General features: G+C 35.1%; 118 protein-coding genes and 2 pseudogenes (1 of these 120 cut by a window edge). 114 read left to right on the top strand and 6 right to left on the bottom strand.

All coding sequences use genetic code 11. The annotated features are described in order from the left end of the window. The 111 genes and pseudogenes from ftsY to hfq form a co-directional block, all read left to right on the top strand. On the top strand, nucleotides 1–818 hold the 3' portion of the coding sequence (gene ftsY / locus ABC346_RS14985) for a signal recognition particle-docking protein FtsY (protein WP_413235606.1). 184 nt of this gene lie to the left of the window's left edge; only the last 818 of its 1,002 coding nucleotides appear in the window; its start codon lies beyond the left edge, outside the window; the stop codon is at nucleotides 816–818. Between the two features lie 80 nt (nucleotides 819–898). Beyond that, nucleotides 899–1,216 carry a putative DNA-binding protein gene (locus tag ABC346_RS14980; protein WP_413235605.1) on the top strand — a complete coding sequence of 106 codons (318 nt, stop codon included), beginning with the start codon at nucleotides 899–901 and terminating at the stop codon, nucleotides 1,214–1,216. 13 nt (nucleotides 1,217–1,229) lie between these two features. After that, nucleotides 1,230–2,576: a signal recognition particle protein gene (ffh, locus tag ABC346_RS14975; protein ID WP_413235604.1), complete on the top strand. Its 1,347-nt coding sequence runs from the start codon at nucleotides 1,230–1,232 to the stop codon at nucleotides 2,574–2,576. A gap of 200 nt (nucleotides 2,577–2,776) precedes the next feature. Next, a complete protein-coding gene (gene rpsP, locus ABC346_RS14970; protein WP_011065932.1) occupies nucleotides 2,777–3,049 on the top strand; it encodes a 30S ribosomal protein S16 in 273 nt (90 codons plus the stop codon). Nucleotides 3,050–3,062: 13 nt separating this feature from the next. Continuing rightward, the gene (locus ABC346_RS14965) at nucleotides 3,063–3,290 is read left to right on the top strand and encodes a KH domain-containing protein (protein ID WP_413235603.1); all 228 of its coding nucleotides are present in this window, start codon (nucleotides 3,063–3,065) and stop codon (nucleotides 3,288–3,290) included. A gap of 236 nt (nucleotides 3,291–3,526) precedes the next feature. Further along, nucleotides 3,527–3,916, top strand: a complete 390-nt coding sequence (locus tag ABC346_RS14960) for a YlqD family protein (RefSeq protein ID WP_413235602.1) — start codon at nucleotides 3,527–3,529, stop codon at nucleotides 3,914–3,916. Between the two features lie 15 nt (nucleotides 3,917–3,931). Continuing rightward, complete coding sequence (gene rimM / locus ABC346_RS14955) at nucleotides 3,932–4,444, top strand: ribosome maturation factor RimM (protein ID WP_413235601.1); 513 nt, start codon at nucleotides 3,932–3,934, stop codon at nucleotides 4,442–4,444. Then, entirely contained in the window at nucleotides 4,444–5,184 is a 741-nt protein-coding gene (gene trmD, locus ABC346_RS14950; RefSeq protein WP_413235600.1) for a tRNA (guanosine(37)-N1)-methyltransferase TrmD, read from the top strand. The genes rimM and trmD overlap by 1 nt, the downstream gene beginning before the upstream one ends. A 128-nt stretch (nucleotides 5,185–5,312) precedes the next feature. Then, complete coding sequence (gene rplS / locus ABC346_RS14945) at nucleotides 5,313–5,657, top strand: 50S ribosomal protein L19 (RefSeq protein WP_413235599.1); 345 nt, start codon at nucleotides 5,313–5,315, stop codon at nucleotides 5,655–5,657. Nucleotides 5,658–5,807: 150 nt separating this feature from the next. After that, nucleotides 5,808–6,389 carry a signal peptidase I gene (gene lepB, locus ABC346_RS14940; RefSeq protein WP_413235598.1) on the top strand — a complete coding sequence of 194 codons (582 nt, stop codon included), beginning with the start codon at nucleotides 5,808–5,810 and terminating at the stop codon, nucleotides 6,387–6,389. Nucleotides 6,390–6,391: 2 nt separating this feature from the next. Further along, nucleotides 6,392–7,249: a ribosome biogenesis GTPase YlqF gene (gene ylqF, locus ABC346_RS14935; protein ID WP_413235597.1), complete on the top strand. Its 858-nt coding sequence runs from the start codon at nucleotides 6,392–6,394 to the stop codon at nucleotides 7,247–7,249. Between the two features lie 174 nt (nucleotides 7,250–7,423). Further along, the gene (locus tag ABC346_RS14930) at nucleotides 7,424–8,206 is read left to right on the top strand and encodes a ribonuclease HII (protein ID WP_413235596.1); all 783 of its coding nucleotides are present in this window, start codon (nucleotides 7,424–7,426) and stop codon (nucleotides 8,204–8,206) included. A gap of 17 nt (nucleotides 8,207–8,223) precedes the next feature. Next, nucleotides 8,224–9,984 carry a hypothetical protein gene (locus ABC346_RS14925; RefSeq protein WP_413235595.1) on the top strand — a complete coding sequence of 587 codons (1,761 nt, stop codon included), beginning with the start codon at nucleotides 8,224–8,226 and terminating at the stop codon, nucleotides 9,982–9,984. Beyond that, nucleotides 9,981–10,253 carry an EscU/YscU/HrcU family type III secretion system export apparatus switch protein gene (locus tag ABC346_RS14920; RefSeq protein ID WP_413235594.1) on the top strand — a complete coding sequence of 91 codons (273 nt, stop codon included), beginning with the start codon at nucleotides 9,981–9,983 and terminating at the stop codon, nucleotides 10,251–10,253. Before ABC346_RS14925 ends, ABC346_RS14920 begins: the two co-directional genes overlap by 4 nt. A gap of 154 nt (nucleotides 10,254–10,407) precedes the next feature. After that, a complete protein-coding gene (gene sucC, locus ABC346_RS14915) occupies nucleotides 10,408–11,568 on the top strand; it encodes an ADP-forming succinate--CoA ligase subunit beta (protein WP_413235593.1) in 1,161 nt (386 codons plus the stop codon). 44 nt (nucleotides 11,569–11,612) lie between these two features. After that, nucleotides 11,613–12,515: a succinate--CoA ligase subunit alpha gene (sucD, locus tag ABC346_RS14910; RefSeq protein ID WP_413235592.1), complete on the top strand. Its 903-nt coding sequence runs from the start codon at nucleotides 11,613–11,615 to the stop codon at nucleotides 12,513–12,515. 113 nt (nucleotides 12,516–12,628) lie between these two features. Continuing rightward, entirely contained in the window at nucleotides 12,629–13,516 is an 888-nt protein-coding gene (dprA, locus tag ABC346_RS14905) for a DNA-processing protein DprA (protein WP_413235591.1), read from the top strand. Nucleotides 13,517–13,618: 102 nt separating this feature from the next. Then, a complete protein-coding gene (gene topA / locus ABC346_RS14900) occupies nucleotides 13,619–15,697 on the top strand; it encodes a type I DNA topoisomerase (protein ID WP_413235590.1) in 2,079 nt (692 codons plus the stop codon). 112 nt (nucleotides 15,698–15,809) lie between these two features. Continuing rightward, nucleotides 15,810–16,130, top strand: coding sequence for a hypothetical protein (locus tag ABC346_RS14895; RefSeq protein ID WP_413235589.1), 321 nt, complete (start codon nucleotides 15,810–15,812; stop codon nucleotides 16,128–16,130). Between the two features lie 281 nt (nucleotides 16,131–16,411). After that, nucleotides 16,412–17,329 (top strand): tyrosine recombinase XerC, encoded by a 918-nt coding sequence (xerC, locus tag ABC346_RS14890; RefSeq protein WP_413235588.1) that lies wholly within the window; start codon nucleotides 16,412–16,414, stop codon nucleotides 17,327–17,329. Nucleotides 17,330–17,339: 10 nt separating this feature from the next. After that, nucleotides 17,340–17,885 (top strand): ATP-dependent protease subunit HslV, encoded by a 546-nt coding sequence (gene hslV / locus ABC346_RS14885; RefSeq protein ID WP_413235587.1) that lies wholly within the window; start codon nucleotides 17,340–17,342, stop codon nucleotides 17,883–17,885. Nucleotides 17,886–17,902: 17 nt separating this feature from the next. Beyond that, nucleotides 17,903–19,300: an ATP-dependent protease ATPase subunit HslU gene (gene hslU, locus ABC346_RS14880; RefSeq protein WP_413235586.1), complete on the top strand. Its 1,398-nt coding sequence runs from the start codon at nucleotides 17,903–17,905 to the stop codon at nucleotides 19,298–19,300. A 27-nt stretch (nucleotides 19,301–19,327) separates the two neighbouring features. Then, a complete protein-coding gene (gene codY / locus ABC346_RS14875; RefSeq protein WP_413235585.1) occupies nucleotides 19,328–20,107 on the top strand; it encodes a GTP-sensing pleiotropic transcriptional regulator CodY in 780 nt (259 codons plus the stop codon). Between the two features lie 435 nt (nucleotides 20,108–20,542). Beyond that, nucleotides 20,543–20,935, top strand: a complete 393-nt coding sequence (flgB, locus tag ABC346_RS14870) for a flagellar basal body rod protein FlgB (RefSeq protein WP_413235584.1) — start codon at nucleotides 20,543–20,545, stop codon at nucleotides 20,933–20,935. A 1-nt stretch (nucleotide 20,936) separates the two neighbouring features. After that, the gene (gene flgC / locus ABC346_RS14865; RefSeq protein WP_413235583.1) at nucleotides 20,937–21,392 is read left to right on the top strand and encodes a flagellar basal body rod protein FlgC; all 456 of its coding nucleotides are present in this window, start codon (nucleotides 20,937–20,939) and stop codon (nucleotides 21,390–21,392) included. A gap of 16 nt (nucleotides 21,393–21,408) precedes the next feature. After that, nucleotides 21,409–21,717, top strand: a complete 309-nt coding sequence (gene fliE / locus ABC346_RS14860) for a flagellar hook-basal body complex protein FliE (RefSeq protein ID WP_413235582.1) — start codon at nucleotides 21,409–21,411, stop codon at nucleotides 21,715–21,717. A 57-nt stretch (nucleotides 21,718–21,774) separates the two neighbouring features. Next, complete coding sequence (gene fliF, locus ABC346_RS14855; RefSeq protein WP_413235581.1) at nucleotides 21,775–23,364, top strand: flagellar basal-body MS-ring/collar protein FliF; 1,590 nt, start codon at nucleotides 21,775–21,777, stop codon at nucleotides 23,362–23,364. Between the two features lie 11 nt (nucleotides 23,365–23,375). Further along, nucleotides 23,376–24,389, top strand: a complete 1,014-nt coding sequence (fliG, locus tag ABC346_RS14850) for a flagellar motor switch protein FliG (RefSeq protein WP_413235580.1) — start codon at nucleotides 23,376–23,378, stop codon at nucleotides 24,387–24,389. Further along, complete coding sequence (gene fliH / locus ABC346_RS14845) at nucleotides 24,382–25,119, top strand: flagellar assembly protein FliH (protein ID WP_413235579.1); 738 nt, start codon at nucleotides 24,382–24,384, stop codon at nucleotides 25,117–25,119. The genes fliG and fliH overlap by 8 nt, the downstream gene beginning before the upstream one ends. After that, nucleotides 25,119–26,438, top strand: coding sequence for a flagellar protein export ATPase FliI (gene fliI / locus ABC346_RS14840; RefSeq protein WP_413235578.1), 1,320 nt, complete (start codon nucleotides 25,119–25,121; stop codon nucleotides 26,436–26,438). Before fliH ends, fliI begins: the two co-directional genes overlap by 1 nt. Further along, the gene (gene fliJ, locus ABC346_RS14835) at nucleotides 26,438–26,884 is read left to right on the top strand and encodes a flagellar export protein FliJ (protein WP_413235577.1); all 447 of its coding nucleotides are present in this window, start codon (nucleotides 26,438–26,440) and stop codon (nucleotides 26,882–26,884) included. The genes fliI and fliJ overlap by 1 nt, the downstream gene beginning before the upstream one ends. A gap of 5 nt (nucleotides 26,885–26,889) precedes the next feature. Continuing rightward, on the top strand, nucleotides 26,890–27,486 hold the full coding sequence (locus ABC346_RS14830) for a MotE family protein (protein WP_413235576.1): 597 nt from the start codon (nucleotides 26,890–26,892) through the stop codon (nucleotides 27,484–27,486). 30 nt (nucleotides 27,487–27,516) lie between these two features. Further along, entirely contained in the window at nucleotides 27,517–28,824 is a 1,308-nt protein-coding gene (locus tag ABC346_RS14825) for a flagellar hook-length control protein FliK (protein WP_413235575.1), read from the top strand. Between the two features lie 12 nt (nucleotides 28,825–28,836). Then, nucleotides 28,837–29,325, top strand: coding sequence for a flagellar hook assembly protein FlgD (gene flgD, locus ABC346_RS14820; protein ID WP_413235574.1), 489 nt, complete (start codon nucleotides 28,837–28,839; stop codon nucleotides 29,323–29,325). Then, the gene (locus tag ABC346_RS14815) at nucleotides 29,325–29,693 is read left to right on the top strand and encodes a TIGR02530 family flagellar biosynthesis protein (RefSeq protein ID WP_413235573.1); all 369 of its coding nucleotides are present in this window, start codon (nucleotides 29,325–29,327) and stop codon (nucleotides 29,691–29,693) included. Before flgD ends, ABC346_RS14815 begins: the two co-directional genes overlap by 1 nt. A gap of 72 nt (nucleotides 29,694–29,765) precedes the next feature. Next, nucleotides 29,766–30,620, top strand: a complete 855-nt coding sequence (gene flgG / locus ABC346_RS14810; RefSeq protein ID WP_413235572.1) for a flagellar basal body rod protein FlgG — start codon at nucleotides 29,766–29,768, stop codon at nucleotides 30,618–30,620. Between the two features lie 48 nt (nucleotides 30,621–30,668). Next, complete coding sequence (locus ABC346_RS14805) at nucleotides 30,669–30,887, top strand: flagellar FlbD family protein (protein WP_413235571.1); 219 nt, start codon at nucleotides 30,669–30,671, stop codon at nucleotides 30,885–30,887. Then, on the top strand, nucleotides 30,880–31,299 hold the full coding sequence (gene fliL / locus ABC346_RS14800) for a flagellar basal body-associated protein FliL (RefSeq protein ID WP_413235570.1): 420 nt from the start codon (nucleotides 30,880–30,882) through the stop codon (nucleotides 31,297–31,299). Before ABC346_RS14805 ends, fliL begins: the two co-directional genes overlap by 8 nt. 33 nt (nucleotides 31,300–31,332) lie before the next feature. Next, on the top strand, nucleotides 31,333–32,325 hold the full coding sequence (gene fliM, locus ABC346_RS14795) for a flagellar motor switch protein FliM (RefSeq protein WP_413235569.1): 993 nt from the start codon (nucleotides 31,333–31,335) through the stop codon (nucleotides 32,323–32,325). Next, on the top strand, nucleotides 32,315–33,490 hold the full coding sequence (gene fliY / locus ABC346_RS14790) for a flagellar motor switch phosphatase FliY (RefSeq protein WP_413235568.1): 1,176 nt from the start codon (nucleotides 32,315–32,317) through the stop codon (nucleotides 33,488–33,490). Before fliM ends, fliY begins: the two co-directional genes overlap by 11 nt. A 22-nt stretch (nucleotides 33,491–33,512) precedes the next feature. Further along, a complete protein-coding gene (locus ABC346_RS14785; RefSeq protein ID WP_011065969.1) occupies nucleotides 33,513–33,875 on the top strand; it encodes a response regulator in 363 nt (120 codons plus the stop codon). Nucleotides 33,876–33,981: 106 nt separating this feature from the next. Then, nucleotides 33,982–34,560 (top strand): flagellar biosynthetic protein FliO, encoded by a 579-nt coding sequence (locus ABC346_RS14780; protein ID WP_413235567.1) that lies wholly within the window; start codon nucleotides 33,982–33,984, stop codon nucleotides 34,558–34,560. After that, complete coding sequence (gene fliP / locus ABC346_RS14775) at nucleotides 34,553–35,218, top strand: flagellar type III secretion system pore protein FliP (RefSeq protein ID WP_413235566.1); 666 nt, start codon at nucleotides 34,553–34,555, stop codon at nucleotides 35,216–35,218. The genes ABC346_RS14780 and fliP overlap by 8 nt, the downstream gene beginning before the upstream one ends. 15 nt (nucleotides 35,219–35,233) lie before the next feature. Continuing rightward, the gene (gene fliQ / locus ABC346_RS14770; protein WP_017796685.1) at nucleotides 35,234–35,503 is read left to right on the top strand and encodes a flagellar biosynthesis protein FliQ; all 270 of its coding nucleotides are present in this window, start codon (nucleotides 35,234–35,236) and stop codon (nucleotides 35,501–35,503) included. A gap of 3 nt (nucleotides 35,504–35,506) precedes the next feature. Further along, entirely contained in the window at nucleotides 35,507–36,286 is a 780-nt protein-coding gene (gene fliR / locus ABC346_RS14765) for a flagellar biosynthetic protein FliR (RefSeq protein WP_413235565.1), read from the top strand. Nucleotide 36,287: 1 nt separating this feature from the next. Then, nucleotides 36,288–37,367: a flagellar biosynthesis protein FlhB gene (gene flhB / locus ABC346_RS14760; protein WP_413235564.1), complete on the top strand. Its 1,080-nt coding sequence runs from the start codon at nucleotides 36,288–36,290 to the stop codon at nucleotides 37,365–37,367. A gap of 20 nt (nucleotides 37,368–37,387) precedes the next feature. Further along, nucleotides 37,388–39,421: a flagellar biosynthesis protein FlhA gene (gene flhA / locus ABC346_RS14755; protein ID WP_413235563.1), complete on the top strand. Its 2,034-nt coding sequence runs from the start codon at nucleotides 37,388–37,390 to the stop codon at nucleotides 39,419–39,421. After that, entirely contained in the window at nucleotides 39,418–40,533 is a 1,116-nt protein-coding gene (gene flhF, locus ABC346_RS14750; protein ID WP_413235562.1) for a flagellar biosynthesis GTPase FlhF, read from the top strand. Before flhA ends, flhF begins: the two co-directional genes overlap by 4 nt. Then, nucleotides 40,523–41,377 carry a MinD/ParA family protein gene (locus ABC346_RS14745; RefSeq protein ID WP_413235561.1) on the top strand — a complete coding sequence of 285 codons (855 nt, stop codon included), beginning with the start codon at nucleotides 40,523–40,525 and terminating at the stop codon, nucleotides 41,375–41,377. Before flhF ends, ABC346_RS14745 begins: the two co-directional genes overlap by 11 nt. Nucleotides 41,378–41,381: 4 nt before the next feature. Further along, nucleotides 41,382–42,440: a protein-glutamate methylesterase/protein-glutamine glutaminase gene (locus ABC346_RS14740; protein WP_413235560.1), complete on the top strand. Its 1,059-nt coding sequence runs from the start codon at nucleotides 41,382–41,384 to the stop codon at nucleotides 42,438–42,440. A gap of 19 nt (nucleotides 42,441–42,459) precedes the next feature. Then, entirely contained in the window at nucleotides 42,460–42,933 is a 474-nt protein-coding gene (locus tag ABC346_RS14735; RefSeq protein ID WP_413235559.1) for a chemotaxis protein CheW, read from the top strand. Then, nucleotides 42,930–43,568 carry a chemotaxis protein CheC gene (locus ABC346_RS14730; protein WP_413235558.1) on the top strand — a complete coding sequence of 213 codons (639 nt, stop codon included), beginning with the start codon at nucleotides 42,930–42,932 and terminating at the stop codon, nucleotides 43,566–43,568. Before ABC346_RS14735 ends, ABC346_RS14730 begins: the two co-directional genes overlap by 4 nt. After that, complete coding sequence (locus ABC346_RS14725; RefSeq protein ID WP_413235557.1) at nucleotides 43,561–44,061, top strand: chemotaxis protein CheD; 501 nt, start codon at nucleotides 43,561–43,563, stop codon at nucleotides 44,059–44,061. The genes ABC346_RS14730 and ABC346_RS14725 overlap by 8 nt, the downstream gene beginning before the upstream one ends. A gap of 35 nt (nucleotides 44,062–44,096) precedes the next feature. Then, entirely contained in the window at nucleotides 44,097–44,873 is a 777-nt protein-coding gene (locus ABC346_RS14720) for a FliA/WhiG family RNA polymerase sigma factor (RefSeq protein ID WP_413235556.1), read from the top strand. 34 nt (nucleotides 44,874–44,907) lie between these two features. Further along, nucleotides 44,908–46,272, top strand: coding sequence for a flagellar assembly protein A (locus ABC346_RS14715; RefSeq protein WP_413235555.1), 1,365 nt, complete (start codon nucleotides 44,908–44,910; stop codon nucleotides 46,270–46,272). An 18-nt stretch (nucleotides 46,273–46,290) separates the two neighbouring features. After that, on the top strand, nucleotides 46,291–46,581 hold the full coding sequence (locus tag ABC346_RS14710; RefSeq protein WP_413235554.1) for a hypothetical protein: 291 nt from the start codon (nucleotides 46,291–46,293) through the stop codon (nucleotides 46,579–46,581). 17 nt (nucleotides 46,582–46,598) lie between these two features. After that, nucleotides 46,599–47,054, top strand: a complete 456-nt coding sequence (locus ABC346_RS14705) for a DUF6115 domain-containing protein (RefSeq protein WP_413235553.1) — start codon at nucleotides 46,599–46,601, stop codon at nucleotides 47,052–47,054. A 190-nt stretch (nucleotides 47,055–47,244) separates the two neighbouring features. Next, nucleotides 47,245–48,009 (top strand): 30S ribosomal protein S2, encoded by a 765-nt coding sequence (gene rpsB, locus ABC346_RS14700; protein ID WP_017796699.1) that lies wholly within the window; start codon nucleotides 47,245–47,247, stop codon nucleotides 48,007–48,009. Between the two features lie 90 nt (nucleotides 48,010–48,099). Further along, nucleotides 48,100–48,984: a translation elongation factor Ts gene (gene tsf / locus ABC346_RS14695; protein ID WP_413235552.1), complete on the top strand. Its 885-nt coding sequence runs from the start codon at nucleotides 48,100–48,102 to the stop codon at nucleotides 48,982–48,984. Between the two features lie 170 nt (nucleotides 48,985–49,154). Beyond that, nucleotides 49,155–49,877, top strand: a complete 723-nt coding sequence (gene pyrH, locus ABC346_RS14690; RefSeq protein ID WP_413235551.1) for a UMP kinase — start codon at nucleotides 49,155–49,157, stop codon at nucleotides 49,875–49,877. A gap of 3 nt (nucleotides 49,878–49,880) precedes the next feature. Next, nucleotides 49,881–50,438, top strand: coding sequence for a ribosome recycling factor (frr, locus tag ABC346_RS14685; protein WP_413235550.1), 558 nt, complete (start codon nucleotides 49,881–49,883; stop codon nucleotides 50,436–50,438). A gap of 470 nt (nucleotides 50,439–50,908) precedes the next feature. Beyond that, nucleotides 50,909–51,667 carry an undecaprenyl pyrophosphate synthase gene (gene uppS, locus ABC346_RS14680; RefSeq protein ID WP_413235549.1) on the top strand — a complete coding sequence of 253 codons (759 nt, stop codon included), beginning with the start codon at nucleotides 50,909–50,911 and terminating at the stop codon, nucleotides 51,665–51,667. A 15-nt stretch (nucleotides 51,668–51,682) separates the two neighbouring features. Next, on the top strand, nucleotides 51,683–52,471 hold the full coding sequence (locus tag ABC346_RS14675; protein ID WP_413235548.1) for a phosphatidate cytidylyltransferase: 789 nt from the start codon (nucleotides 51,683–51,685) through the stop codon (nucleotides 52,469–52,471). Nucleotides 52,472–52,587: 116 nt separating this feature from the next. Beyond that, nucleotides 52,588–53,862: an RIP metalloprotease RseP gene (gene rseP, locus ABC346_RS14670; RefSeq protein WP_413235547.1), complete on the top strand. Its 1,275-nt coding sequence runs from the start codon at nucleotides 52,588–52,590 to the stop codon at nucleotides 53,860–53,862. 292 nt (nucleotides 53,863–54,154) lie between these two features. Then, nucleotides 54,155–58,441 carry a PolC-type DNA polymerase III gene (locus ABC346_RS14665; protein WP_413235546.1) on the top strand — a complete coding sequence of 1,429 codons (4,287 nt, stop codon included), beginning with the start codon at nucleotides 54,155–54,157 and terminating at the stop codon, nucleotides 58,439–58,441. Between the two features lie 294 nt (nucleotides 58,442–58,735). After that, a complete protein-coding gene (rimP, locus tag ABC346_RS14660) occupies nucleotides 58,736–59,206 on the top strand; it encodes a ribosome maturation factor RimP (RefSeq protein WP_413235545.1) in 471 nt (156 codons plus the stop codon). Nucleotides 59,207–59,226: 20 nt separating this feature from the next. After that, nucleotides 59,227–60,321: a transcription termination factor NusA gene (nusA, locus tag ABC346_RS14655; protein WP_413235544.1), complete on the top strand. Its 1,095-nt coding sequence runs from the start codon at nucleotides 59,227–59,229 to the stop codon at nucleotides 60,319–60,321. A gap of 14 nt (nucleotides 60,322–60,335) precedes the next feature. Further along, nucleotides 60,336–60,617 carry an RNase P modulator RnpM gene (rnpM, locus tag ABC346_RS14650; RefSeq protein ID WP_413235543.1) on the top strand — a complete coding sequence of 94 codons (282 nt, stop codon included), beginning with the start codon at nucleotides 60,336–60,338 and terminating at the stop codon, nucleotides 60,615–60,617. Continuing rightward, the gene (locus tag ABC346_RS14645) at nucleotides 60,607–60,909 is read left to right on the top strand and encodes a YlxQ family RNA-binding protein (protein WP_413235542.1); all 303 of its coding nucleotides are present in this window, start codon (nucleotides 60,607–60,609) and stop codon (nucleotides 60,907–60,909) included. The genes rnpM and ABC346_RS14645 overlap by 11 nt, the downstream gene beginning before the upstream one ends. A gap of 16 nt (nucleotides 60,910–60,925) precedes the next feature. Next, nucleotides 60,926–63,019 (top strand): translation initiation factor IF-2, encoded by a 2,094-nt coding sequence (gene infB, locus ABC346_RS14640; protein WP_413235541.1) that lies wholly within the window; start codon nucleotides 60,926–60,928, stop codon nucleotides 63,017–63,019. Further along, nucleotides 63,016–63,294, top strand: a complete 279-nt coding sequence (locus tag ABC346_RS14635) for a DUF503 domain-containing protein (RefSeq protein WP_413235540.1) — start codon at nucleotides 63,016–63,018, stop codon at nucleotides 63,292–63,294. Before infB ends, ABC346_RS14635 begins: the two co-directional genes overlap by 4 nt. Before the next feature lie 26 nt (nucleotides 63,295–63,320). Further along, entirely contained in the window at nucleotides 63,321–63,662 is a 342-nt protein-coding gene (rbfA, locus tag ABC346_RS14630; protein ID WP_413235539.1) for a 30S ribosome-binding factor RbfA, read from the top strand. Between the two features lie 87 nt (nucleotides 63,663–63,749). Continuing rightward, nucleotides 63,750–64,661 carry a tRNA pseudouridine(55) synthase TruB gene (truB, locus tag ABC346_RS14625; protein ID WP_413235538.1) on the top strand — a complete coding sequence of 304 codons (912 nt, stop codon included), beginning with the start codon at nucleotides 63,750–63,752 and terminating at the stop codon, nucleotides 64,659–64,661. 10 nt (nucleotides 64,662–64,671) lie between these two features. Beyond that, entirely contained in the window at nucleotides 64,672–65,613 is a 942-nt protein-coding gene (locus ABC346_RS14620; RefSeq protein WP_413235537.1) for a bifunctional riboflavin kinase/FAD synthetase, read from the top strand. 124 nt (nucleotides 65,614–65,737) lie between these two features. Beyond that, entirely contained in the window at nucleotides 65,738–66,007 is a 270-nt protein-coding gene (gene rpsO, locus ABC346_RS14615) for a 30S ribosomal protein S15 (protein ID WP_011066003.1), read from the top strand. Nucleotides 66,008–66,201: 194 nt separating this feature from the next. Beyond that, a complete protein-coding gene (gene pnp, locus ABC346_RS14610) occupies nucleotides 66,202–68,319 on the top strand; it encodes a polyribonucleotide nucleotidyltransferase (protein ID WP_413235536.1) in 2,118 nt (705 codons plus the stop codon). Nucleotides 68,320–68,474: 155 nt separating this feature from the next. Continuing rightward, nucleotides 68,475–69,425: a polysaccharide deacetylase family protein gene (locus ABC346_RS14605; protein ID WP_413235535.1), complete on the top strand. Its 951-nt coding sequence runs from the start codon at nucleotides 68,475–68,477 to the stop codon at nucleotides 69,423–69,425. Between the two features lie 26 nt (nucleotides 69,426–69,451). Beyond that, complete coding sequence (locus tag ABC346_RS14600; RefSeq protein WP_413235534.1) at nucleotides 69,452–70,672, top strand: M16 family metallopeptidase; 1,221 nt, start codon at nucleotides 69,452–69,454, stop codon at nucleotides 70,670–70,672. 221 nt (nucleotides 70,673–70,893) lie between these two features. Next, nucleotides 70,894–71,139, top strand: a complete 246-nt coding sequence (locus ABC346_RS14595) for a YlmC/YmxH family sporulation protein (protein ID WP_026133767.1) — start codon at nucleotides 70,894–70,896, stop codon at nucleotides 71,137–71,139. A 145-nt stretch (nucleotides 71,140–71,284) separates the two neighbouring features. Next, a complete protein-coding gene (gene dpaA, locus ABC346_RS14590; protein ID WP_413235533.1) occupies nucleotides 71,285–72,169 on the top strand; it encodes a dipicolinic acid synthetase subunit A in 885 nt (294 codons plus the stop codon). Then, on the top strand, nucleotides 72,166–72,756 hold the full coding sequence (gene dpaB / locus ABC346_RS14585) for a dipicolinate synthase subunit B (RefSeq protein WP_413235532.1): 591 nt from the start codon (nucleotides 72,166–72,168) through the stop codon (nucleotides 72,754–72,756). The genes dpaA and dpaB overlap by 4 nt, the downstream gene beginning before the upstream one ends. Nucleotides 72,757–72,814: 58 nt before the next feature. After that, on the top strand, nucleotides 72,815–73,867 hold the full coding sequence (asd, locus tag ABC346_RS14580; RefSeq protein WP_413235531.1) for an aspartate-semialdehyde dehydrogenase: 1,053 nt from the start codon (nucleotides 72,815–72,817) through the stop codon (nucleotides 73,865–73,867). Between the two features lie 62 nt (nucleotides 73,868–73,929). Then, entirely contained in the window at nucleotides 73,930–75,165 is a 1,236-nt protein-coding gene (dapG, locus tag ABC346_RS14575; RefSeq protein WP_413235530.1) for an aspartate kinase, read from the top strand. Between the two features lie 255 nt (nucleotides 75,166–75,420). Further along, nucleotides 75,421–76,158: a ClpP family protease gene (locus tag ABC346_RS14570; RefSeq protein ID WP_413235529.1), complete on the top strand. Its 738-nt coding sequence runs from the start codon at nucleotides 75,421–75,423 to the stop codon at nucleotides 76,156–76,158. Beyond that, a complete protein-coding gene (locus ABC346_RS14565; RefSeq protein ID WP_413235528.1) occupies nucleotides 76,155–76,361 on the top strand; it encodes a YlzJ-like family protein in 207 nt (68 codons plus the stop codon). Before ABC346_RS14570 ends, ABC346_RS14565 begins: the two co-directional genes overlap by 4 nt. 107 nt (nucleotides 76,362–76,468) lie before the next feature. Further along, on the top strand, nucleotides 76,469–78,814 hold the full coding sequence (locus tag ABC346_RS14560; RefSeq protein ID WP_413235527.1) for an FtsK/SpoIIIE family DNA translocase: 2,346 nt from the start codon (nucleotides 76,469–76,471) through the stop codon (nucleotides 78,812–78,814). 164 nt (nucleotides 78,815–78,978) lie between these two features. Next, a complete protein-coding gene (locus ABC346_RS14555) occupies nucleotides 78,979–79,704 on the top strand; it encodes a GntR family transcriptional regulator (RefSeq protein ID WP_413235526.1) in 726 nt (241 codons plus the stop codon). Nucleotides 79,705–80,083: 379 nt separating this feature from the next. Beyond that, entirely contained in the window at nucleotides 80,084–80,641 is a 558-nt protein-coding gene (locus tag ABC346_RS14550; protein WP_413235525.1) for a YkoP family protein, read from the top strand. 4 nt (nucleotides 80,642–80,645) lie between these two features. Next, nucleotides 80,646–81,752, top strand: coding sequence for an MGDG synthase family glycosyltransferase (locus tag ABC346_RS14545; RefSeq protein ID WP_413235524.1), 1,107 nt, complete (start codon nucleotides 80,646–80,648; stop codon nucleotides 81,750–81,752). Nucleotides 81,753–81,813: 61 nt separating this feature from the next. Further along, entirely contained in the window at nucleotides 81,814–83,286 is a 1,473-nt protein-coding gene (locus ABC346_RS14540; protein ID WP_413235523.1) for an alkaline phosphatase family protein, read from the top strand. A 157-nt stretch (nucleotides 83,287–83,443) separates the two neighbouring features. After that, on the top strand, nucleotides 83,444–84,730 hold the full coding sequence (gene yfmF / locus ABC346_RS14535; protein WP_413235522.1) for an EF-P 5-aminopentanol modification-associated protein YfmF: 1,287 nt from the start codon (nucleotides 83,444–83,446) through the stop codon (nucleotides 84,728–84,730). Beyond that, nucleotides 84,723–86,006, top strand: a complete 1,284-nt coding sequence (gene yfmH / locus ABC346_RS14530; RefSeq protein WP_413235521.1) for an EF-P 5-aminopentanol modification-associated protein YfmH — start codon at nucleotides 84,723–84,725, stop codon at nucleotides 86,004–86,006. Before yfmF ends, yfmH begins: the two co-directional genes overlap by 8 nt. Before the next feature lie 10 nt (nucleotides 86,007–86,016). Continuing rightward, on the top strand, nucleotides 86,017–86,733 hold the full coding sequence (gene ymfI, locus ABC346_RS14525; RefSeq protein WP_413235520.1) for an elongation factor P 5-aminopentanone reductase: 717 nt from the start codon (nucleotides 86,017–86,019) through the stop codon (nucleotides 86,731–86,733). An 80-nt stretch (nucleotides 86,734–86,813) separates the two neighbouring features. After that, the gene (locus ABC346_RS14520) at nucleotides 86,814–87,062 is read left to right on the top strand and encodes a DUF3243 domain-containing protein (protein ID WP_413235519.1); all 249 of its coding nucleotides are present in this window, start codon (nucleotides 86,814–86,816) and stop codon (nucleotides 87,060–87,062) included. Between the two features lie 476 nt (nucleotides 87,063–87,538). Further along, the gene (locus tag ABC346_RS14515) at nucleotides 87,539–88,324 is read left to right on the top strand and encodes a DUF3388 domain-containing protein (protein WP_413235518.1); all 786 of its coding nucleotides are present in this window, start codon (nucleotides 87,539–87,541) and stop codon (nucleotides 88,322–88,324) included. A gap of 28 nt (nucleotides 88,325–88,352) precedes the next feature. Continuing rightward, a complete protein-coding gene (locus tag ABC346_RS14510) occupies nucleotides 88,353–89,264 on the top strand; it encodes a helix-turn-helix domain-containing protein (RefSeq protein WP_413235517.1) in 912 nt (303 codons plus the stop codon). A 67-nt stretch (nucleotides 89,265–89,331) separates the two neighbouring features. Continuing rightward, complete coding sequence (pgsA, locus tag ABC346_RS14505) at nucleotides 89,332–89,910, top strand: CDP-diacylglycerol--glycerol-3-phosphate 3-phosphatidyltransferase (protein ID WP_413235516.1); 579 nt, start codon at nucleotides 89,332–89,334, stop codon at nucleotides 89,908–89,910. After that, nucleotides 89,910–91,172: a competence/damage-inducible protein A gene (locus ABC346_RS14500; RefSeq protein ID WP_413235515.1), complete on the top strand. Its 1,263-nt coding sequence runs from the start codon at nucleotides 89,910–89,912 to the stop codon at nucleotides 91,170–91,172. Before pgsA ends, ABC346_RS14500 begins: the two co-directional genes overlap by 1 nt. A 158-nt stretch (nucleotides 91,173–91,330) precedes the next feature. Then, nucleotides 91,331–92,374, top strand: coding sequence for a recombinase RecA (gene recA / locus ABC346_RS14495; RefSeq protein ID WP_413235514.1), 1,044 nt, complete (start codon nucleotides 91,331–91,333; stop codon nucleotides 92,372–92,374). 269 nt (nucleotides 92,375–92,643) lie between these two features. Continuing rightward, nucleotides 92,644–94,206 carry a ribonuclease Y gene (gene rny / locus ABC346_RS14490; protein WP_413235513.1) on the top strand — a complete coding sequence of 521 codons (1,563 nt, stop codon included), beginning with the start codon at nucleotides 92,644–92,646 and terminating at the stop codon, nucleotides 94,204–94,206. 143 nt (nucleotides 94,207–94,349) lie between these two features. Beyond that, nucleotides 94,350–94,527, top strand: a pseudogene (locus ABC346_RS14485) (transposase); the annotation flags it as partial. Nucleotides 94,528–94,796: 269 nt separating this feature from the next. Then, entirely contained in the window at nucleotides 94,797–95,594 is a 798-nt protein-coding gene (locus ABC346_RS14480) for a TIGR00282 family metallophosphoesterase (protein WP_413235512.1), read from the top strand. Nucleotides 95,595–95,685: 91 nt separating this feature from the next. Further along, the gene (locus tag ABC346_RS14475) at nucleotides 95,686–95,946 is read left to right on the top strand and encodes a stage V sporulation protein S (protein ID WP_011066027.1); all 261 of its coding nucleotides are present in this window, start codon (nucleotides 95,686–95,688) and stop codon (nucleotides 95,944–95,946) included. A 135-nt stretch (nucleotides 95,947–96,081) separates the two neighbouring features. Next, nucleotides 96,082–97,641 (top strand): tRNA (N6-isopentenyl adenosine(37)-C2)-methylthiotransferase MiaB, encoded by a 1,560-nt coding sequence (gene miaB, locus ABC346_RS14470; protein ID WP_413235511.1) that lies wholly within the window; start codon nucleotides 96,082–96,084, stop codon nucleotides 97,639–97,641. A gap of 1 nt (nucleotide 97,642) precedes the next feature. Then, nucleotides 97,643–98,071 (top strand): YlbF/YmcA family competence regulator, encoded by a 429-nt coding sequence (locus tag ABC346_RS14465; RefSeq protein ID WP_413235510.1) that lies wholly within the window; start codon nucleotides 97,643–97,645, stop codon nucleotides 98,069–98,071. 444 nt (nucleotides 98,072–98,515) lie between these two features. Next, a complete protein-coding gene (locus tag ABC346_RS14460; RefSeq protein WP_413235509.1) occupies nucleotides 98,516–99,088 on the top strand; it encodes an outer spore coat protein CotE in 573 nt (190 codons plus the stop codon). A gap of 115 nt (nucleotides 99,089–99,203) precedes the next feature. After that, nucleotides 99,204–101,801, top strand: a complete 2,598-nt coding sequence (mutS, locus tag ABC346_RS14455) for a DNA mismatch repair protein MutS (protein ID WP_413235508.1) — start codon at nucleotides 99,204–99,206, stop codon at nucleotides 101,799–101,801. Nucleotides 101,802–101,816: 15 nt separating this feature from the next. Continuing rightward, nucleotides 101,817–103,715, top strand: coding sequence for a DNA mismatch repair endonuclease MutL (gene mutL, locus ABC346_RS14450; RefSeq protein ID WP_413235507.1), 1,899 nt, complete (start codon nucleotides 101,817–101,819; stop codon nucleotides 103,713–103,715). Between the two features lie 72 nt (nucleotides 103,716–103,787). Then, complete coding sequence (locus ABC346_RS14445) at nucleotides 103,788–104,231, top strand: Dps family protein (protein WP_413235506.1); 444 nt, start codon at nucleotides 103,788–103,790, stop codon at nucleotides 104,229–104,231. Nucleotides 104,232–104,254: 23 nt separating this feature from the next. After that, complete coding sequence (miaA, locus tag ABC346_RS14440; protein ID WP_413235505.1) at nucleotides 104,255–105,196, top strand: tRNA (adenosine(37)-N6)-dimethylallyltransferase MiaA; 942 nt, start codon at nucleotides 104,255–104,257, stop codon at nucleotides 105,194–105,196. A gap of 33 nt (nucleotides 105,197–105,229) precedes the next feature. Beyond that, entirely contained in the window at nucleotides 105,230–105,454 is a 225-nt protein-coding gene (gene hfq, locus ABC346_RS14435; protein ID WP_011066035.1) for an RNA chaperone Hfq, read from the top strand. A 100-nt stretch (nucleotides 105,455–105,554) separates the two neighbouring features. Here the strand turns inward: hfq and ABC346_RS14430 are convergent, their stop codons facing one another. The 6 genes from ABC346_RS14430 to ABC346_RS14405 form a co-directional block, all read right to left on the bottom strand. Beyond that, nucleotides 105,555–106,016, bottom strand: coding sequence for a hypothetical protein (locus ABC346_RS14430; RefSeq protein ID WP_413235504.1), 462 nt, complete (start codon nucleotides 106,014–106,016; stop codon nucleotides 105,555–105,557). A 29-nt stretch (nucleotides 106,017–106,045) separates the two neighbouring features. Beyond that, the gene (locus ABC346_RS14425; protein WP_413235503.1) at nucleotides 106,046–107,749 is read right to left on the bottom strand and encodes a sodium:solute symporter family protein; all 1,704 of its coding nucleotides are present in this window, start codon (nucleotides 107,747–107,749) and stop codon (nucleotides 106,046–106,048) included. A gap of 18 nt (nucleotides 107,750–107,767) precedes the next feature. Further along, nucleotides 107,768–108,070, bottom strand: a complete 303-nt coding sequence (locus ABC346_RS14420; RefSeq protein WP_413235502.1) for a DUF4212 domain-containing protein — start codon at nucleotides 108,068–108,070, stop codon at nucleotides 107,768–107,770. 208 nt (nucleotides 108,071–108,278) lie between these two features. Beyond that, nucleotides 108,279–109,019 carry a LytR/AlgR family response regulator transcription factor gene (locus tag ABC346_RS14415; RefSeq protein ID WP_413235501.1) on the bottom strand — a complete coding sequence of 247 codons (741 nt, stop codon included), beginning with the start codon at nucleotides 109,017–109,019 and terminating at the stop codon, nucleotides 108,279–108,281. A gap of 19 nt (nucleotides 109,020–109,038) precedes the next feature. Continuing rightward, nucleotides 109,039–110,817, bottom strand: coding sequence for a LytS/YhcK type 5TM receptor domain-containing protein (locus ABC346_RS14410; protein WP_413235500.1), 1,779 nt, complete (start codon nucleotides 110,815–110,817; stop codon nucleotides 109,039–109,041). Beyond that, the gene (locus ABC346_RS14405) at nucleotides 110,814–112,316 is read right to left on the bottom strand and encodes a solute symporter family protein (RefSeq protein WP_413235499.1); all 1,503 of its coding nucleotides are present in this window, start codon (nucleotides 112,314–112,316) and stop codon (nucleotides 110,814–110,816) included. The genes ABC346_RS14410 and ABC346_RS14405 overlap by 4 nt, the downstream gene beginning before the upstream one ends. 544 nt (nucleotides 112,317–112,860) lie before the next feature. Here ABC346_RS14405 and ABC346_RS14400 point away from each other — a divergent pair. The 3 genes and pseudogenes from ABC346_RS14400 (at nucleotide 112,861) to ABC346_RS14390 (ending at nucleotide 115,322) form a co-directional block, all read left to right on the top strand. Then, on the top strand, nucleotides 112,861–113,784 hold the full coding sequence (locus tag ABC346_RS14400) for a DUF2268 domain-containing putative Zn-dependent protease (RefSeq protein WP_413235498.1): 924 nt from the start codon (nucleotides 112,861–112,863) through the stop codon (nucleotides 113,782–113,784). Between the two features lie 218 nt (nucleotides 113,785–114,002). Beyond that, complete coding sequence (locus ABC346_RS14395; protein ID WP_413235497.1) at nucleotides 114,003–114,701, top strand: DNA alkylation repair protein; 699 nt, start codon at nucleotides 114,003–114,005, stop codon at nucleotides 114,699–114,701. Between the two features lie 295 nt (nucleotides 114,702–114,996). Continuing rightward, nucleotides 114,997–115,322: pseudogene (locus tag ABC346_RS14390) on the top strand (antibiotic biosynthesis monooxygenase family protein). Nucleotides 115,323–115,343 lie beyond the last annotated feature (21 nt).

Raw genomic sequence — 115,343 nt, 5'->3', positions numbered from 1 at the left:
TCACTGCAGACGTTGGTGTTACAACCGTCATGGATCTTGTAGAAGAACTGAAGATGGAAGTTAAGCGCCAAAACATAAAAGATTCCGAGCAAATGAAAGACGTTATCTCTGAGAAACTGGTGGAGATTTATTATGGAGAAGAAGACGATTCGATTGAAAAGCTTCAAATAGATGGTGCTGGTTTAAAAGTTATATTGGTTGTTGGAGTCAATGGTGCTGGTAAAACTACGAGTATTGGGAAGTTGGCGCATCAATTAAAGCAAGAGGGTAAGAATGTTGTGTTAGCTGCAGGAGACACATTCCGTGCAGGTGCAATAGATCAATTAGAAGTATGGGGAGAGCGTGCAAATGTACCGGTTATTAAACAGAGCGAAGGTAGTGACCCAGCTGCTGTAATTTATGATGGGATTCAAGCCGCGAAATCTCGTAATGCAGATGTCTTGATTTGTGATACAGCAGGTAGGTTACAAAACAAAGTAAATTTAATGAATGAATTGTCAAAAGTAAAACGTGTGATTGAACGGGAAATTCCAGGTGCTCCTCATGAGGTATTGCTAGTATTAGATGCTACAACAGGTCAAAATGCACTTAATCAGGCTCGTACATTCTCTGATGCTACGAATGTTTCAGGAATTGTACTAACCAAATTAGATGGAACTGCAAAAGGTGGAATTGTCTTAGCTATTCGAAATGAATTACAATTACCAGTGAAATTCGTAGGGTTAGGAGAAAAAATAGACGATTTACAACGTTTTGATGCGTCTGCATTTGTGTATGGTTTATTTTCAGATATAGACATTGAAGCAAAAGAAGATTAATCTAGTATTTCCTTGACAATAAAACATTCTGTTCGCTATGATGTTCGTAAAGGAAAATCACTTAACAAGAGGTGTTTCCATTGTTAGATAAAACAACACGTATTAATTATTTATTTGATTTTTATCAAGAACTATTGACACCGAAACAGCGAAATTACATGGAGATGTATTATTTAGAGGACTATTCCTTAGGGGAAATTTCCGAGTTGTTTCAAGTATCAAGACAAGCAGTTTATGATAATATAAAGCGAACAGAAACAATGCTTGAATCATATGAAGAGAAACTTCATTTATATTCAAAGTTTGAACAACGTGTTAAGCTGTTAGACGAGTTGAAATTACTGACAACTGATAACAATGCACATGAGTATATTCAAAAACTAAAAGACTTAGATTAGGGGGACACCTTCTATGGCGTTTGAAGGATTGGCTGACCGCCTGCAGAGTACGATTAAAAAGATAACAGGTAAAGGGAAAGTATCTGAGCAAGATGTAAAAGAAATGACAAGAGAAGTTCGTCTTGCGTTATTGGAAGCAGATGTTAACTTTAAGGTAGTAAAACAATTAATTGCACGAATCAAAGAGCGTGCAATTGGACAAGAGGTAATGGAAAGTTTAACTCCTGGCCAACAAGTTATAAAAGTAGTAAAAGATGAATTAACCCAATTAATGGGTGGTGAGCAAAGTAAGATTGCTGTTGCTGACCGTTCTCCTACTGTTATCATGATGGTTGGTTTGCAAGGTGCAGGTAAAACAACAACAACTGGTAAACTTGCTAATCACTTACGTAAAAAACACAATCGGAATCCGCTTCTCGTCGCATGTGATGTTTATCGACCTGCTGCAATTAAGCAATTAGAGACATTAGGAACTCAATTAGATATGCCTGTGTTTTCAATGGGAACGGAAGCGAACCCTGTTGATATTGCACATAAAGCAATCGAACAAGCAAAGGAAGACCATCGTGACTATGTGATTATTGATACAGCTGGACGATTGCATGTAGATGAGAATTTAATGGGTGAATTACAATCCATTAAGAATGATGTAAAACCAGATGAAATATTTCTTGTTGTCGACTCAATGACAGGTCAAGATGCAGTAAATGTTGCAGAGAGCTTTAATGAACAATTGGATATTACTGGAGTTGTCTTAACAAAACTTGATGGTGACACTCGTGGAGGTGCTGCTTTATCCATTAAAGCAGTTACGGATAAACCGATTAAATTTGCCGGTATGGGAGAGAAACTAGATCAATTAGAAGCTTTCCATCCTGAGCGAATGGCTTCTCGGATTTTAGGTATGGGAGACGTATTATCATTAATTGAAAAAGCACAGACGAATGTTGATGAAAAGCAAGCAAAAGAACTTGAAGAAAAAATGCGTACGATGTCCTTTACATTTGATGATTTCCTAGAACAAATGGGACAAGTGAAGCAAATGGGACCACTAGACGAATTGATGGACATGATTCCTGGAGCAGGAAAAATGAAAGGATTAAAAAATGCACAATTCGATGAAAAACAACTTGGTCAAGTGGAAGCAATCATTCAATCCATGACTAAAAAAGAACGTCAAGAACCAAGCATTATTAACGGCAGCCGTCGTAAGCGTATTGCAAAAGGTTCAGGTACATCGGTTGCACAAGTGAATCGTTTACTCAAGCAATTTAATGAGATGAAAAAAATGATGAAACAAATGACTAATATGCAAAAAGGGAAAAAGGGCAAAGGCGGATTTAATTTACCTTTCATGTAACCCTTGATTTATAGGTTGTTATATACTAAAATAACCTTGTAATGGAAAAACACTTTACAGGCTTTTATATTTCTGATAGAATTTAAACTTGTCAGGATAAAAGTTATTGCCTGTATTAACTACAACTAAGGCAATCGCCATTAAGGTATGGTGATAAGCTAAGTTTAAAAATGAAAAACAATTTATTGGAGGTGCAAAGCATGGCAGTAAAAATTCGTTTAAAACGTATGGGGTCTAAAAGAAACCCATTTTATCGTATTGTAGTAGCTGATTCACGTTCTCCACGTGATGGTCGTTCCATTGAACAGATTGGTACGTATAATCCAGTTGTGAATCCAGTAGAAGTTAAGATAGATGAAGAGAAAGCTCTTGATTGGATGTCAAAAGGCGCTAAACCAAGTGATACTGTTCGTAATCTATTCTCAAATGAAGGCATCATGAAAAAATTCCACGAACAAAAAAATTCAAAATAAGTAGTGTGATATCATGAAAGCCCTAATAGAATCGATTGTTGCCTCGTTAGTTGATTATCCGGAACATATTGTTATTGATGTGACTGAAGAAGAGTCTAAAGTTGTATACCATCTAACAGTACACCCAGATGATGTAGGAAAAGTTATTGGAAAGAACGGTCGAATCGCTAAAGCGATTCGAACAGTTGTCTATGCTGCAAAAACGGAAGGTAATAAACGTATTTATTTGGATATTATGTAAAGGGAAAGTTGACCCAACTATCGGGTTCTTCTTTCCCTTTTTATACTTCAGTTCAATGGTCAAAGCAGCCTATAGTCTTATTCTTAATTGCCAAACTTGATAAAAAAGGGTTTAATTCAACTTAATTGATTATAAAGTTGATTCAGTTGCTATATAATAAAGTTTGTACTTATACCTTGTGATATTTTTTGTGAAATATAAAAATCAATATGTGTAGGGTAGGAGCTGTAGGTACAGTGAAAATAGTAAAAAAAATTACAGTGAAACAAGTTGTTACGGAAAAAAGTAAACAGCGTATATACCAAGGCTTTTATAATCATAAATTGCGTCTTGAACAAGAGTGTCAACAATTAAAGTTTGAAAAGCGTAAGCTACAGCATAAAGCATCTGTAAATCATCAAGAGATAGAAGAACGATTTGAACAAGAAATTAATAATCGAAAAGAAAAAATTAAGCTTCTTGATTTTAAAATTGACCAACTAAATGAAATAGAAATTGGAAGTGAAATTATTGAAGATGAGGTTGAGGCTCTTGTTGAGGTCGAAGCTGGCGCGAATTGGAGTAAACTGATGAAGGAACAAGCAATTATTATTAAAGACGATCAGGTTATACGTATTGATGAATAAAGTAGGTGATCTAAAATGAGTGAAGCTAAGTTTAACATAGGAAAGATTGTAAATACTCATGGTATACGTGGTGAAGTGAAGGTTGTGCGTATTACGGATTTTGAAGATAGATTTACCCCGGGAAATAAGGTGTATTTACAAGATGAAAATAATTATAAGCCATTAACAATTGATACGCATCGGGTCCATAAAGGTTTTGACCTTATACAGTTTAAAGGGTATGGAAATATCAATGATGTTGAAGCTTTTAAGGGGTTGATGTTGTCTATCGATGAAGATCAATTAACTGATTTGGAAGAAGATGCTTATTATTATCATGAAATTGTTGGCTGTAAGGTAATTACAACTGACGGGGCGGAATTGGGAAAAGTAAAAGAAATACTTTCCCCAGGAGCAAATGATGTATGGGTTGTACAGCGTGTAAAAGCTAAAGATTTGTTAATACCATATATTGAACAGGTTGTGAAAGAAGTAGATATTGATAACCAATTAATCAAGATTCAATTAATGGAAGGAATGCTTGATTAATGCATATTGATATATTGACATTATTTCCAGAAATGTTCCATGGAGTATTTCAGTCCTCTATTTTGAATAAAGCTGTTGAACGGCAACAATTTACTTACGAGCTTGTTAATTTTAGGGAGTATAGTAAGAATAAGCATCAAAAAGTTGATGATTATCCTTATGGTGGTGGAGCAGGGATGGTACTGACTCCACAGCCGATTTTCGATGCGGTTGAGGCGGTAAAAAAGAAACAAAATTCTAATCCAAGGGTAATTCTGATGTGTCCCCAAGGAGAGACATTAACACAACAAAAATCCGAAGAACTTGCGAAAGAAGATCATTTAATATTTATTTGTGGACACTATGAAGGTTATGATGAGCGTATTAGAGAACATATCGTTACGGATGAAATATCGATTGGTGATTATGTTCTAACAGGTGGAGAATTAGGTGCGATGGTAGTAGTGGATAGTGTAGTTCGACTATTACCAGATGTCTTAGGGAATCAAGAATCTGCACCACAGGATTCGTTTTCCACAGGTCTTTTGGAACACCCGCATTATACAAGACCAGCTGACTTCAGAGGATATAAAGTACCGGATGTTTTACTATCTGGAAATCATGCTAATATAGCCACTTGGAGAAAGAAACAATCTCTATTTCGAACATTAAACCGTCGTCCCGATCTATTAGATAAAATCGAATTGACAGATGAAGACAACAAAATGTTAAATAACAATAAATCCGATGACATTCTATAAATAGCTAGTTGAACTATCTATTTGATTATGGTATATTAATAATTGTGCTTATGTGCGTATAAGTACGATAAACGATGTTCCGCTGTTCTTACTTGTTCAAGAGCATTAGTTTGGAAGGAGTGAAAGTCATGCAACAATTAATCGCTGACATTACAAAAGATCAATTACGTACGGATCATCCTGATTTTCGACCTGGTGATACTTTAAAAGTACACGTGAAGGTTGTTGAGGGTAACCGTGAGCGTATCCAGGTGTTTGAAGGTGTTGTAATTAAACGCCAAAACGGAGGAATTAGCGAAACATTTACAGTAAGAAAAATTTCTTACGGTGTAGGTGTTGAACGTACATTCCCATTACATTCACCAAGAATTGATAAAATTGAAGTTTCTCGTCGCGGTATTGTACGTCGTGCGAAACTTTACTATCTACGTAATCTACGTGGAAAAGCAGCTCGTATTAAAGAACGTCGATAAGAGTCGAGCAAACAACGATAAACGAAAGAAAAGGAGCTTTGCTACTGATAGCAGAAGCTCCTTTTTACATATCGATTAGATTTGAGTTGTCTAGAAACATATATTTAGCTTACAATATATAGTAGAAAGATAAGACACGGAGGGGACTAGATGGCTAGGGATAGAGAAAATAAGAAGAAAAACGAATGGTTAGATTGGATCAAAGCACTATTATTAGCTTTTGGACTGGCATTCCTTGTTAGAATGTTTCTATTTGCGCCAATAATAGTGGAAGGGCCGTCGATGTTCCCGACGTTACATGACCGTGATCAAATGATTGTCAATAAATTATCTTATACAATTGGTGAACCAGAACGGTTTGATATTGTTGTGTTTCACGCTCCTACCCAAAAAGATTTCATTAAAAGAGTTATCGCTTTACCAGGGGAGCATGTAGCTGTTGAAGATAATACGTTGTACATTAATGGAGAAGAAGTAGAAGAGCCGTTTTTAGATGAGCAAAAAGAAAACTTGCAATCATACCAAACACTCACGAATGATTTTACTCTGGAACAGCTTCCAGGAAATTATGATGTAGTTCCAGAAGGACACGTATTTGTATTAGGAGATAATCGTAGTAATTCTACCGATTCTCGAATGATAGGTGTTGTACCAATGGAAGAACTAGTGGGAAAAGCAAGCTTTGTTTACTGGCCATTTGATCGAATTCATCTGATAGGAAAAGGAGAATAATAATGGCTATACAATGGTTTCCAGGCCATATGGCAAAAGCAAAAAGAGAAGTAGAAGAGAAATTAAAACTAGTTGATTTTGTAATCGAATTAGTAGATGCAAGAGCACCTCTATCATCACAAAATCCAATGCTAAAACAAGTGTTAAATAATAAACCGAAATTAATTGTACTTATGAAAAAAGACCTTGCAGATCAAGAGGTCACCAAACGATGGGTAGAACAATTTAAACAGGATGGCATTCAAGCCATTGATGTAAATGTAAATAATAAAGCAGATATTCAAAAGGTAATCCAACATGCAAAATTACTTGGACAAGAAAAAATGGAGAAGTTAAAACGAAAAGGTATTCAGCCTCGTCCTGCAAGAGCAATGATTGTCGGAATACCAAATGTCGGAAAATCAACGTTAATTAATCGTTTAGCAAATAAAAAAATAGCTAAAACGGGAGATCGTCCAGGAATAACGAAACAACAGCTTTGGATTAAAGTAAAAAAAGACTTTGAATTACTAGATACTCCAGGGATACTTTGGCCAAAATTTGAGGAAGAAGTTGTAGGGTATCGTCTTGCTGCAATTGGCACGATTAAAGACCAATTGTTACCACTACCTGATGTAACCGCCTTTATTATTCGTTACATGGCAGAACATTATCCAAACCAATTAAAAGACAGGTATCAATTAGATGAAGTGGAAGATATGGTTGAAGTGTTTGAATCCATAGGTAAAGTTAGAGGCGCTTTGGAAAGCGGTGGCCATGTGAACTATGATAAGGTAGCTGATATTGTTATCCGTGATTTACGTGTTGGGAGATTAGGATCAATAACTTTGGAACAACCAGAGAACAACCCTGTATCATAATAGATACCTGATATTAAGAACACAAAATAGCACATCCATGAATAGTTGGCATATTGTCATCTTCATGGATGTTTGCTTGTGTTAAGGTACTTCCTGTCCAACAATTTTATAGAGAAACTACCCTATTTTATTTTTAACTATAATGAGCCGATAAATAAAGAAAGAAGTGAAAATATGAAACCAGCTTCTATTGCAAGTATAAAAACACAATTAAATAATGGTGAACTAACTAACGTAGAAATAGAAGAATTATATAAAGATAGTCGAAAAGGTGTGCAAGCAATACTCAAACGTTATGAAAAACAACAAGAAAAACAAGAGGCTTTAAAACAAGCGTTTATTAAGATGAATGTTTATGAAAATAAAGCTTATGGTAATGGAAATGATTATATTGCTGGTGTGGATGAAGTAGGGAGGGGGCCATTAGCTGGTCCAGTAGTTGCTGCAGCAGTTATTTTACCAAAGGATTTTGAATTATTGGGTATTAATGATTCAAAAAAATTGTCTGAAGAACAAAGAAATACATATAGTGACTACATTAAACAACATGCAATCGCTTATCAAATTTCTTTTATCGATAATACCACTATTGATAAAATTAATATATATGAAGCATCAAAACAGGCGATGAAACAAGCAATTAGTGGACTGGACCCATACCCAGATCATGCTTTAATAGATGCTGTCCCGTTAGAGGGAATAAACTGTACATATGAAGCGATTATTAAAGGAGACTCTGCAAGTGTACATATAGCAGCAGCTAGTATTTTAGCAAAAGTCGCACGTGATAATTGGATGAAAGAATTACATGAAAAATATCCAGTATATGGATTTAATTCAAATATGGGTTATGGTACAAAAGAACATCTCCAAGCATTAGAAAAATATGGTACGACTCCATATCATCGGTATTCGTTTGCGCCTGTACATAAATATCCAATTGCATCACTGAAATAATAACCGGAGGTAATTCCATGAGCATTCATCGTTTATTAGGTGATAAAACGGTACAACAGATACATTCACCATCACATCAACAGTTGAAAACTGGAGATGTTGTTCAAGGGAAGGTAGTAAAGCTTTTTCCTGATCATAAAGCACAAATTAACTTAGCTGGCAAGCAGATGATTGCTCAATTGGAGGCGCCTCTAAATATAGGTGAACGATACCATTTTCAAGTTAAACATATGCAAGATCAAATGCTTCATCTCCAAGTATTAGCAAGTAACGTAAAAAATAATTCGGAGCAATCTGCAATACAATTGATTCAACAGTTAGGTATAAAACCGACAAAGATATCAGTAGCATTTATGAAATCATTAATTAAACAGCAACTGCCATTTAATCGGAACTCATTTGTACAAGCTGTCGATTTACTGCAATCAAAAGTGGCCAAAGAAATACCGGTGAAACAACAGTTCGGGATATTACATAATTTAATGGAAAAAAAGTTGCCTATTTCCAATACTGTTTTTCAATCGACATTGAAATTATTTTCTGGTGGTATTAGTAATTCGATAGAAGCTTTATTAATGGATAGCCGAAATCAGAACATAAAATATACCCCTCTTTTATATCAACTTGAACAAGTAAATTCGGGATTTAAAACAGAAAATATGTCATTAGTTAAATATATGACTTCGGATGTAAATAACACTCAAACTAACGGAAACTTATATCATATATTTAAAAATCTTGGATTGATTTCATCAACTATAACTAAAAATGACTGGAATCAAAGATGGATGTCAATGGAAAATACATCAAAATCATTAATAGAAGGTAGTAGAGCACTTCCTTTTTCTATGAATCATTCATCATTAATGAGAGGACTCGACCAATTAACAACAAATCAATCAAAAATAATCGAGCTCACTCGTTCATTGTTACATGCGAATGAAGCTGTTTTAATGCAGTCAAAAAATGCCGGTACTATCCAAAAATTAATGGATTTATTACCAGAATCTATGTCCCTTCGGCTTTCTGAAACTATGATAAAAGGACAACCGAGGCAATTTTTAGAAACATTAAATAATCCTAATACCTACCATGAACTGGATAAGATGTTGAAATCATTACAAAATCCTGTACTAAATAATTCACCACAGTTGGGAAGCATTCAGCAATTATTTTTACAGCAAATACGATGGATGAATCAACGTGCAGGTATAAATTATGAACATCAATTAGCTCATCAGCAAATCGATATAAATAATGTGAAAGCTCAATTAATACAACTTGTCCAGACTAGTAACGGTAGTTTAGCTGAAAAAGCGCAACAGCTTTTAAATCATATACAAGGGATTCAAATTAACTCTGTAACAGAATCTAATGGATTTTTACAAGCATTTTTACAAATACCAGCTCAAAAATTAGGACTAGCAAAAGATATCGATTTACAATTTGAAAGCAAAAAAACAAAAGATGGAAAGATTGATCCGGAGTTTTGTCGCGTTTTATTTTATTTAAGTTTGAATAACTTAAAAGATACAGTGATTGATATGCATGTGCAAAAAAGAAATGTAACCGTTACGATTTATAATAATTTCACCAATTTGGAAAAATTTGTAGGACCGATAAAATCAAATTTAAATCAAGGTTTGGAACAAATTGATTACAAACTATCATCTGTGCATATTAAACCAATGGATAGTTTGTACGAAACTGGCAAAGAACATTCGGAAAAGCGATATCATCAGTTATCATCATATCAAGGAGTGGATTTTAGAGTATGATAGAAAAACGACATAAGGCAGCAGCACTTCGTTATAATCAAGACAAAGATATTGCTCCAAAAGTTACTGCAACAGGCAAGGGATTAATCGCTGAGGAAATTATACAGCGAGCAACAGAAAATAATATTCCGGTTATGAAGGATGAATCTTTAGTAGAAATACTTGCAGAATTAAACATTAATGAATCCATTCCGGATGAATTATACATGGCAGTTGCTGAAGTGTTTGCGTTTGTCTATCAAGCAGATAAGGAATTTGAGAATACTTAAATCATAAAGTAACCATTTATTTCATTAGAGGGGCGGTTCGTGCTTCCTCTATTTAATGTTAGTTGAAATTGTCAAACCTTATTCGCTAATTCTTGTTAAATTCTCATTTTTTTAATACAATGGAAATGCATTGAATTTGATAGGAGGATGGAAGATGAACATTCACGAGTATCAAGGTAAACAAGTTTTACGGGAATATGGGGTTAAGGTTCCTAACGGCTATGTTGCATATACAGTGGACGAAGCTGTACAAGCTGCGGAAAAACTTAGCACATCTGTAAACGTTGTCAAAGCGCAGATTCATGCTGGTGGCCGTGGTAAAGCAGGTGGAGTTAAAGTTGCAAAAAGTCTTGAAGAAGTTCGTACATATGCGGATGAAATATTAGGAAAGACATTAGTAACTCATCAAACTGGACCTGAAGGAAAAGAAGTAAAACGTTTACTAATTGAAGAAGGCTGTGACATTCAAAAGGAATATTATGTTGGGGTAGTATTAGATCGTGCGACTTCTAGAGTTGTTATGATGGCATCAGAAGAAGGTGGAACTGAAATTGAAGAAGTTGCTGAAGCGACTCCAGAAAAAATCTTTAAAGAAGTAATTGATCCAGTAGTTGGATTAACACCTTTCCAAGCTAGAAGACTAGCATTTAATATTAATATTCCAGAAGAATTACTAGGAAAAGCAGTTAAATTTATGACTGCTTTATATGATGCCTTCGTTGCGAAGGATTGCTCTATTGCTGAGATTAATCCATTAGTAACAACTGGTGATGGTGAAGTACTAGCGCTTGATGCAAAATTAAATTTTGATGATAATGCACTATATCGCCATAAAGATATTCAAGAATTAAGAGATTTTGAAGAAGAAGATGAAAAAGAGATCCAAGCCTCTAAGTATGACTTAAGTTACGTATCTCTTGATGGTAATATCGGGTGTATGGTAAATGGAGCAGGACTAGCTATGTCTACCATGGATATTATTAAACATTATGGCGGAGATCCGGCTAACTTCCTTGATGTAGGGGGCGGTGCTACTGCAGAGAAAGTAACAGAAGCATTTAAGATTATTCTTTCAGATAAAAATGTAAAAGGTATTTTTGTTAATATCTTTGGTGGAATCATGAAGTGTGACGTTATTGCTGAAGGTGTTGTAGAAGCTACAAAACAAATTGGTTTAGAGATTCCACTAGTTGTACGTCTTGAAGGTACAAATGTTGATGAAGGTAAGAAAATTTTAGATGAATCTGGCTTAAACATTACTTCTGCAACCTCTATGGCTGATGGAGCAGAAAAAATTGTTGCTGCAGTAAAATAAACGTAATAAACCGAGAACTTTACGATAGGAAAGGACGGACGAAAATGAGTGTTTATATTAATAAAGATACAAAAGTGATTGTCCAAGGAATTACCGGTGGAACTGCACGTTTTCATACAAAACAAATGCTAGATTATGGCACTAAAATTGTTGCAGGTGTAACGCCTAAAAAAGCAGGTACAGAAGTTGAAGGAGTCCCAGTATATAATACGGTAAAAGATGCTGTCGATGCTACTGGTGCGACTGCTTCAGTTATTTATGTTCCAGCACCATTTGCAGCAGATGCTATTATGGAAGCAACAGATGCAGAATTAGATCTTGTTATCTGTATTACGGAACATATTCCAGTGTTAGATATGGTAAAAGTAAAACGTTATATGGAAGGTAAGAAGACACGTCTAGTTGGGCCTAACTGTCCGGGTGTCATTACTGCAGATGAAACAAAAATAGGTATTATGCCTGGATATATTCATAAAAAAGGTCATATTGGTGTTGTTTCTCGTTCTGGGACATTAACGTATGAAGCTGTACATCAATTGTCAGAAGCAGGTTATGGTCAAACTACTGCAGTCGGTATCGGTGGAGACCCTGTGAATGGCACAAACTTTATCGATGTGTTGGATGCATTTAACCAAGATCCAGAAACAGAGGCAGTAATTATGATTGGTGAAATTGGTGGCACTGCTGAAGAAGAGGCTGCTGAATGGGTGAAAGCTAATATGAATAAACCTGTAGTAGGCTTTATTGGCGGAGCAACAGCACCTCCAGGTAAACGTATGGGACATGCTGGAGCAATCATTTCCGGTGGAAAAGGTACTGCTGATGAAAAAATCCGTACAATGGAAGCTGCCGGTATCAAGGTAGCAGATACTCCTGCAGTTATGGGAGAAACAATGATTGAAGTATTAAAAGAAAAAGGCTTAGATGAAAAGTGTAAAACACATTAATTAAACAATAGAGATTGGGATATCTTGTGACAGACGATGATAAAAAATTGGCTCGTTTGGATTCTTTTGTCCCAATCTCTATTTCCAATATACTAGTTAAAGGAAGTGGTAGCTTGGAATTATTGAAAACAAAAATTGTACATCTCTCTAGATGTCGGTCTATTACTCGGCAATTACTCCGTAACATTCTTCAACATGATCCTTCATTAAATAAAACCTATCAATCCTCTGCAAATCAACTTTCAGGTTGGTTAAATATTTCCTTGAAAAAAGCTGAATATTTTTATTCAGATCTTCATAATGTAGCTTTACAAAAACAAGTAATTAAGGATATGCAACTTTATCAAACCGTAACCATAGTTGACGAATATTATCCACCTATGTTAAATACTATTAAGGATGCCCCAATCGTTTTATATACAATTGGAGATGTAGGCATTTTAAAGAAATTACCTAGCTTAAGTGTCATTGGAACAAGAAAACCTACATCACAAGCTCGAAGAAAAATGGATGTTATTTTGCCCTTATTAATTCAACGCGGTTGGGTAATCGTAAGTGGTATGGCAAGAGGTATTGATAGTTTTGCTCATCAGATGGCTTTATATCAGAATGGAAAAACAATCGCTGTCTTAGGGGGAGGATTTCATCATATATATCCAAGAGAGCACCTACCATTGTTTCGAGAAATAACACAAAAAGGATTAGTAATTACAGAATATCCACCTGATCAACCACCGAAACGACATCAATTTCCAGAAAGAAATCGTATCATCAGTGGATTAACGATGGGAACACTTGTTATTGAAGCAATGGAAAGAAGCGGTACACTTATTACTGTAGAACAAGCGCTTGATCAGGGAAGAGAAGTATTTGCAGTGCCAGGTAATCCTTGGGTGCAACAAACAAAAGGCTGTCACCAAATGATTCAAGATGGTGCAAAATTAGTCCAAGAATCGAAAGATATTATCCAAGAATATGAAGGAATTTTACTTGAAAATTAAAAATGTTTTAGTTGAAGTGTTTGACAAAACAGAAATCTATATTTAGTATTAGTAAAGATTTCATTACGTAAAATTGTCAACCTCATTTTGGGAGGAAGGTACATGTCAGATTATTTAGTTATCGTTGAATCACCTGCAAAAGCAAAAACGATTGAACGATATTTAGGAAAAAAATATACCGTAAAGGCTTCCATGGGTCATATTCGTGATTTACCCAAAAGTCAAACAGGTGTAGATGTCGAAAATAACTTTACACCAAAGTATATAACCATTCGTGGTAAAGGTGATATTCTCAAAGAATTACGTAAAGCAGCTAAGAAAGCAAAAAAAATCTATCTTGCTGCCGACCCGGATAGAGAAGGGGAAGCGATTGCTTGGCATCTTGCATATATTTTAGGTGTTGATCCATCCTCTAATTGTCGAGTCGTATTTAATGAAATTACGAAAGAGGCAATTAAAGAATCTTTCAAGCATCCACGACCAATAGACTTGGATTTAGTAGATGCCCAACAAGCTAGAAGAGTGCTGGATCGATTGGTTGGCTATAATATTAGTCCATTACTATGGAAAAAAGTAAAAAAAGGACTTAGTGCGGGAAGAGTACAATCGGTTGCTCTAAAGATGATTATAGACCGCGAAAAAGAAATACAAAATTTCAAACCGGAAGAGTACTGGTCTATAGATGCCAAATTCCAAAAGGATAAAGAAATATTTGAAGGTTCTTTCTATGGAATAAAAGGTAAAAAGGTAGCTTTGAAAAACGAACAAGATGTGAAAGATATTAAGCAACAATTAAACGGAAAAACATTTACAGTTGATAAGGTTAAAAAAAGGGAAAGAAAAAGAAATCCAGCCTTACCTTTTACTACCTCATCTTTACAACAAGAAGCTGCTAGAAAATTAAATTTCCGGGCGAAGAAAACGATGATGATTGCCCAACAGTTATATGAAGGTATTGACCTAGGGAAAAAATCCGGAGGGATTACAGGTTTAATCACGTATATGCGTACTGATTCTACTCGTATATCAAACTCTGCAAAAGAAGAAGCAAAGAACTATATTAAAGATAATTATGGAGAGAAGTATTTAGGTAAACAAGGATCAACGAAAAATAAAGAAGGTGCGCAAGACGCTCACGAAGCGATTCGACCAACTTCTGCTATAAGAGATCCGAAAACTTTAAAGAATACTTTATCTAGAGATCAGCTGCGTTTATATAAACTGATTTGGGAACGGTTTGTAGCTAGTCAAATGGCTCCAGCAGTAATGGATACAATGACTGTACATTTACTAAACAATAACATTGAATTCCGAGCAACTGGATCAAAAATTAAGTTTAAGGGTTTCATGAAAGTTTATGTGGAAGGTAATGATGATAACAAGAAGACGGAAGATAAGTTATTACCTGAATTAGAAGAAGGTATGCTAGTCGATTCGAAAGAAATCAAACCGAATCAACATTTTACCCAGCCACCTCCACGTTATACAGATGCTCGTCTTGTTCGAACAATGGAAGAAATAGGTATTGGCAGGCCGTCTACTTATGCACCTACACTTGATACGATTCAACGTAGGGGTTACGTATCGATGGATAATAAAAGATTTGTTCCGACTGAACTTGGGGAAATAAAATGTGAACTAATGATTGAATTTTTCCCTGAGGTAGTCGATGCGGACTTCACAGCAAAAATGGAAGATGATTTAGACTCTATTGAAGAAGGAAAGATAGAGTGGAAACAAATTATTGATAGTTTCTATAAAGACTTTAAAGTAAGACTTGATAAAGCAGAAGACGAGATGGAAAAAGTTGAAATAAGAGATGAACCAGCAGGAATCGATTGTGAGAATTGTGGTCATGAAATGGTCTATAAGATGGGAAGATACGGAAAATTCCTTGCTTGTTCAAACTTTCCGGAATGTCGTAACACGAAACCGATCTTAAAAGAAATTGGTGTTGATTGCCCGAAATGTAACGAAGGTAATGTGGTTGAAAGAAAATCAAAGAAAAAGCGAACATTCTATGGATGTGATCGGTTCCCTGAATGTGATTTTGTTTCATGGGACAAACCAATTGCTAGAAAATGTCCAAAATGTGAGTCTATGCTAGTGGAGAAAAAGAATAAGAAAGACACTCAGGTCCAGTGTACAAATTGTGAATATAAAGAAGTAGCTCAGACTTAATTGTATGACTTGTAGAGTTGGAATAGCTCCTCTCTATAAGTCTTTTTTGTCTTAATACGTTTTACTTAAATATGCAATGGGAATACTGACGTATAGAAGGAGTGGATTAAAAGTGGATACTCACAATATATATTATGTAGCCATTGATACGAAGGAAATTAGAACTTTTTCTGTTCCAGACAATGAAATTGAATTTGAAATTAAAGCAACAGATGAACAAATATTGGAAATAAGGGAAATATTTTCTCGCCTTGAAAAGGAATCAAAAAATGCAATGAAATATATTGGACTGAAACCTTTTGATGAATGGGGAGTTGATGATGAACGAAATAATTATAAACAAGATATTAAAAACCTATTTTTGCTATTAAATAAGCTAGGAACGGAAGATACAAAAAGAAAATTATCAGAAATGGGTATAAACAATCCTTAAAAAGGAAATATAAAGACTATATCGTTCACAGAATATTCAACAATATCAACTTTTTATATGTTTATAAGATTTGTTATTTGACTATGAGCTATTTTATTATTATAATCACTCTTTGGTAAGGTAAAATACTTTACACACGACAATCGGCTATCTTGCAACAACATCTTTGCAAAATCATTAAGATTGTATATCATTCTGAATTTTGTTACAATTTAGTTAAGTTCATTGCTTTATCGGTTAGAGTGTGTTATTATTTATTCGCTGTGCAATGAGGTGAAGATATGAACCCATTAGAGTTATATATAGATACATTTGTAGAGTATCTGCAAATTGAAAAAAATGCTTCACCTTATACCGTGAAATATTATCGGAATGATCTGGAAATTTTCGCGGATTTCCTTCGTTCGGAGGGAATAGCTCATATTGCAAATGTGACATATAAAGATGTACGCATTTTTCTAACTTCTTTATATAAGCAAGAACTTAGTCGTAGGTCCGTTTCAAGAAAGATATCAACCTTAAGAAGTTTTTACCGTTTTCTAGAAAGAGAAAGTTATGTGGAAGGAAACCCTTTTGTACAGTTACATCTGCCGAAAACGAGTAAACCGGTTCCTGGTTTTTTATACCAAGAGGAATTGGATAAATTGTTTGAAGTTAACGATATAACGACTTCATTAGGGCAAAGAGATCAAGCTTTATTAGAGATATTATATGGAACTGGAATTCGTGTCAGTGAATGCCAAAACCTTCGTTTACAGGATGTTGATTTTTCAATCGGTACTATCTTTGTTCGAGGGAAAGGACGTAAAGAACGTTACGTGCCATTTGGAAGTTTTGCTGAAATAGCGTTAGAGACCTATCTTCAAGAAGGAAGAAATAAGTTACTGCAAAAAAGTAATTCAGACACAGAATTTATTTTCCTAAATTCGCGTGGAGGTCATCTAACCACTCGAGGAATTCGTACCATTTTAAATAAAATCGTCGAAAGAGCCTCTTTGACTGTACATGTACATCCTCATAAGTTGAGACATACATTTGCAACGCATTTATTAAATGAGGGTGCTGATTTAAGATCTGTACAGGAGTTGCTCGGCCATGAAAGCCTATCCTCGACACAAATATATACGCATGTGACAAAAGATCATTTGCGGGAAGCTTATATGAAAAGTCACCCAAGAGCTAATGGGAACAAAAGGTGAGGTGAGGGTAATGACAATGGAAATGCATGCGACAACTATTTTTGCTGTACAGCACCAAGGTCAAAGTGCCATGTGTGGAGACGGTCAAGTAACATTAGGAAACTCCGTTGTAATGAAACACAAGGCTAAAAAAGTTCGAACACTCTATAATGGAAAAGTTCTTGCAGGGTTTGCTGGTTCGGTAGCGGATGCGTTTACCTTGTTTGAAAAGTTTGAGACCAAGCTACAATCATTTAATGGAAATTTAACAAGAGCTTCGGTAGAACTAGCTCAAGAATGGCGCTCAGATAAAGTACTTCGTAAATTAGAAGCAATGTTAATTGTGATGAATAAAGAACATATGTATCTGGTATCTGGAACTGGTGAAGTAATTGAGCCTGACGATGGTATATTAGCTATTGGATCAGGTGGAAATTATGCTTTAAGTGCTGGAAGAGCGCTTGTCAGACATGCTGATAATATGTCAGCTGCAGATATTGCTCGTTCGGCATTAGAGGTTGCAGGAGAAATATGTGTGTTCACTAATGATCAAATAACGTTAGAAGTACTTGAATAAAAGGAGGCTATCCATCAATGGGAATGGATTATACCCCAAGGCAAATTGTTGAGCAGTTAGACCAGTTTATTGTTGGTCAAAGGCAAGCAAAAAAATCAGTAGCGGTTGCACTTCGTAATCGTTATCGGAGAATGAAATTAGATGAAGGGTTCCGTGATGAAATTGTCCCTAAAAATATTCTCATGATTGGTCCAACCGGTGTAGGAAAAACAGAAATTGCTAGAAGACTTGCGAAATTGGTAGGAGCACCTTTCATAAAAGTTGAGGCAACAAAATTTACTGAGGTTGGTTATGTTGGTAGAGATGTAGAATCCATGGTAAGAGATTTGGTTGAAATGGCTGTCCGAATGGTAAAAGAAGAGAAAATGGCTGGAGTAATGAGTGAAGCTGAAGAAGAAGCGAATAAAAAGTTAGTAAAATTATTAGTTCCTGAATCTAAAAAGAAGCCAGCTATGAAAAATCCATTTGAAATGTTATTCCAATCAGATGAATCCAATGGAGATGACGAAACGACGGAAGAAGATTCACATGACGAAATTCGTTCAAAACGAAAACGAATCGCTCATCAATTATCTCTCGGAGAGCTTGAAGATCATCTTGTTTCTGTAGAGATTGATGAAGTTCCCCCATCCATGTTTGATATGTTACAAGGATCGGGTATGGAGCAAATGGGAATGAATATGCAAGATGCATTTGGTCAGTTTATGCCAAAGAAAAAGAAAAAAAGAAAATTACCAGTTTCGGAAGCTCGAAAAGTACTCACGCAGCAAGAAGCTCAAAAGCTTGTAGATATGGATGAAGTGGCTCAAGAAGCTGCTGCTCGTGCAGAAGGATCTGGTATTATCTTTATTGATGAGATTGATAAAGTAGCTGGTAAGCAAGAGAATGCAGCAAATGTATCCAGAGAAGGAGTTCAACGGGACATTTTGCCAATTGTTGAAGGTTCTACTGTTGTAACAAAGCACGGAGCTGTAAAAACAGATCATATGTTATTTGTTGCTGCTGGTGCTTTTCATATGTCAAAACCTTCTGATTTGATACCTGAATTACAAGGAAGATTCCCAATTCGGGTAGAACTTGAAAAATTAACGGTGGAAGATTTCAAACGTATTTTAACGGAACCTTCTAATGCTTTAATTAAGCAATATCAACTTATGCTGCAAACAGAAGGTATAAATGTTGAATTTACTGACGAGGCTATAGAAAGGCTTGCAGAAATCGCTTATCAAGTAAATCAAAACACAGATAATATTGGTGCTCGACGATTACATACGATATTAGAAAAACTTTTAGAAGATTTATCGTATGAAGCACCAGAAGTTACAATGGAAAAAATTGAAATTACGGTTGGTTATGTCGATGATAAACTATCATCTATTGTTCAAGATAAAGATTTAAGCCAATTCATACTATAATTTAAAATATTGAATGGAGGAAATATCATGGATTTATTAAGTAGAGCAAGAAAAATCAATGCAATGTTACAAACAGCAACAGGAAAGTCAGTGAATTTTAACGAAATGTCTGCATCATTACGCGACGTTATTCGTGGGAATGTGTATATTGTAAGTAGACGCGGAAAGTTATTAGGGTTTGCTGTAAATCAAGAGATTGAGAACGAGCGTATGAAGTCTATGTTAGAAGAGCGTCAATTCCCAGAGGAATATACAAAAGGATTACATGATATTCGTGAGACTACGCCAAACTTGGACATCGAAAGTACTCATACAGTGTTCCCTGTAGAAAACAAAGAATTGTTTAAAGATGGACTTACCACAATTGTTCCGATTATCGGTGGTGGAGAACGTCTAGGTACGTTAATTCTAGGAAGAGTTAACGAAAGCTTTAGTGATGATGATTTACTATTAGGAGAATATGGTGCAACAGTAGTCGGAATGGAAATTCTTCATGAAAAAACAGAAGAAATAGAAATGGAAGCACGTAGTAAAGCTGTAGTACAGATGGCGATTAGCTCGCTTTCTTACAGTGAATTAGAAGCTATTGATCATATCTTTGAAGAACTTAATGGTAAAGAAGGATTGCTAGTTGCGAGTAAAATCGCAGATCGAGTTGGAATTACTCGTTCTGTAATTGTGAATGCACTACGTAAATTAGAAAGCGCTGGAGTAATTGAGTCTCGTTCACTAGGTATGAAAGGTACGTATATTAAAGTACTAAATGATAAATTCTTAGTAGAATTAGAAAAGTTACGCACAAGATAAAGTGAGCTACCTTCGTAAAGGTAAACAAACGATATCTTATGTGGGTAATTAGTATATAATGTAAAATTTTCACAAATATGTAAAGGAGTCGATGATTATCGACTCCTTTTTTTGTTATACTTAAATTATGGTTTGTAGGTAATAAAACCCGGTATATTTGACTAATCATATACATAATTTTTCCAGTTTACCTTTAAATGTTTGATATTTTTCCATTTATTACCATTTTTTATTAGCGAAAATTGTCGTGTTCTGCACTTGATTACAAAAAAAGGAAAATCATTGTGATAAAAGACCTAGTTAATTATGGTCATTTTTGTTTCATATTAAGGAAAATGTCGAAAATACATAGACTTTGTAAAACATATAACTTAAAATATTCGTATCAGCATAGGAATTTTTGGGTGTTAAAATAATGAAGGAGTTGATTAAGAGGTGGACTTATTTTCAGGTACTATATCTAAATTAGAACACTCATTAGATTTTTCAACAGCAAAGAATAATGCAATTTCTAATAACATTTCAAATGCAGACACATCCGGGTATAAATCGCAAAATGTTGTTTTCAAAGATAGTTTAGAAAATGCAATGTCTACAATAGATGCGAAAAGAACAAACGATCGTCATTTGTCATTTGATCAAATATCCATATCACCTTATCGATATGTTACAAATCACTCTACGACTTATAACCATAATGGGAATAATGTTGATGTTGATAAAGAAATGGCTGAACTGGCGAAAAATCAAATCTACTATAACGGTTTGATTGATCGAATAAATGGTAAATTTGGAAGTCTACAAACTGTAATTAGAGGAGGTAACTAGAATGTCCATATTTAATTCTATGAATGCAAGTGCTAGTGGATTAACAGCACAGCGATTAAGAATGGATGTTGTTTCTTCTAATGTTGCTAATGCTCAATCTACTAGAGCAACGATAAATGCAGACGGGGAATTTGAACCATATCGTAGAAAAATGGTTACTTTACAATCAGATCAAAATCAATTTAAGAATGTTTTAAAACATGCAACTTCTTCTACATCTACTTCAGCTTCAGGTGTGAAGACAACATCTATTACGGAAGATGATGAACCATTTAAATTAGTGTTTAATCCTCAGCATCCGGATGCGAATGAACAAGGGTATGTCGAAATGCCTAATGTAGACCCTTTAAAAGAAATGGTTGATTTAATGAGTGCGACTAGGTCCTATGAGGCGAACATAACAGCTTTTAATGCTAGTAAAGGTATGTTAATGAAAGCACTAGAAATTGGTAAATAGATAAGGAGTGAATGATATGACTGTACCAATTATCAATAATAACGTCACTCCGATTCAATCGGTCGGATCGGATGGAAAAGTAAAACAATCAGCTAGTGAAGCACAAGCAAATTTTGCTTCTACTTTAAAAAATGCAATTGAAGACCTAAACCATATTCAATTAGAATCGGATAAAAAAACAGAAGCATTTGCAAGTGGAAAGATTGATGATTTGCATGATGTTATGATTACTGCGCAAAAATCGAGCGTAACGCTTGAAACTACTGTTCAGATGCAAAAGAAAGTGATTGACGCATATAACGAAGTAATGAGAATGCAAGTATAACTTAGTGCATTTCATTGAAATTTTTTTAATTTATATGTGTTGTAGTGGGGGAAATATATGAAGGAAAAATTTTTAAAAGGGAAGGATTCTTTAACGTCATTTTGGACATCTCGTTCCAAAGTTCAAAAGGGAAGTGTTATTGGGGGATTTCTTCTAATCATATTACTAATTGGTGTAATTACTTTTGCATCGACAAATACAAACTATGTACCACTCTATAACAATTTATCAACACAAGAAGCAGGCCAAATTACAACGGAATTAGAATCTCGAGGTGTTCCTTTTGAATTAGAAAATGGACGATCGACGATTACTGTTCCAGAAGAACAGGTTGATACATTGTTGTTAGATTTAGCAGCCATGGGACTTCCCAATAATGGTAGCATTGATTACTCATTTTTTAGTGAAAATACCTCTTGGGGAATTACGGATAATGAGTTTAATGTAATGAAGTTAGATGCCATGCAGACAGAACTTGCGAATTTAATCAAAAGTGTTGAAGGAATTCAAGATGCGCAAGTAATGATCAATGTTCCAGAAGAACCGGTATTTGCCACGGATGTAACAGGTGAAGCAAGTGCTTCGATTGTTCTAAATACACAACCGGGGTATCAGTTTGAAGGGAACCAAGTAGAAGGGCTGTATCATTTAGTTTCAAAAGCAGTACCCAACTTACCGGAAGAAAATATTGTGATTATGAATCAATACTTTGAGTATTTTGATCAAAATACTCAGCAAGCAGCAAATCAGGATACATATACACATCAACAAACAGTAAAAAAAGAAGTGGAAAGAGATATACAACGTAGATTACAACAAATGCTAGGTACGATGGTAGGCAATGAAAATATCGTTGTATCTGTTACAGCAGACATAGATTTCACACAAGAGAATCGAACAGAGGAGTTAGTAGAACCGGTAGACATAGAAAATATGGAAGGCTTACCGGTTAGCTTAGAAACTATACAAGAATCCTATGTAGGAGAAGGTGCAGCAGAAGCTGGAGAAGCAGGCACTGGTGAGGAAGATGTAGCTAACTATCCAGCCGGTGATAATGGAGACGGAGAGTATGAACTAGATAAAGAAACAATTAATTATGAGTTTAATCGAATTCGTCGTGATATCGTGGAAAGTCCTTATAAAGTTAGAGATTTGGGTATTCAAGTTGCTGTCAACAATACGAGAAATGTAGATGATCAGGTAGAGTATCTCTCACAACAAGAGCAGACGTCTGTAGGGGAAGGAATTAGTTCTATTTTAAATTCGATTATAACTTCGTCTATCGATGGGGAGTTCAACGAAGATTTAGTACCTGATGATAAAACCTCAATCGTATTTCAAGAATTCACAGAAACTACATCACCAGGTCCAGAAGGTACAGCTGGAATTCCAACTTGGCTATATGTTGTAGCAGGAATTTTACTACTCGTAATTATTGTATTGTTGTTCTTCTTAATTCGAAATCGAAAGACATCCGATGAAGTAGCAGAAGAGTATGAAGAAATAAACGATCAAACCCCGATACCAGATTTGCCAGAAAAAGAAGAATCAGAAGCTACTATCAGAAGGAAACAACTAGAGAAAATAGCAAAAGAAAAACCAGAGGATTTTGCAAAACTTTTACGAAGCTGGATTGGTGAAGATTAGGAGGATGTGAAGTGGCTAGAACAAAAGGTACATTAACGGGTAAACAAAAAGCGGCAATTCTTCTAATATCTCTAGGGCCAGACGTTTCTGCACAAGTATATAAATACTTATCGGAAGAAGAAATTGAAAAATTAAGTCTTGAAATCTCTTCTGTAAAAAAAGTTGACTCCAATTTAAAAGAAGAGGTTTTGGAACAATTTCATCAAATTGCCCTAGCGCAAGATTATATTACTTCTGGAGGTATTGGATATGCGAAAACGGTATTAGAAAAAGCATTCGGTAAACAGGAAGCATCTAATATCATTAATCGTTTAACATCATCATTGCAAGTTAGACCGTTTGATTTTGCGAGGAAAGCAGACCCTCAACAAGTACTTAATTTTATTCAGGGAGAACATCCACAAACGATTGCACTTATATTATCTTATTTAGATCCTGAACAGGGTGGACAAATACTTTCCTCTCTACCGCAAGAACTGCAAGCTGATGTTGCTAGAAGAATTGCTACGATGGACTCAACATCACCTGAGATAATTAATCAAATTGAACAAGTGCTGGAAAAAAACATTTCTTCATCTGTAACCGAAGATTATACTCAAACAGGTGGAATTCAAGCAGTAGTAGAAGTGTTAAACGGTGTAGACAGAAGTACAGAACGAACAATATTAGATGCGCTTGAAATTCAGGATCCTGACTTAGCTGAAGAAATTAAAAAACGGATGTTTGTCTTTGAAGATATTGTTATTCTTGATAATCGTGCGATACAGCGTGTCGTACGTGAAGTAGATAATGAAGACCTTCGTTTAGCATTAAAAGTTGCTAGTGAAGAAGTAAAAGATATTGTATTTCAAAATATGTCAGAGCGAATGGCGCAAACCTTTAAAGAAGAGATGGAGTTTATGGGACCAGTTCGGTTACGAGATGTCGAAGAAGCTCAAACTCGTATCGTAGGATTGATCCGAAGACTAGAGGATATAGGTGAAATTGTAATTGCAAGAGGTGGAGGAGACGATATCATTGTCTAATCAAACAAAGCAAATTTCAATCCGATCAATTGAATCTATTGTTCCACAACAATTTGAACCTGAACAAACAGAAGAAATTATTTCACAACACGTACAACAAAAAATACAAGAAGAGAAAAAATATTTGCAATCGATTCAAGAAAAACAACATTCGTTGATTCAGGAAACAAAAGAAAAAATAGCTGCAGCACAAGCACAGTGGCAAGAGGAAAAGCAAAAACTTATTGAAGAAGCAAAACAAGTTGGCTATCGAGATGGATACGAACATGGAAAACAAGAAGGTTACGATTCTTACAAAGAAAAATTAACCGAAGTAAATAATATTGTAGACGCAACAATTAAAGATTATCATAGTGAACTTGATAAAAGCACGGAAACAATATTAGGACTATCCGTGTTGGTCGCTGAGCGAATATTAGAAAATCAACTTACGGAGCATCCGAGTGAATTTTTAAATATTGTGAAAGCTGCGGTTCACGATATAAAAGGTCAACCAAAAGTATCTATCATTTTACATCCAACATATTATGAACTTGTTTCTACACATCAAATGGAATTACAACGCATGCTTGGTAAGGATAGTAAACTGGCTATATATGTGAATGAAGATTTGAAAGAAACGGATTGTATAATTGAACATCCGTTCGGGCAAATTGAAGCTAATATTGATAGTCAACTGACGAAGATTCGTGAAGCTTTAATGGATTACTTGATGGAGACGAAAGCATAATGATAGATCAATACAGAGAAGTTATAGCTAAAGTAGATACGTATAAACGTTATGGAAAAGTAATCAGAGTTGTGGGACTAATGATAGAATCTGAAGGCCCAACTGCTAATATTGGAGAGGTTTGCTATATAAAGACTTCTCCAAATACGGATCATGCTTTATTAGCAGAAGTTGTCGGGTTTCGAAATGAAAAAATAGTATTAATGCCTTATACAGAGGTTACTGAAGTTGGTCCAGGTTGCCTTGTTGAAGCAACAGGGAAACCTTTAACAGTGAAGGTTGGCAGAGGGTTGATTGGAAAAGTTCTAAATTCATTAGGAAAACCGTTAAATGAGACAGAAGAACTTCCGAAGGGGTTAGCTAATTTTATGACTGAGCAAGCTCCCCCAAATCCCCTTGAACGTCCGCCGATTCGAACGCCGTTACAAGTTGGAGTAAAGGCAATTGACTCTTTACTTACAATGGGAGAAGGACAAAGAGTTGGCTTATTTGCAGGAAGTGGAGTAGGTAAAAGCACACTTCTTGGGATGATTGCAAGAAATAGTAGTGCAGATATAAATGTGATTGCATTAATTGGTGAGCGGGGAAGAGAGGTTCGAGAATTTATTGAAAATGATCTCGGGCCAGAAGGATTAAAGAAATCAATTGTAGTTGTTGCAACTTCTGATCAGCCTGCGCTAATGAGAATAAAAGGGGCTTATACCGCTACTGCGATTAGTGAATATTTCCGGGATTTAGGTTATAAAGTTAACTTAATGATGGATTCAGTAACTAGGGTTGCAATGGCACAACGTGAAATTGGACTTGCTGTTGGTGAACCACCAACAACCAAAGGTTATACGCCTTCTGTTTTTTCCATATTACCTAAACTTTTAGAGCGTACGGGAACGAACGCTAATGGAACAATCACTGGATTTTATACTGTGTTGGTAGATGGTGATGATATGAATGAACCGATTGCAGATGCGGTTAGAGGAATTTTAGATGGGCATTTCATTCTTGATAGAAAGTTAGCAGAGCGAGGACAGTTTCCAGCAATAAATGTACTGAAATCAATTAGCAGAGTTATGAATGTTATTGCCAATCAGGAACATAAGGAGCAAAGTCAAACATTACGCAAGCTGTTATCTACCTATGAAGAGAACCAAGAGTTAATTACGATTGGTGCATATAAAAAAGGAACTAATCAAGAGATTGATCAAGCTATCAGTTTTCAACCTTATATTCAAGAATTTTTAAAACAAGGTATACATGAAAAACGGACGTTTGATGAAACAATACAAATGATGAAGAATCTACTACATGGAGGGGTGTCCTAATGGTAGAAGTAGTTGGTTTAAATAGAATAAGAGAGATTAGAGAGAATGAAAAAAAGGTTGCTCAATCAGATTATAATCAATCAATGGAAACGTTCGAAAAAATAGCAACCGAACTCTATAACTTGTTACGAACAAAAGAGAATGCAGAGGCTTCATTTGAATCGTATATCCAAACTACAACTTCAATTGAAAAAATCAAGGAACAAGCCACCTATATTGAAAAATTAAATCAGCGCATTCAAAGTGTTCAACTTCTTGTACAACGAGCAAGAAAAGACATGGAAATAAAACAAGAAAAACTATCAAACGCCTATGTTGAAGTAAAGAAGTTCGATAAGATTATTGAATTTAAACAAAAGAACGAAATAGAGGAAGCGAAAAGAAAAGAAGCGAATTGGATGGATGAGATGTCCATGCAACAATATTTAAGCCATAAGTCTAGGTGAATATTATGAACAATAATGAAGAAAAGAAAAAGATGAATCCTTTTATCTTGGTGTTATTTGCAGGTGTCATTCCACTATTTGTTGTTGCTATATTAGCTGTTTTTGTTCTAGAAATGGCTGGGGTTGAGGTGGTTGATTGGGCAAAAGAAAAAACAAGTAATGTCCCAATTGTCGGTGAGATGATTAAAGAAGATCAACCTACTCAGGAATCTTCAAAAGAGTTAGAGACGGCACAAGCAAAATTGCAAGAAAAACAAGATGAAGTAACAGAATTAGAAAATTCTATTGGAGATTTAGAATCTACTATAAAACAATTAGAAGATGAAGTCCTTCGCCTTGAACATCGAAATGAGTCGAACAATAACACAGAAGAAAATCAGAATCCTGAAGAAGAAGTTGCGAATGAAATGATTCAATCATTTACAGAGATGAAAGGAAAGCAGGCTGCTCAAATTCTTGAATCAATCGACGATGATCAATTAGTTGTTCGTATCTTACGAGGAATGGAACCCGCTGATCGCGGAGAAATATTACAACGAATGACGAAAGAAGAAGCAGCCAAATATACCGAACTCGTTATGAAAGCATTGGAGAATGAATAACCAACTATCTATTTGAAAGGAGGTGAATAAATGAATGTCATGATGTTACAAGCATTACAATATATGCCAAGTTCGCCAAAATCTCATTCATCTTTATCCAATACGAAAACAGAAAACTTTCACGATCTACTAGCGAATACTTTTTCTGAAAGTAACGGATTATCAATGGATAAGGATATTGGATTGATTTTAACTGAAAAACTAGTGAATGAGAAAGTTCCTGAAGAATTATTGCAATTTCTACAAGAGACCGGTTTATATGATTCGTTGATGAAGCAAGTGCAAATGGTGCTCTCAAGCAGTGTAGAAGATAATGATACTTTAGTACACATTGAAGAGTCGATAGCTGAATTAAATGTAGAACAATTAGCTTATCAAATCCTTGCTGACCATGATTACTTTCGTGCATATGTGGATAAGTTAGTTTCGTCAAATAACCCTAGTTTGACAAAAGATGTTGCACAAGAAACTGGAAAAATAAACTTGTTGACGCCGAAACAAATACAACTGACAGCGATGGAATTGTTACAAAACGTTTCGAATAAAGGGGATGTTCATGTGATTGCCCCTAAGATAGCATCATTGCTAGAACAGTGGTATCAACAGTTAAATAATCAGCAAATGAAATTACAATCAACACAACATACACAGAGTCTTATGTTTACTCAGATTAATGCTGCTAATGAACTCGAATTAGATGGAATTTGGTCCAAGCTCTTACAGATAAGTGATCAATATAATCAGCAGAAAAATGTACCGAAAATAACATCAACAGATGTCAGTCAGTGGTTAAGTAAGCTAATCGATCTCGATAAACCTGTTACTTATACGTCAATGAATCAATCCGTACCGATTTCTAAATTGGAGCAGTTTTATATTCATTTAAATTCAAATTCTGTAAATCAGACTCAAGAACAACAAATGATCGATAAATTTAAACAAATTATACAATCTAATAAGTTGCAAAACTTCTGGAATGGAAGTAGTGGATTATCCATCAAGCTAAGTCCGGATCAATTGGGAGATATGACGATAAGAATGGCGCAAATAAATGGAGAAATGACTGTGAAAATATTGGTTTCTTCCATGGCGGCAAAAGAAATGCTTGATTCAAATTTACATCAATTAAGAAATATCTTCTCACCACATCAAGTTATTATTGAAAAACAGGATGTATCCATGAGTGCGACTAACTTACAGGAATCTAAAGATAGCACAGATGATCAACTTAAGGAACAGATGAATGGTTCTAATCAACAAACAGATGAAGATGAAAAGGATGCTGGCACATACGATTTTGAAGAGTTTATGGCGGAATTACTCAATGAACAAATTTAGGTAGGTGAAAAAATGACATCAATTGATTCATCGTTATATTTAAACAACCAACAGAAAGTACGCACCCCTAGTCAAGAATTAGGAAAAGAAGAATTTTTAAAATTATTGATGGTCCAGTTGCAAAATCAAGACCCAACTAGTCCAATGGACGATTCACAATTTATGTCACAGATGGCAACTTTCTCATCCCTGGAACAAATGATGAATATGTCTAAGTCCATTGAAATGTTAGTAAATAATTCACTCGTATCTCCTGTCCTTCAATACAGTCACATGATTGGAGAAGAAGTCTCTTATATGACATTTGATCAAGAAACAGGAAAAGAAACAGGCGTAGAAACCAGCAAAGTTGTTGGAGTGACTCAGCACGAAGGTTGGGCTGTTTTTGAACTGGAAAATGGTGAACGTATTTATGCAGATGCAGTGATACAAGTCGGGCAGTCGAACGACGGCAACTCAGATGATTCAGATTCAGGTGATGAAGAGGAAAGTGATCAATAATGGATCATCGTATTTATCAGACACCACCATTTGTTGTACCACCTACGAAAACGAGTCAATCTCAAAAACAATCAACGGTCTCATTTAAAGATGTCCTGCATGAACAAAGTCAATTAAAGATAAGTAGGCATGCTTCGGAGAGAATGCATGAACGCAATATCTCAATAGATGATAAACAATGGGAATTGATCCAAGGAAAGATGCAAGAAGCGAAAGAAAAAGGAGTAACTGATTCTCTTGTTGTGTTAAATGATGCAACACTTGTTGTAAGTACAAAGAACAATACAGTGGTAACGGCAATGAATCGTGATGAATTTGCAAGTAAGATCTTTACGAATATTAATGGAACAATATTAATTCAAGATTAAGCTGGACCCTTAGGGAAGCTTAAAAAACTGCAGAATGACAGATGCAGAATAAATAATAAAGGGGAAATGATTATGTTACGTTCAATGTATTCAGGTATATCTGGAATGAAAAATTCACAAACGAAATTAGATGTTATTGGTAATAATATCGCTAACGTTAATACAGCTGGTTATAAAAAAGCAATGGTAAACTTCCAAGATATGATGAGTCAAACAACTTCTGGTGCGCAAGGAGCGACAGCAAATAGAGGTGGAGTAAATGCCTCACAAGTAGGCTTAGGATCAACAATAGGTGCAATTTCAAATATTCATACACAAGGGTTCCAACAAGTAACAAATAATCCATTAGATTTTGCTATTGAAGGTGATGGAATGTTTGTGCTGGTAGAAGGCGTGAATGCCAATGGAGGAGCAACCAATATAGACTTAGATAATGTTACTACTGCGTATTCCCGCGCTGGGAACTTTTTCTTAGACGATAATGGAAACATTGTAAATGCTCAAGGATTGTATTTAGTTGGTTTTGTTGGTGATCCGGCACAGGAATCAACAATAAATATCCCAGAGACCGCACAAAGTTTCAGTGTACAGTCCAATGGAACAATCAACTATATTGACGCAAATGGAGATACACAAGTGGCTGGTCAAGTAGCTTTAGCTTCATTCTCGAATCCATCTGGATTACAAAAAGCAGGAAATAATTTATATTTAGATTCACCGAATGCAGGGCTAGCAGAACAACTATACGCACCGGAATCTGATAATCTTGGTGCTTCCGTTGTCAGTGGTTCATTAGAAATGTCAAATGTGGATCTGTCTGAAGAATTCACAGAAATGATTACAGCACAACGTTCATTCCAAGCGAATACTCGTATCATTACTACTTCGGATGAAATTTTACAAGAACTTGTAAACCTAAAACGATAAAAGGGAGGTAGGGAGTAGCGACATAGCTTCGTTATTCCCGCCAAACAAATGATTCATTTAACGAGATTAAATAATGAAAAGTTCGTTTTAAATGCTGTCTATATCGAACAAATACAATCGTTACCAGATACAACAATATCATTAATAAATGGAAAGAAAATTGTTGTAAAGGACAATGCAAATGACGTACTTCATCAAGTTACAAGTTATTATCAAACGATTGGGTTGCAACAATTATCTTCTAAGGTAGGTGAAACAGATGAGTAAACTTATGAAAACGATGATTACTTCTTTAGTAATTCTACTAGCAGGTGCGATTACAGCATTAGTAATAGTTATAAATATTAGTACACCGGAAAAAGTGAGTGGAGAACAATCCATTGATGACATGGTGGAATATTCATTCGAATCGCCTGAAGTTACGACAGATTTAGAGGATGGAGCCTTTGTTCGTGTCCAATTTCAAATTATTACAGACAGTGGTGACGCTAAAAAAGAATTAGAGAAACGAGATTTTCAATTGAAAAACATCTTAATAAAGGAATTAGCAAAAAAGAATAAAGAAGATTTTCAAGCTGGTTTAGGAGATATTGAAGAAGCTCTAAAAAAAGAATTAAATAATTTAATGACCGAAGGCAACGTTACTGAAGTCTATACGATAAGTAAGATCCTTCAATAGAAGCTAGCTCCTGCTAGGAGGTGAACGTACTACATGGATGAAGTTTTATCACAAAATGAAATTGATGCTTTATTATCCGCCATTTCTTCAGGTGAGATGGATGCGGATGAGTTAAAAAAAGAAGAGGAAGAGAAAAAAGTCCGCGTTTATGATTTTAAACGTGCACTTCGTTTTTCGAAAGATCAAATTCGAAGTATCTCTCGGATACATGAAAATTATGCTAGAATGCTAACAACTTTTTTTGCTACACAATTACGTAGCTTTGTTAATATTTCTGTTACATCTGTTGATCAAGTACCATATGAAGAATTTATTCGCTCTATTCCGAAGAAAACGATCCTTAATTTATATAGTATGGAACCTTTGGATGGTAATTTGATAATGGAAATTAATCCTAATATTGCTTATGCATTACTTGACCGTTTACTCGGCGGGAAGGGCAGCACGATTACAAAAGATGGAAATTTAACAGAAATAGAGAAAACATTGCTTATGCAAATGTTTGAAAAAGCAGAAGACGCATTAAGAGATGCGTGGAGTTCCGTTGTGGATATTGAACCTGCACTAGAAGAATTTGAAGAAAATCCACAGTTTATGCAAAAAATTGCTCCTAACGAGACAGTAGTTGTCGTATCTCTGACAACAATTATTGGAGAAGCAACAGGAATGATTAATATTTGCATTCCACATGTAATTTTAGAACCAATTATTCCAAAACTGTCCGTGCATTACTGGATGCAATCAAAATCGAATAAAGATGAACAAGCTTATGGCAAAATGCAGCAAAATTTGAAGAGGACAGAGGTTGAATTAAAGGCTGTTCTTGGGCAAACAACAATATCAATTCATGATTTTCTCCACTTTCATCAAGGGGACATCATTTCGCTTGATCAACCAATTGATGCGCCATTACTGTTATCAATATATGATCAACCGAAGTTTTTTGCACAACCAGGTAAATTCAAAAATAAGATGTCTGTTCAAATTTTAGAAGAAATTAAAGGGGTGAATGAAGATGATGAATGATGGAATGCTTTCTCAAGATGAAATAGATGCACTACTAAAAGTATCTGAGGATGATTCTGATAAACCATCGAATGAAGAAACATCACAAGCCTATTTATCTAGCATCGAAATTGATGCTTTAGGAGAGATTGGAAATATCTCATTTGGTAGTTCCGCAACAACATTATCCACATTATTAAATCAAAAAGTAGAAATTACGACACCAAGTGTTGAAGTAATTGAAAAAGCTGATATCGATAGCGAAGTTACGTTTGAACCTGTCAGTGTACAAGTTAATTACATAGATGGATTTTCTGGTAAAAATGTATTTGTGATAAAAGCGCATGATGCAGCAATCATTGCTGATATTATGTTAGGCGGAGATGGAACTACTCCAGATGAAACATTGAATGATATTCATTTAAGTGCTGTCCAAGAATCGATGAATCAAATGATGGGGGCAGCTGCAACTAGTATGTCTACTGTATTTGATATGAAGGTAGATATATCACCTCCTGAAATTATAAATGGGATTGAAGACAATGCTGATACAGTCGTATTTGATGAAGATGTTTACGTAAAGGTGTTTTTCAGATTAATGGTAGGAGATTTGATAGATTCCAATATGATGCAATTAATTCCATTAAGTTTTGCAAGACAACTTGTGGATCAATTATTACATGCTCCTACAGAAGAAGCTGCCGTACTAGAGCTTGAAAAAACGGCTTCAGAGGTTCCGCAACCTGAAGTGGATAATAGAATGGGGAATGAAGATATAACCCCATCTTATAACCAACAGCCAGCTAAAGAAGAAGTACAGAGGGAGACAAATTATTTAGGTAATGCGTCTGTTTCCAGTAACCCAACTGTACAAGAAGCGGCATTCTCTAATTTTAATAATCATCCATTGTCAAAACAAGAACACAGAAACTTGGACATGCTATTGGATGTTCCATTAAAAGTTACAGTCGAACTGGGAAGAACGAAACAATCGATAAGTGATATTCTTGATCTATCAGCGGGGTCGATTATTGAATTAGACAAACTAGCAGGTGAACCAGTTGATATACTAGTAAATGAGAAACTAGTTGCTGAAGGTGAAGTAGTTGTTATCGAAGAGAATTTCGGTGTAAGGGTAACGGATATTATTAGCCAATCCGATCGAATTAAAAACCTAAAAAAATAAATGATTGAAAGGGAGATTAAGAATGGGACAACGAATATTAATTGTGGATGACGCAGCTTTCATGCGAATGATGATTAAAGATATTTTGACAAAAAATGATTTTGAAGTAGTGGATGAGGCGCAAGATGGAAACGAAGCGATTGAAAAATTTAAAGAACATAAACCTGATTTAGTAACGATGGATATTACAATGCCAGAAAAAGATGGTATCAGTGCGTTAAAAGAAATTAAGCAATTTGATTCAGAAGCAAAGATAATTATGTGTTCGGCGATGGGTCAACAAGCGATGGTGATTGATGCCATCCAAGCAGGGGCGAAAGATTTTATTGTAAAACCATTCCAAGCAGATCGTGTAATTGAAGCTATTCAAAAAGCGTTATCTTAAAAGTGAGTTGAGTATAGTGAACTTCAATAGAATCTTACTAACATGGGGAGCAGGGATACTTTTTATTTTATGTATACTCCCCCTTCCTGTGGGGGCATCCCCAAATGTGTCTGATTGCATTAATAATGACGAAGAATGTACAGATGAAGAAATAAATTCCGAAGAAGAAACTGAAGTGATAAATGATGATAACGGTATGGTCATAAATGGAGATAATTCCAGTTCTTCATCATTGGTGTTTGAAATTATTAAAATGATTTTTGCATTATTACTTGTAATCGGACTAATTTATATCGTATTAAAACTACTTGGGAAACGAAATAAGTTAGGTAGTAACATCAAGTCTTTAGAAAATGTTGGAGGAATATCCGTTGGACAAAATAAGTCGATTCAATTAGTACGAATTGGAAATCAGGTTTACATGGTTGGAGTAGGTGACAATGTGGAATTGCTTCAAGAAATAACAGATGAAGACACTATTCAACAGATTCTAAATGATGAACAACAATCAGAAGATTTCCTTGCAGCCAACTTCATATCTATGTTGACAAACAAAAAAAAGAAAAACACCGCAAAAGGTGATTCAGACCAATCGTTCGAAAAACTTTTTGAAAAAGAACTGAATAGCCTTAAATCTAATCGAAGTAAAATGATTCACAAGTATAAGGAAGATTCTCATGAATGAATTTATTGATATTTTTTCCAGTTCTGATCCAACCAATATATCGACTTCTGTAAAATTATTATTACTACTAACGATTTTTTCATTGGCACCAGGAATTTTAATTTTAATGACAAGTTTTACTAGAATCATTATTGTTCTTTCATTTGTGAGGACATCTCTAGCAACACAACAAATGCCTCCTAATCAAGTATTAATCGGGATTGCATTGTTTATGACCTTTTTTATTATGGCTCCTACTTTCACAGAGGTCTATGAAGAAGGACTAGCGCCACTATTTGACGAGGAAATAACCTTGGATGAAGCATATGAGAATGCTAGTATTCCATTAAAAGAGTTTATGGCTAAACATACAAGACAAAAAGATTTGGAGTTGTTTTTGAATTATACCCAAGCTGATCCTCCTGAAACTTTAGAAGATATACCACTCACTACACTTGTTCCAGCATTTGCAATCAGTGAGTTGAAAACAGCTTTCCAAATGGGATTTTTGATATTCATCCCCTTTTTAATTATTGATATGGCTGTAGCAAGTATTTTAATGTCCATGGGTATGATGATGCTTCCGCCTGTGATGATTTCCCTGCCGTTCAAAATATTATTATTTGTACTAGTGGATGGTTGGTATCTTATCACGCAATCATTATTAGGTGGTTTTTAGAAAGGAGCATGTGTCATGAGTAGTGAATTAGTTTTAACGTTGGCTGAGCAAGGCGTCGTTACTATCTTATTAATTACCGTTCCATTATTGTTACTTGCTTTAGGAGTTGGGTTACTCGTAAGTATATTTCAAGCAACGACACAAATTCAGGAACAAACATTGGCATTTATTCCAAAGATAATTGCAGTGTTAGTCGGCTTAGTATTTTTTGGTCCCTGGATGTTAACAACAATTGTAGAATTCACATCAAATCTATATCAAAATTTAAATCAATTTGTAGGTTAGAACATGTTAGAGTATATAGATTTGAATACATTACCTGCATTTTTATTAATATTTGTACGAGTCTTAGCATTTTTTGTAATTATGCCTTTATTTTCTTATCGGTCAGTTCCCGTACAATTTAAAATAGGAATTAGTTTTTTCCTAGCAATTATTATGATATCTACGGTTGATACTGCAGGAGTAGCAGTGAATAACTTATATTTATTTTTAGTTGTAAAAGAAATTCTCGTCGGAATATGTATTGGCCTCATTGCTTATATTATTGTTGCTGCTATACAAGTTGCCGGAGGATTTATAGATTTTCAAATGGGATTCGCCATTGCGAATGTGGTTGATCCCCAAACTGGAGCACAAAGCCCGTTAACTGGTCAGTATCTGTATATTATTTCATTATTATTTTTATTATCCGTTAATGGACATCATATTATTTTAGATGGAATTTTTAATAGTTATTCATACATACCTTTAAATCAATTTCTACCTTTTGGAGAAGAGTCGATTGTTCAATTTGTGATTACGACTTTTAATACGATGTTTTTAATTGCATTCCAAATTGCAATCCCGATCGTGGGGTGTTTATTTTTAGTAGATGTTGCTCTTGGAATCATTGCCAGAACCGTACCGCAAATGAATGTATTTGTTGTTGGATTACCTTTAAAAATTCTTGTTAGTTTTGCTGCTATATTAGTATTTCTCGCACTTTATATGAATCTAGCACAACGTCTATTCGAAACAATGTATAGAGTAATGAATGGTTTAATGTCATTATTTGGAGGTGTATGATTTGCTTCTAAAATTAGATTTGCAATTTTTTGCAGGTGAAAAAACAGAGAAAGCAACTCCAAAAAAGCGACTAGATGAACGAAAAAAAGGGCGAGTAGCTAAAAGTCAAGACGTAAACACGGCATTATTGCTCTTGGGATGTTTTATTGGTTTATTCGTATTTGGAAGCTACATGCTTCAATACATGACTGGTTTTTTTGAAAAATCATTCACTGAGTACATCCATTGGGATATTACAGAAAAGAACGTTCAATTAATGTTTAACAGTGCTTCCTTAGATGCAGGGATGATGTTGGCCCCAATAATGATTATTGCGATCATCACGGGAGTGGCAGCAAACTTAGTACAAGTCAGGTTTTTATTTAGTACAGAGCCACTTAAGTTTGATTTAAAGAAAATTGATCCAATTAAAGGTGCAAAGCGAATTTTTTCTATTCGAGCGTTAGTTGAATTTCTGAAGTCTATGTTAAAAATTGTGTTAGTTGGATTGGTGACATTTTCTGTGATTTGGATTTTTAAAGATGACATGTTGATGACAGCATTTCTTAATGCGGAAGGTGCACTAGGTTTTTTCGCCTCTGTCACAGCGATTATGGGATTTGCGGCAATTATTTTACTCATTTTTCTTGCGTTATTTGATTATTGGTATCAGAAATTTGATTTTGAAAAAAATATCCGGATGTCTAAACAAGACATAAAAGATGAATATAAAAATGTTGAAGGAGATCCGTTAATCAAATCAAAGATTAAAGAGAAGCAACGCCAAATCGCAACGAGAAGAATGATGAGTGAAGTGCCAAATGCAGATGTCATAATAACCAACCCAACCCATTATGCAATCGCAATTAAATATGATGAAGCGAAAGCAAACGCACCTTATATTCTCGCAAAAGGAACAGATCAAATTGCCCAAAAGATAAAAGAGATTGCTAAAAATCATGATGTAATGATGGTAGAAAATCGGCCATTAGCGAGGGGATTACATGATGCAGTAGAAATTGGTGAATTAATCCCTGAAGCATACTTCCAAGCTGTAGCAGAAGTATTAGCTTATGTCTACCGGATGGAGAAAAAAGCATAACAAGTTAGGAGAGAGTAGTTATGAAGGCGCGAGATATATCAGTACTTCTGGGAGTTATATTAGTAATTATTATGTTAGTGATTCCGCTGCCAGGAGCACTACTAAGCTTTTTCATATTAATAAATATTATCTTAGCGCTAATAGTTATTTTAGTTGCAATGAATACCACAGAGCCGTTGCAATTTGGTGTATTTCCAACATTAATCTTACTATTAACGCTATTTCGACTGGCGTTAAATGTATCTACAACACGATCGATACTTTCTGAAGCAGAAGCCGGTGGAGTCGTTGATACTTTTGGTACGTTTGTTATTGGAGACAATCCATTTGTTGGTTTTGTTGTATTTATTATATTAGTAATTATTAATTTCTTAGTTATTACGAAAGGTTCTGAACGAGTTTCTGAAGTGGCTGCAAGATTTTCTCTCGATGCTATGCCAGGAAAGCAAATGAGTGTAGATGCAGACTTGAATGCAGGACTTATTTCCGAATCCCAAGCAAAAGAGCGTCGTGAAAAGATTGAAAGAGAAGCAGATTTTCATGGATCAATGGATGGTGCTAGTAAATTTGTAAAAGGGGACGCGATTGCTGGGATTATTATTGTCATCATCAATATATTATTTGGATTGATTATTGGAATGGTACAAATGGGGATGTCCATGGATGAAGCAGTAAATACATTTATGAGATTAACGGTTGGAGATGGCTTAGTAAGTCAAATTCCGGCACTCTTAATTTCAACTGCAACTGGTATTGTAGTTACACGTTCTGCGGGTAGCAATAATTTAAGTGCAGATGTTATGGACCAATTATTACAGTTTCCGAAATTACTTTATATTGCAGGTGGAACGATCTTCTTGTTAGGTCTAACACCAATCAATTTCTTCTTAACCACTAGTTTGGCGGCGATTTTAATACTAGGTGGGTATTGGATGCAAAATCGAGCAACGAAAGAGGAAGAACCAACTGTGGAAGAAGAGGAAGAAACGGAATCAACTGCATTAAAACAACCAGAAAATGTAGTCAATTTATTAAATATGGACCCTATCGAGTTTGAATTTGGCTATGGATTAATTCCGTTAGCTGACACAGCGCAGGGGGGAGATTTACTTGATCGCGTGATAATGATACGTCGTCAATTAGCGATTGAGTTGGGATTAGTTATACCTGTAGTGAGAATTAGAGATAATATTCAATTAAACCCAAATGAATATCGCTTAAAAATTAAAGGAAATGAAGTCGCTAACGGGGAGCTAATGTTAGACCACTATCTTGCAATGACTCCAGACTTCGGAGAAGAAGAAATAGAGGGGATTGATACGAAGGAACCAGCTTTTGGGTTACCGGCAAAGTGGATCAATGAGGATGTAAAGGATGAAGCAGAATTATCCGGCTTCACGGTAGTTGACCCACCATCTGTAGTATCCACACATATAACAGAAGTAATTAAACGTCATGCACATCAATTACTGGGTAGAGAAGAAACAAAACAATTAATTGATCATTTGAAAGAAAGCAATCCAATTTTAGTAGAAGAAGTAACACCAGAACCATTATCTACAGGTGATATACAAAAAGTACTTGCGAAACTATTACGTGAAAGTGTCTCTATTCGTAATTTACCGATCATATTTGAAACATTAGCTGATTTTTCTAAAATGACTAATGATACAGAATTACTAGGTGAATATGTAAGACAATCATTGTCTGCTCAGATTACCAAAAATTACGCACAAGAAAATAATCAAATGAAAGTTATAACCGTATCAGGAAAAGTAGAAAAAACCATTGCAGATAACATTCAACAAACAGAACATGGAAATTATTTATCTCTAGATCCAGAAACACAGCAAGAAATTGTCAAAACAATTCATGCAGAAGCAGAAAAGTTATCATTACAAGAGGAAACAACCATTCTTATATGCTCTCCTGCTATAAGAATGTACTTAAAACAGTTACTCGATCGATTCTTACCTCAAGTCGTTGTGCTTTCATACAATGAACTTGAACCAACTGTTGAAGTTCAAAGTGTAGGGGTGGTGAATATTGCATGAAGATAAAAAAATATACAGCTCCAACAATGCCAGAAGTGATGAAAGAAGTCAGGAAAGATTTTGGAACAGATGCAGTAATTTTGCAATCAAAAGAAGTAAAAAAGGGTGGTTTTCTAGGAATGTTTAAAAAGACATTCATTGAAGTGGTCGCTGGTGTAGATCCAGAACCACTTATTAGTAAACCAATCCCTAGTGAGCAACAGAATACAAAACAAACTCAACATATTCAGAATAGAAAAGTGAAAGAAGAAAACCCACTTCGTGATGAAATTGTAAATTTACAGCGTTTAATTGAAGTACAAGGACGACAAAGTAAGCATGAATTCACACCTGTGTATCAATTAGCGTACGAGCACTTATTAGCTCAAGAATTATCACCAACGATTGCTGAACAATTAATTAAAGCAGTAAAAGATGATGAAACGAATCAAGGGTATAGCGATCTGGAGTCGATTTTAATCAAAGTTAAACAATTAATATCTAAAAGATTAAATCAAGTTGATATCGGATTTACTTATGATCAACGAATTGTTCAATTTGTTGGACCAACAGGAGTTGGTAAAACAACAACAATCGCAAAAATTGCAGCGAAGCTATATTTGGAGGAAAAAAAGAAAGTTGCATTTATTACTTTAGACACCTATCGTATTGCTGCAGTAGATCAATTGAAAACATATGCGAAGATATTACACATCCCTGTTGAGGTGGCATACAGTACGGAAGATTATCGAAATGCAGTTGAAAAATTCTCCTCTTTCGATGTGATTTTAGTTGATACTGCAGGTAGAAATTATCGAGATGATCAGTATATGGAAGAAATCAAAGAATGGCCAAGTTCTCTCCAAGTGACAAATTATTTAGTGTTATCGATGACTTCTAAGCCTAAAGATATGTTGGATATTTATAAGCGATTTCAATTACTTGGTATTCGTGGTGTGGTCTTTACAAAACTGGATGAAACGGAACAATACGGTAACATATTAAATCTATGTTGGAACAATAAAATAAGAATTGGTTATATGACAAATGGACAAGATGTTCCAGAAGATGTAATACAACCAACTGTCGAAGAGATGACAAACCTAATAATGAGTGATAACAATGAATATTGACCAAGCAGAAGGATTACGAAAAAGGCTAAGTCACTCCTTTCATCAAGCAAAAACAGTAGCTGTTGTAAGCGGCAAGGGTGGTGTAGGGAAGTCAAATTTCGTAGTTAATTTTTCTCTACAACTTATAAAACGAAATAAAAAAATATTAATCTTAGATTTAGATATTGGGATGGGAAACATTGATATTTTAATAGGAAATCGTTCTACTTATTCAATTGTTGATTTACTCAAAAACGATACATCTCTTAATGAGATAATAGAAAAGGAAACAAATGGTTTACATTATATTGCTGGTGGATCCAGCTTAAACCAGTTATTCAAATTAAACGATCTTCAACGAAATAGATTTTATAAAATTTTTGAAACGCTTGTTCATCAGTATGATTATATATTTTTTGATATGGGAGCAGGAGCTAGTGAAGAGTCTTTGTTTTTCACACTGTCAGCGGATGAATGTATTGTTATCACAACACCAGAACCAACATCCATTACAGATGCATATGGAATGGTGAAGCATATCGTATCTAGAAATAACCATATCCCTATTTATGCAGTGTTAAATAGATGGAATAAAAAAGGCGATGGGTTAGCTTCATTAAAAAAATTCCAGAAAGTTATCCAACAATTTTTATCTGTCGAAGTGAATTCCCTCGGTGTTATACCGGATGATTCATTCGTTGTAAAAGGGGTAACAGCGCAACAGCCATATTCAGAGATTTACCCAAAAGCTAAAGCCTCAAAAGCTATAAAACAATTAGCAGATGTGTACCTACGAGAAAAAGGAATAGGTGATTCCATAAATACAAGTTTTTTAGGTCGTTTAAAGAACTGGATGGAAGGGTGATTTAATGAAAAAAGTTCGGGCAATAGTGATTGATGACTCGGCATTTATGAGGAGAGTAATTTCCGATATTTTAGATAGCGATCCAAGAATTGAAGTAGTAGCTGTTGCCCGTAATGGAGAAGATGGACTAAACAAAGTCAAACAGTTATCTCCAGATGTGGTAACTCTAGATGTACATATGCCTAAAATGAATGGCATGCAGGCATTACAGCGAATTATGGATGAACATCCCATTCCTGTAGTGATGTTATCCAGTGTCACAAAAGTAGGAGCAGATAAAACAATTCAAGCTATTTCGAGTGGCGCAGTAGATTTTATCATGAAGCCTTCAGGTTCTATTTCATTAGATATTCGAGATGTGGAAGAAGAAATTCGTAAAAAGGTTATTTTGGCTTCTACGGTAAAGGTAAAACCTACCCAAAATACCTTGGAGGAAAAAGTACAATCATCGATGATCATAGCTAAAAAAGATAGAGAAGAGAGGCATCGCAGAAGCATTATTTCTATAGGTACTTCTACAGGTGGACCAAAAGCATTACAAAAGGTATTAACGGAATTGCCTAAAGATATACAAGCTCCGATTGTCATTGTACAGCACATGCCACCTGGGTTTACAAAATCATTAGCTGACCGATTAGATTCCATTTGTGCAATTTCTGTTAAAGAAGCTGTTCACGGAGAAATATTACAAACGGGAATTGCTTATATTGCACCAGGAGGATTTCATATGAAAGTGGAGAGTGTAGGCATGTCCTTAGCTGTATCATTAGATAAATCTCCACCGTTAAAAGGACATCGACCGTCTGTAAATATTCTTTTCAGTTCGCTTCAACATATTAAAAACTACAACAAGATTACCTGTATTTTAACAGGAATGGGCAATGATGGAACAGATGGCTTACAGCAGTTGAGATTGCATGATACATCCACTATATCATTGGCTGAATCTATAGAGACCGCGATTGTTTATGGTATGCCAAAAGCTGCCGTGAATGCTGGATTAATAGATTATGAATTATCATTACATGAAATACCTAGTTTAATTGTAAAACAATTAAGATAAATTATAGGGGGTATACAAAATGGAACAAGGAACAATAAAGAGCATAAAAATGATTGTTTTTGACTTAGATGGTGAGGAATACGCACTTCCTGTTGAATGGATTGGCTCTATAGAGAGTATGATGCCTATTACTCGCATACCTCATAAGGAAGATTATGTAAAAGGAGTCATCAATCTTCGGGGAGTGGTTATTCCTGTTATTGATTTACGTCTAAGGTTAGAAAGAACGAAAACAGATATTAATGAGAATAAGCGAATTATCATTTCAAGAGTCGAAGATCAAGAAGTAGGATTAATTGTTGATGAAGCAAATGATGTAATTGATATACCGGAAAATATTATAGAAGATGCTCCTGAAGTTATTGATTCTGTGAAACCAGAGTACATAAGTGGAGTAGCCAAAATAGAGGATCGATTATTAATTTTACTGGATATGCATCAAATCTTATCACTGAACTCAGAAGATTCTACTTGGTTGGATGAAGATGAATGAGTAGAAAGCGATTAAATGAAGACCAACGTGATGTGTTAAGAGAAATTGGTAATATCGGTGCTGGTAATGCTGCGACTGCGTTATCTCAGTTACTTAATCAAAAAATTGATATGAAAGTTCCTCAGGTAAGCGTAGTTGGTTTTGATGAAGTCATGGATTTGATTGGCGGTCCAGAACAGACGATAGTTGGGTTAATGTTTCGTATAAATGGCGATATTCCTGGCACAGTGTATGTAGTATTACAAATTGAAGAAGCAGAATATCTTGTACGTAAATTGACAAATAATCCTAACTACTCGTTGTTTGATAATACGGAAAATCAAGAAATTGCAATATCTGCATTAAGTGAGATTGGCAATATTTTGACGGGGACTTATTTATCAGCGTTGTCCGATTTTACTACCATGAATATGCAACCTTCTGTCCCTTATTTAGGAATCGATATGGCTGGAGCAATTTTAACTGTAGGATTAATTGAAATATCACATACAAGTGATTATGTAATTATTATCGATACAGAAATGCATCAAGATGATAAGCAATGTGAAAAGATTAGTGGCAATTTTCTATTTATTCCAGATCCAGACTCTTTCCACCATCTTTTTGCAAAGTTAGGGATTGAATACAATGGCTAGTATAGAAACAACAATTGTAAAAGTAGGTATCGCTGATTTAAAAATCATCCAATTTCCTCAACTGATTCGTACATCTGGATTAGGGTCTTGTGTTGGAACAGTTATATATGATGAAAAAAAAGAGATTGCGGGATTATCGCACGTGTTATTACCGAATTCTCAACAATGCAAGCAAACACAAACTAACCCTTATAAATATGCAGATACTGCTATTCCGTATCTATACCATGAACTTGTGAAACGAGGTGCAAAAAAATCTGCTTTAAAAGCCAAATTAGCTGGGGGAGCTCAGATGTTTCAATTACGAACTGGTGCTGACATGATGAGGATTGGACCGAGAAATGTAGAGTCCGTAGAGCAGGTATTAACTGAACTTGGTGTACCAATTGTAAGCAAAGATGTTGGTGGTAATGTAGGTAGAACAATTGAGTTTGATCCACGATCAAAACTACTTGCTGTTCGAAAAATAAATCAAGAAGCGTTTATGATTTAAATCCAGAAATTAAGAATAGAAAGGGGAGCTCCAAAGTGATTATGACAAATTCTCCTCTGGAAAAAAAGTTATGGGACAAATGGAAAAATGATCAGGATGGGGATGCAGCTAATCAGCTAATTAATAATTATATGTATCTTGTTAACTATCATACTGAACGTATTGCAAGTCACCTTCCAAATAACGTAGTAAAAGATGACATAAGAAGTTTTGGCATTCTTGGTCTTTATGATGCTCTTAAGAAATTTGATCCTTCCAGAGATTTGAAATTTGATACGTATGCTTCTTTTCGGATAAAAGGTTCGATTATGGATGGTTTAAGAAAAGAAGATTGGTTACCTCGATCTATACGGGAAAAAACTAAAAGAGTTGAACAAGCAATGGAAGAATATGAACAAAGCTATCAAAAAGAAGCAAATTCCTCAGAAATTGCTAAACTTACAGGAATGACCATCGAAGAAGTAGAAACTACGATGAAAGATGCGTTATTTAGTAATATTTTATCCATTGAAGAAAAACCAAAAGGTAACTCCGATCTATTAAAAGAAGGAATTGGATATTCGATATCTGATGAAAGAGCTATATTACCAGAAAACCATATTGTCAATGAAGAGTTAAAGGAGGAGCTTATTGAAGGAATTAAACTATTAAACGAAAAAGAACAACTGGTTGTTAGTTTGTTTTACAATGAAGAGCTTACATTTACTGAAATTGGCCAAGTCGTTGGATTAACTACGTCAAGAATCTCACAAATTCATAAACGATCTATCTTTAAGTTGAAAAAAACGTTAGAAAAAGTTCAAGCAATGTAATTGTTTGAACAAACGCCGTAAAGGGGTAAAAGGGATGAAATTAGATAACCCGTGGAGAATCTATACGAGTAAAGACAAAATGGCTGCCTATATAGAAATAGAAAAAGAGGCATTATCAGAAGAAGATATAGCATTATTTCATCAATTAATTGAAAGTCAACTTCATGAGCACGGAATAGTTTATGGTATTAAGGAAAATAAACTAACTAGCATCGATTTGAATGTTATTGAACCCATTTTGATTGCAGAAGGTATGAAACCAATAAATGGAGCAAATGGGCGACTAGAAATTCTTGCAAATTTAGACACTTCTATTAATAGAGAAGATCATTGGGATTATCGAGAAGTTATGCGAATCCCTAATGTCACAAGGGGGCAAATGCTCGCCAAATTAATCTCACCTAAACCAGGTGTAGATGGAATGGATGTCACAGGAAGAGTAATAAAAGCAAAAGATGGAAAACCAAAGATTATTCGAGCTGGAAAAAATGTGGTTTGGAAAGAAGACGTCCATTCTTTTTATGCAGCTAGTGATGGACAAATTAGTATTAGTAATCAACAAATTCAAGTACTACCTGTATTCAAGGTGAATGAATCTATATCTATGAAAACGGGAAATTTGGATTTTATTGGTAATATTGAAATACAAGGTGATGTACCACCTGGCTTTGAAATTAAGGCGGAAGGTGATATACGTATAAAAGGAATGGTGGAAGGCGCAAAAATCTTAGCTGGTGGATCTGTCTATATTATGGAAGGTATAGCCGGAAAAAATATCGGAAGTATTCAGTCTGGAAATGATATTATCCTTGGTTATTGTAATCATTCTCATATACAGGCTGGGAATGATTTATATGTAGAAAAATCGATTCTTCATAGTGATTGCACCGTAATTGGGCATGTGTTCTGTAAACAAGGTAATATCATTGGCGGAACTGTATCTGCTGGGAAAACAATGGAAGCGAAAGATATCGGGAATCGGCTAGGGATTACAACAGAGATTGCATTTGGGATTAATAAGAAAGAATATGAAAAAGAAAAACAATTAATGCAAAGAAAAAAGACATTAGAAGAAGAGATTAAAAAAATAAAAAAAGTTGGTAATCGTTTAAGTAATGCAAGTATGAAAAATGATCCGAAATTACGAGTATCAATTCTACGTCAACGGAATCTATTAAAACAAACAGAAGAAGAAATGCAAATAATTGATCAATCCTTACACATCATTCAAGCAACGATAGGTTCTGAAAATAGAGCATCGTTAATCGTCCGAAATTTCATTCATCCAAATGTCATTATTTCTTTTGGGAAATATAAAAGAATTATTAAAAGTGCCCACCATTTTGTTAAAATACAAGTATCAAAGAATGAAATTGAAATTATTCCGTTATTTGAATAGGCTAAAGGAGATGCTTGTATGAGTTGGAAATCAATTGAGATGCAAGTAGCGTTACCTCGAGTTCAAGATGCAGGAAAGTTACAAGATCAAATGAATAAACAAGGACAACATCTTCAGGAATCACTAGCACAGTTACAAGCGAAACAACAAGAACTGAAAAGAAAAAAAGTCAATGAATTGGATCATACATACAAGGTAGATCCAAACAACAAGAGCAAACATGAGAGTAAAGACGAAAACCAAGAAAATAATCAAGAACAAGAATCGGAGCATCCGTATTTAGGCAACAAAATTGATTACAATGGATAGTATAGAGGGGGTGAATTATGTCTTCATTATTATGGATTATTAGTTTTTTATTACACATGATTGCCTTATTAGCAATTTATAAATTATTACAACAAGTTCAAATCATAAAGCAACAAACTACTTCTGAATCGAATATGGAATCAAGGCTTAAACAATACATAGAAGAAATCAAACAGGAGAATCAAAATCTTCAAGCACTGTTACAGTCAGAAGCTACTCTTAACCAAAATAACCAAAAGCAGCAAAGTGCTTATGTAGCGGATGAAAGAAAAACAGTTGATATACAAGAGGAACCTTCTAATGAACAATTAAAAGGGAACACCTCTAGTGTAGATGATGAAGATACAGTAGAAGCATCATTGGAAGCACGAGTATTACAACTCTATAATAATGGTAAAACAATTGATGAAATCGCGAGTGAATTGGAATGCGGTAAAACAGAAGCTGAGATTATTATAAAGTTGCACCAATAAAATATTTAAAATAACTTGCTTCACTAACCATGTTGTGATATAGTAACTTTTGGTGTAAATAGTCTAGTCATGAAAGATTAGAACAAAAAAACACACGTATGGGGATTTGTAGGATTGGTGCTGAGATGAAATCAGTGTTTCTATGAAGAAGATCTATACGGAGGAAAAAAACCATTAGGAGGAATGTAACATGGCAGCAATTTCAATGAAACAATTGCTAGAAGCTGGTGTACATTTTGGACACCAAACTCGTCGTTGGAACCCGAAAATGAAGAAATATATCTTCACGGAGCGTAACGGCATTTACATCATCGACTTACAAAAGACAGTTAAAAAAGTGGATGAAGCATATAACTATGTAAAAGAAATCGCATCAAACGGCGGTACAATTCTTTTCGTAGGTACAAAAAAACAAGCACAGGATTCTGTTCGTGATGAAGCAATCCGTTCAGGGATGTACTTTGTAAACCAACGTTGGTTAGGCGGAACATTAACGAACTTCCAAACGATCCGCAAACGTATTAACCGCTTGAAATCCATTGAAAAAATGGAAGAAGACGGTACATTCGAAGTACTACCTAAAAAAGAAGTTGTAAACTTATTAAAAGAAAAAGAACGTTTAGTGAAATTCCTTGGTGGAATTAAAGAAATGACTAAGCTTCCAGATGCATTATTTGTAATCGATCCTCGTAAAGAGCGTATTGCAATTGCTGAAGCTCATAAATTGAACATTCCAATCATCGGAATTGTAGATACAAACTGTGATCCAGATGAAATTGACTACGTTATCCCAGCTAATGACGACGCTATTCGCGCCGTGAAGCTTTTGACTTCCAAAATGGCAGACGCTATTTTAGAAGTAAAACAAGGGGAAGAAACTGAAGTAGTTGAAGAAGAAGCAAACGAAGCTGTAGCTGAAGAAGAAGCAGCTGAAGAAGTTTCAACTCAAGAGTAATCGTTGAAAAGGTGAGGGTGATAAGAGGAGAGAAGCCTTTTATCACCCTTTTTTAAAGAAATAAATGATTGATTATAAGGAGGACCATACATGGCTATTACTGCACAAATGGTAAAAGAACTACGTGAAAAAACTGGTGCTGGAATGATGGATTGTAAGAAAGCACTTCAAGAAACAAATGGTGATATTGAACAAGCAATTGATTTTCTACGTGAAAAAGGTATGGCAAAAGCTGCGAAAAAAGCAGACCGTGTTGCAGCAGAAGGATTAACTCATATTGAGGTTGATGGTAATAAAGCTGCTATTATTGAAGTAAACTGTGAAACTGATTTCGTTACAAAAAATGATCAGTTCAAACAATTATTAAGTGATCTTGGAAAGCATCTTGTTAATCAGCAACCTGCTTCTGTTGAAGAAGCTCTTCAACAAAAACTTCACGGAGACGGAGACACAATTGATTCGGTAATTACAAATGTTATTGCAAAAATTGGTGAAAAAATCTCCCTTCGTCGTTTTGAAGTGATTGAGAAAACTGATAATGATGCATTTGGAGCTTACCTACACATGGGTGGTCGTATCGGAGTTCTTTCATTACTTGAAGGTACTACAGATGAAGAAGTAGGAAAAGATATTTCTATGCACGTGGCGGCAGTTAATCCTCGTTACGTATCTCGTGATGAAGTAGCTGAAGAAGAAGTAAACCGTGAACGTGAATTATTGAAAACACAAGCATTAAATGAGGGTAAGCCAGAGAAAATTGTTGAAAAGATGGTAGAAGGCCGTCTAGGCAAATTCTTTGAAGAAATAGTATTACTAGAGCAAAGCTTTGTTAAAGATCCAGACCAAAAAGTGAAAAAATATGTAGCAGATAAAGGTGCTTCTGTAAAAACATTTGTTCGTTATGAAGTAGGCGAAGGAATGGAAAAACGCGAAGATAATTTCGCTGAAGAAGTAATGAGTCAAATTAAAAAATAGTTGCAACAAATTAGGGGACATTAATTTGTTCCCTATTTTGGCAAGTAAGGATATATTTTTTCTTAACTATTGTTCAATCAAAACTTTTATGGTAAAGGTTTCGCGATAAACCAAGCCTTTTAATAAGTAAAAATGATATAATAGTAAAAACTTTTTCTCTGGAGGTTATTATGACGACAGCACGTTACAATAGAGTTGTGTTAAAATTAAGTGGAGAAGCATTAAGTGGTGATCAAGGTTATGGAATTGATCCGAAAGTAATTCACTCCATTTCTAAGCAAGTGAAAGAAGTTGCCGACCTTGGTGTTGAAGTTGCCATTGTTGTAGGCGGTGGAAATATTTGGAGAGGTAAAGTCGGTAGTGAGATGGGCATGGATCGTGCCTCAGCTGATTACATGGGAATGCTTGCTACGATTATGAACTCTCTTGCTTTACAAGATGGTTTGGAAACAATTGATGTCGAAACAAGAGTACAAACATCTATTGAGATGAGACAAGTTGCAGAACCATACATAAGAAGAAAAGCTATTCGCCATCTAGAGAAGAAACGTGTTGTCATTTTTGCAGCAGGAACTGGTAATCCATATTTCTCTACAGACACAACTGCCGCATTAAGAGCAGCTGAAATTGAAGCTGAAGTAATTTTAATGGCAAAAAATAATGTTGATGGAGTATATACGGATGATCCGAAAACAAACAAGTCAGCTGAGAAATACGAATCGTTAACATATCTTGAAATGTTAAATGAAGGATTAGGCGTAATGGATTCAACGGCTTCTTCATTATGTATGGATAATAATATTCCATTGATTGTATTCTCAATTATGGAAGAAGGAAATATTAAACGGGTCGTTCAAGGTGAGACGATCGGAACAACGATAAGGGGGAAATAAAAAATGTCAGCTTCTGTATTAAAAGAGATGGAACAAAAAATGGAACAAGCAGTACAAGCTTTATCTAAAAATTTAGCTTCCGTTAGAGCAGGACGTGCAAACCCAAGTATTTTAGATAATGTATATGTAGATTATTATGGTGCTTCTACACCTTTAAATCAATTAGCAACTGTTGGGGCTCCTGAAGCAAGACTTTTAACTATCTCTCCATATGATAAAACTGCATTAGGTGATATCGAGAAAGCAATTCAAAAAGCAGACCTCGGTCTATCTCCTTCCAATGATGGTAATATTATTCGAATTAATATTCCAGCACTAACACAAGAACGACGTAAAGATCTTGTTAAAGTAGTTGGAAAGTACGCAGAAGAATCTAAAGTTCAAATTCGTAATATCCGTCGTGATTCAAATGATCTGTTGAAAAAAATGGAGAAAAATGGTGACTTAACAGAAGATGATTTGCGAGGTTTCCAAGATGATGTTCAAACATCTACAAACGACAAAATTAATAAAATTGATCAATTAGCTAAGAATAAAGAAAACGAAATTATGGAAGTGTAAAGCTAATTTAACAATTAGTAGTGTAGTTTGTATATCTCGCTGATTGTTAGATAATCAGGGCGTTTTTTCCTTGCAATTGATTTGAAATCGAGATTTACGGACGATTGTAATTTTCTGTAGCCGTATATCCGTCTACTCAGCGCTAGTGAAAGGAAACTATGTGGAGTAGTATATTTGAAAAGAAAGTTGTATATAGTAGTTTTTTTCAACTACCCATAGAAAACACTGCACCTTGGTAAATTATTTTTAAAAAATCGATTTTCTAGATGACAGTTTTCTTCTTACGTAGTAAGATGCCATTAAGCCCTCTTATTAAAGGGGGCTTTTGTATTCTGTAAGAGAAATCGTTATAATTAGGTAAATGAACACTCATTTACAATTTATTCAATTGGCATGGTCATGCCTTTCATACCTTATCTTCAAGTTAGAAAGAAAGGTTTGTGAATTAACAACCATTCGGGGGACGGATTATGTCTATCAAAATTCCTTTTTTATCAAAACAAGTAAAAGAAACGGAACTAGAAGATTGGGATAATATTCCCAGTCATGTTGCTATCATTATGGATGGGAACGGTCGTTGGGCACAAAGACGGGGTTTACCTAGAATCGCCGGACATAGAGAAGGTGTGTCTACAGTAAATCGAATTGTAAAAACTGCTGTTAATGCAAATGTAAAAGTATTAACACTTTATACATTTTCTACAGAGAATTGGAAACGACCAAAATCTGAAGTGGATTTTATTTTAAAATTACCAAAAGAGTTCCTACATGTATATTTACCGGGTTTAGTAGAAAATAATGTTCGTGTACAAACAATTGGTGATTTTAATGCAGTACCTAAGCATACACAGGATGCGATAGAATATGCCATGGAGAAAACGAAGGACAACGATGGTTTAGTACTTAATTTTGCGCTAAACTATGGTAGTAGGTATGAAATCATACATGCAGTAAAACAAATAGTGCAAGATACGAAAGCATCTGAATTAGACTTAGAACAACTAGATGAAAGTTATTTCGAGAAGTATTTATTTACGAATGGTTTATCTGATCCAGATTTATTGATTCGTACTGGAGGAGAGTACCGTCTAAGTAACTTTATGCTTTGGCAGCTTGCTTATACGGAATTTTGGTTTACCGAAAAGCTCTGGCCGGAATTTGATGAAGATACATTCCTTCAAGCGTTGATGGAATATCAACAACGAAAAAGGAGATACGGAGGTATATAAGGTGATGATTTCTTAATGAAACAAAGAACAATTACAGCATTACTCGCACTATTAGTCTTTGTCCCATTCATCCTTATCGGTGGACTTCCATTTATGATATTGATCTATCTGCTTGCTACAATCGGTTTATTAGAGCTGTTACGGATGAGGCATATTGGAAACTATCTATTTCCTTATATTTTATCTGTATGTTTGGTTTGGCTAATACTATTGCCGACCTTTTATGGTGCAGTGTTTAATTGGTTTACAAGATATGAGTTAATTGCGTTATTAATCCTAATTTTATTAGGTTATACCGTATTAGTGAAGAACCGTTTTACATTTGATCATGTCGGCTTTGTTATTTTAGCAGCATTTTATGTAGGTCTTGGATTTTATTATCTACTGGAAACTCGAAATGGAGATAATGCATTAAATAATATTTTATTTGCGTTCTTCATTGTTTGGGCAACGGATACTGGAGCATATTTGTTTGGTAAGAAATGGGGGAAACGAAAGCTTTGGCCAACCATTAGTCCCAAGAAAACAGTAGAAGGGGCATTGGGTGGAATACTAACAGCTTGTATCGTAGCAACTATATTTCATTTAATTGCCCCATTTGATCATACATGGATAGTTGTAATTATTGTAACAGTATTGGCATCGATTTTCGGACAAATTGGTGACTTAGTCGAGTCAGCATTTAAACGAAACTATGATGTGAAGGATTCAGGGAAAATACTACCTGGTCATGGTGGGATTTTAGACCGATTTGATAGTATGTTATTTGTTTTTCCGTTATTACATTTTATACATTTTTTCTAAAATAAATTTAGACATTTTAGTCGAAAAGGTTAATCTTAACCTTTTGCTGAATATAATTAACGGAGAGCTTGTATACTTAATTCGAATGCCTGCTCCAATAAAAGGAAGGTGTTATTATGACAACGGTTGTTGCATTTATACTAATGTTTGGAGTTTTAGTCTCCATTCATGAATGGGGACATTTAATTTTTGCAAAACGAGCAGGTATGCTTGTAAGAGAATTTGCAATAGGCTTTGGGCCAAAAATCTTTTCATTCACCAAAAATGAGACTTTGTATACGATACGATTAATTCCTGCTGGTGGGTATGTTCGTGTTGCTGGTGAGGATCCTGAAATAATTGAATTAAAACCTGGCCATCATATTGGCCTTGAATTTAATCAAGATGAAAAAGTATCCAAGATTATTGTAAATAATAAATCCAAACATCCTTATGCACGTGTAATCGAAGTTGAGAAAGTTGACCTAGATCACCAGTTAATTATTGAGGGATATGAACTTGATGACGATGAGAATAAATTACGGTTTGACGTTGATGAGAAAGCAATGTTTATCATGGATGAGCGAGAAACACAAATTGCGCCATATAATCGACAGTTCGCTTCCAAATCTCCAGGTAAACGTGCCATGCAATTATTTGCTGGTCCAATGATGAACTTTGTATTAGCGATAGCAATTTTCCTTATTTTAGGGATAATTCAAGGCGTGCCAGTAGAAGAAGCTAAACTTGGTGAAATTCAGCCTAATACACCTGCTGAACAGGCTGGTTTCCAAGAAGATGACGTTATTACGCAAATAGGAGATCAATCTATTTCTACTTGGGAAGAATTCACTTCTGTTGTCCGTGAAAACCCGGGACAAGAATTAGATATGGTTATTCAACGAAATGGTGAATCACAGGATATATCCGTTGTACCAGGTGAAGCGGAAGCCGTGAATGAAGTTGGAGATCCTATCACGATTGGACAAATTGGTGTTTATCAAGGATTTGAAAAAGACGTATTAGGCACATTTGTATATGGCATTGAGAGAACGTATGACACTACCACAATGATTATACAAAACTTATTTATGTTAATAACAGGGCAAGTTTCTATTGAGCTTTTATCGGGACCTGTTGGTATTTATGACGCCACAGACCAAGTGGTTCAAACTGGTTTTTCAAACTTCCTTTTATGGACAGCGATGTTAAGTATTAATTTAGGTATTATCAACCTTGTTCCATTACCAGCATTAGATGGTGGACGTTTGCTCTTTGTTGGACTTGAAGCTGTTCGTGGAAAACCGATTGCTCCTGAAAAGGAAGGCATATTCCATTTTGTAGGATTTGCTTTATTAATGTTATTAATGATAGTAGTTACATGGAATGACATTCAACGATTATTCTTGTAAAATATATAAAAGAGAAACTTGAGGTTGGGACCTAATAAAAAGTTTTGCTCAAAAGAAGAACGGATAGTTTGAGATTGTGTAAGAAAATGTACATAGACTCCTTAGGAAGAAGGATGGCGGACCACGTAAAGTGATAAGCAAACGAAGTTCATCTGTATTCCGTTGGATAAGAGAAGTATATTTCTGAAGCGATTTTCAACCCCGGTCAGTGGAATTTATCTTTTGATTAAATACTTTTGTCTCAACCTCTTCCTTTTTGATTGATCTTATTTAGCATAGAGGAGGGTAAGAAGTGGACATTTCAAAGAAGGAAAAACTGAAATTATTACTAGAGCAAATTCAGATGCCAGAGAAAGAAATCGAGGCACATTTTTCTGATTCATACTTGGAAAAAGTCGAAGTACATAAAGCTGAGAAGAAATGGCATTTTTATATAAATATAGATCATGTACTCCCTTTTCAAACTTATCAATTGTTCCATCGTTCACTTAAAGATTCTTTTGCATCCATCGCAGAAGTTAGTTTAACGTTGTCTGCTGAAAATAAGCATTGTCCGGAAGGCGATATACAAATATATTGGAAGCATTTTATTGCACAAACCTCTTTGTCTCCTGCTTACCGTGATTTAGTATTGGATCAAGCTCCTGAAGTTTCCAATAATAAGATTATGTTAACTGCCCGAAACGAAGCGGAAGCATCAGCTTTGAAGAAAAGGCTCGAAGCTAAATTTCATCAGTTTTGTTTATCGATTGGAAGTTTACCGTACACACTTGAGGTTGAAGTGAAAACGAACACGCAAGCAATGCAAGAATTTCGAGATAAAAAAGCATTGGAAGATCAACAGTTAGTCATGAAGACTGTTCAAGAAAAAGAGAAAAGAGACAAAGATAAGTCTATTTCAGATCAGCAACCATTAGCAATTGGTTATAAGATTCAAGATGAACCAATTACTATGGATCAAATCATGGACGAAGAACGACGTATAACTGTTCAAGGATATGTATTTGATGCAGAAGTGCGAGAATTGCGTTCTGGAAGAAGCCTACTCATTATTAAAGCAACAGATTATACAGATTCAATTCAAATAAAAATGTTCTCCAAAGGTGATGAAGATGTAGCTAAATTTGCATCTGTGAAAAAAGGTATGTGGGTAAAAGCAAGGGGAAGTATTCAAACTGATATGTATACGAATGAACTAGCTATGATGGCCAAAGACATTCATGAAATTCATGTATCACAACGAATGGATGAAGCTGCAGAAGAAAATAAGCGAGTTGAGCTTCATACACATACAACGATGAGTCAGATGGATGCAGTCGTTTCTCCGGAAGCTTTAGTAGAACAGGCTGCAAAATGGGGACATAAAGCAATTGCTATAACAGATCATGCCGGCGTACAAGGGTTTCCCGATGCGTATAATGCAGGGGAAAAGCATGGTATCAAAGTACTTTATGGTGTGGAAGCAAATTTAGTCGATGATGGTGTACCAATTGCTTATAATGAAGCGGATCGAAATCTATATGAAGATACGTTTGTTGTATTTGATGTAGAGACAACCGGCCTTTCTGCTGTTTATGATACGATTATTGAATTAGCTGCGGTTAAAATTAAAGGCGGAGAAATTGTTGATCGGTTTGAGTCATTTGCAAATCCGCATCATGCCTTGTCACAGACTACTATAGATTTAACGGGTATTACGGACGATATGGTAAATGATGCTCCGGAAGTGGCCGATGTTCTTAAGGATTTTCACACATGGATGGGCAACGATATACTAGTAGCACATAATGCTAGCTTTGATATGGGGTTTCTAAATCAAGGATTCCAAAGAATTGATTATGAGAAAGCCTCTAATCCGGTAATTGATACATTAGAATTAGCTCGATTTTTATTGCCTGAATTACGTAATCATCGTTTAAATACGCTTTGTAAGCATCTTGATATAGAATTAACACAACACCACCGAGCAATTTATGATGCAGAAGCCACTGGATATTTACTTTGGAAATTAGTTCAACGTTTAGTAGAAAAAGAAATTAGCAATCATTTAGAATTGAATAATCATATGGGTGAAAACAATGCATATCAACGTTCAAGACCATTCCATTGTACATTACTTGCACAAACAGAAGAAGGATTAAAGAACTTATATAAATTAGTATCTAGAGCTCATATTGATTTCTTCTACCGTGTACCGAGATTACCACGTTCTGTATTGCAAAAACATCGTGATGGAATTTTAGTTGGAACAGCTTGCGATAAAGGCGAAGTATTTGAGACCATGATGCAAAAATCAGAGGAAGAAGCGGAGCAAGTCGCAGATTTCTATGATTATATTGAAGTACAACCACCTGAGAACTATACACATCTAATAGAAAAAGATTTAGTTCAAAATGAATCGCAAATATTAGATATTTTACGGAAGCTTGTTAACCTCGGAGATAAAATGAAAAAAACCGTAGTGGCTACTGGTAATGTACACTATTTAGATAATCATGATAAACAGTATCGCCAAATTTTAATAGGTTCTCAGGCAGGAAATCCGTTAAGTCGTCATAAGTTACCAGATACGCCATTCCGTACGACGAACGAAATGATTACATGTTTTCACTTCTTAGGTGAGAAAAAAGCAAATGAAATTGTTGTTGGTAATAGTCAACAACTAGCAGATTCGATTGATGATATTTCACCGGTGAAAGATGGTTTGTTTACGCCAAATATTGAAGGCGCGGAACAAGAGATGCGTGATCTATGCTATAACAAGGCAAAAGAAATATATGGAGATCCTATTCCGCAAATTGTTGTTGACCGTCTAGAAAAAGAACTTGAAAGTATCATTGGTAATGGGTTTGCGGTTATCTATCTCATCTCTCAAAAACTTGTAAAGAAATCTTTAGATGACGGATATCTTGTGGGATCACGTGGTTCAGTGGGTTCCTCGTTTGTAGCAACCATGACGGAAATTACAGAAGTAAATCCATTGGTACCACATTATGTTTGTAAAGACTGTCACTACCATGAATTCTTTACGGATGGTTCTGTTGCTAGTGGATTTGATTTACCAGATAAAGATTGTCCAGAATGTGGGAAAGCCTTAACGAAAGACGGACAAGATATTCCATTTGAAACATTTTTAGGGTTTAAAGGAGACAAAGTTCCTGATATTGATTTGAATTTCTCTGGGGATTACCAACCTCGTGCACATAATTACACGAAAGAATTGTTTGGTATTGATAATGTATATCGTGCTGGAACGATTGGAACCGTAGCTGAAAAAACGGCTTATGGATATGTAAAGGGATACGCTTCTGATAATCAGTTTGTTTATAAGAATGCAGAAGTAGATCGACTCGTACAAGGGTGTACAGGAGTAAAAAGAACGACTGGACAGCATCCTGGAGGAATTATTGTTGTTCCTTCTGATAAAGAAATATATGATTTTACACCAATTCAGTTCCCAGCAGATGATCGCAATAGTGAATGGAGAACGACCCACTTTGATTTCCATTCCATTCATGATAACTTGTTGAAACTTGATATACTTGGGCACGATGATCCTACGGTGATTCGTATGTTACAAGATTTAAGCGGTATGGATCCAAAAAATATACCAACCGATGATGAAGAAGTAATGAAAATCTTTTCTGGAACAGAGTCATTAGGTGTAACACCGGAACAAATTAATTGTAAAACGGGCACATTAGGAGTACCAGAATTTGGTACTAAATTCGTTAGACAAATGTTAGAAGATACGAAGCCCAAAACTTTTGCAGAGCTACTTATTATTTCTGGATTGTCTCATGGTACAGATGTATGGCTTGGAAATGCTCAAGAGTTGATTAATGATGGTATCTGCCAATTACCAGATGTAATTGGATGTCGTGACGATATTATGGTTTATTTAATGCATAAAGGGTTAGAACCATCGATGGCATTTACTATAATGGAATTCGTTCGAAAAGGAAAAGGGCTTAAAGACGAGTGGATTGACGAGATGAAGAAACATGATGTACCAGATTGGTATATCGAATCTTGTAAAAAGATTAAATACATGTTCCCGAAAGCTCACGCGGCTGCATATGTGTTAATGGCCGTTCGAATTGCTTATTTCAAAGTTCATTATCCTATTCTATTCTACGCTGCATATTTTACAGTACGTGCAGATGATTTTGAACTTGATACGATGATAAAAGGTTCTGAAGCAATTCGTAAGCGAATAGAGGAAATTACTGTAAAAGGAAATGACGCATCACCAAAAGAAAAAAATCTACTTACAGTACTAGAAATTTCATTAGAAATGTGTGAACGAGGATTTTCTTTTAAGAAAGTTGATTTATATCAATCTAGTGCTACTGACTTCATTGTTGACGAAAATAGTTTGTTACCTCCGTTTAATGCCGTGGATGGATTAGGAACGAACGCAGCAATAAATATAGTGAAAGCCAGAGAAGAAGGGGAATTCTTATCTAAGGAAGATTTAAGAGAACGTAGTAAAATCTCGAAAACTGTATTGGAATACTTGGATAACCACGGTTGCTTAGAAGGAATGGAAGATAAAAATCAGTTATCGTTATTCTAATACGTGTTATATAGCATAGTTTTTATAAAAATGGACATCCTATAAATAGATGTAGACTTACATTAACAAATCGTTCTATTACACAAGTACTAGAGCCATTTGCAATGGTAAGATAACTATGCTATACTATTTTTTGGAAAGAACGTTGGATACGTACGGTTTTAAAGAGTGGGTGAATCGCCCACTCTTTATTCTTACCCATTTCCATGAAGAGTTTAGCTCCCCCTAGCCGAAACATCTGGCAGGGGTTTTATATTGAATGAATTTAAGTCGGAAGTTAAGGAGGATGAAAGTATGAGTTCTCACGTAGTTTCTTTAACGGAAGAGTTGGTTACTCCAATTTTAGAAGAGAAAAATTTAGAGTTAGTAGACATTGAATATGTAAAAGAAGGAAAGAATTGGTTTCTACGTGTCTATATAGATAAAGAGGGCGGCATTGACATCATGGAATGCGGAGAGGTTTCAGAACTTTTGAGTGAGAAGCTTGATGAGTCAGATCCAATTACAGAAGCATATTTCTTAGAAGTGTCTTCTCCAGGAGTAGAGCGTCCGCTCAAGAATAAAGAAGACTTTGACTCCAGTATTGGGAAAAATATCTTTGTGAAATTATATGAGCCTATTGATGGAAGTAAAGAGTATGAAGGTACATTACAATCCTTTGATGGAGAAATTGTAACAATGGAATATAAAGTGAAAACACGTAAGAAGCAAGTAGAGATACCTTATAACAAAATTGCCAAAGCAAGAATTGCTGTTACGTTTTAATAAAAGGGGGAAAAGTAAAAGTGAGCATGCAGTTATTTGATGCGATTGAGAATTTAGCAAAAGAAAAGGGAATTGATAAGGATATCTTAATGGAGGCCTTAGAAGCCGCTTTAATCTCAGCGTACAAGAAAAATTTCAAATCTGCTTCCAATGTCCGAGTAGAGTTGAATGAAGAAACCGGAAAAATGGCAGTTTATGCACGTAAAACAGTGGTGGATGAATTAGAAGATGTACAACAAGAAATTTCTTTAGATGAAGCGAAGAAGATTGATCCAAACTATGAAATTGATGATGTTATCGAAGTAGAGGTAACACCGAAAGATTTTGGTCGTATTGCTGCACAAGCTGCAAAACAAGTTGTGACACAACGAGTTCGAGAAGCAGAAAGAGGCGTGATTTTCTCTGAATACGTTGATCGAGAAGAAGATGTGATGACAGGTATAATTCAGAGAAAGGATCCGCGTTTTGTATATGTTAATTTAGGGAAAATTGAAGCAAAACTGGCTGAATCTGAGCAAATGCCTACAGAAGAATACCATGTGCACGATCGTTTGAAAGTATTTGTTACAAAAGTAGAAAATACTAGTAAGGGTCCACAAATATTCATTTCTAGATCACATCCTGGTTTATTAAAACGACTATTTGAAATGGAAGTTCCAGAAATATATGACGGAACTGTAGAGATTAAATCTGTAGCCCGTGAAGCAGGTGATCGATCTAAAATTTCTGTATATGCAGCAGATCCTGAAATTGACCCAGTTGGTTCTTGTGTTGGACAGCGAGGACAACGAGTTCAGACAATTGTAACAGAACTAAAAGGTGAAAAAATAGACATCGTGCAATGGTCTGAGGATCCAGTAGAATATGTATCTAATGCGTTAAGTCCTTCCAAAGTAATCAAAGTTTCAGTGAACGAAGAAGAAAAATCAACGACAGTTGTAGTTCCAGATTACCAGTTATCCCTAGCAATTGGTAAAAGAGGTCAAAATGCCAGATTGGCAGCTAAATTGACAGGGTGGAAAATAGATATAAAAAGTGAATCCGAAGCTAGAGAAGAAGGATTGCTCGATGAAGAAGGATCCTATTCTGACAATGAAAGCGACTTGTTTGAATAAGGAGGTAAATGTCATTGGTTAAAAAGAAGAAGGTTCCGGAACGTAAATGTATAGTCACCAATGAAATGAGACCGAAGAAAGAATTAATACGTGTTGTTCGAAATAAGGAAGGGGAAGTCTTCGTCGATCCATCTGGTAAGAAAAATGGTAGAGGGGCGTATCTTTCCAAAGATAAAGAAGTAATTGAACAGGCAAAACAAACAAATGTACTGAATCGAACTTTTAATACTGAGGTTGATGCATCTCTTTACGAAGATTTATTACAAGTAGTAGAAGGCACATATCATGAATCCTAGTTATCTAAGCATCCTTGGACTCGCAGTACGTGCACGTAAATGTGCTTTTGGCGAAGAGACAATCTTAAAGGAAGTTCGTTCCAACCGTGCAAAATTGGTCTTATTAGCAAGTGATATTGGACCACAAACGAAAAAAAAGATAACGGACAAATGTAAATACTATCAAATTCCGTTTCGATTTGTAGATGATCGTGATACTATTTCACATTCAATCGGAAAGACCCATAGAGTAGCTGTTGCTATTTTAGATGCAGGCTTTGCAAAAAAGCTAATATCTCTTATTGGGGAATAAATTCGGGGGTGAACGTATGAGTAAAATACGTATATATGAATATGCAAAACAAAATAATATAGCAAGTAAAGAAGTTATCAACTTCTTAAAAACTCAAGGTATAGAGGTATCAAATCATATGTCAGCAATTTCTGATGATGTTGTCAAAAAGCTAGATAATAAATTTAAGGCAAAACCAGAGAAAGCTGTACAAGAACAAAAGCCGAATCAACCAAGCAATCAACAACAAAAGAAACAAAAACCTAATCAGAATAAGCAAAAGAATCAATTCAACTCAAATAAGAATAAAAACAAGAAACAAAAAGGGCCAAAGAAAAATCAACAGCAAGAGAAACCAGCTGCTAAACCAGCAGAAACTCCAGAGAAAATAACTTATCATGGTACACTAACTGTACAAGATTTAGCTGAAAAGCTTAATAAAGAACCTGCTGAACTGATTAAAAAGCTAATGTTCCTTGGTGTAATGGCTACAAAAAACCAAGACATCGATGATGATGCAATCGAGTTGATTTGTGGTGAGTATGAGGTAGAGGTTGAAAAAGAAATCATACTAGAAGATACAGATTTAGATAAATATATTGAAGAAGATGCTGAGGCAGATTTACAAGAACGCCCTGCGGTTGTGACAATAATGGGACACGTAGACCACGGGAAAACGACGTTGTTGGATTCGATTCGTCATACAAAAGTTACAGCAGGTGAAGCAGGTGGAATTACACAGCATATTGGTGCATATCAAGTTGAAAACGATGGTAAAAAGATTACTTTCTTAGATACACCTGGACACGCTGCGTTTACGAGTATGCGATCTCGAGGTGCACAAATTACCGATATTGCTATCCTAGTTGTTGCTGCAGATGATGGTGTTATGCCTCAAACTGTAGAAGCAATTAACCATGCTAAAGCAGCTGAAGTTCCAATTATTGTTGCTGTCAATAAAATGGATAAAGAAGGAGCAAATCCTGATCGTGTCATGCAAGAACTAACAGAGCATGAATTAATTCCTGAAGATTGGGGCGGTAACACGATTTTTGTGAACCTTTCTGCGATTAAAAATGAAGGTATCGACGATTTATTAGAAATGATTCTGCTTGTGTCAGAAGTGGAAGAATTAAAAGCGAATCCGAATGCAAAAGCGTTTGGAAGTGTTATCGATGCTCAATTAGATAAAGGTAGAGGTTCTGTTGCAACGTTACTTGTTCAAAATGGTACACTTCGCGTGGGAGATCCATTAGTTGTAGGAAGTACTTTTGGTAAAGTACGTGCTATGGTAAATGATTTGGGTCAACGTGTTACCGAAGTAGGTCCATCTGCACCAGTTGAAATCACAGGTTTACATGGTGTTCCACAAGCAGGCGACCAATTTCTTGTCTTTAAAGATGAGAAAAAAGCACGTCAAATCGGTGAAGCACGTGAACAAAAACAAATTGACGCAAATCGCGGAACACAATCTACTGTTAGCTTAGACGATTTATTTGAGCAAATTAAGCAAGGTGAAATGAAAGAATTAAATATAATTGTTAAAGCAGATGTTCAAGGATCTGTTGAAGCTCTTGCTGCATCTTTACAAAAAATTGAAGTAGAAGGCGTTAACGTTAAGATCATTCACACAGGTGTAGGTGCAATTACGGAATCAGATATTATTCTTGCTTCGGCATCTAAAGCGATTGTTATCGGATTTAATGTTTGTCCAGATGTTAATGCGAAAAATGCAGCAGAGTCAGAAAAAGTAGATCTACGCCTTCACCGTGTTATCTACAATGCAATTGAAGAAATTGAATCTGCAATGAAAGGATTACTTGATCCTGAATATGAGGAAAAAGTAATTGGTCAAGCAGAAGTACGCGAAACCTTTAAAGTTTCCAAAATTGGTACCATCGCTGGAAGCTATGTAACAGATGGGAAAATTACTAGAGATGCTGGCGTACGATTAATTCGTGACGGAGTTGTATTATTTGAGGGTGAACTTCAAGCTCTTAAACGATTTAAAGACGATGTGAAAGAAGTTCAAACAAACTACGAATGTGGTATAACTATCTCTAATTTCAATGATATTAAAGAAGGGGATATTATCGAAGCATTTGTTATGGAAGAAATTGAACGTAAATGATTGTCTGCGCAGAAATAGAATGTATGCTGTATGATGGTCATTCCTTAAAGGATAAACGTTCTATTATTAAGAAGGTAATATCTAAACTTCGTCAGACGTCCAATGTATCTGTTACAGAATTAGATTTTCATGATTTATGGCAGCGTACCAAGTTTGGAATCGTAACGATTTCTACTGACTATGTGCAAGCCGAGAAAATCATTCAACATGCGATTGGTCAAATTGATTCGTTTTCAGAGTTAGAGAGAACAATTACAAATGTGGAAAGATTATAAACCACGTACGTACAGAGGTGATAGATATGGCAGAGTTAAGAGCTCATCGAGTCGCAGAGCAAATGAAAAAAGAACTTGGTGAAATTCTCTCTAGAAAAATTAAAGATCCACGTGTTGGATTTGTAACCGTAACTGATGTGGAGGTTACTGGTGACCTTCAACAGGCAAAAGTGTATATTTCTGTTCTTGGTGATGAGAAGAAGAAACAAGATACACTTTTAGGTCTTTCAAAAGCAAAAGGATTTATCCGTTCTGAAATTGGTAATCGAATTCGTTTAAGAAAAACACCAGAACTAACATTTGATTTTGATGAAGCATTAGAACAAGGGAATCGTATCGAAACAATTCTTAGAGACTTAAATAAGTAAATTAGAATCTGATCCAGCCCTTAGCGTTGGGTCAGATTTTTTATACGTGGTAAAATCCTAATAGCAATAAAGAAGGGAGACTTTCCAATGAATGGTATTCTTCCGTTATGGAAACCAAAAGGACTAACGTCACATGACTGTGTGATGCGTTGTCGTCGATATTTTAAGACTAAAAAGGTGGGACATACAGGAACACTGGATCCGGAAGTGGAAGGTGTATTACCTATATGTATTGGACAAGCTACAAAAATTGTTCCATTCTTGACAGATACGAAGAAAGTATATGAAGCTACAGTCCAACTAGGAAGTTCAACAGAGACAGAGGATGCGACAGGAGAAATAGTAGAAAAAAAGGAAGTATCTAACTTCCCTACTAAAGAGAAAATACAAGAAATACTGCAAACTTTTTTAGGACGAACGAAGCAAATCCCACCAATGTATTCTGCTGTAAAGGTAAATGGAAAAAAATTATATGAGTATGCTAGAGCGAACGAAACAGTGGAAAGACCTGTGCGTGAAATTGAAGTTTTTGAATTAACACTTACAAGTATAGATGAGAAAAATCATTCGTTTGACATCCGTATTGTTTGTTCTAAAGGTACCTATATACGTACGTTATGTGTAGATATAGGAAAAGCATTGGGATATCCAGCACATATGTCTTTACTTGTTCGAACAAAGACAGGGGCATTTTCTGAGAAAAATACCATAACTTTTGATATGATAGAAGAAGCCGTTTCCAATCAATCCGAGGAAAGTCTACTGGTTCCAATAATAAACGGTTTGCAACACTTGGATCAGATAGAAGTAAGTGAAGATATGAAACAAAGGATTTTAAATGGTCAGAAACTACCATTACAGAAAAATTCCCGTCCCAAGACAGATCCATTTGTATTTGTCCACGAAGAAAATGTACTAGCTATTTATCAATCTCACCCAACCATAGTAGATCAGATAAAACCAGTTCGTGTATTTGCAATTGAAGATAAAAAAGTGTAGGTGAAGAAGTTTGAGGACAATAGAGTTAACATATCCACATAGCTTGCATATGGAAGAATTACCAGAAACCGTAAGTGCAATTGGATTTTTTGATGGTATTCATCAAGGTCATCAAAAAGTAATTACAACCGCAGTACGAGAAGCCGAGAAAACAGGAATGGATAGTGCAGTGATTACATTCCATCCACATCCATCCGTAGTGTTAAAAAAAGATACTAAACAAGTTCAATATATTACTACATTGAAAGAAAAACAAGATGTTCTTCAAGAACTTGGTGTAGATCGTCTTTATATCATTACTTTTAATGATCAGTTATCCAAGCTAAGTCCACAAGAATTTATTGATCATTTTATCGTGGGATTACATATAAAACATCTTGTTGCAGGGTTTGACTATTCATTCGGTCATAAAGGAAAAGGGAATATGAATAATATTTCAGATTACTCCAATGAAAGATTTACTTGGCAGCAAATAGACCAGGTTTCTTTAGATGAAGAGAAAGTAAGCTCAACACGAATCCGTCAAGAATTAAAAGAAGGTAATGTAGATAAAGTACATCAATTATTAAATAGGCCGTATCAATCAACTGGGATGGTAATTAGAGGAGCGCAACGTGGAAGGGAGCTTGGTTATCCTACAGCAAATATTGATGTTCCCAATGATTCACTTCTTCCACGCCAAGGTATTTACGCTGTATATGTCTGGGTGAAAAATCAACGGTATGAAGGTATGGCGAATATTGGTACTAACCCTACTTTTACAGAAAATAGGCAAGATGTATCTGTTGAGGTGTATATTTTTGATTACTCCAATGATTTATATGGAGAAGAACTAATTATTGAATGGCTGGATTATGTTCGTCCAGAAAAGAAATTCGATACGGTTGAAGCATTAATTGATCGAATGAAACAAGACGAACAGGAAATTCGATTGTATTTAACAAAAGAATAATTAACTTACTTGATTTTTTTCGTCATAAGCTGTATGCTTATATTCGTACAACCGTCGCTTGGCATAACGTAACTCCGACGTATGCTAGGGGACTGGGGATCAAGAATTTTAGGAGGTGTGCCATATGGCAATCACACAGGAACGTAAGAATGAAATTATTAGCGAGTACAAGGTTCACGAAACGGATACTGGTTCTCCAGAAGTACAGATCGCTGTACTAACGGAAGAAATTACTTCTTTAAATGAACATTTACGTGTTCATAAAAAAGATCACCATTCTCGTCGCGGTCTTTTAAAGATGGTTGGTAAACGTCGTAACCTATTAACGTACCTACGTAACAAAGACGTTACTCGTTACCGTGAATTAATTAAAAAACTTGGCTTACGTCGATAATTTTAAAAAAGCAGGAGAGATCCTGCTTTTTCTATTACCCAAAATTGTTGTTACATATGATTCTGAGATTGATTCCTATTTATGGATAGTTTATGCTATAAAAAGAGAATGTTTTTAGATGTAACACCGAATTACATTTGAATATAGGATTGCTACAGATAAATTGTCGTAGCATGAAAGGAGAACTAGAAATAATGGCAGAAGAAAAACAACTATTCTCCACAGAAATTTCCGGGAAGAAATTTACCGTTGAAGTTGGAGAATTAGCAAAGCAAGCAAATGGTGCTTGTATGATTCATTATGGCGATACATCTGTCTTATCCGTAGCAACTGCTTCCAGTGAACCAAAGGATCTTCCTTTCTTTCCACTAACAGTAAACTACGAAGAACGACTATATGCAGTAGGTAAAATACCAGGAGGTTTTATAAAGCGAGAAGGGCGTCCTAGTGAAAAAGCGATCCTTTCATCACGTTTAATAGACCGACCTATCCGTCCGTTGTTCCCAGATGGTTTCCGAAATGAAGTGCAAGTAATTAGTACGGTAATGAGTGTGGATCAAGATTGCCCTTCTGAAATTGCTGCTATGATTGGCTCTTCAATCGCACTTGGAGTATCTGATATTCCATTTGAACAACCAATCGCTGGTGTGAATGTCGGACGAGTAGACGGTGAATTTATTATAAACCCAACAATTGAGCAAGAAGCAAAAAGTGATATTGAATTAACCGTCGCTGGTACAAAAGATGCGATTAACATGGTAGAAGCAGGGGCAAATGAAGTTCCAGAAGATATTATGTTAGAAGCAATTATGTTTGGCCATGAAGAAATTAAGCGCTTAGTAGCTTTCCAAGAAGAAGTTGTTAAGGCTTGCGGAAAAGAGAAATTTGAAGTTAAATTATCTGAGTCTGAAGAAGAACTAGTTGCTAATGTTCATACAGAAGCAAAAGATAAGATTGTAACTGCAATTCAGGTACAGGAAAAACATGCGCGCGATGAAGCGATTAAGCAAGCAAAAGAGGAAATTGTTGCTCATTATGAAGAGCAAGAAGTCGAAGAAGATGTAATCAAACAAGTAAAATCAATTTTAGATAGTATGGTAAAAGAAGAAGTCCGTCGATTAATTACAAAAGAAAAAATCAGACCTGACGGAAGAAAAGTAGATGAAATTCGACCGCTATCTTCAAGAATACACGTATTGCCACGTACACATGGTTCTGGACTATTTACACGTGGACAAACACAGGCACTTAGTGTGTGTACACTTGGAGCACTTGGTGATGTGCAAATTTTAGACGGTTTAGACTTAGAAGAGTCAAAAAGATTTATGCATCATTACAATTTCCCGCAGTATAGTGTCGGTGAAACAGGCCCTATTCGTGGACCGGGTCGTCGTGAGATTGGTCATGGAGCACTAGGGGAACGCGCTTTGGAAAAAGTAATTCCAGATGATAAGGAATTCCCTTACACAATTCGACTTGTATCAGAAGTTTTAGAATCGAATGGTTCAACATCACAAGCAAGTATTTGTGCTAGTACATTAGCAATGATGGATGCTGGAGTACCGATTAAAGCGCCAGTTGCAGGAATTGCAATGGGACTAGTTAAATCAGGTGATGATTATACGATTCTAACGGATATTCAAGGTATGGAAGATGCACTAGGAGATATGGACTTTAAAGTAGCTGGAACTGCTAAAGGTGTAACTGCTTTACAAATGGATATTAAGATTGATGGATTATCTCGTGATATCTTAGAAGAAGCACTTTCTCAAGCGAAAAAAGGTCGTATGCAAATTCTAGAATCGATGTTAGCGACAATTAAAGAACCGAAAGATGAACTATCAGAGTTTGCACCGAAAATCTTAACAATGGCAATTGATCCAGATAAGATCCGTGATGTTATTGGACCAAGCGGAAAACAAATCAATCAAATTATTGATGAAACTGGTGTTAAAATTGACATTGAACAAGATGGTAGTATCTTTATCTCCTCAACAGACAATGAAATGAACAAAAAGGCAAAACAAATTATTGAAGATCTTGTACGTGAAGTGGAAGTAGGACAGATCTATCTTGGTAAAGTAAAACGTATCGAGAAATTTGGAGCTTTCGTAGAATTGTTTAAAGGTAAAGATGGTCTCGTTCACATTTCAGAGCTTGCAGAAGAACGCACGAACAAAGTGGAAGATGTTGTCTCCATTGGTGATCAGATTATGGTTAAAGTTAAAGAAATTGATCGTCAAGGACGTGTGAATTTATCTAGAAAAGCAGTTATTCAAGACGAGAAGAAAGCAAAAGAACAAGCAAAATAATCTTTATAAGGCGATAAAAAGAAGCTGAACCATTCTATTTTCAGTTTCTTTTTTGCATGCGTCTTGTTTTACATATGAAAGGCTAAAAAAATACATATCATAGGTTGTACATACTTGTCCTCCTTTTGCATAGACATGTAAGGGGAGGGGTTTGTATGAGAGGCTATCAAAAATTTGTAAATTTATTTGTTTTTATTATTTTAGTCTTTACTGTAATCGATCTTAACTATAATCCATTTCAGTTAAATCCGTTAGAGGTATCGATGGAAGCACCGACTTCTTCCACTGATGAACTTTATATGGAAATAGAACAAAAAAGTAAAGAATATAAAGAAGAGCCACAGAATGCCTATATAGATAATGTGTGGAAGAAAACACCAGGTAGAAATGGAAGGCAAGTGGATGTGAATGCATCATATGAAAAAATGAAAGACGAAGAAAATCGCTTTAATGATGATTTATTTGTTTTTGATGAAATTCCACCTGAAGTGTCTTTAGATGAACTACCAGCTTCTCCTATTTATCGAGGGCACCCTGAAAAGCAAATGACAGCTTTTTTAATTAATGTTTCTTGGGGAGAAGAGTATATTCCTGAAATATTACAAGTGCTAAAGAGACACGAAGTAAAGGCTACTTTTTTTATTGAAGGTAAATGGGCCAAAGAGAATTCTGAAATCGTACAAATGATTGATGAGCAGGGTCATTTAATTGGTAATCATGCATACAATCATCCCGATATGGCAACACTTTCCGAAGAGGAAGCATATGATCAAATTAATCAAACAAATCAAATTTTAAATGCGATCATTGGTGAGACACCGAAGTGGTTTGCTCCACCTAGTGGTAGCTTTAACGATAGAGTAGTACAGACCGCTGCAGATTTAAATATGGAAACGATTCTTTGGACGGTAGATACCATAGATTGGAGAAATCCATCTGTTTCTGTGATGGTCAATAGAATTAGAGAAAAAATTCATCCTGGGGCAACCGTATTGATGCATCCTACCGCTTCTAGTACGCGAGGTATAGAAGAAATGATAACGGTTATTAAAGATAAAGGATATAAAATTGGTACGATTGAAGCACTACTAAGTGAAGCTAGATAACCCTAAGGAAAATAGGAGGAAATTTTGTGATAGAAAGACATACATGTAATAATGGTCTACGAATTGTACACGAACAAATTCCAGCAGTACGCTCAGTAACAATTGGTATTTGGGTATTAACTGGATCTAGAAATGAAACCAAACTAAACAATGGAATCTCTCATTTCTTAGAGCATATGTTTTTTAAAGGGACAGCAACAAGATCCGCACAAGATATTGCTGAAGAATTTGATTCTATTGGAGGTCAAATAAATGCATTTACTTCCAAGGAATATACATGCTTCTATGCGAAAGTATTAGACACACATAAAGAATATGCTTTGGAAATATTAGCAGATATGTTTTTTAACTCTACTTTTGATCCAGAAGAAATGGAGAGAGAGAAAAAAGTTGTATTAGAAGAAATAAAAATGTATGAAGATACACCGGATGATATTGTTCATGATTTATTAGCAAAAGCAGCATATGGGACACATCCATTAGGTTATCCAATTCTAGGTACAGAAGAACAATTACTTTCTTTCGATGCAACTCAATTAAAAGAATATATTGAGCATGCTTATTCTCCAGAACGAGTGGTTATTTCTGTAGCTGGAAATGTAGATGCTTCATTTATGAAAACAATTGATTCTTCGTTTGGGAGTTACACAGGTAAATCTAATCCGACTGAAATGATTAAACCTACATTTTTGGGTGAGTCTATCGATCGTCATAAAGACACTGAACAAGCGCATCTATGCCTTGGTTATCAAGGATTAGAGCAAGGTCATCCGTTATTGTATAGTTTAACTATTATGAATAATGTTTTAGGTGGCAGCATGAGTTCGAGATTATTTCAGGATGTTCGTGAAAAGCAAGGGCTTGCTTATGCAGTATTTTCTTATCATTCCACATTTATTGATAGTGGATTACTAACTATTTATGGTGGAACAGGTAAAGAACAATTACCAGTCCTTGAAGATACGATTCAATTGACGGTGGACACTCTAATTCAAAATGGCTTAACAGATAAAGAACTTAAGAATAGTAAAGAGCAATTAAAAGGCGGCTTAATGCTAAGTCTAGAAAGTACTAATAGCCGTATGTCTCGAAATGGTAGAAATGAATTACTATTAAAAAGGCATCGTACTCTAGATGAAATGATACAGGAAATAGATGCCGTGAATCATGATACGATTCAACAAGTAATTACTGAAGTTTTTAAGGAGAAAGCGTCTCGAGCTTTAATTGCTCCTAGCATCAATTAGAATATGAGTCAATACTATAATTGCAAAATTCAGTTTAAATGCGAATGTTTTGAGGGCGGGTTCTTTTTTTATCAGTCAAATTCAACCTTTTAGGCAATGAAGAATATCTCTTTAGAATAATCGAGCATATTTCTAGTTTGTTTCGGATTTGTACTATCATGAATGCTTCTTCTGTTGCATAAGATTGATTAAAAAGTATGTGATATAGGAGTGATATTGTGGTGCGGTTTCGTGACATGAGTGATAAGGAGATAATCAATGTAAGCGAAGGAAAACGTCTCGGTGTTTTAGGACAAACAGATTTAGAGATAAATGAAGAAAACGGACAGATTGAGGCTTTTATTATCCCAAGTTATAAATGGTTTGGACTTGTTAAAGAAGGAGAAGAGACAAAGATTAACTGGAAATCCATTCGGAAAATTGGTGAAGACATGATTATGATCGATACGGAACTGATGGATTCTTAAAAATTGGCTATTTGTCACGATTGGAGTGACAATAGCCTTTTTCTTTGCATTAATCGTAGGAAAATATTCACTCTCAGCAGCTAAACACATAAGCTATAAAGAAAAATGAATAATGGAACTGGGAGTTTGGAGGTTTATAATCCTTATGAATCGATTAATAGCAGTAATTGGTGGAGATGCAAGATATTTAGAGCTTATTAAGCAATTAAAAAATGTGCCGAATAATAAGCTTCTTTTATGTGGATTTGATAAATTAGAGCAAGGATTTACAGGGTTAAATGAAGTGGAATTAGATGAACTAGATCCATCGACTTTAGATGTGGTTATATTACCGATTACAGGAACAGATCAGAATGGAAAAATCGAAACTGTGTTTACAGATAAAGAAATTCATTTAGAACCTGATTGGTTTCAACAATTGAAGAAAACGTGTGTTGTGTTTACAGGAATAACGAATGATTATTTAACAGAACAAACGAAAAATGCTGGTGTAAAACTAATTCCATTATTAGAACGTGATGATGTAGCCATTTATAATTCAATTCCAACAGCAGAAGGTGCAATTATGATGGCGTTTGAACAAACAGATCAAACGATTCATTCATCACGGGTGATGGTGGTTGGTTTTGGAAGAGTAGGAAATACTGTAGCCAATAAGTTTTCTGCATTAGGTGCACATGTATCTGTATGTGCGAGAAGTATAAGAGATTTAGCACGTATTACGGAAATGGGCTTACAAGCGATCCCATTTAATAAAATGTCAGAATATACGTCTGAGTGTGATATTTTGATTAACACAATACCTGCACTTGTTGTTAAGAAGGAATCTATACAACATTTACCAACCAATGCGGTAATTATTGATTTAGCGTCTAAGCCAGGAGGTACAGATTTTACGTATGCAAAAAGAAGAGGTATAAATGCGATATTAGCAAGAAGTCTTCCGGGAATTGTTGCTCCAAGAACCGCTGGGAAAATCTTAGCAGATGTAGTTAATCAAATATTAGATGAAGAGAGGAGCGAATCATGACTCTTAATGGTAAACGAATTGGGTTTGGGTTAACTGGTTCTCATCACACGTTTGAACACATATTTCCTAAAATTGAGGAGCTTATCTCACTGGATGCTGAAGTGGTTGCTTTTGCTACAGAAACAGTTCAATATACAGATACGAAGCACGGAAAAGCATCTGATCATATCGAGCGTTTAGAGGAAATAACAGGACATCCCGTCATTCGTACCATTCCAGAAGCAGAACCTTTTGGTCCTAATCGTCCGTTAGATGTTATGGTTGTCGCACCACTAACAGGTAACTCAATGAGTAAATTTGCACACGCTCATACAGATAACAGTGTATTAATGGCAGCAAAATCTACGTTACGAAATAATCATCCTGTTGTATTAGGCATGACTACAAACGATGCATTAGGATTAAATGCAGCTAATTTAGCTACTTTATTAAATAGCAAAAATATCTATTTCATTCCATTTGGGCAGGATAATCCTTTTAAAAAACCAAACTCATTATCTTCAAAATTAGATTTTCTAATCCCAGCAGTGGAAGAAGCTTTAAAAGGAAAACAACTTCAGCCGATAATTGTACCTTATCAAGAGTAAAGTATGTTAGAATAGTGTACTAGAGAACAGAATTAGAATGTGGAAGGGAGTCATTTTAATGACACAGGAAACAAAATATAACGTGGCAGTAGTTGGCGCGACAGGCGCTGTAGGACAGAAAATCATCGGACTATTACAAGACAAATCATTCCCAATTAACAATTTAAAATTACTCTCATCAAAACGTTCAGCTGGTTCTACTATTACAGTGAATGGAAAAGAAATTATTGTAGAAGAAGCTACACCTGAATCTTTTGAAGGAGTAGATATTGCTCTATTTTCTGCTGGAGGATCTGTATCCAAGCAACTTGCTCCAGAAGCAGTAAAAAGAGGGGCAGTAGTAGTAGATAATACGAGTGCTTACCGAATGGATCCAGATGTACCTTTAGTCGTTCCAGAGGTTAATCCAGAAGACTTAAAAAACCATCAAGGTATCATAGCAAATCCAAACTGCTCTACGATACAAATGGTAGCTGCTCTACAACCAATTAAAGAAAAGTATGGATTAAATAAACTTATTGTTTCTACCTATCAAGCAGTATCTGGTGCAGGAAATGAAGCAATCGATGAATTAAAAACACAATCACAACAACAACTTAATGGTGAGGCATTGGAAGCTAATTTACTTCCTGTAAAAGGTGATGAAAAACATTATCCGATTGCTTTTAATGCTTTACCACAAATTGATGTATTCCAAGAAAATGGATATACTTTTGAAGAAATGAAAATGATTAATGAAACGAAAAAAATCTTACATGACGATACATTACATGTAGCAGCAACATGTGTACGTCTTCCTTTTGTTACTTCTCATGCAGAGAGTGTGTATGTAGAAGTCGAGGAAGCAGGTGTGCAAGTAAAAGATATTTGGAATTTACTAGAATCAGCAGATGGAATTATCTTAGAAGATGATCCAGCGACTCAAATATATCCTACTCCGCTATCAGCTGAAGGGAAAGAAGAAGTGTTTGTTGGTCGTGTGCGTAAAGATTTAGATGAAGATAAAGGATTCCATCTCTGGGTAGTATCTGATAATCTATTAAAAGGGGCAGCTTGGAATACAGTCCAGATTGCACAAACATTAATTGAGAATCAATGGTTAAAAAAATAATCGAATTCAAAAATACAATCATCCAGTAATCAAACTTGGATAACTTATAGAGGTGTTTTAAAGTGCAAGTGATGGTCCAAAAATTTGGAGGAACTTCGGTACAATCCGCAGAAAACAGAGAGCATGTCATTCGCCATATTCGTGAGGCATTAGTTCAAGAATATAAACTCGTTGTTGTAGTATCCGCTTTAGGTAGAAAACCAGATCCTTATGCGACTGATAGTCTACTTGGACTTGTAGACTTCCCTACGAATACAAATTCTCAACGAGAACTTGACTTACTTATGTCTTGTGGAGAAGTGATTTCTTCTGTAGTTTTATCGAATGAACTTCAAAAAAACCATATTTCTGCAATTGCTTTAACTGGAGCGCAGGCAGGCTTTGTTACGAATGAAGATTTCAATCGAGCAAAAATTAAAGAAGTAAATCCTTCTAGAATTTTAAAAGAATTAGAGACACATGATGTAGTTGTTGTAGCTGGATTCCAAGGACAAAGTGAGTCTGGTGAAATAACAACCATCGGACGTGGTGGTAGTGACACTTCTGCTGCAGCTCTAGGTGTAGCTTTAGCTGCGGAACGAATTGAAATTTTCACGGACGTGGAAGGTATTATGACAGCTGATCCGCGTGTAGTAAAAAATGCAAGACCTCTTGATGTGGTAACTTATACGGAGATATGTAATTTAGCATATCAAGGGGCTAAAGTTATTCATCCACGCGCGGTAGAGATTGCGATGCAAGGTAAAATTCCGATGCGTATCCGTTCTACTTATTCCGAACAGTTAGGTACACTAGTTACTTCATCTCGAGTACATGAGCTAGGAATGGATATACCTGATCGAATGATAACCGGCATTGCACATATTTCACCAGTAACGCAAATTAAAGTTCAAACGAAAGAATCAGCTTATCGTGTTCAATCAGAAGTATTTAAAGCGATGGCGGAAGCGGGTATATCGGTTGATTTTATTAATATCTCCCCGACTGGTGTCGTCTATACGGTTCCGGACGCATTAACAATAAAAGCAATTGAGATACTAGAAATGCTAGGGTTCCATCCAGAGGTAACAGAAGGATGTGCTAAAGTATCTGCAGTAGGTGCAGGGATGAGTGGCGTACCTGGTGTTGCATCTAAAATCGTGCAGGCATTAACTGATTCTGGTGTGCAAATTCTGCAGTCCGCAGATAGTCATACCACAATTTGGGTACTCGTGCATAATGACGATTTAGTCACTGCAGTAAATGCATTACATGATGTATTTGGTCTTAGTGTTACCGAAGAACTACAGGAAAGTTAAGTGAATAGAAATAAGCAAATAACAGCTGAGCGATAGTCAGAACTAATCTGGTCGTTCAGCTATTTTTAATTTTGACGATTTTAAAGTAATAACTAGAATGCTTTAATATTTCATGACTAACAGCCTGTTGGTATACATCGACTCAGTTCGGATCGTGTGAAATATCGTTATATATTCATAAGTGATCCTACTGAAGTATGTTTTACTTGTTTGTGCTCATACTAGAGATAAGTAGTAGGAAAGGGGATTTTTAGTATGAGTTTTCATATGAACGATGATGATAACAAACCAGAAAAGGAAAAAGGTAATAATTCTTCTTCGTTGGTTGAAAAAATCCAACAGCTCGGACAAGCAAATGTTCCGCAAGCACCAGATTCGAATATTCATGTTCTATCTATTATTGGCCAGGTGGAAGGACATGTGCAGTTACCTCCTCAAAATAAAACAACAAAGTACGAACATCTGTTACCACAATTAATTGCGATTGAACAAAATCCCAAAATAGAAGGGCTTGTTATATTGCTAAATACAGTTGGTGGAGATGTAGAGGCAGGCTTGGCACTTGCTGAAATGATATCTTCCTTATCGAAACCTACAGTGTCTATTGTACTTGGAGGCGGACACTCTATAGGAGTTCCTATAGCGGTTGCTACTGATCATTCCTTTATTGTGCCAACAGCAACAATGACCATACATCCAATACGTTTAACCGGTCTAGTAATTGGTGTGCCGCAGACGTTTGAATACTTGGATAAAATGCAGGAAAGAGTCATCGAATTTGTCGTAAATCACTCAAATATTAAGGAAGACAAGTTCAAGGAATTAATGTTTGCCCAAGGCAATTTGACGCGTGACATTGGAACAAATGTGGTTGGTAAAGATGCGGTTGAGTTTGGTTTAATTAATGATGTTGGCGGAGTTAAGGAAGCGATGAACAAGTTAAATGAGCTAATTGGACCAAAACAAAAGCCAGGAGATGATGATATCTCATGATTTTATACACACCATTAAGTTATCATGATGTATTTCCAGCTGATCCAAGTTCCTATCAAGGTGTTGAAGCTCTAATGTATCAAGGAAAGACGATTTATGCTACACGTCAAGAAAATGGAAACTATCAAATAAACCAATTATTATCAACAGATCCAAATGATTACTTAAATGATGATTTTTTACCTGGAAGAATTATTAGCTGATACCGATTTTTCCCAAATCTATGCTATAATGGAAGTAGAATAACCCTTGCCGTTTTTGTGGGCAAGGGTTTGCTATTCGTAAAAGTAATAGATGTTGGGGTGAGAAAATGGCCGCGAAAAAAAGAAAGAAAAAAAGAAAAAGTTCTAAGCAAGTAAAGCGATTAAAGATAGAGTTAGTTGGCCTACTTCTTATATTTCTTGCAATATTTGGTAGCGGAGCAGCAGCATTAAGTGATGGTGCTATACCAGGATGGCTGGAGAATTTATTTCAATTCTTCTTTGGTATTTGGTACTTTATTGCATCCGTATTTCTACTTATAACTGGATTTTACCTATTAGTAAAACGTAAATTACCAGATTTCCTGCATCGTAGAATGATTGGATTCTATATTCTATTAGCTGGGGTACTAATGTTGACACATATTCAAATACTGGAGAGTTTATTAGTTACAACAGATAATACTTCCATTATAGGTATGAGTTGGACGCTATTTTTTGATTATGTAAATGGAACTGGTACATTGGTCCAAACTGGTGGAGGGATGATTGGGGCGATTCTCTTCACGTTTTCACACTATATGTTCTCCATTACGGGGTCTAAGATTGTTGTAGTATTTTGTTTATTAATTGGTGCTATTTTCCTTACAAATTTATCAATTGGAGAAGTCACTTCTAAAATATTTACTAAGGTAAAAGCTGTTAGTAATTTAGCTAAGGCAAAATGGATTCAGTATCAATCTGAAAGAAAAGAAAGGAAACAACAAGCATATATCGATGATGAAGGCAGACAAGCTGAACAAGACTCAGAAGATAATATGATGACAGAGATCGAAGTGTCGGAAAGAGAAGAACCATTTATCAATGATTTTACGGATGTAGCTTATCAAAATAATCCACCGCAAGCGACAGACAATAAAATACCAGCAAAACAAGGGAAAAGTACGAAAAATGAGCAAGGGCAATCTGATCAATTAGCCGACGATAGTAAAGATGAAGCAATGCCAATGACAGCAAGGGAGAATCATGATTACGAACTTCCTATGCCTGATTTATTAGCAGATCCATCTTATAACTCTCAACAGCAAGAAAAGTCACAAATTCAAGCTACAGTACGTAAGTTGGAAAAAACATTCACAAGCTTTGGTGTAAAGGCAAAAATTACAAAAGTACATGTTGGACCAGCTGTTACGAAATATGAAGTATATCCTGAAGCTGGGGTAAAAGTAAGTAAGATAGTTAACCTTCATGATGATATTGCACTTGCTTTAGCTGCAAAAGATATTCGTATCGAAGCACCAATTCCTGGGAAATCCGCAGTTGGGATAGAAGTTCCTAATAAAGAAATCGCAATGGTTTCTTTACGAGAAGTGTTAGATAAAACATGGTCTAATAAGACATCAAAACTTCTCTATGCACTTGGTAGGGACATTTCAGGTGAGGCAGTTGTAGGTGAATTAAATAAAATGCCTCACCTATTAATTGCAGGTGCGACCGGAAGTGGGAAAAGTGTGTGTGTAAATGGGATAATTACAAGTATTTTAATGCGTGCAAAACCACACGAAGTCAAAATGATGATGATTGATCCTAAAAAGGTAGAGCTAAACGTTTATAATGGTATTCCGCATTTGCTAGCACCAGTTGTAACAGATCCAAAGAAAGCATCGAGAGCGTTGAAAAAAGTTGTTGCTGAAATGGAGAGACGTTATGATTTGTTTTCCGAGACTGGGACAAGAAATATTGAAGGATACAACGAATATATTCGTAAGCAAAATCTTGCAGCTGAAGAACAGCAACCACATTTACCCTATATTGTTGTGCTTGTTGATGAGTTGGCAGATTTAATGATGGTAGCGTCGAATGACGTGGAAGATTCTATAACGAGATTAGCACAAATGGCCCGTGCAGCAGGAATTCATTTAATTATTGCGACGCAACGTCCTTCAGTAGATGTAATTACTGGTGTCATTAAGGCAAATATTCCGTCACGTATTGCATTTAGTGTGTCCTCTTCCACTGATTCACGTACCATTCTTGATTCTGGAGGAGCAGAGAAATTACTTGGTCGAGGCGATATGTTATTTATGCCAGTAGGTTCTTCGAAACCAACACGTGTTCAAGGTGCATTTTTATCTGATGAAGAAGTAGAACGTATCGTAAATCATTGTGTGGAGCAACAAAAAGCTTCTTATCAAGAAGAAATGATTCCAGAAGAAACAAATGAAGTAGTTGAAGAGGTTGATGACGATCTTTATGAGGATGCAGTTCAACTTATTTCAGAAATGCAAAGTGCTAGTGTATCGATGCTACAGCGTCGTTTCCGAATTGGATATACTAGAGCTGCAAGACTGATTGATGCTATGGAAGACAGAGGAATAGTAGGGCCATATGAAGGTAGTAAACCAAGGGCAGTCTTGGTGCCTAAACCTACAGAAGAACAAACCACTTCTTCGTAAAGATATTCATGGTGATCCTTATTCTAGTGGTATCATGAATAAGGATCACATTTTGATGAAATTTACCAAAGTATTAGGGATTTATTTCTTTTGAGAAGAATGGTAATATAAATTTTAGTATGCAAGAAAACGATTTCGTAGTAGGCAGCAGTGGAGGTGAATAGATGTCTATTCGTGCGGATGCAAGACATTTATATTTGCAAGTAATTGATGAAATTCGAAAAGAAATTGATAATGGCGTTTACCTTGAGAATGAAAAGCTCCCTTCGGAATATGAATTGTCAAAACATTTAGGTGTTTCAAGAGCAACTTTACGAGAGGCACTTCGTATTTTAGAAGAAGATAATGTAGTAACTAGGAGACACGGTGTAGGAACTTTTGTAAACCCGAAGCCGATTTTTTCATCAGGGATAGAAGAATTAACGAGTGTTACACAGATGATTGAACGTTCTGGAAAAGTAGCAGGTACACAATATTTATCTGCAGAAGTTGTTCAAGCAACTGATGAAGATCGCTTGAAATTTAACAATCAGTCATTAACATCATTATCTAAAATTGAACGTGTTCGTACGGCTGATAATGATCCAGTAGTCTTTTGTATTGATAAGATTCCTACCGATTTGATTCCGATCGAAGTATTACGTGATGAATCGTCTATTTTTAATGTGTTTGAATCCTATACAAAAAAACGTGTTGCATATGCGGTTACATATATTGAACCAGTAAGTTATCATGACCGGATTTATAGTATTTTAAATTATGCTTCTGATCAACCATTACTTTTATTAAAGCAAGTGCATTATACGAGTGACGATGAGCCGGTTCTGTACTCATCCAATTATTTTCGATCAGATACATTTAGCTTTTATGTTTTAAGAAAACGAGTTTAATAAAAAAAGGTGATTTTCGTGTAATTACGAAAATCACCTTTTTTTAATGTAATTATTTTTAAGCACTATCCTATCTTAATATTTCAATAGGATTAAAAAAGAAAAAATCTAAATAAGAAATGACAAAAGGCTAAGGTTAGACTCTTGAATATCTTAATGATGAATCAAACAGCACAACATTCATAATTAATACCTTTATGAAATTGATCCAGATATAGTATAAATTAAATTTATTGAAAAACATACGATTAAAATACATTTAAATAGTAAAAAATAACAATCATATAAAATAAAATTCATGTTTGGTAGCATTGTTACTGGTAAATGATCGTAAGGGACAAGTTACATATTTTTACAAACCTATTGTAGGGAGAACCTAATGAGAAATTATTTATTAGATATCTGGAATATAATTGATCCAATATATTGCACATGTTCAAGATTACATAACGTTTCTGAAAATAATCAAAGTAATAGTAATAATACTTTGTTTCGCGTTCGGCTAACTAATTACCAAGGATATGACGTAGTTTTGCAAGATGGCACCATTATTCGGAAACACGATCTATTAATAAAAATTCACCTTCATAATGTAAAGATACTAAATAAAATGCGACAAACAGATAACCAATTTAAAAAGGCTATATATATTTACCACGAAATAAAACGTGCATTACCTGTATTGGCAAATTATATAAGCTTTCATGAAAAAAGTAATGAAATTAAGGGGATCATTGGGATTACTTCATTGTCTAAAGGAGCGAATAAGTTAGGGTTCGAAGTATTTGACATTAAAAATAATTATTATCGTACGTATAAAAAATATGCAATCTCTCCAATGCATTTTATTGCAAATACAAGTATAAAAGACCCCGTCTATTTATTAATGTCTAAGAAAAATTTAATGAACAATTACCATTCTACTAGATGGAGCTGAGCATATGAAATGTAATAATAAGGCTTTATTTCTACCTTTTATGCAAATTCCTACAGGTCATCATCATGTAGCGGAAGCTTTAATGGACGAACTTACTAAGAGTGATCATACTATTCAATCTGAAAAAGTAGATATTCTTGCATACAGCTATGGAAAGTTAGAAAGGTTAGTTTCAAATACGTATCTATTATGGATAAGGTATATTCCAAGGACGTATAATTGGATGTACCGTCAAGTAGCTAATAGCAAATTAACGAATAATAGAAAATTTTTATTTGAGTTTTTGTTTCGCTCTTTTTTTAAGCGACTAATGAAAGAAACCAAACCTGATATTCTTTTTTGTACTCATGCACTCCCTTCTTATCTGGCAGGGCAATTAAAAAGTACGCATCAGCTTCGTGCTATTATCGTAAACGTCTATACGGATTATTTTGTTAATAATATATGGGGGATAGATGGTATTGATTATCATATTGTTCCTTCTGTACACGTAAAGTTTCATTTAATGCGTAAAGGAGTGAAGGAACAAAACATATTTGTAACCGGAATACCAGTACATGCAGCATTTTACCCAAAATTGATTACTTTTCAAGCCAATAAGATAAATATATTGGTAACTGGAGGAAGTCTCGGAGTAGGAGATATAGAAGAATTGCTACCACACTATTCTTCATATAAAAATCTGCATTATTATGTTTTATGCGGAAAAAATAAACGTTTGTATGACACATTAAAGAAAAAGGGAAATATAAGGATTACGCCTATGCCTTATATTAATAGTAAACAGGAAATGAATCGGATTTACGATAAAGTAGATGCTGTACTTACAAAACCTGGAGGTGTCACTGTAAGTGAATGTTTGAAAAAGAAGAAAGTCATATTTATTAGTAATTCCTTACCCGGCCAAGAGAGAATAAATTTAGATCAATTAAAGTGTTTAGGGTTAGTTATTCCAATCAATCTACATAACCAATCCGTCGAAAATCAGATTGTGAGCTTTTTCTCTAACAAAGCAAGACGTAGCAAATATCAAGCTAACTTGGATAGATATCATAGTAGTTTAGAGAAAAGATCAATGATAGAAATATTAGATTTGATTATAAAAAAATAATGTTTTTTAATTTAGATCACCCTAGTATTTATCGACATTATAGTTAGGATGAAAATGAAGAATGAAACAGTATTCAAAGAATCAAAAGCCAATTATCTTATTAAATATCGACTCTTTGATGTCCTTGCCATTAGAAACAGCGACTCAAACAGGACATGCACCAGCCTTACAATTTTTAATGGAGAAAGGATTTTATATTCCTAATATGGTCAGTTCTTTTCCAACGATGTCGGTAACAATTGACAGTACACTTATAACAGGAGCATATGCTGATAAACATCATATTCCTGGATTAAATTGGTATGATGATACGAGTAAGCAAATCATTAATTATGGGACTGGATTACGTGAAACGTCTCGGATAGGCGTGCGTAAATCTATTCATAATATGCTTTATCGGCTAAATAATGAGCACTTAAGTAATAATGTTTCGACAATATATGAAGACTTAGCTAATAAAGGAATTCCTTCTGCTTCAATTAATTCATTTGTTTATCGTGGAAATAGTCCAAAACGACTTCAGGTTCCTCGATTACTATCTACATTTACTCGATTTGAAGATGGAAAATGGACAACCAATGCTCCTCCGATTTTCTCATTAGGTCTTTTCTCTAAAATACGAATGAGAGGGTTTACAAAGCAAATCGCAGCAGGTAATCATAAATATACAGCTAAGGAATTACGTTATTTAGTTAAAAAAAATAAATTACCAAGCTTTACATTTTGTATTTTTCAAGATTTAGATGCTCGTATTCATTTTCGTGGTCCCATGGATATCAAAGGCATTGCAAAAATAGATAAAGAAATCCAAAAAATATTCAATTTGTATCCGAGCTGGGAGGACGCGGTTAAACAAAACATTTGGATGGTAATGGGTGATAATGGCCATTCTCCAACGGGTGGAAATTATCAAAAATATGTTATAGATTTGCGGAAAATATTGAAGGAATTTCGGATATCTAGAATTGAACGCAAAGTCAATAGGAGAGATCAACTTGTCATATGTGTAAATCAACGAATGGCGTATATCTATGTATTGGACAAAACGTTACCCTTGTATAAGGTGAGTAAAGTACTTAAAAGCGATCCTCGAATTGATATAATTGCTTGGAAAGATAAAAATTCAGTACATGTTACTTCAGGTATAAAAGACGGGGAGTTACACTTTTCTTCATGTGGACAATATAAAGATGTATATAATCAAACATGGAAGTTAAAGGGAAATCATGAAATTCTAGATTTACGACTTATAAATGATAAAGAGGTGTCTTACGGGCAATATCCAGATGGATTAGCTAGACTTAATAGTGCATTAAATTCCCATTCAGGTCGTTATATTATTGTAAATGCTAAACCTGGCCATGACTTTAAGGCACAGTCAACACCCTTTCATATAAGTGGTGCAGCTCATGGTTCTTTGCATAGACAAGAATCACATGTCCCATTAATAATTGCGGGTACAAGCATAAAACCCAAATACTTCCGTCTAGTAGATATGAAAAGATATATTCTTCAATTAATCTTAAAACAATAAATTGATTTTGTCTCGAAATTGATTAGTTTATCTTTTCAACAAGTATAAATAGTTGATTTCGCTCTCACGACAGCATTATTATTTTCCTGTATAATGGATGACAGTTGGAAAAATAGTGCAGAATAGGAAATATGAAAATGTTTATTGGAGGGTGTCTATGAAAGTACAAGTTAAACAGCAAACCATTAATGGCATGAAGTTTCATTTTGTTCCAAATAAAAAACATAAAACAATTTCATTTGTTGCAAAATTACGTGCTCCGTTACAACGTGATACAATAACCAAACGCGCGTTACTTCCATATGTATTAAAACAAGGTACGGCATCTTTTCCTACAAGAGTAGAATTGCAAAAAGAATTGGATGAATTATATGGTGCAATTCTATCTATTACTGGAGGGAAAAAAGGAGAAAATCATATCCTGACGATTCGTCTAGAAGTAGCGAACGAAAAATTTATTCCAGATGCATCAACAGTGATGCGGCGTGCCGCAATGCTGTTTGAAGAGGTACTTTTTCAATTGAATGGGGAAGGTACATTTAAAGAAGAAATTTTTGAACGTGAAAAAAAGACGTTATTACAAAAGATACATGCTCTAAAAGACGACAAAATGAATTATGCAAATACGCGATTAATAGATGAAATGTGTGAAGATGAACCGTATTCCATACATGTACAAGGGTATGAAGATGATTTAATTTCCTTGCAAAATGAAGGGTTATTTGCATATGCAAAGTCAATAATCAAAGAAGACATCATGGATGTTTATGTAACCGGTGATTTTCAAACAAAAGAAATGATGGAATTGTTGGAAGAGTTACTTTCTGGAAAAACGGAACTACTAAATGAGTCAGCATCTCCGACTAAATCATCATCGTATAGTTCTTCACCAAAAGAAATTGTTGAAGAAGATTCTGTGCAACAAGCAAAGTTGCATATTGGTTACCGAACGAATATTTTATATGATGACCCAAAATACGCTGCTTTACAAGTGTTTAATGGATTATTTGGCGCATTTCCAAGCTCTAAATTATTTATTAATGTACGTGAAAAGAATAGCTTAGCGTACTATGCGTCTTCACGATTGGAAAGTCATAAAGGACTGATGATTGTAATGAGTGGTATCGCTCCAGAAGATTATGAAAAAGCTCGTGATATTATTCGAGAGCAAGTAGAGGAAATGAAAAGTGGTTCCTTTACGGATGAGGAATTTGAAGAAACAAAGCAATTAATTATTAATCAACTATTAGAAACAATGGATCACCCGCAAGGTTTGGTGGAGCTTTTATATCAACAAGAAGTAGGAGGTAAAAGTCTTCCGCCAGAACAATTAATATCAGATATAAAATCCGTTTCGAAACAACAAGTGATAGAAGTCGCTAAGGAAATTGAAGAAGATACAGTTTATCTGTTAACGAGTAAGGGTGGTGAAAAAAATGAATAAAGAAGTATTTCAAGAATTAGGTGAGACGCTTTATACAAAACAATTACCTAATGGATTAAACGTATATTTATTACCGAAGTCAGAGATGTCGAAAACATATGGAATTTTCTCTACAAACTATGGTTCCGTTGATCAAACATTTATACCACTAGGTGAAAACAATAAAATTACTGTTCCTGAGGGAGTAGCTCACTTTTTAGAACATAAGTTATTCGAAAAAGAAGATCGAGATGTTTTCGCTGATTTTAGTAAACAAGGTGCTTCACCAAATGCGTTTACTTCATTTACACAAACGGCATATTTATTTTCTGCAACTAGTCAAATAGAAAAAAACGTTCTTACCTTAATTGATTTTGTTCAAGATCCATATTTTTCTGAAGAGTCCGTTGAGAAGGAAAAAGGAATTATTGCACAAGAAATTAAAATGTACGATGATCAACCAGATTGGCAATCCTTCATGGGGACGATTAAAGCAATGTTTCACGAACATCCAGTGAACATAGATATTGCTGGGACTGTAGAATCTATTTCTTCTATAACCAAAGACGATTTATATACGTGCTATCGAACATTTTATCATCCGGAAAATATGAGTTTAGTTGTTGCTGGTAATTTTAATCCACAATCAATGATGGACTTAATTACAGATAACCAATCCAAGAAGGACTTCCAAAAGTTGGAAAAAATTCAACGATTCCTTCCAGATGAATCTGATCATGTATCGGAAAAAAATAAAAAAATAAAGATGCCAGTATCGATTCCTAAGTGTACTGTTGGGATTAAAGAACCAATAAATAACTTAAAAGGAAACGATTTTCTTAGAAGAGATTTGATGGTAGGAATGTTTTTAAGTCACTTTTTCTCAACTGGTGGACCTTTCTACCAAAAATTATATAAAGAAGGTTTAATTGATGATTCCTTCTATTTTGAAACAAATTTAGATGCGACATTTGGTTATTCTCTAATAGGTACAAATACAGATCAACCAGAACAATTTAGTAATCGAGTAATAGAATTATTACTTTCAACAAAGGATACCACATTGGACAAAGAAACATTTACAAGAATGAAGAAAAAGAAAATAGGGCAGTTATTACGTTCGATGAACTCACTCGAGTTTACTGCAAATAAATTTACATCATATTTACACTTGGGAGTGAATTTATTTGAAATTGTTCCGTTTATACAACAATTAACTGTTGATGACGCCAATCAATTTTTACAAGATTGGATAATTGAACAACGCTTAGCAACATGTACGATTTCTGCGGAATAAGGTGAAAGTTATGGGGAAGAATGTACTCGTTATTGGTGCGAGTGGAGAAATAGGTATTGCTATAGCTCGTAAATTCGCTCGAGAAGGATATTCATTGTTATTACATTATCATCAGAATGTTGAACCGATCCAACAATTACAGCTTGAATTGAACGAAGATGTTATCTTAGGATTTTATCAAGCTGATTTAAGTAATAGTGATGGAATCCATCTTTTAATTAATCAATTGGATTTTGATATTGATGGAATTGTGTTTGCTAGTGGAAATGCTCATTTTAATTTATTTCAAGATAGTTTAGAGAAAGAAATGGATGAAATGTTACAGCTGCATGTAAAGGCCCCATGGATGATTACTAAACACGTATTACCAAATATGATACGAAAAAATAAAGGTCATATTGTGTTCATCACTTCCATTTGGGGTGATCGTGGTGCAAGTAATGAAGTAATGTATTCTTCCGTAAAAGGCGCTCAAAACAGTTTTGTGAGAGCTTTAGCTAAAGAGGTGTCTTTAAGCGGTATCTCGGTTAATGGAGTAAGCCCTGGGTTTATTCAGACAAAGATGAATGCACATTTGTCAGCAGAAGAAGTTCATTCCATTATAGAGGAGATACCTCTTAACCGTGCTGGATTACCCGAAGAAGTGGCAAATGCGGTTCACTTTTTGATGAGTGATCAATCTACCTATATTCGTGGTGAAATCATTGAAGTTAATGGAGCATGGTAAAAATATACTTTTTCATGCATATTTTCGAACGAACCCTCAAATAATAAGTTTGATTCTATGAAAATGAGGAGGAAATCGAAATGTCTGTTTTAGATAATTTTGACTCATGGAAAGGTTTTTTAGCTGATCGACTTGAGCAAGCTCAAGCTAATGGAGTAGATCAGAAAACAATTGCTGGATTAGCAGCTGAAGTAGGAGACTATCTTGCACAAAGTGTAAATGCTCAAAATCCGGAAGAAGAAGTATTAAAGGAATTGTGGAATGCAGCTTCTGAAGAAGAACAACAAGCTCTTGCGAATACAATGATCAAACTTGTTCAGAAAAAATAATTATGATGAATAATTAGAGAAAAAGTTGTATAGTTGTAACTGTACAACTTTTTCTTTTTTATCTAATAAAAAAGTATAAGGATTTGGTATTTCAATCGTTCGTAGACAGAAACGGCTATGACCAGCTTCAGCACCCAGAAACTAGGCGATTTCACGAAATCACCCTACGTTAAAGAAGACTGCCGAATGTTTTTTATGAGGCCTAGTCGCACTTATACCCTTGCGTAAACGGTTAGTCACCTCACTGTGATTCCTTGATCTTATCTTAAAGTAAAGAGGAAGTTTGACCTTCGTCGAACCCCCATTTAAAAAACAGGCTTATGCTTTTGGTCTCTATTCGACAGGATTTTTATGGAATTATTGAAAGTAATTTTGAAAAATAGTAAAAAATGTTATATTCTAATAGAAAATTTTACATAAATTCGTTATGATAATACATAGTACAGAATATAACCTATTATATAAAGGGGTACGTTATGGAAAGAGTCGAGTGGTATTTAGAATATGAGAACCTAAAAAATCGACCAGGCTTACTAGGAGAAATTGCTTCTTTGCTTGGAATGCTTTCCATTAATATAATTACAATCAATGGTGTAGAAAATTCGCGAAGAGGAATGCTATTATTGTCGAAATATGATGAAAATATTTTGAGATTAAAGTCTATCCTGGGTACGATGGATGCAATTAAAGTTCACAAAATTAGAAAACCTAAACTCCGTGATAAGATGGCAGTTCGTCATGGAAAGTACATTCATACGGATAGTGATGATCGAAAGACCATTCGTTTTGTAAGAGATGAGTTAGGTTTACTTGTTGACTTTATGGCTGAATTATATAAAGTCGAGGGACATAAACTAATTGGTATACGAGGTATGCCAAGAGTTGGCAAGACAGAATCAATTGTTGCAGCTAGTGTTAGCGCAAATAAACGATGGTTATTTGTTTCTAGTACGATGATAAAACAAACTGTTCGAAAAAGTTTAATCGAAGGTGAATATAATCCTGATAATATTTATATTATAGATGGAGTAGTTTCGAAAAGAAAGGCGAATGAACAACACTGGCAATTAATTCGAGAAATCATGCAACTTCCGACTATTAAAGTGGTTGAACATCCAGACATTTTCGTTCAGTCTACGGAATATAGTATGGATGATTTTGATTATATCATTGAATTGCGTACGGATGAAAATGAAGAGATCACATATGAAACAGTAGAGAAGCAAGATTTTCATCAGCAGGACGGTTTTTCTATGTTTTAATATTTTTTGATTATGGAAGGTGTTTTATATGGATGTAGGTGCGAAATTAAAAGAGGCACGCTTGTCTAGTGGGGTTTCACTAGACAGTTTACAGGAAACGACAAAAATTCAAAAAAGGTATTTAGTGGCAATTGAAGAGGGAAATCTTCATATATTACCTGGTAAGTTTTATGCAAGAGCTTTTATAAAAGAATATGCAATGGCTGTTGGATTGGATCCAAATGAACTCCTCGAAGAACATAGAGAGGAATTGCCTAGTACAGAAGAAGAAAATGTTCAATATACACGTATTCAACGAACACGAAGAGAAAATAATAGTAATGATAAAGGGTCACGCATTTCTTCAATTATTCCTTCAATTATCGTCGTTCTATTAGTAATTGGTATAATTATTGTTGCTTGGTTATTTATTCGTGCTAATTCTTCTACTGATGCAACTGATCCATCTGAAGAACCTCAGGAAAACAATGTAATTATTGAAGACGGTGCGGATGATTCTAATAATGAAACAGGTGAAGGAACTGCTGAAGAGAATAATGAAGAAAGTGAAGGTTCTTCAGAAGATAATGCTGAGGACAATGAATCCGAAGAAGGTACATCGGAAGATTTATCTGTTGAAGTAATCGAAGAAGGAACTGGAGCTTCACCAAATTCAGTTATTGGCGTAAGCAATTATGGTGATGAAGTTACTGTTTCTGTGGATTCAACAGGTGATGGGGAATCATGGTTGGAGGTAACAAGCGGAAGTGGTGAGTCACTTTATAGTAGTGTATTTAATGCTGATGCTTCTCCACAAGAATGGGATGCTTCAGAATTTGAATCCATTTCATTAAATGTTGGAAATGCTCCAGCCGTAACCATTTCTATTAATGGAACAGAAATAGAATATCCAGTAGACACCTCTACCGTACACCAAAAACTAGAAATTCAATTTAATTAAACGTAGAAATGAAACCCTCCTATTTTTGCGGGAGGGTTATATTATTTGAAAAGAAGGGGTAGACAATATGAATTTACCAAATAAGTTGACTTTCTCAAGAATATTAATGATACCAATCTTTATTTTACTGTTATCTATTCCATTTTCTTGGGGGTCTTGGAATATTGGAAGCACTGAATTACCAATTACACATTTCTTGGCTGCTTTAATATTTATCATCGCAGCTGCCACGGATTGGGTTGATGGTTATTACGCTAGAAAGCATCAATTAGTTACGAACTTAGGAAAGTTTATGGATCCGCTCGCAGATAAGCTGTTGGTTTCTGCGGCTCTTATACTTTTAGTTGAAATGGAAATGGCTCCTGCGTGGATAGTTATCATAATAATAAGTAGAGAATTAGCTGTTACGGGTTTAAGGCTAGTGGCTGCTGGTGAAGGAATTGTTCTTGCGGCAGGAAGTATGGGTAAATTAAAAACTGCAACACAAATGATTGCAATCGCGGTATTATTATTACATAATTTTCCATTCTCTTATATTGATTTCCCGTTTGGAATAATCATGCTGTATCTTGCATTAATTTTCACTATTATTTCTGGAGTGGACTATTTTGTTAAAAACTGGCATGTAATGAGGGATTCAAAATAATGAAGAACTATCAAGCTGAAATAGTAGCGGTTGGAACAGAACTGTTATTAGGTCAAATAGCGAATACAAATGCACAATGGCTATCCGAAAAATTAGCAAGTTATGGAATTAATATGTACAATCACTCGGTTGTAGGCGATAATTTAGAACGAGTTGAGCAGGCTTTTGAGCTTGCTCAATCGCGTTCTGATATCGTTATTGTTACAGGCGGGCTTGGACCGACCGCAGATGATCTTACTCGTGAGGGGTTTCAACAAATGACAGGATTGCCATTGGTTGAAGATAAAGAAAGCATGAAAAAGATAGAGACATTCTTTCAAAATCGCGGACAAACGATGACACCGAATAACCGAAAACAGGCTCGTGTATTTGAGGGGTCTACAGTATTAACAAATAATGCAGGAATGGCACCTGGGATGTATGTTCATTATCAGTCTTGTCATTGGTTTTTTTTACCAGGAGTGCCTCGTGAGATGAAACATATTTCGCAAGAGGAACTTTTTCCGTTCTTGGAAAAGTTAACTGGTAAACAACGAATTATACAATCTGTTGTGCTAAAATTCATTGGTATCGGTGAATCTGCTTTAGAACATTTATTGTCAGACTTAATTGAAAAGCAAACCAATCCAACTATTGCTCCACTTGCACAAGATCAAGCCGTTGTCATTCGTCTAACTGCAAGGGGAGAAACAAAACAAGAAGCGGAAGAAATGCTAGAACAAACAAAAACTCTTATTTTAAAAAGGGTTGGAGAGTATTGCTTTGGTGAGAATGACGTGTCGATTGAAGAGTCTGTTGTTCAGCAATTAAATCGTTTGGGTTATTCAATTAGCGCTTCAGAGAGTATAACTGGTGGAATGTTTTCTCAAAGAATGGTCTCTGTGTCTGGAGCATCGAATGTGTTTGCAGGGAGTTTTATAACTTACCAGACTCGTATAAAACAAGAAGTGTTAGAAGTTCCAAGTGAAATAATAGATTCTCATGGTGTAGTTAGCCATGCATGTTCAGATGTAATGGCATCAAATGTTGCTAAAAAAATGCAAACAAATTTAGGTATTTCTTTTACTGGAGTGGCTGGGCCTGAAGAACAAGAAGGAAAACCAGTTGGAACGGTTTATATTTCATTAGTAGATAATGGTGAGCTGGTTGTTTCTGAACAGTTTAGCTTTACTGGAAATAGAAATCATATTAGGGATAGAGTGTGTTTAAAAGGATTTGAAATTTTATATCAATACTTAAAAACCAAAAGTAATTACAATTAATACTAGAAATGAACATTTATAATACAATTTTTAAAGCATTTTTCTGTATTAGACTATAAATCAAATGTTAAAAAATAAGAACATCCATTCGTTTTTTTCTTGTTAAATAGGTAAAAACATTGTATGATAGATACAGATATGTGAAGGAGGTAGTTTCTTTGAGTGATAGAAAACAAGCGTTAGATATGGCTTTAAGACAAATAGAGAAGCAATTTGGTAAAGGTTCCATCATGAAAATGGGAGAAAACGAAATTCCAAAAATCGCTACTATCCCGAGTGGATCATTAGCATTAGATGTTGCCTTAGGTATAGGTGGCTACCCTCGCGGTCGTGTAGTCGAAATATATGGTCCAGAGTCCTCTGGTAAAACAACTGTTGCACTTCATGCTATTGCTGAAGCACAAAAGCAAGGTGGACAAGCAGCATTTATAGATGCAGAGCATGCTTTAGATCCAGTATATGCGAAAGCTTTAGGTGTAAATATTGATGAATTACTATTATCTCAACCAGATACAGGGGAACAAGCATTAGAAATTGCAGAGGCACTTGTTCGAAGTGGAGCTGTAGATATTATTGTAGTTGACTCTGTAGCTGCGCTTGTACCAAAAGCTGAAATTGAAGGTGAAATGGGAGATTCTCATGTTGGACTACAAGCACGTTTAATGTCACAAGCCTTACGTAAATTATCTGGAGCAATAAATAAGTCAAAAACAACGGCAATATTTATTAACCAAATTCGTGAAAAAGTCGGTGTAATGTTCGGAAATCCAGAAACAACACCTGGTGGTCGTGCATTAAAATTCTATTCTTCTGTACGTTTAGAAGTAAGAAGAGCAGAAACACTGAAGCTTGGTAATGATGCAGTCGGAAATAAAGCACGAATTAAAGTTGTGAAAAATAAAGTTGCTCCACCATTTAAACAAGCTGAAGTGGATATTATGTACGGAAAAGGTATTTCGAAAGAAGGGGAAGTTTTAGATATTGGTTCTGATCTGGATATTGTTGTGAAAAGCGGTGCATGGTACTCATACAATAATGATCGTCTAGGACAAGGTCGAGAAAATGCAAAACAATATCTAAAAGAAAATGAAGAAGTATTAAATGAAATTCACCAGTCTATTCGTCAGCATTATGAATTAGATAAAGTAGATGAAGATAAGACGGAAGAAGAACCTTCTCAAGAGAGCCTTGATTTGAAATAAAACTTGTATATAAAACTCTAAGGTCTGAAACAAAATGACCTTAGGGTTTTTTATTATTTTTTATTTTCTTTGATTTTAATATTCAGAAGAGCTTGCCAACATGGATATTATTTCCGGCGATTCCTTGACATTCAACCAATTGAGAATTAATATTAGAAGTGTATAATTTTATAATTTCCATTATGAAATTAATATTTGATGCATTTAGAGAATGTTACATGCCGACACATATGAAATGTACAATTTTATAGGCAATAGGAGGTGAAATCATGGACATCGTTATCGTCGTCATCTCCATTTTGCTTGCTCTGATCGTCGGTATTGTTGTTGGTTATCTGGTACGTAGATCTATTGCAGAAGCAAAGATCTCTAGTGCGGAGAGACTTGCAAAGCAAATTGTCGAAGAAGCACACAGAAATGCAGATGCCGCCAAGAAAGAAGCGCTTCTTGAAGCTAAAGATGAAACTCATAAATTCCGTCAACAAGCGGAAGATGAAATAAGAGAGCGCCGGATGGAAGCTCAGAAACAAGAAAATCGTCTGATGCAAAAAGAAGAGAATCTGGACCGAAAAAGTGAAACCTTAGACAAACGTGAGTCGAGCTTAGAGAGTAAAGAACAATCTCTAACCGAACAACAACAACAAATTGAAGAAATGAAAAGCAAAGTGGAAGCTATGAAAGACGAGCAGCAAGCGGAGCTTGAGCGCATTTCAGGATATACTTCTGAACAGGCTAAACAGATTATTTTAGAGCGTATTGAAAAAGAGGTACAGCATGAATCAGCAGTTATGATTAAAGAGTCTGAAACACGAGCAAAAGAGGAAGCGGATAAGAAAGCAAAAAATATTTTATCTCTTGCCCTACAGCGTTGTGCTGCAGACCATGTTGCTGAGACTACGGTTTCTGTTGTTAATTTACCGAATGATGAAATGAAAGGTCGTATCATTGGTCGTGAAGGTAGAAACATCCGAACTCTAGAAACCTTAACTGGAATTGATTTAATTATAGATGATACTCCAGAAGCAGTTATCCTCTCTGGTTTCGATCCAATTCGACGTGAAATTGCACGTATGGCGTTAGAAAAACTCGTGCAAGACGGTAGAATACACCCTGCACGTATTGAAGAAATGGTTGAGAAATCTAGACGCGAAGTGGATGAATATATTCGAGAAGTAGGTGAGGAAACTACTTTTGAAATAGGAGTTCACGGATTGCATCCAGATCTTGTGAAAATCTTAGGTCGTCTAAAATATCGTACAAGCTATGGTCAGAATGGACTGAAGCACTCAGCAGAAGTTGCTTACTTGTCAGGATTGTTAGCGGCTGAACTAGGAGAAGATGTGACTTTAGCTAGAAGAGCTGGTCTACTGCATGATATTGGTAAAGCTATCGACCATGAAGTAGAAGGAAGTCATGTTGAAATTGGTAAAGAGCTAGCAATGAAGTATAATGAACACGAAGTCGTGATTAATTCAATTGCTTCCCACCATGGAGATGAAGAAGCGACATCTATTATTGCAGTATTGGTTGCTGCTGCGGACGCATTATCTGCAGCGAGACCTGGTGCTAGAAGTGAAACGCTGGAAAATTACATTAAACGACTAGAGAAACTAGAAGAAATCTCAGAATCCTTTGATGGCGTTGAAAAATCATTTGCTATTCAAGCGGGTAGAGAAATTCGTATCATGGTTAGACCTGATGAAATAGATGATATTGAATCTGTACGCATTGCACGTGATATTCGTAAACGAATTGAAGGCGAACTTGACTATCCTGGACATATAAAAGTTACTGTAATAAGGGAAACAAGAGCAGTTGAATACGCGAAATAAAAGCAGCGGCTGGAATATAACTTGCCACTGTAAGAAAAATTCCGGTTATCTAATTGATAGCCGGAATTTTTTTAGCAAAATAATTGTTGGGGTAATTAATAAAAAATCACGCAATCTCTTATTTTTGTTATCATTGTTTAAACCTTTCACAACTGCAAAAAGAAATTATGAATAGTTTTGCGTTTGATTTACATAATGGTTATTCGAAGGAATTAACAATCAAACAAAGGTTATAAAACGAAATGGGTTTGGATTTAAACGATTCGATCGCTTTCGAGCAAGATACTGTTACACCATCAATATAAAAACAAAGTGGTTTAAATACAAACAAAGGATGCATAACGAAAAAAGACGAATGATAGGTAAAATAAGCGTAAGAAATATACGAAGACTCCTGTGGGAGGAAGGCCTGGCTGAGACCCCAGATGCATGAGCAACCGGAGGCTCATCAGCCGCCTTAGGATAAGCGAAGTAAATTTCTGGAGCGGGTTTTCAATACCCATTCATTGTTCGCCACAAACTCGTTTTTGACAATCGCAGTTAGGTGTGAAAAACTAAATATATATATTGTAGATAGGATGATTTTTAGGATGAAAATTTTATTTATAGGTGATGTTGTTGGTTCACCTGGTAGAGATATGGTATTTGAGTATCTACCTAAACTAAAAGATAAATATAAACCCCATATGACAATTATTAACGGGGAAAATGCAGCCGCTGGTAAAGGAATTACAGAGAAGATTTATAAACAATTCCTTGAAGCTGGTGCTCAAGTTATAACGATGGGAAATCATACATGGGACAAGAAAGAAATCTTTGAATTCATTGATGATGCTCATAATATGATTCGCCCAGCAAATTTTCCAGATAGCAATCCTGGTAAAGGAATCGTTTACTCTAATTTTAATGGCAAAGAGATTGCGGTAATTAATTTACAAGGAAGAACATTTCTGCCGCCTGTTGATGATCCTTTTAAAAAAGCAGATGAGCTTATTGACGAAGCAAAGAAGAGAACAGATATTATATTTGTTGATTTTCATGGAGAAGCAACGAGTGAAAAACAGGCAATGGGTTGGTATCTTGATGGTAGAGTATCAGCGGTTGTTGGAACACATACGCATACACAAACTGCAGATGAACGAATATTACCAGGTAGAACCGCATATATATCTGATGTGGGGATGACAGGCCCGTATGATGGTATTTTAGGTGTGGAAAGAGAGACGATAATGAAAAGATTCTTGACATCTCTTCCGGTACGTTTTGAAATTGATAAAACGGGAAGAACACAATTAAATGGAGTAATTATTACTATCGATGATATGACGGGCCAAGCGAAAAACATCGAGCGGATTATGATTAACGAGGACCATCCATTCTTCTCGTAATAATGATTTGTTGCTCCTAAAGGGAATATGCTAACATCTCCAAGAATATAGTAGCAGTATAATTACAATAGTGCATGAGGAGGTACTAGTAATGGAAGTTTTAAAAGTTTCAGCTAAATCGAACCCAAATTCAGTAGCAGGAGCCTTGGCAAATGTACTAAGAGAACGTGGTACAGCAGAAATACAAGCAATAGGTGCCGGGGCACTTAATCAATCGGTTAAAGCAGTAGCAATCGCACGTGGTTTTGTTGCTCCTAGTGGTGTCGATTTAATTTGTATTCCCGCATTTACGGACATCTTAATTGACAACGAAGAACGGACAGCGATTAAATTAATCGTTGAACCTCGATAACAGCGGAAAAACCTTCCTTTTAAGGAAGGTTTTTGTTTGTGTATAGGCTTTCAATATTGTACTATTTGGAAAGAAGCTTTATACTATAGTATTGTACATATTAACAATGATTCGAATGAAGAAAGGGGATACCTGATGAACGAACAGCAACGCAAACAGCAGTCCCAGATTCGTACAGAACAAGCAAATGTAGAAAGAATCAAAAACACGTCAAGTGAAGATATGATTGCCAAGTATTTCCAACAAGAGTACGAGCCGCAATCGCCTGATATAAAAAAAGCTAGAAAACGTAAAAGAGAAGATGTTCAATTTCATTATGACTTTTCTATTCCAGAAGATATGGAAAAGATAGGTCAGGGTAAGAAATTTTTAATTCGTACTTACGGTTGTCAAATGAACGAACACGATACAGAAGTAATGGCAGGAATTCTATCCGAAATGGGCTATGAATCGACAACTGTTACAGAAGAAGCTGATATTATCCTGTTAAATACTTGTGCAATCCGTGAAAATGCAGAAAATAAAGTGTTTGGTGAGATTGGTCATTTAAAACCGTTAAAATTAGAAAATCCCGACCTTATAATTGGTGTTTGTGGGTGTATGTCACAGGAAGAATCTGTTGTAGATCGAATTTTAAAGAAACACCAACATATCGATTTGATTTTTGGAACACATAACATTCATCGTCTACCACACCTTGTTAAAGAAGCATTGTTTGGAAAAGAAATGATTGTAGAGGTATGGTCTAAAGAAGGCGATATCATTGAGAATTTACCGAAAGCTCGAAAAGGAAAAATTAAAGCTTGGGTAAACATTATGTATGGATGTGACAAATTCTGTACGTACTGTATAGTTCCCATGACACGTGGAAAAGAAAGAAGTCGCCGACCGCAAGACATTATCCAAGAAGTCCGTCATCTAGTAGCTCAAGGCTATCAAGAAGTGACACTTCTCGGTCAGAATGTAAATGCCTACGGGAAAGATTTTGAAGATATCGAATATGGTCTTGGAGACTTGATGGATGATATTCATAAAATTGATATCCCGCGCGTTCGATTTACGACATCACATCCTAGAGACTTTGATGATCGTTTGATTGAAGTATTGGCTCAAGGTGGCAATTTATTAGATCATATCCACTTGCCTGTTCAATCAGGAAGTAGCGAAATCTTGAAAAAGATGAATCGTAAATATACAAGAGAAGATTATTTAGAATTAGTTCGAAAAATACGTGCTGCAATGCCGAACGCAACATTAACAACGGATATTATTGTAGGTTTCCCTAATGAAACAGAAGAACAATTTGAAGAAACCATTACCTTAGTAGAAGAGGTTGGTTTTGAAGCAGCTTATACGTTCATTTACTCACCACGTGAAGGCACACCTGCTGCTCGTAAAAAAGATGATGTACCAGAAGAAGTGAAAAAGCAACGTTTATACCGCTTAAATGAACTAGTTAACAAACAATCTGCTGCATCTATGAAAGATTATGCTGGTAAAAAAGTGAAAGTTCTCGTTGAAGGTGAAAGTAAAAAAGATCCAGACGTGTTAGCTGGTTATACAGAAAAAAATAAACTTGTTAATTTCAAAGGACCAAAATCATCAATTGGGAAAATTGTAGAAGTGGAAATTACAGAAACCAAAACATGGTCTTTAAATGGCGTGATGGTTGAAAATACAGTTGAGGTGAACTAGTATGACAGAATATACTCGTAAAGAAGTATTGGATGAAGCAAAGAAATTAGCTAATATGTTAGCAAGTACAGAAGAAATTGACCGTTTTAAACAAGTGGAAGCAAAACTTAATGAAAATAAAAAAGTTCAATCACTTATCCAAAAGATTAAAACATTGCAAAAACAAGCAGTAAATTTTCAAGCATATGAGAAGAGAGAGGCTTTAAAACGTGTAGAAGAAGAAATCGATCGTTTACAAGCTGAAATTGATGATATACCGGTTGTTCAAGAATTTAAGGAAACACAAATTGTTGTTAATGACGTATTACAGTTAGTTTCTAAAACAATCGCTCGTGAAGTTACGAATGAAGTGATTGAATCAACAGGTGGAGACGTCCTAGCAGGAGAGACAGGTTCTAAAACGAAAAATAAATCAGGATGCTCGCATTAAGCGTCTGTACTGGGAACAATAATGATGCTATCCTGATACAGGAAGCGTTATGCTGGTTGCTTTCCTAATAGAAGAGCTTGGGTAATAACAAAAATTAGATCGAAAGAAATCTGGTTTTAAGAACATAGCATTGGAAATGTACATAGGCTCTTTGTATGAGAATGCCTAAATGTGTTTAACAAAAGCATGAATGACATACATTTTCATAGTAATGAACCTATGTCCTTATAAGCTAATTTTTCTTTTGAGTAATTTCTTTTTACCCAAGTTTTTTGTGTGTCTGTATAACTAATACACAGTGATTATATTCATAATAATTTTCATTGAAAAAAGATAATCAAACCATCAAATCTCCTTCTTTTTTTCATTATCACGAAATGCTATGCACTTTAGGTATTTGTCTTGCATAAAATGACTATGAAAAAAGAGGAGGTAAAAGTAATCATGACTTTTCTTGATAAAGAATATAGAGAAATCATAACAAAAGCAGTCTGTGGTAAAGGTAGAAAGTTTACCAAAGAAACCCACACCATCTCCCCATCACATCGACCAACTAGTATTTTAGGATGCTGGGTCATTAATCATTTATATCATGCTACCAAGAAATCTGAGGATACTGTAGTTGTCACTGGAAGCTATGATATTAATGTTTGGTATTCGTATAACGACAATACGAAAACCGAGGTAGTTACAGAGAGAGTGGAATATAAGGATACAATTCCACTTTCGGTGAAGGATGATAATTGTATTAATGATGAGTACGATGTGATTGCAAAAGTACTGCAACAACCAAATTGCCTTGAATGCAAAATCAGCGGAAAAGGAAGTAATATTTCTGTTGAGATTGAACGTGAATTCGTTGTTCAAGTAATTGGAGATACAAGGGTGTTTGTAAAGGTTAATCCGAACGTGGATCACGATGATGATGATGAAGAGAGCGTTTGGGATCATAAGATGACGGATGATGAAGCAGAAAAAGTAAAACCAGATTTTTTTAATCATAGTCATAAGGATTAATCAGAAGACGAGGGTTATTACTCTCGTTTTCTTTTTTTCGACAGAATTGGACAAGTATAGGGTCAAATTATGCTATAATGGATGGAAAAAGATACGGTAAGTTGGAGGATTTAACATGGCAAAGCTCACGCCGATGATGGAACAATACATACAAATTAAGAATGAATATAAAGATGCTTTTCTTTTTTATCGACTAGGTGATTTCTATGAATTATTTTATGAGGATGCAACGCGTGCAGCCCAAGAGTTGGAGATAACCTTAACGAAGAGAGCAGGTGGTAAAGGTGATCCTATTCCAATGTGTGGAGTCCCTTATCATTCTGCTGAAAATTATATAAAAACATTAATCGATAGAGGATACAAGGTAGCAATTTGTGAACAGGTGGAAGATCCTAAGACTGCTAAAGGTGTGGTTAAAAGAGAAGTTATCCAAATGATAACACCTGGCACTGTTATGGAAAGTACGATGTTAACTGATGGAGAAAATAACTATATTGGGAGTTTATCTCACTTTCAAGACGGTTCCTATGTCATTGTTTATAATGACTTATCAACTGGAGAGAACCGTATAGCTTTAATTAATGATGGATGGGATGCTGTCATCCATGAATTTTATAATCAACCAATTAAGGAGATTGTTATCTCAAGTAATCTTCCAGAAGACATGCAATTGCAATTAAAAGAACGTTTGAATGTGACACTGTCCTATCAAGACGAAGTTACTTTTAATGCAGAGTTCCGTGAATTGAGTGAGAACTTAAATGATGAGCGATTAATGAAAGCGTTCAGTAGACTATTAAACTATATTCAAACGACACAAAAAAGATCATTACATCACTTGCAAAAAGCAGAAGTGATTGAATTAAAACAGTTTATGAGTTTAGATATGTATTCCAAACGAAATTTAGAATTAACCGAGACGATCATGAAAAAGTCAAAACATGGCAGTCTCCTTTGGGTACTCGATAAGACCGTAACAGCAATGGGAGCAAGAACATTAAAAAAATGGCTTGAGCGACCATTATTAAGTAAGCAAAAGATAAATGAGCGACTAGAAGTGGTACAAGGTTTCTATGATGGGTTTATGGAAAGAGAGAGTCTTCGTGATTTATTAAAATCAGTATATGATTTAGAAAGACTTTCAGGACGTATTGCATTTGGTAATGTAAATGCTAGAGACTTAATCCAATTAAAACATTCTTTATCAAGGATTCCAGCAATACAAGAAACTTTGAAACAATTCGATCAACCTGAAATTACAAGATTGGCAGAAATGCTAATTTATCCAGAACAAATGGTTGAATCACTCGAGAAGAGTATTGTTGATGAGCCGCCAATTTCCATAAAAGAAGGATCATTAATTAAAGAAGGCTACCATGAACAATTAGATACGTACAGAGATGCTTCTAGAAATGGGAAGAAATGGATTGCTAAACTAGAACATCAAGAACGTGAAGAGACGGGCATACGTTCCTTAAAGGTGGGCTATAATCGTGTATTTGGTTATTATATCGAAATAACGAAGCCGAACCTTCATTTATTACCTGAAGGACGTTATGAGCGAAAACAAACATTAACGAACGCTGAACGTTTTGTAAACGAGGAACTAAAAGAAAAAGAAAAGCTTATTTTAGAAGCAGAAGAAAAAAGCGTGGAACTGGAATATGATTTATTCATTCAAATAAGAGATCAAATCAAAGAGGAAATTCCACTGATTCAACAATTAGCGCATATTATTAGCCAGATCGATGTTTTACAAGGATTTGCTACTGTTAGTGAATCGAATAATTATATTCGACCTGAATTTAATGATGAACAACTACAGGTGAGTAAAGGGAGACATCCAGTAGTTGAACAAGTAATGAAAGATGGAACCTTTGTTCCGAATGATGTTGTTCTAGATAAAAGTAAAAATATGCTATTGATTACAGGGCCAAATATGTCTGGTAAAAGTACATATATGCGTCAGGTTGCGTTAACAGCAATTATGGGACAAATTGGTTGCTTTATCCCGGCTGAACAAGCTACGCTATGTATATTCGATCAAATATTTACTAGAATTGGAGCAGCGGATGATTTAGTTTCTGGTCAAAGTACCTTTATGGTCGAGATGTTAGAAGCGAGACATGCGATTTCCAATGCTACCGATCGTAGTTTAATATTATTAGATGAAATTGGAAGAGGAACAAGCACGTATGATGGTATGGCGTTAGCTCAAGCGATAGTAGAATATATTCACAATAATATTTCAGCTAAGACGTTGTTCTCGACGCATTATCATGAACTAACAGCATTAGAGGATTCTTTATCTCAGTTAAAAAATATTCATGTTCGCGCCGAAGAGCATGAAGGGAATGTTGTATTCCTTCATCAAATAAAAGAAGGTGCAGCTGATCAAAGTTATGGTATCCATGTTGCTAAGTTAGCAGAGCTGCCTAATGAACTTATTGAACGGGCTTCGGTAATATTAGAAGAATTAGAAGATGGTTCCAATTCGAAATCAACACCAACAAAGGATAAATTAGAATCTGGTCAACTTTCTTTCTTTGTGGAAGAAGCGGGCAAGAGAGAAGAGACATCAAAACAGGAGAAACCACAAAATCAACATGAACAATCAGTTATCGAAGAATTAAAAAGCGTTAACGTTTTGGATTTAACACCATTAGAAGCAATGAATGAATTGTATCGCCTACAAAAAGGGTTAAAGCAATAATGAGAGGGTGATATCATGTCAATTATTCAAATGCCAGATGCACTAGCAAATAAAATTGCAGCTGGTGAAGTAGTAGAAAGGCCTGCCTCTGTTGTGAAAGAGTTGTTAGAAAATAGTATCGATGCAGGTTCAACTTGGATTAGAGTGGAAATTAAAGAAGCTGGATTGGAAGAAATACGCATCACAGACAATGGTGCTGGAATGGAAGAAGACGATGTGGAGCGTGCTTTCCTGCGACATGCAACAAGTAAAATAAAGAACGAATCGGATTTGTTTCATGTTAAAACTCTCGGGTTCCGCGGAGAAGCTTTGGCGAGTATTGCTTCTGTTAGTAAACTTTCTGTACAGACATCACAAGGAGATCAAGCTGGTACTCTCTTACAGTTAGAAGGTGGAGATGTCAAACATCGTGGAAAAAGTGATGCTAGACAGGGGACAGATATCACTGTCGGTGAATTATTTTATAATACACCTGCGCGATTAAAATATATGAAGAGTCTTCATACAGAACTAGGTCATATATCGGATGTATTAAACAGAATGGCATTAGCGCATCCGGAGGTTCGGATAGAAGCTATTCATAATGACAAAGGACTTATCAGAACAAATGGAAACGGGGATATGCTGCAAGTAATCTCACAAGTATATGGCATGAGTGTAGCAAAACAAATGCTCCCCGTTGAACTTAAAACACTAGATTATAACGTACATGGATATATCGCTAAACCAGAAGTGACAAGGGCTTCGCGGAATTATATGTCGACGATTATTAACGGGCGATTTATACGAAATATCGGACTAAATAAAGCAATTTTACAAGGGTATCATACATTATTGCCTATTGGTCGATCACCGATTGTCGTACTTAATATTGAGATGGATCCGATTCTTGTTGATGTGAATGTTCATCCTGCGAAATTAGAAGTTCGATTTAGTAAAGATAAGGAACTTTTTACATCCATTGAAAATATGATTCGTGATCGATTTAGAGAGATTACACTGATTCCTAAAGTAGAAAAAAAAACCATTCAGAGACAAAAATCGGAGCAATCTTCTTTTCGATTTGATTCGAATAAACGTGAAGAATCTCCCGTAAATTCAGAATCTTTTTCATCACAGGAGTCGCGTTTTATCATACGTGATCAGACAGAAAGATTTGACATGCCTCAAGCTCAAGATATAGCGACCAATTATGAAATTGATCAAGACTCAAATCAGACTGAGAACTATCAAAATCAGGTAACTGAAAACGTAGCGGTGGATATATCGACGTCTCCATCAGAAGAAGTTGATGATAACAAAAGAGAAGAGCATACGAATACAAATGATAAACGTGTTCCGATGATGTATCCAATTGGACAATTACAAGGCACTTATATTCTGGCTCAAAATGAGAACGGGTTATATATGGTAGATCAGCATGCAGCTCAGGAACGTGTGAAGTATGAATTTTTTCGTAATAAATTAGGTAAACCAATGAATCAATCACAGGAATTATTGATTCCAATGACGTTTGATTTCTCCAAGCAGGAATCATTGTTTATTGAAAATCATAAAGAGGATCTCGAACGAGTTGGATTATTTTTTGAGGCTTTTGGTAATCAAACTTATGTAATTCGTTCTCACCCCACTTGGTTCCCAAAAGGATTTGAGGAAGAAGTTATTCGTGAGATGGTTGATCAGGTGATGAATGAATCAACTATAAGTGTTGAGGGCATTCGAGAAGAAGCAGCGATTTTAATGTCTTGTAAACGTTCGATAAAAGCAAATCACTATTTAACCTCTGATGAGATGTATCAATTACTGGAAGATCTAAGAAGTACAACGGATCCGTTTACTTGTCCACATGGAAGGCCAATTATTGTTCATTTCTCGACATATGAATTAGAGAAGATGTTTAAACGCGTAATGTAGCAGTATAAACTTACTCTTTTATGTCAAACCTAGAAGAAACATTACATAGGTTAACATTTGGAGTGAGTGACAATGGAAAATCAACGGTTAATTAATTTCTTAAATCAATTACTTTCGAATTACTTTGTGTTATATGTGAAATTACATCGTTATCATTGGTTTGTAAAAGGTGTTCATTTTTTTACATTGCACGATAAATTTGAAGAGATGTATGAACAAATTGCTGTTCAACTTGATGAAATTGCAGAACGTATATTAATGATCGGTGGAAAACCCTTAGCTACAATGTCGAAATATATCAAAGAGTCCACAATAGAAGAAGCGGCTGCGGATGATGAAGAAGCGGAAATTATTCAACAACTAGTGAAGAATATAACTCAATTAATCAGTGAAATTCAAAAAGAGGGATATGCACTTACAGAAGAGTTTCATGATCATCCTACAGAAGACTTATTGACAAGTCTACATGCCGATTTAGATAAAAAGAAATGGATGTTAGAATCCTATCAAAAATGATGTGATTATTTAGGGGAATGTATATGAAAGAAACAGTTATATCGATTGTCGGACCAACAGCGGTAGGGAAGTCACTACTAGGTATTGAAATGGCAAAACGATTTAATGGTGAAGTCATCAGCGGTGACTCTACGCAAGTATATAAAGGCATGGATATAGGTACTGCTAAGGTTACCAAGGAAGAAAAAGATGGAATTAGGCATCATATGATTGATATTATTTTTCCTGATGAATCCTTCTCCGTTGCCGATTTTCAATTACATGCGAAGAAATGTATTGATGACGTATTACGTAGAGGAAAATTACCTATATTGGTTGGTGGTAGTGGATTATATATTCAGGCTTTGTTATATAATTATAACTTTTCAGAGCAACGTCGTGATCAATCCTTTACAAAACGAATGGAAGAGTTAATTGAACAAAAAGGACCTGATGATTTATATACAAGATTAAAAGAAGTCGATCCTGTACAAGCTGCAAAAGTACACCCGAATAATCATCGTAGACTGATCCGTGCACTAGAGGTTTATGAAACTACTGGAATGACAATGACAGAATACCAACAACAGCAACAGCTTGAATCTCCTTATAATCCAATCATAGTTGGTTTAGATATGGAGAGAACAGTATTATATGATCGAATAAATCAACGGGTTGATCATATGATTAATATGGGTTTAATAGAGGAAGTCAGAAATCTAATAGAACAAGGATATGAAGACTGTCAATCTATGCATGCGATTGGTTATAAAGAGATTATCCAACATATTTCCGGTAATCAACCGATTGAATACGCAATTGATGATTTAAAACAAAATTCAAGAAAGTATGCGAAACGACAACTTACTTGGTTTCGAAATAAAATGAATGTTCAATGGTATAAGGTGGAACCAAAGTTAATCGAGGAAAAAATTGAATTTATTTTAAATGATTTAGCAGGAATTTTAGAAGATAAATCGAATTAATTATTATAGATAGAAAAGAGGAGGAACTTTCCCATGGCTCAATCCGTCAATATTCAAGATCAGTACTTAAATCAGCTAAGAAAGAATCATATTTCTGTAACTGTATTTTTAACAAATGGTTTTCAATTACGAGGTTTAGTGAAGGCATTTGATAATTTTACAGTGTTATTAGAAACGGATGGAAAACAGCAGCTTATCTTTAAGCATGCTATATCCACGTTCTCACCGGTTAAAAATGTTTCACTCGATAAAGAATAAGATGAAAAAGCCAGTAGCGATGAAGCTACTGGCTTTTTCACGTTGTAAATGTTCGTTTTAATTTAATTTTTTATTAAATAATTATCCAACTTCGCTCGGATTATGTCTCTATCAGTTTATGTTTTACAGTCTTACTTGTTACATCTGCATTCTTCACAAAGTGTCCAGATCCTAACCAAGCAGCAAGTGCAAATATTAAATAGATTGCTTGCGTTGCAAAGGCACCTTGTAAAAATACTTGTAATCCCATCCCTAATCCAAGCGAAGGAACGACGATTAAAAATGTGCGAAAGATCCTCTCAAATCCTTTCTTCGGTGGAAGTGGCCAAAGACGTGAGAAAAATATTCCTAAGGCAACACCTAAACCAGAAACAACAAATAGTTGCAGTAGTATTATCGGTACAGGAAATGGCCATCCCATGATATAGTGTCCGACCAAGTAAAATATCTCTAAAAACAAAGTAATCCCAATTACTTTACGTAATGCTAACAAGTTCATCCAAGGGTGTAGAAGAAAGAGAACTACTACTAAACTTCCTAATAATATTGTCCATCCCATCATTTTTCCTGCCTTCCTTTATATTGCTAATATTACTTATCCTCTTTTGTAGCAGCTATTTCTTCTTCGTCTATTTCTGGAGCACGAACATTTTCAATTAATTGTTGAATTTCAATAGGAGGCGCTTGTGTATTTCTAGAGACAATAAAACCTACAGTAAAGTTCAATAACATCCCGATTACTCCTACGCCTTGTGCGTTAATTCCAAAGAAATTCTCAATGATTGGACCATCAGTTCCAAATATAGACTCGGATAGGATTAAGCCAATGGTTACTAATGTAAATGTTAAACCGGTTAGAATACCTGCAATCGCACCTTCTTTATTCATTCGTTTATCAAATATACCTGTAAGGATTACTGGGAATAAGCTTGCAGCGCCTAATCCGAAGGCAAGTGCTACAACTTCACCCGCAAATCCTGGAGGTCGAATTCCTACATATGCAGCAATTAATAGTGCAACAAATAATGTAATTCGACCTACTCGAAGTCGCTGTTTCTCAGATGCTTCCTGATTAAATATTCGGTAGTAAATATCGTGCGAAACAGCACTTGTCATCGTTATGAGTAGTCCAGAAGCTGTGGAAAGAGCGGCTGCCAGTCCACCTGCAGCAACTAATGCTATGACAAAAGGTGCTAGATTTGCTACCTCAGGGGTCGATAATACAATAATGTCGCCATCGATAACCACTTCATTATCTGGTCCATCCGTAAAATTAATCATACCATCGCCATCTAAATCATTGAATTGTAGTAATCCAGTTGTTTCCCATTTATTTACCCATTCAATGCTCTGGACTTCTTCTAGTGGTTCGTCGGCAATCGTACTGATTAGGTTATATTTTGCAAAAGCACCAACTGCAGGAGCAGTTAAATAAAGTAAAGCAATAAATATAATTGCCCAAACCGCTGACCATCTCGCAGATCGAACGCTCTTAACTGTATAGAATCGTACAATAACGTGGGGAAGCCCAGCAGTTCCTGCCATTAATGCAAGTGTAATCATAAATACGTTAAGTAAGGATAAATTGGTAAAAGGCTCCATATATTCATTCATACCTAGATCAATCTGAATTTGACCCAATCTTTCTACAATGTCACTTCCGATTAACGAGATTTGTGGTATTGGATTACCAGTTAATTGGAAAGATATTGCTATAGCAGGAATTAAAAAAGCAATGATAATAACAAAGTATTGTACTGCTTGTGTCCAAGTAACACCTTTCATGCCTCCTAATAATGAGAAGAACCCAACGATTGCCATCCCAATAAGCACACCTACAATAATATCCACTTGCAAATAACGACTAAATACAATACCTACACCACGCATCTGACCAGATATATAAGTCAACGAAATAAAAATAGTTGCAATTGCAGCAACTGCACGTGCGCTGTTAGAGTAAAAACGATCTCCAATAAAGTCAGGAACAGTAAATTTACCAAACTTACGTAAGTATGGAGCTAATAGTAACGCTAGTAATACGTAACCTCCTGTCCATCCCATCAAATAAATCGTTCCATCATATCCTAAAAAGGCTACTAAACCAGCCATAGAGATGAATGATGCAGCTGACATCCAGTCCGCTGCAATGGCTGCACCATTTGCTACGGTTGGAACATTTTGACCTGCGACATAAAAGCTTGACGTATCGCGTACTCGGGACCACCATCCGATGGCAGTATATATAAGAAATGTAAATAGTACTAACACAATAGTAATTGCTTCTACACTCAAATTAAAAACCCCCTTTGTTTATTCCTGTGATTGTTTCTTATTTTTTATTGAATCTAAGTATTCTTTGTCTAATCTATCCATTCGAATGGCATATACCAAAATTAATAATATAAAAACTAAAATGGCTCCTTGCTGAGAAATCCAAAAGGAAAGTGATACCCCAAAAAAAGGAACTTTACTCAAAGGACCAGCAAATAAGATCCCGCCACCAAAGCCAACAATCGCCCATATAGAAAGTAAAATGGTAATTAGTTTTAAATTTTTCTTCCAGTATTTTTGTTGATTTTCATCTAGTGTGTGGTAATTTTGCTTATTCTCCAATATTAATCCCTCCTTAATAAATGGTAACCTTTGGAAAATTCACCTCACTTTCTTATTTAGAAAACGCTTACATAAACCCAATAAAAAATATACTGAATATTCAGCTGTGAGTTCAGTATATTGTAAATGCTTTTATTTATTTTAAATTTAAACCTAAAATGTAGGATATGAGGGTTAAGTTGTAGTATAGCGTTCTAAAATGTTGTTGTTAATAATGCACACCTTGTAATGCGTCAAATAAACCTTTAGCAGCAGTTCGGCTAACTGGAATTGTTGATTCATCTTGATCTTTGATTACTAAATTATAAGCGCCGTTAAACCATGGTGTAATTTCTTTAATATAATCCATATTTACTAAATAACTTCGATGTGGGCGATAGAAGGGAAATCCAGATAATTTTTCTTCTAACTCCTTCAGATTCATTTTTGTTTCAATAACCTCATTTGATAAAAAATGTATTTTCAATGTCCTCCCATCACGAGCAGCAAAACCAATTTGACTGGGGTCAATTACAATCATTTTTTCATCAAGATTAACGACTAATTTATCGATTTTTGGCTTGCTTATTGCTTTAGTAGAGAGTCCCTTCCTAATGCGATTCATAGCAATTTTGAATCTTGCTTCATCAAATGGTTTTAGTAAATAATCAGTTGCCTGTATTTCAAATGCTTGTACACCATAGGATTCATAGGCTGTAGTAAAAATAATAATTATATCTCGATCTTCAAATTCATTACGTAATTTTTTAGCAACCTCGATCCCATTTATTCCAGGCATATGAATATCGAGAAAGATCACATTCGGACTGTATTCTCGATACAAGTTGAGTAATTGATCTCCGTTTTCTGCACTTGGACATAAAATGATATCATTTTCTTGTTGCAAGAGATAAGCTAGTTCTTCTCTTGCCAATCTTTCATCCTCAGCTATCATGACATGGATTTTCAAATGAATACACCTCCTTTTTTTAGTACAAGTTCGTCTGAATTTGTTCATCGTTCTTACCATCTCGATATGGTAATAAAAATCGAACCAAACTTCCAATGTTTGTATTTAGTATCTGGAGTTCACTTTCTGCTCCTAATAAACTTATTAAACGTTGATTAATATTATACAGTGCAATTCCATTACCTTTATTTTCATGTTGATGTACAGGTTCCTTACCTAATAATGGAAGTAAACATTCATCAAATCCTTGCCCGTTATCCCATAATTCGATTAAGACATTATTGTCTATTTTATTAATATTGATGGTGAGTTTCCCTTTGGTGGTAGAGAGAGACAACCCATGTTGAATACTATTTTCGACAAGTGGCTGTAGTGTTGCTGGTGGGATTTCAATATCTAATACATTATCATCAATATGAATAGAAGTATCAATTTGATCTGGAAATCGAGCTTTGACGATTTCTAAATATGCTTGTAAATGTTCAAGCTCTTTATGAAGCGGAACGAGTGATTCACTTGCAATCTTTAGATTTGCTCTCATAAATTGACTTAACTGAACGAGAATGTGCCTTGCCTTTTCTGCATCTACTCGTAATAGGCTATGAATCAAATGAAACGTATTAAATAGAAAATGAGGATTAATTTGTGCTTGCAGGTTACGCATTTCAGCTTCTTTTAATAATTTCTTCATTCTTTCTGCTTCAAGCCCGCTAATTTGATTGGAAATAATCGTTCCTAAACCTTTTGCCAATGTTATTTCGACAGCCGTTATCTGCTGGGAATGTCGATAGTAGAGATTGATTAAACCAATTACTTCTCCTGAGCGGTAAATAGGTACCATAATGGCCGTTTTTAACTTACAATTATCTACACCACATTGAATATCACGTTGATGATATGCAATCTGTATTTTTCCATCCTTAATTGCTTTTCGAGAAAGTCGCATTTTTAATGGCTCTCCAGGTTGATGATGGTCATCTCCTAAGCCAACATGACTTAATACCATTGTTTGATTTGTAATTGATATAGCAGCAATATCTAATTCACTGAATAGTAACTTGGCCATTTTAGCAGCATTCATAGTACCGGGTTTCTCACTTAATAAAGGAAGGGCTTTTTCGGCAATGGTTAATGCACGGTTGGTTTCTAACGCTGCTTCTTGTTCTGTTTCATTTAATGCTAACCGTATCATCATTGTAAAAATAGCTAATGCAATGGAATTCGTAACTACTAGCGGAATACCGATTGTATTTACAATCTGTACTCCAATTTGTTGATCAGGTAACATAATGAGTAATAATCCCATGTGTAAAACAGGAGGAAATATCCCAATGAATAATGCTTTATTTGGCGACATTACTCGGTCATCCGAGAAGAATTGACCAGCCCACCCGGTTAACAAACCAGCTAAAGGATTAATTAAACTATTTGCAATCCATCCACCACCACCTAAGAAAATGATATATAATCCTGCTACCATTCCAGTGCCTAATCCAACATATGGTCCTCCAAGTAATCCTGCAATCATAACAACGACGATACTAAAACCAATTAAGACTTCATTCTCAGCAACATTCATGATCCAAGCTTGCATGATTAACTCATCGCCTATCATAACAACTCCGGCGTGAGCACCAATAATACTTATTAATCCAAATATGAAGGAATGGTGGATTACAGTTTTTAATGTAATATCTTTATCTAACAGGGAACGAAATAGTGGTATTCTCGTTAATATAAATGCCATCAATAATAACAATCCGATACGTTGAAATAAAACAATCGTTAGTTCTATCAAGAATTTTTCACTCCAATCCCGGTGTGAATCTTCATCAACATTTCTTGATAGTTTCCACGATCACCATTTGGATTTAGATAAGATCCAATAATGCAAGCCAAAAACCCAATAGGTATCGCAACAATTCCTGGATTATTGAGGTCAATCAAATTAATGACCTCAGGACCGAGGAGAAATAATATTGCGGATATAACTAATCCGGAAAATAAGCCAATATAAACCCCGATTTTAGTGAATCGCTTCCAATAAAAAGTAAAAATTAGTAAAGGAAATATAGTAGAGGCAGCAAGTGAAAACGTCAAAGATACTAGGTAAGCTACATTTGTATTTTCTAAACTAATGGAAAGTCCAATAGAAATAACACCGATGATAACCGCAGTTGTTCTAGCAACGAGTAATTTTTTCTTTTCGCTGGCGTCTTTTTTGTTCAAATAATGAACGTAAATATCATGTGCAAAAGAAGAAGTGGCTGCAAAGATAAGACCGGTAACAACCGCAATAATCGTTGCAAATGCAATCGCCATAACAAATGCAACAAGAAAATCTCCACCTAAAACATCTGCTAGTAAAAATACCGTTAAATTGCCTGTTGAATCCGATTGAGTTAATGCATCCCATCCAACAAGACCAATTGCACCAATCCCTAAAATTAATGTCATTAAGTAAAAACAACCTATAAGCCAAGTTGCTGAAATTGCAGAGAGACGAGCATTCTTGGCATTTCTTACGGTGAGAAAGCGTATTAAAATATGAGGAAGACCAGAAGTGCCCAAGATTAATGTTAGCGTAAGAGAAAACATTTCAATATTATTATGTAGTAGATTACCAGGAGAGAAAAAATCTTCCCCAAGTGGACTATTAACAGATGCTTGATTTATTAGGAATGGGATATCCCATTTAATCCATGATAATAAAATGAACAATAACATCAATGTTCCGGACATGAGAAGTACCGTTTTTATAATTTGTACCCATGAAGTTGCAACCATGCCGCCAAATACTACGTAAACAGTCATGAGAATACCTATGATCCAAACAGACGAAATATAATCTACTCCTAATAATAAACGGATTAATAACCCTGAAGCTACTAATTGTGGAATTAGATATAAGATAGAGATGACAATCCCAGTAACTGCAACAAACAATCGCATATTTCTTCCCGGAAACCTTGAAGCAATTACATCGCCAATGGAATATGTACCTAAGTTATGTACGGGTTCAGCAATTAATAGAAGTAGAATAATATAGGAAACAAGAAAGCCAGTTGCATACAGAAATCCGTCAAATCCATAGTAGGCGATTAAACCAATAATCCCTAAAAAGGAAGCAGAACTAATATAATCTCCTGCAATAGCAAGTCCATTTTGAAATCCTGTTAAACTACCACTTGCAATATAAAATTGATCGGTAGTTTTACTTCTTTCAGCTGCCCAATGCGTCATGATTAACGTACCTGCAACAATTGCCAAGAAGAAAATGAAATAAGTTAGATTCATTAAAAAGCTCCTTTTAAGGATACCGATTTTAGTTTTACGATTTGTTCATCCGTCTCCAATAACGCCAACCAATTAACCAAGTAAGTGGAAAGAAAGAGAAAATAAAGATCCAAACAATTGTATTATGCAAATCAATGACTGAGATAATAAGTGGAAGTGATAGAAATAAACAAAGAAAAATAATCGCAAGGATTATATGTATTCGTTGTCTATTCTGTTAAAATAATAAGTCTTCATTTAATCGGTTAATATTTGAATGCGATTTGATATTTTTTCCCATTTAATCACACCGCTTTCAATGTATTATAGTAGTACTTTAACAATAGGTGATATGAAATAATTATAAGTTAACGCATTAATTTTAGTCAATATTTAAAATATTTAAACGGTGATTGATAGAAAAAACATAGAGATAAATAAAGAAAACATTAATTTTTAAAATTATGTAGAAATATTATTAAAGTTCTCTATAATTAGAATATAAAATCACTGGTAATGTTGTAACAAATTATTTCTATTTCCATAGGAGAGAGGACTACTAGAAATGTATATAAAGAATTTCTTTGTGATTATTTGTTTCATACTTATTTTAGTATCATGTAGTCAATCAGAAGAGGGGATTGATATAGTTGAAGAACATAACCCAGATAACGATCAATCATTTATTATAGTAAATGCAATTGATTTATATGCATCATATCTAGAAGAAGTAATTGAAACTGGGTTAACTTATGAAGAAAAGATGGATAAATATAAAAGTATAGTAATTGAGCCAATCTACGATCAATGCTACAAAGACCCAGAATATAACATAGACTTCCTGACGCAAAACATCCCAGACGAAAATTATGAGAAAGAGCTCTTAAATAATGTGAAAGAGGCAGATAAGGAGAAGATTTATGCTGATATACTTGAGTCTTTAATAAGTTCAAGTAATGAGATACCTACTGAAAATAATACTACTATCTGCATTATTCCTAATAGCAATCCAGACTTTACCACGGGCTATTCACAAGGGTCAAATAAAATCATCTTATTGTATGATGAGAATAGAAAAGATAGTATTAAAAATACAATTGCGCACGAATACCACCATAGTGTTTGGACAGAGAAATATTACAAAAATCATAAAGAGTTGACTCTATTAGATAATATGATTTTTGAAGGTAAAGCGATTATGTTTGAAGAAATGTTATATCCAGAACATATGGACATTCCTATATATCCAAATTTCAATCTTAGTATGTGGGAAGCAATAGAAGATGAATTATTCAAGACAGATGAAGATAGAATATTTCAAGTGATGCAAGGATATCAACCTTTTCCTGCAAATTACGGTTATTCAGAAGGATATAAGATGGTAGATTCCTTCTTAGAAAAACACCCAGATTTAACATCTGAAGAGTGGTTGGGAATTGAGGCTCAAGTTGTATTAGAAGAAGGGGAATACTTGTCTAATTATGAATAATTATTAGTGTAAGTTTCTGCTTCACAAAAGATATTATAAGAATGGAATAAGTAAGAAATTCAATAAACAATATACATCTGATGTTTTTATTATTTAAATCTATTTTCTATTTAACATAAAGTTAGAATTATCAATAAAAATAGAGCAATATGAAAGAAGTATTCGATTCAAAATTGCATTATAATTCTAAGGAAACATCCTAATAAGAGGTGAAAACATTGGAGTCAAATGCTAAAGAATTTATAAAAGAATTAGAAAAGCATCGAAATGAGGAAGATGTTGAGAAAATGAAACGTTTTTTTAAGAATTCTGACTCTAGCACATTATGTTTGGGGCTACATATGCGTACAGTTTTTCAGATTGCAAAGCAATTTATTGAAATGCCTTTGATTGAAGTCGAAAAGTTGCTAAATAGCTTCTATTATGAAGTGAGAATGGGGGCTGTTAGTATCATGGATTTCCAGGCTAAACGCAAGCAGATTTCTGGAAGTCAAAGAAAAAGCTTGTTTGATCTCTACATTCGTAGACATGATCGTATTAATAATTGGGATCTTGTAGACCGATCAGCACCTTCTGTGATTGGGATATATTTATTAGATAAACCAAAAAACATAATATATGATTTAGCTCGTTCAAATAATATGTGGGAACGTAGAACGGCGATCGTTAGTACACATGCGTTTTTAAAAAAAGGTGAAATTGATCATACTTTCCGTATCGCTGAAATATTGCTTAATGAACACGAAGAACTCAATCAAAAAGCTATAGGTAGTTGGATTCGAGAAGCAGGTAAACAGAATGAACTAGCTTTAAAAAGTTTTTTGAACAAACACGTGTCTACTATGTCTAGAATTACACTAAGATATGCCATAGAAAAATTTGATAAAGAGACACGAAAATTTTATTTATCGAAGTGAATAACTATTAAAAGAGTAATCATTTTTAATAGAAATTAAATAATAAGTAAAAAGGCTTGAAATGTGAGCTGTGCAGTAAAAGATTACACATACTATCTGTGATTGATCCCCTGAAGGAGTAAGGAAAGCAGATCATAATGTGGTTTAACATCAACATTAGGGAACCTGCTACCATTAGTGAAATATCATTATTAGAATCTTTATAAATAACATAGATCTAATGCAAAAAAATCGTGTTTAATTGAAGGAGAACTAAAACTTTATAATTTAATTTTTATTTGGAGGAGAGGATTTAATAGATGAACTGGAAAAAAACCAGCAAACTCCATATTATGCAGTGATATTTACTTCGCTAAGGGCAGGAAATGATAATGAATATGAAAAAATGGCACAAACAATGGAGCAATTAGCTTCGAAGCAAAAAGGATTTCTAGGTATTGAAAGTGTTAGAGAAAATAAATTTGGTATTACCATTTCATATTGGGAATCACTAGAAGACATTGATAATTGGAAAAAGAATTCATCTCATAGAGAAGCTCAAAAGATGGAAAAAAAGAGTGGTACAAACAGTACAATGTTCGAGTTTGTAAAGTTGAGAGGGACTATTACTATCATATGTAGTCCTTTCTAAAATGGTAGAAT

This window comes from Oceanobacillus phoenicis (assembly GCF_047238145.1).
Taxonomy (GTDB): domain Bacteria; phylum Bacillota; class Bacilli; order Bacillales; family Amphibacillaceae; genus Oceanobacillus.
Note: the sequence above shows the minus strand (reverse complement) of the source record. Positions and strands in the feature narration are given on the sequence as shown.

Excerpts from the sequence above, each read along its gene's own strand:
- ffh (WP_413235604.1), top strand. The coding sequence starts at position 1,230 with ATGGCGTTTGAAGGATTGGCTGACCGCCTGCAGAGTACGATTAAAAAG.
- rpsP (WP_011065932.1), top strand. The coding sequence starts at position 2,777 with ATGGCAGTAAAAATTCGTTTAAAACGTATGGGGTCTAAAAGAAACCCA.
- ABC346_RS14965 (WP_413235603.1), top strand. The coding sequence starts at position 3,063 with ATGAAAGCCCTAATAGAATCGATTGTTGCCTCGTTAGTTGATTATCCG.
- rimM (WP_413235601.1), top strand. The coding sequence starts at position 3,932 with ATGAGTGAAGCTAAGTTTAACATAGGAAAGATTGTAAATACTCATGGT.
- trmD (WP_413235600.1), top strand. The coding sequence starts at position 4,444 with ATGCATATTGATATATTGACATTATTTCCAGAAATGTTCCATGGAGTA.
- rplS (WP_413235599.1), top strand. The coding sequence starts at position 5,313 with ATGCAACAATTAATCGCTGACATTACAAAAGATCAATTACGTACGGAT.
- lepB (WP_413235598.1), top strand. The coding sequence starts at position 5,808 with ATGGCTAGGGATAGAGAAAATAAGAAGAAAAACGAATGGTTAGATTGG.
- ylqF (WP_413235597.1), top strand. The coding sequence starts at position 6,392 with ATGGCTATACAATGGTTTCCAGGCCATATGGCAAAAGCAAAAAGAGAA.
- ABC346_RS14930 (WP_413235596.1), top strand. The coding sequence starts at position 7,424 with ATGAAACCAGCTTCTATTGCAAGTATAAAAACACAATTAAATAATGGT.
- ABC346_RS14925 (WP_413235595.1), top strand. The coding sequence starts at position 8,224 with ATGAGCATTCATCGTTTATTAGGTGATAAAACGGTACAACAGATACAT.
- ABC346_RS14920 (WP_413235594.1), top strand. The coding sequence starts at position 9,981 with ATGATAGAAAAACGACATAAGGCAGCAGCACTTCGTTATAATCAAGAC.
- sucC (WP_413235593.1), top strand. The coding sequence starts at position 10,408 with ATGAACATTCACGAGTATCAAGGTAAACAAGTTTTACGGGAATATGGG.
- sucD (WP_413235592.1), top strand. The coding sequence starts at position 11,613 with ATGAGTGTTTATATTAATAAAGATACAAAAGTGATTGTCCAAGGAATT.
- topA (WP_413235590.1), top strand. The coding sequence starts at position 13,619 with ATGTCAGATTATTTAGTTATCGTTGAATCACCTGCAAAAGCAAAAACG.
- xerC (WP_413235588.1), top strand. The coding sequence starts at position 16,412 with ATGAACCCATTAGAGTTATATATAGATACATTTGTAGAGTATCTGCAA.
- hslV (WP_413235587.1), top strand. The coding sequence starts at position 17,340 with ATGACAATGGAAATGCATGCGACAACTATTTTTGCTGTACAGCACCAA.
- hslU (WP_413235586.1), top strand. The coding sequence starts at position 17,903 with ATGGGAATGGATTATACCCCAAGGCAAATTGTTGAGCAGTTAGACCAG.
- codY (WP_413235585.1), top strand. The coding sequence starts at position 19,328 with ATGGATTTATTAAGTAGAGCAAGAAAAATCAATGCAATGTTACAAACA.
- flgC (WP_413235583.1), top strand. The coding sequence starts at position 20,937 with ATGTCCATATTTAATTCTATGAATGCAAGTGCTAGTGGATTAACAGCA.
- fliE (WP_413235582.1), top strand. The coding sequence starts at position 21,409 with ATGACTGTACCAATTATCAATAATAACGTCACTCCGATTCAATCGGTC.
- fliF (WP_413235581.1), top strand. The coding sequence starts at position 21,775 with ATGAAGGAAAAATTTTTAAAAGGGAAGGATTCTTTAACGTCATTTTGG.
- fliI (WP_413235578.1), top strand. The coding sequence starts at position 25,119 with ATGATAGATCAATACAGAGAAGTTATAGCTAAAGTAGATACGTATAAA.
- fliJ (WP_413235577.1), top strand. The coding sequence starts at position 26,438 with ATGGTAGAAGTAGTTGGTTTAAATAGAATAAGAGAGATTAGAGAGAAT.
- ABC346_RS14830 (WP_413235576.1), top strand. The coding sequence starts at position 26,890 with ATGAACAATAATGAAGAAAAGAAAAAGATGAATCCTTTTATCTTGGTG.
- ABC346_RS14825 (WP_413235575.1), top strand. The coding sequence starts at position 27,517 with ATGAATGTCATGATGTTACAAGCATTACAATATATGCCAAGTTCGCCA.
- flgD (WP_413235574.1), top strand. The coding sequence starts at position 28,837 with ATGACATCAATTGATTCATCGTTATATTTAAACAACCAACAGAAAGTA.
- ABC346_RS14815 (WP_413235573.1), top strand. The coding sequence starts at position 29,325 with ATGGATCATCGTATTTATCAGACACCACCATTTGTTGTACCACCTACG.
- flgG (WP_413235572.1), top strand. The coding sequence starts at position 29,766 with ATGTTACGTTCAATGTATTCAGGTATATCTGGAATGAAAAATTCACAA.
- ABC346_RS14805 (WP_413235571.1), top strand. The coding sequence starts at position 30,669 with ATGATTCATTTAACGAGATTAAATAATGAAAAGTTCGTTTTAAATGCT.
- fliL (WP_413235570.1), top strand. The coding sequence starts at position 30,880 with ATGAGTAAACTTATGAAAACGATGATTACTTCTTTAGTAATTCTACTA.
- fliM (WP_413235569.1), top strand. The coding sequence starts at position 31,333 with ATGGATGAAGTTTTATCACAAAATGAAATTGATGCTTTATTATCCGCC.
- fliY (WP_413235568.1), top strand. The coding sequence starts at position 32,315 with ATGATGAATGATGGAATGCTTTCTCAAGATGAAATAGATGCACTACTA.
- ABC346_RS14785 (WP_011065969.1), top strand. The coding sequence starts at position 33,513 with ATGGGACAACGAATATTAATTGTGGATGACGCAGCTTTCATGCGAATG.
- fliP (WP_413235566.1), top strand. The coding sequence starts at position 34,553 with ATGAATGAATTTATTGATATTTTTTCCAGTTCTGATCCAACCAATATA.
- fliQ (WP_017796685.1), top strand. The coding sequence starts at position 35,234 with ATGAGTAGTGAATTAGTTTTAACGTTGGCTGAGCAAGGCGTCGTTACT.
- fliR (WP_413235565.1), top strand. The coding sequence starts at position 35,507 with ATGTTAGAGTATATAGATTTGAATACATTACCTGCATTTTTATTAATA.
- flhA (WP_413235563.1), top strand. The coding sequence starts at position 37,388 with ATGAAGGCGCGAGATATATCAGTACTTCTGGGAGTTATATTAGTAATT.
- flhF (WP_413235562.1), top strand. The coding sequence starts at position 39,418 with ATGAAGATAAAAAAATATACAGCTCCAACAATGCCAGAAGTGATGAAA.
- ABC346_RS14745 (WP_413235561.1), top strand. The coding sequence starts at position 40,523 with ATGAATATTGACCAAGCAGAAGGATTACGAAAAAGGCTAAGTCACTCC.
- ABC346_RS14740 (WP_413235560.1), top strand. The coding sequence starts at position 41,382 with ATGAAAAAAGTTCGGGCAATAGTGATTGATGACTCGGCATTTATGAGG.
- ABC346_RS14735 (WP_413235559.1), top strand. The coding sequence starts at position 42,460 with ATGGAACAAGGAACAATAAAGAGCATAAAAATGATTGTTTTTGACTTA.
- ABC346_RS14730 (WP_413235558.1), top strand. The coding sequence starts at position 42,930 with ATGAGTAGAAAGCGATTAAATGAAGACCAACGTGATGTGTTAAGAGAA.
- ABC346_RS14725 (WP_413235557.1), top strand. The coding sequence starts at position 43,561 with ATGGCTAGTATAGAAACAACAATTGTAAAAGTAGGTATCGCTGATTTA.
- ABC346_RS14715 (WP_413235555.1), top strand. The coding sequence starts at position 44,908 with ATGAAATTAGATAACCCGTGGAGAATCTATACGAGTAAAGACAAAATG.
- ABC346_RS14710 (WP_413235554.1), top strand. The coding sequence starts at position 46,291 with ATGAGTTGGAAATCAATTGAGATGCAAGTAGCGTTACCTCGAGTTCAA.
- ABC346_RS14705 (WP_413235553.1), top strand. The coding sequence starts at position 46,599 with ATGTCTTCATTATTATGGATTATTAGTTTTTTATTACACATGATTGCC.
- rpsB (WP_017796699.1), top strand. The coding sequence starts at position 47,245 with ATGGCAGCAATTTCAATGAAACAATTGCTAGAAGCTGGTGTACATTTT.
- tsf (WP_413235552.1), top strand. The coding sequence starts at position 48,100 with ATGGCTATTACTGCACAAATGGTAAAAGAACTACGTGAAAAAACTGGT.
- pyrH (WP_413235551.1), top strand. The coding sequence starts at position 49,155 with ATGACGACAGCACGTTACAATAGAGTTGTGTTAAAATTAAGTGGAGAA.
- frr (WP_413235550.1), top strand. The coding sequence starts at position 49,881 with ATGTCAGCTTCTGTATTAAAAGAGATGGAACAAAAAATGGAACAAGCA.
- uppS (WP_413235549.1), top strand. The coding sequence starts at position 50,909 with ATGTCTATCAAAATTCCTTTTTTATCAAAACAAGTAAAAGAAACGGAA.
- ABC346_RS14675 (WP_413235548.1), top strand. The coding sequence starts at position 51,683 with ATGAAACAAAGAACAATTACAGCATTACTCGCACTATTAGTCTTTGTC.
- rseP (WP_413235547.1), top strand. The coding sequence starts at position 52,588 with ATGACAACGGTTGTTGCATTTATACTAATGTTTGGAGTTTTAGTCTCC.
- rimP (WP_413235545.1), top strand. The coding sequence starts at position 58,736 with ATGAGTTCTCACGTAGTTTCTTTAACGGAAGAGTTGGTTACTCCAATT.
- ABC346_RS14645 (WP_413235542.1), top strand. The coding sequence starts at position 60,607 with ATGAATCCTAGTTATCTAAGCATCCTTGGACTCGCAGTACGTGCACGT.
- infB (WP_413235541.1), top strand. The coding sequence starts at position 60,926 with ATGAGTAAAATACGTATATATGAATATGCAAAACAAAATAATATAGCA.
- ABC346_RS14635 (WP_413235540.1), top strand. The coding sequence starts at position 63,016 with ATGATTGTCTGCGCAGAAATAGAATGTATGCTGTATGATGGTCATTCC.
- rbfA (WP_413235539.1), top strand. The coding sequence starts at position 63,321 with ATGGCAGAGTTAAGAGCTCATCGAGTCGCAGAGCAAATGAAAAAAGAA.
- truB (WP_413235538.1), top strand. The coding sequence starts at position 63,750 with ATGAATGGTATTCTTCCGTTATGGAAACCAAAAGGACTAACGTCACAT.
- rpsO (WP_011066003.1), top strand. The coding sequence starts at position 65,738 with ATGGCAATCACACAGGAACGTAAGAATGAAATTATTAGCGAGTACAAG.
- pnp (WP_413235536.1), top strand. The coding sequence starts at position 66,202 with ATGGCAGAAGAAAAACAACTATTCTCCACAGAAATTTCCGGGAAGAAA.
- ABC346_RS14605 (WP_413235535.1), top strand. The coding sequence starts at position 68,475 with ATGAGAGGCTATCAAAAATTTGTAAATTTATTTGTTTTTATTATTTTA.
- dpaA (WP_413235533.1), top strand. The coding sequence starts at position 71,285 with ATGAATCGATTAATAGCAGTAATTGGTGGAGATGCAAGATATTTAGAG.
- dpaB (WP_413235532.1), top strand. The coding sequence starts at position 72,166 with ATGACTCTTAATGGTAAACGAATTGGGTTTGGGTTAACTGGTTCTCAT.
- asd (WP_413235531.1), top strand. The coding sequence starts at position 72,815 with ATGACACAGGAAACAAAATATAACGTGGCAGTAGTTGGCGCGACAGGC.
- ABC346_RS14570 (WP_413235529.1), top strand. The coding sequence starts at position 75,421 with ATGAGTTTTCATATGAACGATGATGATAACAAACCAGAAAAGGAAAAA.
- ABC346_RS14565 (WP_413235528.1), top strand. The coding sequence starts at position 76,155 with ATGATTTTATACACACCATTAAGTTATCATGATGTATTTCCAGCTGAT.
- ABC346_RS14560 (WP_413235527.1), top strand. The coding sequence starts at position 76,469 with ATGGCCGCGAAAAAAAGAAAGAAAAAAAGAAAAAGTTCTAAGCAAGTA.
- ABC346_RS14555 (WP_413235526.1), top strand. The coding sequence starts at position 78,979 with ATGTCTATTCGTGCGGATGCAAGACATTTATATTTGCAAGTAATTGAT.
- ABC346_RS14550 (WP_413235525.1), top strand. The coding sequence starts at position 80,084 with ATGAGAAATTATTTATTAGATATCTGGAATATAATTGATCCAATATAT.
- ABC346_RS14545 (WP_413235524.1), top strand. The coding sequence starts at position 80,646 with ATGAAATGTAATAATAAGGCTTTATTTCTACCTTTTATGCAAATTCCT.
- ABC346_RS14540 (WP_413235523.1), top strand. The coding sequence starts at position 81,814 with ATGAAACAGTATTCAAAGAATCAAAAGCCAATTATCTTATTAAATATC.
- yfmF (WP_413235522.1), top strand. The coding sequence starts at position 83,444 with ATGAAAGTACAAGTTAAACAGCAAACCATTAATGGCATGAAGTTTCAT.
- yfmH (WP_413235521.1), top strand. The coding sequence starts at position 84,723 with ATGAATAAAGAAGTATTTCAAGAATTAGGTGAGACGCTTTATACAAAA.
- ymfI (WP_413235520.1), top strand. The coding sequence starts at position 86,017 with ATGGGGAAGAATGTACTCGTTATTGGTGCGAGTGGAGAAATAGGTATT.
- ABC346_RS14520 (WP_413235519.1), top strand. The coding sequence starts at position 86,814 with ATGTCTGTTTTAGATAATTTTGACTCATGGAAAGGTTTTTTAGCTGAT.
- ABC346_RS14515 (WP_413235518.1), top strand. The coding sequence starts at position 87,539 with ATGGAAAGAGTCGAGTGGTATTTAGAATATGAGAACCTAAAAAATCGA.
- ABC346_RS14510 (WP_413235517.1), top strand. The coding sequence starts at position 88,353 with ATGGATGTAGGTGCGAAATTAAAAGAGGCACGCTTGTCTAGTGGGGTT.
- pgsA (WP_413235516.1), top strand. The coding sequence starts at position 89,332 with ATGAATTTACCAAATAAGTTGACTTTCTCAAGAATATTAATGATACCA.
- ABC346_RS14500 (WP_413235515.1), top strand. The coding sequence starts at position 89,910 with ATGAAGAACTATCAAGCTGAAATAGTAGCGGTTGGAACAGAACTGTTA.
- rny (WP_413235513.1), top strand. The coding sequence starts at position 92,644 with ATGGACATCGTTATCGTCGTCATCTCCATTTTGCTTGCTCTGATCGTC.
- ABC346_RS14480 (WP_413235512.1), top strand. The coding sequence starts at position 94,797 with ATGAAAATTTTATTTATAGGTGATGTTGTTGGTTCACCTGGTAGAGAT.
- ABC346_RS14475 (WP_011066027.1), top strand. The coding sequence starts at position 95,686 with ATGGAAGTTTTAAAAGTTTCAGCTAAATCGAACCCAAATTCAGTAGCA.
- miaB (WP_413235511.1), top strand. The coding sequence starts at position 96,082 with ATGAACGAACAGCAACGCAAACAGCAGTCCCAGATTCGTACAGAACAA.
- ABC346_RS14465 (WP_413235510.1), top strand. The coding sequence starts at position 97,643 with ATGACAGAATATACTCGTAAAGAAGTATTGGATGAAGCAAAGAAATTA.
- ABC346_RS14460 (WP_413235509.1), top strand. The coding sequence starts at position 98,516 with ATGACTTTTCTTGATAAAGAATATAGAGAAATCATAACAAAAGCAGTC.
- mutS (WP_413235508.1), top strand. The coding sequence starts at position 99,204 with ATGGCAAAGCTCACGCCGATGATGGAACAATACATACAAATTAAGAAT.
- mutL (WP_413235507.1), top strand. The coding sequence starts at position 101,817 with ATGTCAATTATTCAAATGCCAGATGCACTAGCAAATAAAATTGCAGCT.
- ABC346_RS14445 (WP_413235506.1), top strand. The coding sequence starts at position 103,788 with ATGGAAAATCAACGGTTAATTAATTTCTTAAATCAATTACTTTCGAAT.
- miaA (WP_413235505.1), top strand. The coding sequence starts at position 104,255 with ATGAAAGAAACAGTTATATCGATTGTCGGACCAACAGCGGTAGGGAAG.
- hfq (WP_011066035.1), top strand. The coding sequence starts at position 105,230 with ATGGCTCAATCCGTCAATATTCAAGATCAGTACTTAAATCAGCTAAGA.
- ABC346_RS14430 (WP_413235504.1), bottom strand. The coding sequence starts at position 106,016 with ATGATGGGATGGACAATATTATTAGGAAGTTTAGTAGTAGTTCTCTTT.
- ABC346_RS14405 (WP_413235499.1), bottom strand. The coding sequence starts at position 112,316 with ATGAATCTAACTTATTTCATTTTCTTCTTGGCAATTGTTGCAGGTACG.
- ABC346_RS14400 (WP_413235498.1), top strand. The coding sequence starts at position 112,861 with ATGTATATAAAGAATTTCTTTGTGATTATTTGTTTCATACTTATTTTA.